The sequence below is a fragment of the Arthrobacter sp. FW306-06-A genome, assembly GCF_021870055.1.
Lineage (GTDB): Bacteria > Actinomycetota > Actinomycetes > Actinomycetales > Micrococcaceae > Arthrobacter.
The window spans coordinates 1,363,685-1,478,795 of record NZ_CP084552.1 but is presented as its reverse complement, the minus strand read 5'-3'; the positions used below and the strand labels follow the sequence as shown (position 1 = coordinate 1,478,795).

104 protein-coding genes, 1 tRNA gene and 1 riboswitch (2 of these 106 cut by a window edge) are annotated in these 115,111 nt (G+C 66.0%); of the genes, 41 read left to right on the top strand and 64 right to left on the bottom strand.

Annotated elements, in window-relative coordinates; genetic code table 11:
- The 3 genes in view from LFT49_RS06880 to LFT49_RS06870 are tightly spaced (at most 29 nt apart) and all read right to left on the bottom strand, a layout consistent with a single transcriptional unit that may run on beyond the window.
- On the bottom strand, positions 1-557 hold the start of the coding sequence (locus LFT49_RS06880; protein WP_237430135.1) for a DUF5719 family protein. Its footprint begins 1,144 nt before the window's first position; only the first 557 of its 1,701 coding nucleotides appear in the window; the start codon lies at positions 555-557; its stop codon lies off the left edge, out of view.
- On the bottom strand, positions 550-3,924 hold the full coding sequence (locus LFT49_RS06875; RefSeq protein ID WP_237430483.1) for a glycosyltransferase family 2 protein: 3,375 nt from the start codon (positions 3,922-3,924) through the stop codon (positions 550-552). The genes LFT49_RS06880 and LFT49_RS06875 overlap by 8 nt, the downstream gene beginning before the upstream one ends.
- A 29-nt stretch (positions 3,925-3,953) precedes the next feature.
- Positions 3,954-4,487 (bottom strand): WhiB family transcriptional regulator, encoded by a 534-nt coding sequence (locus LFT49_RS06870; RefSeq protein ID WP_237430134.1) that lies wholly within the window; start codon positions 4,485-4,487, stop codon positions 3,954-3,956.
- A gap of 408 nt (positions 4,488-4,895) precedes the next feature.
- On the opposite strand from LFT49_RS06870, the gene LFT49_RS06865 reads away from it, so the two are divergent.
- The gene (locus LFT49_RS06865) at positions 4,896-5,597 is read left to right on the top strand and encodes a TIGR03089 family protein (protein WP_237430133.1); all 702 of its coding nucleotides are present in this window, start codon (positions 4,896-4,898) and stop codon (positions 5,595-5,597) included.
- 10 nt (positions 5,598-5,607) lie between these two features.
- Here the strand turns inward: LFT49_RS06865 and LFT49_RS06860 are convergent, their stop codons facing one another.
- Entirely contained in the window at positions 5,608-6,168 is a 561-nt protein-coding gene (locus LFT49_RS06860) for a GtrA family protein (RefSeq protein ID WP_236801628.1), read from the bottom strand.
- Between the two features lie 222 nt (positions 6,169-6,390).
- Here LFT49_RS06860 and LFT49_RS06855 point away from each other — a divergent pair, with 222 nt between their 5' ends.
- The 4 genes from LFT49_RS06855 to manA are packed head-to-tail and all read left to right on the top strand — an operon-like array spanning position 6,391 to position 11,077.
- Positions 6,391-7,539 carry a 5-(carboxyamino)imidazole ribonucleotide synthase gene (locus LFT49_RS06855; protein ID WP_237430482.1) on the top strand — a complete coding sequence of 383 codons (1,149 nt, stop codon included), beginning with the start codon at positions 6,391-6,393 and terminating at the stop codon, positions 7,537-7,539.
- Positions 7,536-8,117, top strand: a complete 582-nt coding sequence (gene purE / locus LFT49_RS06850) for a 5-(carboxyamino)imidazole ribonucleotide mutase (protein WP_236801626.1) — start codon at positions 7,536-7,538, stop codon at positions 8,115-8,117. Before LFT49_RS06855 ends, purE begins: the two co-directional genes overlap by 4 nt.
- Positions 8,118-8,127: 10 nt before the next feature.
- Positions 8,128-9,777: an LCP family protein gene (locus tag LFT49_RS06845; protein ID WP_237430132.1), complete on the top strand. Its 1,650-nt coding sequence runs from the start codon at positions 8,128-8,130 to the stop codon at positions 9,775-9,777.
- A 55-nt stretch (positions 9,778-9,832) separates the two neighbouring features.
- A complete protein-coding gene (gene manA / locus LFT49_RS06840) occupies positions 9,833-11,077 on the top strand; it encodes a mannose-6-phosphate isomerase, class I (RefSeq protein WP_237430131.1) in 1,245 nt (414 codons plus the stop codon).
- Between the two features lie 67 nt (positions 11,078-11,144).
- Here manA and LFT49_RS06835 read toward each other — a convergent pair whose 3' ends face one another.
- Both LFT49_RS06835 and glpX read right to left on the bottom strand, forming a co-directional pair.
- Complete coding sequence (locus LFT49_RS06835; RefSeq protein WP_237430130.1) at positions 11,145-12,200, bottom strand: lipid II:glycine glycyltransferase FemX; 1,056 nt, start codon at positions 12,198-12,200, stop codon at positions 11,145-11,147.
- 88 nt (positions 12,201-12,288) lie between these two features.
- Positions 12,289-13,311, bottom strand: coding sequence for a class II fructose-bisphosphatase (gene glpX, locus LFT49_RS06830; RefSeq protein WP_236802806.1), 1,023 nt, complete (start codon positions 13,309-13,311; stop codon positions 12,289-12,291).
- A 225-nt stretch (positions 13,312-13,536) separates the two neighbouring features.
- Here glpX and LFT49_RS06825 point away from each other — a divergent pair, with 225 nt between their 5' ends.
- The 3 genes from LFT49_RS06825 to LFT49_RS06815 all read left to right on the top strand — a co-directional run bounded on the left by LFT49_RS06825 (position 13,537) and on the right by LFT49_RS06815 (position 16,357).
- On the top strand, positions 13,537-14,217 hold the full coding sequence (locus LFT49_RS06825; protein ID WP_237430481.1) for a DUF4245 domain-containing protein: 681 nt from the start codon (positions 13,537-13,539) through the stop codon (positions 14,215-14,217).
- Between the two features lie 10 nt (positions 14,218-14,227).
- The gene (locus LFT49_RS06820) at positions 14,228-14,842 is read left to right on the top strand and encodes a carbonic anhydrase (RefSeq protein WP_236801597.1); all 615 of its coding nucleotides are present in this window, start codon (positions 14,228-14,230) and stop codon (positions 14,840-14,842) included.
- An 87-nt stretch (positions 14,843-14,929) separates the two neighbouring features.
- Positions 14,930-16,357: a class II fumarate hydratase gene (locus LFT49_RS06815; protein ID WP_237430129.1), complete on the top strand. Its 1,428-nt coding sequence runs from the start codon at positions 14,930-14,932 to the stop codon at positions 16,355-16,357.
- Positions 16,358-16,645: 288 nt separating this feature from the next.
- On the opposite strand, the gene LFT49_RS06810 is transcribed toward LFT49_RS06815, so the two are convergent.
- Both LFT49_RS06810 and LFT49_RS06805 read right to left on the bottom strand, forming a co-directional pair.
- Positions 16,646-17,116 carry an NUDIX hydrolase gene (locus LFT49_RS06810; protein ID WP_237430128.1) on the bottom strand — a complete coding sequence of 157 codons (471 nt, stop codon included), beginning with the start codon at positions 17,114-17,116 and terminating at the stop codon, positions 16,646-16,648.
- Positions 17,117-17,159: 43 nt separating this feature from the next.
- Positions 17,160-17,699 carry a prepilin peptidase gene (locus LFT49_RS06805; protein WP_237430127.1) on the bottom strand — a complete coding sequence of 180 codons (540 nt, stop codon included), beginning with the start codon at positions 17,697-17,699 and terminating at the stop codon, positions 17,160-17,162.
- A gap of 60 nt (positions 17,700-17,759) precedes the next feature.
- Here LFT49_RS06805 and LFT49_RS06800 point away from each other — a divergent pair, with 60 nt between their 5' ends.
- Together LFT49_RS06800 and LFT49_RS06795 are read left to right on the top strand one after the other, a co-directional pair.
- A complete protein-coding gene (locus LFT49_RS06800) occupies positions 17,760-18,569 on the top strand; it encodes a hypothetical protein (protein ID WP_237430126.1) in 810 nt (269 codons plus the stop codon).
- 41 nt (positions 18,570-18,610) lie between these two features.
- Positions 18,611-19,258: a GNAT family N-acetyltransferase gene (locus LFT49_RS06795; protein WP_237430125.1), complete on the top strand. Its 648-nt coding sequence runs from the start codon at positions 18,611-18,613 to the stop codon at positions 19,256-19,258.
- Between the two features lie 50 nt (positions 19,259-19,308).
- Here LFT49_RS06795 and LFT49_RS06790 read toward each other — a convergent pair whose 3' ends face one another.
- Both LFT49_RS06790 and LFT49_RS06785 read right to left on the bottom strand, forming a co-directional pair.
- The gene (locus LFT49_RS06790; protein WP_237430124.1) at positions 19,309-20,727 is read right to left on the bottom strand and encodes a PhoH family protein; all 1,419 of its coding nucleotides are present in this window, start codon (positions 20,725-20,727) and stop codon (positions 19,309-19,311) included.
- Between the two features lie 239 nt (positions 20,728-20,966).
- Positions 20,967-21,728 (bottom strand): isoprenyl transferase, encoded by a 762-nt coding sequence (locus tag LFT49_RS06785; protein ID WP_272910836.1) that lies wholly within the window; start codon positions 21,726-21,728, stop codon positions 20,967-20,969.
- 147 nt (positions 21,729-21,875) lie between these two features.
- Between LFT49_RS06785 and trhA the strand changes: the two genes are divergently transcribed.
- Entirely contained in the window at positions 21,876-22,619 is a 744-nt protein-coding gene (gene trhA / locus LFT49_RS06780; RefSeq protein ID WP_237430123.1) for a PAQR family membrane homeostasis protein TrhA, read from the top strand.
- A 45-nt stretch (positions 22,620-22,664) separates the two neighbouring features.
- Here the strand turns inward: trhA and LFT49_RS06775 are convergent, their stop codons facing one another.
- Both LFT49_RS06775 and mca read right to left on the bottom strand, forming a co-directional pair.
- A complete protein-coding gene (locus tag LFT49_RS06775; RefSeq protein ID WP_236802803.1) occupies positions 22,665-23,018 on the bottom strand; it encodes a hypothetical protein in 354 nt (117 codons plus the stop codon).
- Positions 23,019-23,115: 97 nt separating this feature from the next.
- Positions 23,116-24,021: a mycothiol conjugate amidase Mca gene (mca, locus tag LFT49_RS06770; RefSeq protein WP_237430122.1), complete on the bottom strand. Its 906-nt coding sequence runs from the start codon at positions 24,019-24,021 to the stop codon at positions 23,116-23,118.
- A 129-nt stretch (positions 24,022-24,150) separates the two neighbouring features.
- Between mca and LFT49_RS06765 the strand changes: the two genes are divergently transcribed.
- Both LFT49_RS06765 and greA read left to right on the top strand, forming a co-directional pair.
- Positions 24,151-24,609, top strand: coding sequence for a DUF4307 domain-containing protein (locus tag LFT49_RS06765; protein ID WP_236801576.1), 459 nt, complete (start codon positions 24,151-24,153; stop codon positions 24,607-24,609).
- A gap of 151 nt (positions 24,610-24,760) precedes the next feature.
- Positions 24,761-25,255 carry a transcription elongation factor GreA gene (gene greA, locus LFT49_RS06760; protein ID WP_236801575.1) on the top strand — a complete coding sequence of 165 codons (495 nt, stop codon included), beginning with the start codon at positions 24,761-24,763 and terminating at the stop codon, positions 25,253-25,255.
- A 136-nt stretch (positions 25,256-25,391) separates the two neighbouring features.
- Here greA and LFT49_RS06755 read toward each other — a convergent pair whose 3' ends face one another.
- From LFT49_RS06755 to LFT49_RS06740, 4 genes are read right to left on the bottom strand one after another with little or no spacing between them, the layout of a single operon-like run.
- Entirely contained in the window at positions 25,392-26,021 is a 630-nt protein-coding gene (locus tag LFT49_RS06755; RefSeq protein WP_237430121.1) for a rhomboid family intramembrane serine protease, read from the bottom strand.
- An 8-nt stretch (positions 26,022-26,029) separates the two neighbouring features.
- Positions 26,030-27,268 (bottom strand): threonine ammonia-lyase, encoded by a 1,239-nt coding sequence (gene ilvA / locus LFT49_RS06750; protein WP_237430120.1) that lies wholly within the window; start codon positions 27,266-27,268, stop codon positions 26,030-26,032.
- A 3-nt stretch (positions 27,269-27,271) separates the two neighbouring features.
- Complete coding sequence (locus LFT49_RS06745) at positions 27,272-28,618, bottom strand: AI-2E family transporter (RefSeq protein WP_236801569.1); 1,347 nt, start codon at positions 28,616-28,618, stop codon at positions 27,272-27,274.
- Between the two features lie 51 nt (positions 28,619-28,669).
- Positions 28,670-29,632 carry an aldose 1-epimerase family protein gene (locus tag LFT49_RS06740; RefSeq protein ID WP_237430119.1) on the bottom strand — a complete coding sequence of 321 codons (963 nt, stop codon included), beginning with the start codon at positions 29,630-29,632 and terminating at the stop codon, positions 28,670-28,672.
- A 102-nt stretch (positions 29,633-29,734) separates the two neighbouring features.
- Here LFT49_RS06740 and galT point away from each other — a divergent pair, with 102 nt between their 5' ends.
- Positions 29,735-30,892, top strand: coding sequence for a galactose-1-phosphate uridylyltransferase (gene galT, locus LFT49_RS06735; RefSeq protein WP_237430118.1), 1,158 nt, complete (start codon positions 29,735-29,737; stop codon positions 30,890-30,892).
- Positions 30,889-32,076: a galactokinase gene (gene galK, locus LFT49_RS06730; RefSeq protein WP_236801564.1), complete on the top strand. Its 1,188-nt coding sequence runs from the start codon at positions 30,889-30,891 to the stop codon at positions 32,074-32,076. Before galT ends, galK begins: the two co-directional genes overlap by 4 nt.
- Positions 32,077-32,125: 49 nt before the next feature.
- On the opposite strand, the gene LFT49_RS06725 is transcribed toward galK, so the two are convergent.
- The 28 genes from LFT49_RS06725 to LFT49_RS06590 form a co-directional block, all read right to left on the bottom strand.
- Positions 32,126-33,040: a Bax inhibitor-1/YccA family protein gene (locus LFT49_RS06725; protein ID WP_237430117.1), complete on the bottom strand. Its 915-nt coding sequence runs from the start codon at positions 33,038-33,040 to the stop codon at positions 32,126-32,128.
- Positions 33,041-33,188: 148 nt separating this feature from the next.
- Complete coding sequence (locus tag LFT49_RS06720; protein ID WP_236801561.1) at positions 33,189-33,902, bottom strand: ABC transporter ATP-binding protein; 714 nt, start codon at positions 33,900-33,902, stop codon at positions 33,189-33,191.
- On the bottom strand, positions 33,889-34,854 hold the full coding sequence (locus LFT49_RS06715) for an ABC transporter ATP-binding protein (RefSeq protein WP_237430116.1): 966 nt from the start codon (positions 34,852-34,854) through the stop codon (positions 33,889-33,891). The genes LFT49_RS06720 and LFT49_RS06715 overlap by 14 nt, the downstream gene beginning before the upstream one ends.
- Entirely contained in the window at positions 34,851-36,095 is a 1,245-nt protein-coding gene (locus tag LFT49_RS06710; protein ID WP_236821606.1) for a branched-chain amino acid ABC transporter permease, read from the bottom strand. Before LFT49_RS06710 ends, LFT49_RS06715 begins: the two co-directional genes overlap by 4 nt.
- Positions 36,092-37,099, bottom strand: a complete 1,008-nt coding sequence (locus LFT49_RS06705) for a branched-chain amino acid ABC transporter permease (RefSeq protein WP_236801556.1) — start codon at positions 37,097-37,099, stop codon at positions 36,092-36,094. The genes LFT49_RS06710 and LFT49_RS06705 overlap by 4 nt, the downstream gene beginning before the upstream one ends.
- Positions 37,100-37,251: 152 nt before the next feature.
- Entirely contained in the window at positions 37,252-38,484 is a 1,233-nt protein-coding gene (locus LFT49_RS06700; RefSeq protein WP_236801555.1) for a branched-chain amino acid ABC transporter substrate-binding protein, read from the bottom strand.
- A 246-nt stretch (positions 38,485-38,730) separates the two neighbouring features.
- Positions 38,731-38,804 (bottom strand) — tRNA-Leu (locus tag LFT49_RS06695).
- A 113-nt stretch (positions 38,805-38,917) separates the two neighbouring features.
- Positions 38,918-40,384, bottom strand: coding sequence for an NAD(P)/FAD-dependent oxidoreductase (locus LFT49_RS06690; protein ID WP_236821605.1), 1,467 nt, complete (start codon positions 40,382-40,384; stop codon positions 38,918-38,920).
- Between the two features lie 35 nt (positions 40,385-40,419).
- Complete coding sequence (locus LFT49_RS06685; RefSeq protein ID WP_236821604.1) at positions 40,420-41,829, bottom strand: S8 family serine peptidase; 1,410 nt, start codon at positions 41,827-41,829, stop codon at positions 40,420-40,422.
- Between the two features lie 4 nt (positions 41,830-41,833).
- Positions 41,834-42,781, bottom strand: coding sequence for a Ppx/GppA phosphatase family protein (locus tag LFT49_RS06680; protein ID WP_236801550.1), 948 nt, complete (start codon positions 42,779-42,781; stop codon positions 41,834-41,836).
- Positions 42,778-43,449 carry a DUF501 domain-containing protein gene (locus tag LFT49_RS06675; RefSeq protein ID WP_236821603.1) on the bottom strand — a complete coding sequence of 224 codons (672 nt, stop codon included), beginning with the start codon at positions 43,447-43,449 and terminating at the stop codon, positions 42,778-42,780. Before LFT49_RS06675 ends, LFT49_RS06680 begins: the two co-directional genes overlap by 4 nt.
- 28 nt (positions 43,450-43,477) lie before the next feature.
- Positions 43,478-44,164, bottom strand: coding sequence for an FtsB family cell division protein (locus tag LFT49_RS06670; RefSeq protein ID WP_236821602.1), 687 nt, complete (start codon positions 44,162-44,164; stop codon positions 43,478-43,480).
- A 153-nt stretch (positions 44,165-44,317) separates the two neighbouring features.
- Entirely contained in the window at positions 44,318-45,598 is a 1,281-nt protein-coding gene (gene eno / locus LFT49_RS06665) for a phosphopyruvate hydratase (RefSeq protein ID WP_236801544.1), read from the bottom strand.
- Between the two features lie 118 nt (positions 45,599-45,716).
- A complete protein-coding gene (locus LFT49_RS06660) occupies positions 45,717-46,325 on the bottom strand; it encodes a MazG nucleotide pyrophosphohydrolase domain-containing protein (protein ID WP_236821997.1) in 609 nt (202 codons plus the stop codon).
- A 58-nt stretch (positions 46,326-46,383) separates the two neighbouring features.
- A complete protein-coding gene (locus tag LFT49_RS06655; RefSeq protein ID WP_236801543.1) occupies positions 46,384-47,520 on the bottom strand; it encodes an adenosine deaminase in 1,137 nt (378 codons plus the stop codon).
- A 77-nt stretch (positions 47,521-47,597) separates the two neighbouring features.
- Entirely contained in the window at positions 47,598-48,323 is a 726-nt protein-coding gene (locus LFT49_RS06650) for a DedA family protein (protein ID WP_236821601.1), read from the bottom strand.
- A 134-nt stretch (positions 48,324-48,457) separates the two neighbouring features.
- Entirely contained in the window at positions 48,458-49,087 is a 630-nt protein-coding gene (locus LFT49_RS06645; RefSeq protein WP_236801541.1) for a DedA family protein, read from the bottom strand.
- Positions 49,088-49,093: 6 nt separating this feature from the next.
- Entirely contained in the window at positions 49,094-50,425 is a 1,332-nt protein-coding gene (locus LFT49_RS06640) for a thymidine phosphorylase (protein WP_237430115.1), read from the bottom strand.
- Entirely contained in the window at positions 50,422-50,844 is a 423-nt protein-coding gene (locus LFT49_RS06635; protein WP_373462167.1) for a cytidine deaminase, read from the bottom strand. The genes LFT49_RS06640 and LFT49_RS06635 overlap by 4 nt, the downstream gene beginning before the upstream one ends.
- Before the next feature lie 5 nt (positions 50,845-50,849).
- Positions 50,850-52,175 (bottom strand): ABC transporter permease, encoded by a 1,326-nt coding sequence (locus LFT49_RS06630; RefSeq protein ID WP_237430114.1) that lies wholly within the window; start codon positions 52,173-52,175, stop codon positions 50,850-50,852.
- Positions 52,172-53,569 carry an ABC transporter permease gene (locus LFT49_RS06625; protein WP_237430113.1) on the bottom strand — a complete coding sequence of 466 codons (1,398 nt, stop codon included), beginning with the start codon at positions 53,567-53,569 and terminating at the stop codon, positions 52,172-52,174. Before LFT49_RS06625 ends, LFT49_RS06630 begins: the two co-directional genes overlap by 4 nt.
- Complete coding sequence (locus LFT49_RS06620) at positions 53,562-55,145, bottom strand: ABC transporter ATP-binding protein (protein ID WP_237430112.1); 1,584 nt, start codon at positions 55,143-55,145, stop codon at positions 53,562-53,564. Before LFT49_RS06620 ends, LFT49_RS06625 begins: the two co-directional genes overlap by 8 nt.
- A gap of 180 nt (positions 55,146-55,325) precedes the next feature.
- Positions 55,326-56,435: a BMP family lipoprotein gene (locus LFT49_RS06615; RefSeq protein ID WP_442863728.1), complete on the bottom strand. Its 1,110-nt coding sequence runs from the start codon at positions 56,433-56,435 to the stop codon at positions 55,326-55,328.
- Between the two features lie 257 nt (positions 56,436-56,692).
- Positions 56,693-57,709, bottom strand: a complete 1,017-nt coding sequence (locus LFT49_RS06610; protein WP_237430111.1) for an NADP-dependent oxidoreductase — start codon at positions 57,707-57,709, stop codon at positions 56,693-56,695.
- Positions 57,706-58,137 carry an organic hydroperoxide resistance protein gene (locus LFT49_RS06605; RefSeq protein WP_142130706.1) on the bottom strand — a complete coding sequence of 144 codons (432 nt, stop codon included), beginning with the start codon at positions 58,135-58,137 and terminating at the stop codon, positions 57,706-57,708. The genes LFT49_RS06610 and LFT49_RS06605 overlap by 4 nt, the downstream gene beginning before the upstream one ends.
- Before the next feature lie 44 nt (positions 58,138-58,181).
- The gene (locus tag LFT49_RS06600) at positions 58,182-58,616 is read right to left on the bottom strand and encodes a MarR family winged helix-turn-helix transcriptional regulator (protein WP_236821593.1); all 435 of its coding nucleotides are present in this window, start codon (positions 58,614-58,616) and stop codon (positions 58,182-58,184) included.
- A gap of 132 nt (positions 58,617-58,748) precedes the next feature.
- Complete coding sequence (locus LFT49_RS06595) at positions 58,749-59,966, bottom strand: amidohydrolase (RefSeq protein WP_236821592.1); 1,218 nt, start codon at positions 59,964-59,966, stop codon at positions 58,749-58,751.
- 100 nt (positions 59,967-60,066) lie between these two features.
- Positions 60,067-61,200, bottom strand: a complete 1,134-nt coding sequence (locus LFT49_RS06590; protein ID WP_237430110.1) for a mannose-1-phosphate guanylyltransferase — start codon at positions 61,198-61,200, stop codon at positions 60,067-60,069.
- Positions 61,201-61,532: 332 nt separating this feature from the next.
- Here LFT49_RS06590 and sdhC point away from each other — a divergent pair, with 332 nt between their 5' ends.
- From sdhC to LFT49_RS06565, 5 genes are all read left to right on the top strand, one after another.
- A complete protein-coding gene (gene sdhC / locus LFT49_RS06585; protein WP_237430479.1) occupies positions 61,533-61,868 on the top strand; it encodes a succinate dehydrogenase, cytochrome b556 subunit in 336 nt (111 codons plus the stop codon).
- A gap of 3 nt (positions 61,869-61,871) precedes the next feature.
- Positions 61,872-62,333 (top strand): succinate dehydrogenase hydrophobic membrane anchor subunit, encoded by a 462-nt coding sequence (locus tag LFT49_RS06580; RefSeq protein WP_142130710.1) that lies wholly within the window; start codon positions 61,872-61,874, stop codon positions 62,331-62,333.
- A 109-nt stretch (positions 62,334-62,442) separates the two neighbouring features.
- The gene (gene sdhA, locus LFT49_RS06575; protein WP_236801530.1) at positions 62,443-64,242 is read left to right on the top strand and encodes a succinate dehydrogenase flavoprotein subunit; all 1,800 of its coding nucleotides are present in this window, start codon (positions 62,443-62,445) and stop codon (positions 64,240-64,242) included.
- 1 nt (position 64,243) lies between these two features.
- The gene (locus LFT49_RS06570) at positions 64,244-65,026 is read left to right on the top strand and encodes a succinate dehydrogenase iron-sulfur subunit (RefSeq protein ID WP_142130712.1); all 783 of its coding nucleotides are present in this window, start codon (positions 64,244-64,246) and stop codon (positions 65,024-65,026) included.
- Between the two features lie 176 nt (positions 65,027-65,202).
- A complete protein-coding gene (locus LFT49_RS06565) occupies positions 65,203-65,976 on the top strand; it encodes an alpha/beta hydrolase (RefSeq protein WP_236801529.1) in 774 nt (257 codons plus the stop codon).
- Positions 65,977-66,002: 26 nt separating this feature from the next.
- On the opposite strand, the gene LFT49_RS06560 is transcribed toward LFT49_RS06565, so the two are convergent.
- Positions 66,003-67,304 (bottom strand): ABC transporter substrate-binding protein, encoded by a 1,302-nt coding sequence (locus LFT49_RS06560; protein ID WP_237430109.1) that lies wholly within the window; start codon positions 67,302-67,304, stop codon positions 66,003-66,005.
- Between the two features lie 300 nt (positions 67,305-67,604).
- Here LFT49_RS06560 and LFT49_RS06555 point away from each other — a divergent pair, with 300 nt between their 5' ends.
- On the top strand, positions 67,605-69,893 hold the full coding sequence (locus tag LFT49_RS06555; RefSeq protein ID WP_237430108.1) for a hypothetical protein: 2,289 nt from the start codon (positions 67,605-67,607) through the stop codon (positions 69,891-69,893).
- A 39-nt stretch (positions 69,894-69,932) separates the two neighbouring features.
- Here the strand turns inward: LFT49_RS06555 and LFT49_RS06550 are convergent, their stop codons facing one another.
- The 10 genes from LFT49_RS06550 to glyA all read right to left on the bottom strand — a co-directional run bounded on the left by LFT49_RS06550 (position 69,933) and on the right by glyA (position 79,296).
- Entirely contained in the window at positions 69,933-70,904 is a 972-nt protein-coding gene (locus LFT49_RS06550) for a YihY/virulence factor BrkB family protein (protein WP_237430478.1), read from the bottom strand.
- A 58-nt stretch (positions 70,905-70,962) separates the two neighbouring features.
- A complete protein-coding gene (locus LFT49_RS06545) occupies positions 70,963-71,664 on the bottom strand; it encodes a 2'-5' RNA ligase family protein (RefSeq protein ID WP_237430107.1) in 702 nt (233 codons plus the stop codon).
- Between the two features lie 4 nt (positions 71,665-71,668).
- Positions 71,669-72,712 carry a tryptophan--tRNA ligase gene (gene trpS, locus LFT49_RS06540; protein WP_236821587.1) on the bottom strand — a complete coding sequence of 348 codons (1,044 nt, stop codon included), beginning with the start codon at positions 72,710-72,712 and terminating at the stop codon, positions 71,669-71,671.
- Positions 72,713-72,728: 16 nt separating this feature from the next.
- Positions 72,729-73,562, bottom strand: a complete 834-nt coding sequence (locus LFT49_RS06535) for an exodeoxyribonuclease III (RefSeq protein WP_236801523.1) — start codon at positions 73,560-73,562, stop codon at positions 72,729-72,731.
- Between the two features lie 10 nt (positions 73,563-73,572).
- On the bottom strand, positions 73,573-74,136 hold the full coding sequence (locus tag LFT49_RS06530; RefSeq protein ID WP_236801521.1) for a hypothetical protein: 564 nt from the start codon (positions 74,134-74,136) through the stop codon (positions 73,573-73,575).
- 144 nt (positions 74,137-74,280) lie between these two features.
- The gene (locus LFT49_RS06525) at positions 74,281-75,135 is read right to left on the bottom strand and encodes an ABC transporter permease (protein WP_373462166.1); all 855 of its coding nucleotides are present in this window, start codon (positions 75,133-75,135) and stop codon (positions 74,281-74,283) included.
- A complete protein-coding gene (locus LFT49_RS06520) occupies positions 75,090-75,962 on the bottom strand; it encodes an ABC transporter permease (protein WP_237430106.1) in 873 nt (290 codons plus the stop codon). The genes LFT49_RS06525 and LFT49_RS06520 overlap by 46 nt, the downstream gene beginning before the upstream one ends.
- 10 nt (positions 75,963-75,972) lie before the next feature.
- A complete protein-coding gene (locus LFT49_RS06515) occupies positions 75,973-76,947 on the bottom strand; it encodes an ABC transporter ATP-binding protein (RefSeq protein ID WP_236801518.1) in 975 nt (324 codons plus the stop codon).
- 144 nt (positions 76,948-77,091) lie between these two features.
- Positions 77,092-77,994 carry a bifunctional methylenetetrahydrofolate dehydrogenase/methenyltetrahydrofolate cyclohydrolase gene (locus LFT49_RS06510; protein WP_237430105.1) on the bottom strand — a complete coding sequence of 301 codons (903 nt, stop codon included), beginning with the start codon at positions 77,992-77,994 and terminating at the stop codon, positions 77,092-77,094.
- A gap of 3 nt (positions 77,995-77,997) precedes the next feature.
- Positions 77,998-79,296, bottom strand: coding sequence for a serine hydroxymethyltransferase (gene glyA / locus LFT49_RS06505; protein ID WP_236801516.1), 1,299 nt, complete (start codon positions 79,294-79,296; stop codon positions 77,998-78,000).
- A 147-nt stretch (positions 79,297-79,443) separates the two neighbouring features.
- Positions 79,444-79,529, bottom strand: a riboswitch (ZMP/ZTP riboswitch).
- 43 nt (positions 79,530-79,572) lie between these two features.
- On the opposite strand from glyA, the gene purU reads away from it, so the two are divergent.
- Together purU and LFT49_RS06495 are read left to right on the top strand one after the other, a co-directional pair.
- Positions 79,573-80,433 (top strand): formyltetrahydrofolate deformylase, encoded by an 861-nt coding sequence (gene purU / locus LFT49_RS06500; RefSeq protein ID WP_236801514.1) that lies wholly within the window; start codon positions 79,573-79,575, stop codon positions 80,431-80,433.
- 110 nt (positions 80,434-80,543) lie between these two features.
- Complete coding sequence (locus tag LFT49_RS06495) at positions 80,544-81,071, top strand: gamma carbonic anhydrase family protein (RefSeq protein ID WP_237430104.1); 528 nt, start codon at positions 80,544-80,546, stop codon at positions 81,069-81,071.
- 61 nt (positions 81,072-81,132) lie between these two features.
- Here LFT49_RS06495 and LFT49_RS06490 read toward each other — a convergent pair whose 3' ends face one another.
- Positions 81,133-82,869: a flavin monoamine oxidase family protein gene (locus LFT49_RS06490; RefSeq protein WP_237430103.1), complete on the bottom strand. Its 1,737-nt coding sequence runs from the start codon at positions 82,867-82,869 to the stop codon at positions 81,133-81,135.
- Complete coding sequence (locus LFT49_RS06485) at positions 82,866-84,296, bottom strand: amino acid permease (RefSeq protein ID WP_237430102.1); 1,431 nt, start codon at positions 84,294-84,296, stop codon at positions 82,866-82,868. The genes LFT49_RS06490 and LFT49_RS06485 overlap by 4 nt, the downstream gene beginning before the upstream one ends.
- 194 nt (positions 84,297-84,490) lie before the next feature.
- On the opposite strand from LFT49_RS06485, the gene alr reads away from it, so the two are divergent.
- Entirely contained in the window at positions 84,491-85,726 is a 1,236-nt protein-coding gene (alr, locus tag LFT49_RS06480) for an alanine racemase (RefSeq protein ID WP_237430101.1), read from the top strand.
- Positions 85,716-87,323 (top strand): PucR family transcriptional regulator, encoded by a 1,608-nt coding sequence (locus tag LFT49_RS06475; RefSeq protein WP_236821582.1) that lies wholly within the window; start codon positions 85,716-85,718, stop codon positions 87,321-87,323. The genes alr and LFT49_RS06475 overlap by 11 nt, the downstream gene beginning before the upstream one ends.
- Positions 87,324-87,327: 4 nt before the next feature.
- Here LFT49_RS06475 and LFT49_RS06470 read toward each other — a convergent pair whose 3' ends face one another.
- Positions 87,328-88,182: a nitrilase-related carbon-nitrogen hydrolase gene (locus LFT49_RS06470; RefSeq protein WP_236821581.1), complete on the bottom strand. Its 855-nt coding sequence runs from the start codon at positions 88,180-88,182 to the stop codon at positions 87,328-87,330.
- A gap of 237 nt (positions 88,183-88,419) precedes the next feature.
- On the opposite strand from LFT49_RS06470, the gene LFT49_RS06465 reads away from it, so the two are divergent.
- The 11 genes from LFT49_RS06465 to LFT49_RS06415 all read left to right on the top strand — a co-directional run bounded on the left by LFT49_RS06465 (position 88,420) and on the right by LFT49_RS06415 (position 102,380).
- Positions 88,420-89,610, top strand: coding sequence for an ROK family transcriptional regulator (locus LFT49_RS06465; protein WP_142130729.1), 1,191 nt, complete (start codon positions 88,420-88,422; stop codon positions 89,608-89,610).
- A gap of 131 nt (positions 89,611-89,741) precedes the next feature.
- Positions 89,742-91,301 (top strand): multiple monosaccharide ABC transporter ATP-binding protein, encoded by a 1,560-nt coding sequence (gene mmsA, locus LFT49_RS06460; protein WP_237430100.1) that lies wholly within the window; start codon positions 89,742-89,744, stop codon positions 91,299-91,301.
- Between the two features lie 44 nt (positions 91,302-91,345).
- Complete coding sequence (gene mmsB, locus LFT49_RS06455; RefSeq protein WP_236821580.1) at positions 91,346-92,629, top strand: multiple monosaccharide ABC transporter permease; 1,284 nt, start codon at positions 91,346-91,348, stop codon at positions 92,627-92,629.
- A gap of 49 nt (positions 92,630-92,678) precedes the next feature.
- Entirely contained in the window at positions 92,679-93,773 is a 1,095-nt protein-coding gene (locus LFT49_RS06450; RefSeq protein WP_236801504.1) for a substrate-binding domain-containing protein, read from the top strand.
- 200 nt (positions 93,774-93,973) lie between these two features.
- A complete protein-coding gene (locus LFT49_RS06445) occupies positions 93,974-95,428 on the top strand; it encodes an ABC transporter permease (RefSeq protein WP_237430099.1) in 1,455 nt (484 codons plus the stop codon).
- Between the two features lie 2 nt (positions 95,429-95,430).
- Positions 95,431-96,135 carry an ABC transporter ATP-binding protein gene (locus tag LFT49_RS06440; protein ID WP_237430098.1) on the top strand — a complete coding sequence of 235 codons (705 nt, stop codon included), beginning with the start codon at positions 95,431-95,433 and terminating at the stop codon, positions 96,133-96,135.
- Positions 96,136-96,255: 120 nt separating this feature from the next.
- Positions 96,256-97,326, top strand: coding sequence for a Gfo/Idh/MocA family protein (locus LFT49_RS06435; protein ID WP_236801500.1), 1,071 nt, complete (start codon positions 96,256-96,258; stop codon positions 97,324-97,326).
- Between the two features lie 206 nt (positions 97,327-97,532).
- Positions 97,533-98,510, top strand: a complete 978-nt coding sequence (locus LFT49_RS06430) for a hypothetical protein (RefSeq protein WP_237430097.1) — start codon at positions 97,533-97,535, stop codon at positions 98,508-98,510.
- 89 nt (positions 98,511-98,599) lie between these two features.
- Positions 98,600-100,312, top strand: a complete 1,713-nt coding sequence (locus LFT49_RS06425; RefSeq protein WP_237430096.1) for a hypothetical protein — start codon at positions 98,600-98,602, stop codon at positions 100,310-100,312.
- A gap of 287 nt (positions 100,313-100,599) precedes the next feature.
- Complete coding sequence (locus LFT49_RS06420; protein ID WP_237430095.1) at positions 100,600-101,880, top strand: serine/threonine-protein kinase; 1,281 nt, start codon at positions 100,600-100,602, stop codon at positions 101,878-101,880.
- A complete protein-coding gene (locus tag LFT49_RS06415; protein WP_237430094.1) occupies positions 101,877-102,380 on the top strand; it encodes a hypothetical protein in 504 nt (167 codons plus the stop codon). The genes LFT49_RS06420 and LFT49_RS06415 overlap by 4 nt, the downstream gene beginning before the upstream one ends.
- Positions 102,381-102,478: 98 nt before the next feature.
- Here the strand turns inward: LFT49_RS06415 and LFT49_RS06410 are convergent, their stop codons facing one another.
- Positions 102,479-104,698: an NADP-dependent isocitrate dehydrogenase gene (locus tag LFT49_RS06410; RefSeq protein ID WP_236801494.1), complete on the bottom strand. Its 2,220-nt coding sequence runs from the start codon at positions 104,696-104,698 to the stop codon at positions 102,479-102,481.
- Positions 104,699-105,027: 329 nt separating this feature from the next.
- On the opposite strand from LFT49_RS06410, the gene LFT49_RS06405 reads away from it, so the two are divergent.
- Together LFT49_RS06405 and LFT49_RS06400 are read left to right on the top strand one after the other, a co-directional pair.
- Positions 105,028-105,996 (top strand): trypsin-like serine peptidase, encoded by a 969-nt coding sequence (locus tag LFT49_RS06405; protein ID WP_236821570.1) that lies wholly within the window; start codon positions 105,028-105,030, stop codon positions 105,994-105,996.
- The gene (locus tag LFT49_RS06400) at positions 105,980-106,153 is read left to right on the top strand and encodes a hypothetical protein (RefSeq protein ID WP_236801491.1); all 174 of its coding nucleotides are present in this window, start codon (positions 105,980-105,982) and stop codon (positions 106,151-106,153) included. Before LFT49_RS06405 ends, LFT49_RS06400 begins: the two co-directional genes overlap by 17 nt.
- Before the next feature lie 203 nt (positions 106,154-106,356).
- On the opposite strand, the gene purH is transcribed toward LFT49_RS06400, so the two are convergent.
- On the bottom strand, positions 106,357-108,042 hold the full coding sequence (gene purH, locus LFT49_RS06395) for a bifunctional phosphoribosylaminoimidazolecarboxamide formyltransferase/IMP cyclohydrolase (RefSeq protein WP_237430093.1): 1,686 nt from the start codon (positions 108,040-108,042) through the stop codon (positions 106,357-106,359).
- A gap of 143 nt (positions 108,043-108,185) precedes the next feature.
- Here purH and LFT49_RS06390 point away from each other — a divergent pair, with 143 nt between their 5' ends.
- Positions 108,186-109,538, top strand: coding sequence for an MFS transporter (locus tag LFT49_RS06390; RefSeq protein ID WP_237430092.1), 1,353 nt, complete (start codon positions 108,186-108,188; stop codon positions 109,536-109,538).
- Between the two features lie 91 nt (positions 109,539-109,629).
- Here the strand turns inward: LFT49_RS06390 and LFT49_RS06385 are convergent, their stop codons facing one another.
- Both LFT49_RS06385 and purN read right to left on the bottom strand, forming a co-directional pair.
- On the bottom strand, positions 109,630-109,923 hold the full coding sequence (locus tag LFT49_RS06385; protein WP_237430091.1) for a hypothetical protein: 294 nt from the start codon (positions 109,921-109,923) through the stop codon (positions 109,630-109,632).
- A 569-nt stretch (positions 109,924-110,492) separates the two neighbouring features.
- Positions 110,493-111,083: a phosphoribosylglycinamide formyltransferase gene (purN, locus tag LFT49_RS06380; protein ID WP_236801486.1), complete on the bottom strand. Its 591-nt coding sequence runs from the start codon at positions 111,081-111,083 to the stop codon at positions 110,493-110,495.
- A gap of 39 nt (positions 111,084-111,122) precedes the next feature.
- Here purN and LFT49_RS06375 point away from each other — a divergent pair, with 39 nt between their 5' ends.
- The gene (locus LFT49_RS06375) at positions 111,123-111,551 is read left to right on the top strand and encodes a hypothetical protein (protein WP_236801485.1); all 429 of its coding nucleotides are present in this window, start codon (positions 111,123-111,125) and stop codon (positions 111,549-111,551) included.
- Positions 111,552-111,564: 13 nt separating this feature from the next.
- Here the strand turns inward: LFT49_RS06375 and LFT49_RS06370 are convergent, their stop codons facing one another.
- On the bottom strand, positions 111,565-112,881 hold the full coding sequence (locus LFT49_RS06370) for a cell division protein PerM (RefSeq protein WP_237430090.1): 1,317 nt from the start codon (positions 112,879-112,881) through the stop codon (positions 111,565-111,567).
- Between the two features lie 439 nt (positions 112,882-113,320).
- The gene (locus LFT49_RS06365; protein ID WP_236801483.1) at positions 113,321-114,196 is read right to left on the bottom strand and encodes a YsnF/AvaK domain-containing protein; all 876 of its coding nucleotides are present in this window, start codon (positions 114,194-114,196) and stop codon (positions 113,321-113,323) included.
- A 261-nt stretch (positions 114,197-114,457) separates the two neighbouring features.
- Between LFT49_RS06365 and LFT49_RS06360 the strand changes: the two genes are divergently transcribed.
- Positions 114,458-115,111: the 5' portion of a glycosyltransferase family 4 protein gene (locus LFT49_RS06360; protein ID WP_236801482.1), read on the top strand. Its footprint extends 504 nt past the window's final position; 654 of the gene's 1,158 nt are visible here — the first part of the coding sequence; its start codon is at positions 114,458-114,460; the stop codon falls past the right edge of the window.

Here is a 115,111-nt window from a genome sequence, read left to right as displayed (position 1 = left end):
CTTACCTGGTCCATGGACCGGTCGGCTGCAACTCCCGCCAGGAGCTGTTGGGGGGCTGCGGCCGTCGGTGCCGGACCAGGATCCTTGGAAATCTCGACGGCGGCTGTTCCGTCCAGGTGCGCGAGCCGGCTGCCGGGGAGCACACCTCCGGCGCTCAGCACGGCGGCACTGACCCTGGTCGCCGCAGTAGCGGACTCGGGCCGGAACTGGGCGTCGGTACCGGTGCCGGTTCCCTCCAGCAGCCGGGCGGGGCCGGGGCAGACGCCAAGGCTGGCTCCCGCCGGGACGGCTGCTTCCGCGGGCGGCACGGTCCGGCTGGATGCGGGCGCGGCCATCAGCGACCCTCCGGCCACCAGGGCCCCTGCGCCGGCAAGGATGAGGACGCCCGCCGCAATTCCAGCCACGGACGCTGCCCGCCCCTTGCCGCCTGTCACACGGCTGGCGCCGCGGCTGGATGTTTTGCTGTCTTCGCCGCCCGTTGGCGCCGTTTCCCCGGCCTGGGGCTGCTTCCCCGCCTCGGCGGAAGGAATGCCGGCGGGTGGGGTCTGCTCATGCATGTTGGTGTTCCTTACGCAGGGAGCCCTCGTCGCGCGAGAGACCGGTCCGCGGGCGCCGGGCCGGCATGGGGATTGCCAGGATGACAGTCAGTCCGATCACCGTGATCTGGGCAGCGGCAGCCCAGAACGACCACGGGTTCTCGTAGCGGACGGTGAGCTGGCCGGCCGCCGCTGGAAGCGTAAAGGCCTGGGACCAGCCGTCGGTGGTGGAGGTCAGCTTCCGGCCGTCGAGCCAGGCACTCCACCCCGGGTCGGCCCGCTCCGCCAGTACCACCAGCCGGCCTTCCGGCCCCGCAGGGACGGCGGTGTTGACGTCATCGGTTCCGGAGGCGACCAAAGCGGTGGCCGCGCCACGCGGATCCACGATGCGGACGCGATGGGCCACTTCAGCAGCCTGGAGGACCGGCTGGTTCAGTGGGCTGATGCGCCAGAGCCAGCCAACGTCGGTCTGTCCTACGGCCACAAGGCCGGGAACTGCGTCCATCCGGCTGGCGGTGAGCTGGGCTGCCGTGTCCGCTGCCCGGAGCACCACGAATCCAACCCCGAGCTGTTCCAGGTCGGTGCGCGGATCCACACCCTGCCCAGCGACAAGGGTGGCCACCACGCGGCGGACAGCCGCGGTGACGTCGTCGTCGCCACGGACCTCTTCGGCACCCGGCGCGCCGATGATGTTCCGTGCAGAGGCGATGGCGGAGAGACTGTCCAGGGTGGTGCCTGCCCCACGCATCAGCGACGCACTGAAGGTTCCGTCTTCTCCGGTGCTGAGCAGCAGGGTCCGTGTTTGTTCCGGCCCGGTCCCCCGGTCGACGGCGGTGGCGGGCAGGGAGCGCCCCGTGGAGGCTTCCACAAGGCGCGGCGTGCCCAGCTCTCCCCCGGTTCCGGAACCTGCTGCCGCGGCGGCAGGAGCGCTCCCCAGGGGTGTAGTGGCCTGGGTGGCGGCAGTCCCCGCCGGACGCAACATGTTCTGCGCTGACCAGGCAGCCATCCCGGCCAGCGGTCCGGCCAGCACCACCACAAGGCCCAGCGCCAGCCCTGCGCGCGCTGCCCTTCCAGTCCTCGTCCCGGTGCCCGACGCCCGGTCCGCCGTGGACAGGAGTTGCTCGGATCCGAGGATTGCCGCCGCAAGGAGGGCAAAGGACACGGCAGACACCACAGGTCCGGTGAACGGCGTGACCAGCACGCCGGCGTTGAAGCCGGTGGCGAGGTGGCTGGCGAACCAGCCGGCGGCCAGGGCAATAACAGCCACGATCCAGAAGCACCTGGCAATCCGGGCCCGACGCCGTGCACTGAAGAGTCCCACGATGGCAAGGACCAGCACCGGCCCCGCGATCAGCAATGCGAGCAGGAGCGCCCAGGGCACGCCACCGCCGGCAAAGGCGGCCAGTCCCTGAAGCCCGGCTGCGGGGTCGAATGAGAGTGGCTGGCCCAGGACCTGCTGCCACAGCGGGGCAGCGTCGAATCCCAGCGGCAATCCGGGATCAGCCAGGATGGCACGCGGCCGGTCGAGTGTGGAGAGGGAAAATGGGATAAACAAGGCGGCGGCGGGCAACAGCGCCCACCACACGGTGCGCCCGCGCCGCCCCAGCAGCAGGCCGCAGAGCACGATGACCACCGTGGCCGGGATCAGCAGCGAGGGGGCGGCCGCGGTCGTGACAGCCAGGGCCAGGCCCGCAGCTGCCGCGGCCGTCCACGAGGGAAGGCCGTTGATCCCCGCCTTGGCCGGGGGCTGTTCGGTGGAGTTGCGTTCAGTTGATGCGCCGGCGTTGAACCGGCCGTGGCCCACCGCGGAGCCCGTAGCCCGCAGCAGGCCCAGGACCACCAGCGGAAGCATGATGTGCGCGATCAGCGCGCCTGCCCGCCCCTGGTTGAGTGCGGCCTGGAGTGCGGGAGCGGCTGCCCAATAGAGCGCAGCCACGAGGCGGAGCCGGCGGCGCACAGTCAGCCCGCCGGCAGCGAACCAGGCGGTGAGGCCGGACAACGGGGCACCGAGCAGGAGCAGCCAGGCCATGGCCGGATTCGCGTCCCCTCCGCCCAGGACTCCGATGATCCACAGCACGTAGTCAAAGGGGTCGCCGCGGCCGGGAAGGCCCGCGCCCAAACTGATCCACCAACTGGAGGCGTTATGCCAGATGTCCCCCAAGCTCGCGGAGACAGGAAGCAGGGCACCTCCGGTTACCGCTCCGGCCCGGAACAAACCTGTGAGCGCCAATAGGGAGGCCACGGATGCGATGATGACGGCGGCCAAGGCGCCGTTGCCCACCCAACCGCGTTTGGTGGTGGCCAGGGCTGCGAAGTCGTCCGCGGCGTCACCGGTGGGCTGGTTCGCCAGCGGATCCTGCACGAGGTGGTCAGCGCCGGAGCCGTCGGATCCCAGCGCCTCCATCAGCGACCGGCGGTGGCTCCACACCTCCCGCCGGGGGGTCTGGAGTTTGCGGATGACGGACCGGCGGATGCGCCGTGACCGCTTGGCTGTCCGGCGTGCCTTGGCCACGGCGCCCGGCCTGCCCAACGCGGCGCACGTGGCGAGAAGCTGGGAAATGCCGTGGCCAGGGTCCTTGACGACGATGCTCAGGACCAGCTTGAAGAGGCTGCCCAGCAAGGCACCGATGCCGTGGACCGGCACCATCCAGAGCGGGCTGTGCTTCAGGCGCAAGTGGACCTGGGCCTTGCGCGCCGCCGAGGGGTTTCCAAGGGCATGCGGACGGTGCGCCACATGGAACATCCGGGCTGCGGGAACCACCACCACGCGGTGGCCTGCAAGGCGGTTCCGCCAGCAGAAGTCGACGTCGTCTCCGCTGCCGGGCAGGGCCGGATCGAAGCCGCCCAGCTGGTCCCAGACATCCCGGCGCACCAGCATGCCGGCGGAATTGACGGCAAAGGTATCGGTACGGCCGTCGTACTGGCCCTGGTCCATTTCATCGGCATCGATCAGGGTCAGACGCTCGGCCCACCGGCTGGTGGAAAGACCTACATCGATAAGTCTTCGCGGCGAATGCCAGTCCAGCTGCTTGCAGCCGGCAACGGTGACCGAGGGCGCACGCTCCACGGCGCCCAGGAGTTCGGCAAGGGCTTCGGGCGCGGGCGCGGCATCATCGTGCAGCAGCCAAATCCACTCGGCCCTGCCACCGTCGCCGTCCCCGTGGACGGGGACCAGCTCCGCGAGCGCAGCGGAGACGGCGGCGCCCATGCCGCCTTTGCTCCGCGGGTAGCTGAGAACCTCGGTTTCCCCCAAAGCCTCCCGCAGGAGGCGGTAGGAGTCGTCGCCGGACCCCGTGTCCACACCCACGGCACGGTCAACGGGCCGGGTTTGGGACGCCAAAGCTGCAAGGGTTCTGGGCAGATAGGCACTGCCGTTGTGGGCAACCACAACGGCAGTGACGTGCACATCCTGAAGAATTAGATTGCTCGCTTCCTAAGCCGCCGGCGCTCACGCTCGGAAAGGCCTCCCCAGATGCCGAACCGTTCGTCATTGGCCAGCGCGTACTCCAGGCACTGCGACCGTACGTTGCAGGCACCGCAGACCTTCTTGGCATCGCGGGTGGAGCCGCCCTTCTCAGGGAAAAAGGCTTCCGGATCCGTCTGCGCGCACAAAGCATCCGTCTGCCAGCCCAGCTCGCCCTCGTCGTCGAACTCCTGCTGCAGCGGCAGCCCGATCCACACCGGCTGGGTGGTACCGGCCGCAGCCAGCTCCATAGGCGGATCCAGGTCGTCTTCCGGCTCAGCACCGCCGTCGAGGAGGGCTTCGTGTGCCGCGAGGAACGCGGTTGCCTGGTCCTCAAGAACAGTGGTGGAGTTCTTGTTGTACCGCTCCGCAGCATCAGGATCAGCGGGGTCCACGTACCAATCGCTCGGCACCCCCCGCGCACGGTACTTTGCCGTTGCCTGACCGGCCACGACGGCATCTTCCTGGATACGCTCTGCTTGCCCCACGGCGACCCTCCTGATGGTTCAGCGACTGCCTGGATACGTGGACACTCGGTTGTGTGCCGGTATTTACGCAATTGCTTTAGTTACCTAATTACACGTGTGTAACTAGGGCGAGTCAAGCCGTTGCCGGGATAATAGACAGTCGAAGCCGGGAAATTTGCGCACGCCACGCCCGGGTTTTCCTTCCGCTCCGGCGTGGCGGAAGGGTCTGGCCCGTAATTCCCGGCAGGAAAGCCGCCAATCCCCCGTGTTAGCGGGGAAAATACCCGCTCTTCGCAGAAATAGCAAGCACACTTAGCAATGCGGGTGATTAACATCACGATCAGTTCCCCTGGCTTGGCGGCCGCGGCTGGCGCGGGCATCCAGGTAAGCCGGGCATCCGGGTAATTCGGACAGTGGCAGGATGAACGCATGACATCAATTCCCGCGCTCGAACTCACGGCCGCCCTCCGCTCCGGAAACTCCACGGCACCACGCCTGACCTGGTACGGGCCCGACTCGGAGCGGGTGGAACTGTCGGGCCGGGTCCTGGACAACTGGGTGGCCAAGACGAGCAACCTGCTGCAGGACGAACTGGATGCAGAACCGGGCATGCGGCTCCGGCTCGTACTTCCGGCCCACTGGAAAGCGCTGGTATGGGCACTGGCCGGCTGGCAGCTGGGACTGGAAACAATGCTCGACGGCGGCCAGGCGGACTTCCTTGCCACCGACAATCCCGCCGGTTCCGACGGACAGTACGACGCCGGCGTTGCCGTTGCCCTGCCGGCCCTCGCCATGCGCTGGGGCGGCGACCTTCCTGCCGGTTGGCTGGATTATGCCGCTGAGGTGCGGTCACACGGGGACGTGTTCATGCCCCACGCCGATCCTGACCCGTCGGCCCGCGCCGTGCTGACCAGCCAGGGGCGAAGTGTCCTGCATCAGGACCTGATCACCGGTTTTGCCGTGCCGCATACAGAAGGCGCCAGGCTGCATGTTCCTGCCGATGCCGGACTTGAAGCTGTACTCGCGAATGCGCTGGGCGCATGGCAGCAGGGCGGCTCCATAGTGCTGACCCATCCCGATGTGGCGATCACCGACAAACTGATGGCCGACGAACGCATCCACGGAAGCTAGCGGCCGCTGGCTAGGCCTGGGGGCCGCCGTCGGCGGGAGTCGGTGCCGGGCGTTCCGCGGCACCCGCACGCTCCTTGTGGGGGTGGGCTTCGATGATCTCGTGGTCGTGGGAGAACTCCGGTTCCTGGTCCAGTTCCTGGTTGAACACCAGGAACCGGTAGGCGAAGAAGCGCATAACCGTGGCGACCAGGATGCCAACCACGCCGGCGAGGAACAACAGGTTCTTGTTGTCGATGCCCATGCCGTACTTGGCCAGGGCGGTGAAGCCTGTAGAGATGCCAATGCCGATTCCGTTGATGATCACGAACATGATGAACTCACGGAGTACGTTGGCCTGGCGGCGGTGGCGGAAGGTCCAGAACCGGTTCGCCACCCACGAAAAGACTGTGGCCACGGTGGCTCCCACAAAGCGGGCCTTCGCCTCGCTGTCGGACATGGGGCCGTGCATCAGGTAATAGGTCAGCCCGTTATCGATGACGAACGCGACACCGCCGACCGCACCAAACTTGGCCACCTCGCGCCAGAAGAGTGAGGCGAGCCCCCGGATACGATCTGCAAGTGTGCTAAACATGACCCTCCATGGCCGTGACGAACTGTGGGCCACTCGGCCAAAGGACCATTTTAGCCCCAAAGCCTTACAGCGCCCCCCGGATGCAGGAGCCGGGTACCCCTCCCCGCGAAAATGTCCGTCCCCCACCGGGCCGCAAAAGCGTCGATCCGGCGCGTCTTCGGTAGGCTGGCATATGTGACTTTTCCAGTGATAGGCGTGGTTGGCGGCGGCCAGCTCGCGCGAATGATGGCCCCTGCCGCTACAGCACTCGGCTTTGAACTCCGCGTCCTCGCCGAAGGTGACGACGTGTCGGCGGTATCGGCAGTACCCACTACTCCAGTGGGCGACTACAAGGATCTGCAGACGCTCCTGGACTTTGCCAAGGGCCTGGACGTGATGACGTTCGACCACGAGCACGTGCCCACGGACCACCTCCGCGCCCTGCAGGAGGCCGGAGTCAACGTCCAGCCCGGACCGGACGCCCTGGTCCACGCCCAGGACAAACTGGTCATGCGTGCGGCCATCGACCGGCTGGAACTGCCGAACCCCACCTGGGCATCCGTGGCCGACGTTGACGCGCTGGTGCGCTTCGGCGATGAAACCGGTTGGCCCGTTGTCCTGAAAACCCCGCGCGGTGGATATGACGGCAAGGGCGTCAGGATCGTCGGCTCGCCGGAGGAGGCCGCCGAGGCGGCTGACTGGTTTGCCGCCATGAGTCCCCTGCTGGCCGAGGCCAAAGTGGAATTCACCCGCGAACTCTCCGCCCTCGTGGCGCGCAGCCCCGATGGCGAAGCCCGGGCCTGGCCCGTGGTCCACACCATCCAGGTGGACGGTGTCTGCGACGAGGTGATTGCTCCGGCGCTGGACATCCCGCTGGAGGTGGCGGCAGCCGCTGAGGACGCCGCACTGCGCATCGCCGCCGAACTGGACGTGACCGGCGTCCTTGCCGTGGAACTCTTCGAAACGCCGGGCACCGGAGCCGGATTCCTGATCAACGAACTGGCCATGCGGCCGCACAACACCGGCCACTGGACCCAGGACGGCTCCATCACCAGCCAGTTTGAACAGCACCTCCGTGCCGTCCTGAACCTGCCCCTGGGCGCCACCGATGCGCTGGCGCCGGTGACGGTGATGAAGAACTTCCTGGGCGGGGAAAACCAGGACCTGTACTCCGCCTACCCCATGGCACTCGCCGCCGAACCCGCCGCGAAAGTCCACTGCTACGGCAAATCTGTACGGCCGGGACGTAAGATCGGCCACGTCAACCTGGTGGGAAGTTCCACCGCGGAGGTGGGCTCGGTCCGCCGACGGGCCACGGCCGTGGCCGGCATCATCCGTGACGGGCGGGTATCCGCCGAAGAACCTGCAGCGATTTTCGAGGAGAAGGCATGAGCGCCGACAGCACCCCCGCCGCATCCGGCACCAGCCCGCTGGTGGGCCTGGTCATGGGCTCCGACTCGGACTGGCCGGTCATGGAGGCCGCGGCGGACGCCCTGGCCGAGTTCGGCATCCCGTTCGAAGCGGACGTGGTCTCAGCCCACCGGATGCCCACGGAAATGATCCGGTACGGGCAGACGGCGCACGAACGCGGCCTGCGGGTCATCATCGCCGGCGCCGGCGGTGCCGCCCACCTGCCCGGCATGCTCGCCAGCGTCACGCCGCTTCCCGTCATCGGCGTGCCGGTCCCCCTTAAGACCCTGGACGGGATGGACTCCCTCTTGTCCATCGTCCAGATGCCCGCCGGGGTGCCGGTGGCGACGGTCTCCATCGCCGGCGCGCGGAACGCCGGGCTCCTGGCCGTTCGGATGCTCGCGTCGGGTACCGACGAGCTCGCTGCCTCCCTCCGCGCTGACCTCCTCGACTTCGCCGCGGACCTCAACGCCGTTGCCGCCCGCAAGGGCGCAAACCTGCGACAGAAAGTAAGCGAAGTCTTCCCGGACGGCTCCGGCGCCCTTCGGGGCAGCCGTTAGGGCGGCGGGCATGGCCAGCAGCAGCAGCGTGCTCAACACCGGGCCCGGGGCGTCCCTGACAGACCCCGTCCGCTACCCGGTCAGCGCTTCCTCTCCGGTCCGTACCAAGCGCGCCTTCGTGCTGGTCCTGTTGACGCTCCTGGTACCGGGCAGCGCGCAGCTAGTTGCGGGCGACCGGAAGCTGGGGCGGACGGCGCTGCGCATCACGCTCTGTGTGTGGGCCATCCTGCTGCTGGCGGCGGTCCTGCTGTTGCTGGACCGGAGCATGGTCATCAGCATTGTCACAAATCCGGTCACGTCGCTGGTGCTGGTGGTCCTGTTGGCCGCGCTGGCCCTCGGCTGGGCATTGCTGTTCCTCAACACCCTGAGGCTGATCCGCCCCGTCCTGCTGGCACCGAAAGCGCGCCCCGCCGTCGGCATCGCCCTGGTGGTTGCCCTGGTCCTGGGCAGCGGCTCCATGGGTTACGCCGCCTACCTGCTGAACGTGGGACGCAACGCCATCGGCAATATCTTCTCGTCCGGCCCGGCCATCAAGCCGGTGGACGGCCGCTACAACTTCCTCATGATGGGTGGCGACGCAGGTGATGACCGCACCGGCCGCCGGCCGGACAGCCTCTCGGTGCTGAGCGTGGACGCTGAGACCGGCCAGACCGCCATCATTTCCGTCCCCAGGAACTTCCAGAACGCGCAGTTCAGCGAGGGCTCCCCCATGCGCGCCCTCTACCCCGACGGCTACAACTGCGGCGACGAATGCCTCATCAACGCCATCAACACAGAGGTCACCAACGAGCACGCCAACCTTTACCCCGGCGTGGCGGACCCAGGCGCACAAGCAACCATGGAGGCCGTCTCCGGCACGCTCGGCATGCAAATCCAGTCGTACGTCCTGGTTGACATGCAGGGCTTCTCCACGCTGATCAATGCCATGGGCGGCATCCGGATCAAGGCGGGCGGGTGGGTTCCCATGAGCGGGTACTTCGACGAAACCACCAAGACCCACGGGATGCCCCTCGGCTGGATCCCGGCCGGCGACCAGACCCTCAACGGGGACCAGGCGCTCTGGTACGGACGCTCGCGCGAATACGTTGACGACTACTCCCGCATCCAGCGCCAGCAGTGCGTGCAGCAGGCCATGCTGAAGCAGCTCGATCCCACTACCCTGCTGTCCAAGTTCGAGGACATTGCCAGCGCGGGAACCAAGGTGGTGGAATCCAACGTCTCCTCCGCCCAGCTGGGCAGCTTCCTGGACCTCGCCATCAAGGCACGGGGCAAGGACGTCAAACGGCTCACCATCGGGCCGCCGGACTTTGACCCGTCCTTCTCCACCAACCCGGACTTCGACCAGATCCACGAGCGGGTGGACCAATTGCTGGCGCAGGCATCCGCCCAGGGCGCACAGTCGGCAGGAATTCCCGACGACGGCACGGCAGTTCCAGGGGCAGGCGACGGACATGTCCAGGCGGCCGGGCCCGTGCCCGCCACCCTGCCCACGGGCGGCAACGCCGTGCAGCAGCCCTCGCCGTCGGACTTCACCCCGGTGACCACCACGCCCGACGGCGAGCCGATCACCGAAGAGATGCTCACCCAGCTCAAGCTCGAAGGAAACGAAGAGGCCATCCGCCAGCTCGTGGCCACCAACGGACAGTGCCGCCCGCTTTAGCGGCAATGGCGGCCGGCCAATCATCAATGCCCATCCACCAAGGAACGGAACGGTTTTGTACGAGATTGAGAACGTCCTCCGGGACTACGCCTGGGGTTCGACGACGGCCATCGCCTCGCTGCTGGGCCGTCCCGAGTCGGGTGGCCCGGAGGCCGAACTGTGGATCGGCGCGCACCCTGACTCGCCGTCGGTGGCCCACGTGCCGGAAGACGGCACCCGGAGCCCCCTCGATGCCCTGATCTCATCGGACCCGGAACACTACCTGGGCGCGGAATCCGTCAACGCCTTCGGCCCCCGGCTGCCGTTCCTGGCCAAGATCCTCGCCGCCGCGCAGCCTCTCTCCCTCCAGGTCCACCCGAGCCTGGACCAGGCGCGGGCAGGGTTCGCGCGGGAGAACGCCGCCGGGCTGGATGCCCATGCCGCGAACCGTAACTACAAGGACGACAACCACAAGCCGGAGATGATTCTCGCGCTTACTCCGTTCGAGGCGCTGTGCGGGTTCCGGCCCGCCGCCGAAACCCGGGAGATCTTCGAGTACATCACCCACGCCTTCCCCGAGGAAACCTCCTCCCCCGCGCTGGTCCAGGCCCTGATTGACGATCTCGCCGCCGCGGACGAAGGCGCAGGACTGCGCCGGGCCTTCGAGCGGCTGATCACTGGCGGCCAGGGCGTGGCTGAAGATACTGCCCTGGTGGTCGAAGCCCTGCTGTCGCGCGCTTCCCTGGAGCCGTACCAGGCCGAGCTGGGCACGGTCATCAGCCTTAACGAAAAGTACCCGGGCGACCCCGGCGTGCTGATCTCGCTGCTGTTGAACCGGATCTCGCTGACGCCCGGGGAGGCTGTCTACCTCCCCGCCGGGAACGTGCACGCCTACCTGCACGGGCTGGGTGTGGAGGTCATGGCCTCCTCGGACAACGTCCTGCGCGGGGGCCTGACGCCCAAGTACGTGGACGTCCCGGAACTCCTGAACACCATCGATTTCCACCCAGTGGCAGTGCCCATGCTGGACGCCCAGAAGACGGTGATGGACCAGGAACTGTTCCGCGCCCCGTTCAAGGAGTTCCAGCTGCAGCGCATCGAGCTGGGGCCGGACTCGGGACCCGTACCCCTGGCGCAGTCCGGCGCCGCGGTGGTCATTGTGGTGGCCGGCGAGGTGTACCTTGACTCACCCAGGGGCGACCTGCAGCTGTCCAGGGGCCGGAGCGCGTTCATCGCGGCCGCGGAAGCCCCCGTCAACGTCCACTGGGTGGCCGGAAGCGCCGAGCCGGCGCTGGCCTTCGCGGTGACCACCGGACTCTAGCCCCGGGAAAGAAGGGCGACGACGGCACCCAAGCGGGTGCCGGCGTCGCCCTTCTTTCCTGGCTCAGTCAGTTGCCCGGGCGCAATTTCCGGACCAGCGGGCCGACCCGTCCGGCCGCGCCTTTCAGTAGTTGGCGACCCTTCTGGAGGCCCTTGCGCGCCAGCGGCATGGCCTTGGCGTATGCGGGGTAGAAGGGCGAGAGCGGCTTTTCCCAGGTCCCCAGCAGCATGTTTTCGTGCCTGGCGAACTGCTTCTTGAAGTCGGAGATGCCGTCGTTGAGCAGGCCGTTGAAGTCGTACCGGCTGCAGCCGTCCTCGCGCATGGACTGCAGGGCAGCCCACTTTACGCCGTAATTCACGCGCTGCTTCTGCCCCTCGGCGGAGACGCCGCCGTAAAGTTCGAAGGCGGTGGTGCCGCTGCGCGACAGCCACGTGAACGCCAGCAGCTGTTCGCCGTCGAACGCTCCGATGATGGGCGAGGCGTCACCGAGGTTGTGGAAGATGTCGCGGTAGTACTGGTCCTCATGGATGCCGAAGCCCGCCCGCTCGGCGGTCTGGTGGTAGATGGCCAGGACCTGTTCCAGCTCGGAATCGTTCTTGACCTTGCGGAATTCCACGTCGCTGCGCATCGACTTGCGGATGTTGGCCCGCGTGGACTTGGACATCTCCGCCATCAGTTCGTCATCGGTCCGGGTGAGGTCCAGGATGAGCGTTCGCGGGATCAGCACCGTGTTGGTGGACTCCCGGAATCCGGCAGCGGCCACGGCGCCGGCGAAAGCGGAGTCCCGGTCCCAGTCCGGTTCGATGCTGAGGGCCACGCCCCGGTGCCGGAGGGCAGCGTGTTCGGCCAGCCGGTTGAGGACCCCCTGGGCATCTTCGACGGAGCACATGGGGCCGCGCGGAATGTAGACCAGTGCCCGGAATGGGACGGGAAGGCTGCGGACCAGCAGCTGGGCGGCACCGATGGTTTCATCCCCGGCCTTGACCAGGACCCGGTCCACGGACCAGCCGTGCGCCGCCTTGGTCTCGCCCCAGCCCCACAGCTGCTGCGGATGCCCCTGGAACCGGTCAACGTGCTCGTCCCAAAGGGCGCGGTCAGTACAGGGCACAACAGCAGGAATCATGGCTTAAACCCTATACCAAGGCATTAACGGCAAAACCCCGGATGCGCGCGCGGCGCCCCGGGGCTTTGCGAACCTGCACCGGCGGGAATCAGCTCTTGCGGGCGTAGTTCTCCCACTTGCTGGCCTGGTGCTCGCCGTCAACGAAGCGGATGGTGCCGGACTTGGAGCGCATCACGATGGACTGGGTCAGGACCTTGTCCTTGGAGTAGCGGACGCCCTTGAGCAGGTCGCCGTCGGTGATGCCGGTGGCTGCGAAGTAGCAGTTGTCGCTGGAGACGAGGTCGTTGGTGGACAGCACGCGTTCCAGGTCGTGGCCGGCGTCGATGGCCTTCTGCTTCTCTTCGTCGCTGGTGGGCCACAGGCGGCCCTGGATGACGCCGCCCAGGGACTTGATGGCGCAGGCGGCCACGATGCCCTCGGGGGTTCCGCCGATGCCCATCAGCGCGTCCACGCCGGTTCCGGAGCGGGCTGCGGCGATGGCGCCGGCAACGTCGCCGTCCATGATGAACTTGGTGCGTGCACCGGCTTCGCGGATTTCCTCCACCAGCGGGCGGTGGCGGTCGCGGTCGAGGATCATGACGTTCAGCTGGTTGACCTTGACGCCCTTGGCCTTGGCAATCAGGTGCAGGTTCTGCTTGACCGGCAGGCGCAGGTCCACCATGTCCGCGGCTTCGGGGCCGGTGACCAGCTTCTCCATGTAGAACACGGCCGAGGGATCGAACATGGAGCCGCGTTCGGCAACGGCCAGGACGGCCAGCGCGTTGTTGATGCCCAGGGCGGTCAGGCGTGTTCCGTCGATCGGGTCAACAGCCACATCCACTTCGGGGCCGGTGCCGTCGCCCACGCGCTCTCCGTTGAACAGCATGGGGGCTTCGTCCTTTTCGCCCTCGCCAATCACCACGACGCCGTTGAAGTGGACGGTTTGCAGGAAGGAACGCATGGCATCGACGGCTGCGCCGTCAGCGGTGTTCTTGTCGCCGAAGCCAACCCAGTGGCCGCCGGCGATGGCGGCCGCCTCGGTGACGCGGACGAGTTCAAGGGCAAGGTTGCGGTCCGGCTCGTCGTGGCCCACCGCAAGGGACGGTGAAATCGTGGAGTACTTCTGGGTCATGGACGCTGGTGACACGTGAACCTCTTCTTCGAGTGGCGATCATTGAACCCGCCCGCCGGTGCAGCAGAACGGTGATTCCTCTGCTATCGATCATAGTCGCGGCGCCTCGCCATGGGCGGCCCATGACGCGGTCCCGCAATGTACCCCTGGAGGTGGTGCCGGGCCGCGGCCGGGCCCGAATGGAAGTCCGGCTCAGGGATGGGCGACTATAGAGGGGTGAACGACATGCAGGAAGCCACCAGTCCCAGCTCCGGCGAGGCACAGCCCGAAGGCCGCCCCGCCGCTTCCGGCAGCAGCGCGGAAACCCCCGTCAAGCCCGTCATTCCGGCGGCGGCCGCCAAGCGGGCCAACGCCTCGGTGATCGGCATGATCATCGCCCTGGTGCTCAGCATTGCGGCGTTCCTGCCCGTGGTCCTGATGAATCCCCAGCCCAAGGGCGAGGGCTTCCGGCCGGACGTCGATGTTGCATCGGTGGCGCGGAATGCGGCAGATGTGGCTGGATTCACACCCGTTGCGCCGGACACCGGCAACGCGTTCCGTGCTAACTACGCCCGGTGGGAGGGCGGAACGGCCAGTGGCGTGCCCACGTGGGAGGTTGGCTACCTGACCCCCAAGGCGTCCTTTATCGGATTGGTGCAGACCACCAAGGCCAACCCCACCTGGCTCCTACAGCAGACCAAGAACGCACCCGTCACCGGCTCGCGGAACGCCGGCGGCAAGGAGTGGGAACTGCGGGATACCGGCAAGCGCGAAAAGTCGATGATCCTGAACTACAAGGGCAGCACCGTCGTCCTCTCCGGGGCCGCCCAACTGGACGAGTTCGCAACACTGGCGGCCGCCGTCGTGACCTCCCTTGACGCCAACCCGGCCGTCACAGTTTCACCGTCCGCCACTGCCGCGCCTTAATGTAGTAAGCATGGCTACTAACCTCACCCCTGCACTGGCATGGCGCCGCCTGCGCGAAGGCAACGAACGTTTCGTAAACGGCGAGTCCTCCCATCCGAACCAGAACGCCTCACGGCGCTCCTCACTGGTGGAGACCCAGAACCCCTTCGCGGTGATCTTCGGCTGCTCCGACTCCCGCCTTGCGGCTGAGATCATTTTCGACGTCGGCTTGGGCGACGTCTTCGTGGTCCGCACGGCCGGGCAAGTAATTGACGACGCCGTCCTGGGCTCCCTGGAATACAGCGTCGCCGTGCTGGGGGTGCCGCTGATCGTGGTGCTTGGGCACGACAACTGCGGTGCCGTCACGGCCACCAAGGACGCCGTTGAGACCGGCGAGATGCCGGCGGGATTCATCCGCGACCTCGTGGAACGCATCACCCCCTCCGTCCTCACCTCCCTGCGGAACAACCAGCCCGAGGTCAACGACATGGTGGTGGAGAACGTCAAGCAGATGTCGCAGCGCCTCGCGGACAGCTCGCGTGTGATTTCCACCGCAATCGAGGAGGGCCGGACCGCAGTCATCGGTCTCTCCTACCGCCTGGCAGAGGGCCGCGCCGACCTTGTTTCCGGAATCGGCGAGCTCTAAAAGCAACTTGCCGGCGGTCCAACGGGCCGCCGGCAATGCACCCTTAACGGTTTTCGATGGGGCACCCGATCGCCATAAGCTAGCCCCATGACTTCCACTGAAGAGTTCCGCATTGAACATGACACGATGGGCGAAGTCCGCGTCCCCGTGAACGCACTGTACCGCGCGCAGACGCAGCGGGCAGTGGAGAACTTCCCTATTTCCGGCAAGACCCTGGAGCGCACCCACATCGAGGCGCTGGCCCGGGTCAAGAAGGCAGCTGCCCAGGCCAACGCAGAACTGGGCGTGCTCGACGGCGAGCTGGCCAAGGCGATTGCAGACGCTGCCGATGAGGTGGCCGCCGGCAAGTACGACGGCGACTTCCCCATCGACGTCTTCCAGACCGGCTCCGGCACCTCCTCGAACATGAACACCAACGAGGTCATCGCCGAGCTGGCCACGGGTGCACTGAAGGCGGCCGGCAGCGACAAGGTTGTCCACCCGAACGACCACGTCAACGCCTCGCAGTCCTCCAACGACGTGTTCCCCACCTCGGTCCACGTTGCGGCCACCTCCGCGCTGATCAACGACCTCATCCCCGCCCTCGGCTACCTGGCCGAGTCGCTGGAGCGCAAGGCCGCCGAGTTCAAGGACGTCGTCAAGTCCGGCCGCACCCACCTCATGGACGCCACCCCGGTGACCCTGGGCCAGGAGTTCGGCGGCTACGCGGCCCAGGTCCGCTACGGCATCGAGCGCATTAACGCCTCACTCCCCCGCGTTGCCGAGGTTCCGCTGGGCGGCACCGCCGTAGGCACCGGCATCAACACCCCCGCCGGCTTCCCGGAGCGCGTCATCGAACTGCTCGCCACGGACACCGGCCTGCCGCTGACCGAGGCCCGCGACCACTTCGAGGCCCAGGCCAACCGCGACGGCCTGATCGAGGCATCCAGCCAGCTGCGCAACATCGCCATCTCCTTCATGAAGATCAACAACGACCTTCGCTGGATGGGTTCGGGCCCCAACACGGGCCTTGGCGAAATCGCCCTCCCGGACCTGCAGCCCGGTTCGTCCATCATGCCCGGAAAGGTCAACCCGGTCATCTGCGAGGCCTCCATCATGGTGGCCGCCCAGGTCATCGGCAACGACACCACCATCGCCTGGTCCGGCACCAACGGCGCCTTCGAACTCAACGTCGGCATCCCGGTGATGGCCGCCAACCTGCTGGAGTCCATCCGCCTGCTGGCCAACACCAGCCGGGTCATGGCGGACAAGATGATCGATGGCATCACGGCCAACGTGGAGCGCGCCCGCTTCCTGGCCGAGGCATCGCCGTCCATCGTCACGCCGCTGAACAAGTACATCGGCTACGAGAACGCCGCCAAGATCGCCAAGACCGCCGTCAAGGAAGGCCTGACCATCCGCCAGGCCACCGAGAAGCTGGGCTTCGTCGGCGACGGCGAAGGCAAGGTCTCCGAAGCCGACCTGGACAAGGCGCTGGACGTCGCCACCATGACGTCCCCGGCCCACAAGGCCTGACGTCCCCCGGCACAACCGGCTAACTCTCGACGGCGGCCGGTCACCTTCCGAACGGAAGGTGACCGGCCGCCGTCGCACTTTAACTCAGAAGCAGCAAAGTTGCACTGGCCCAGACGTCGAGCTGGTTTCCCAGGGCCGCTGACCGCCGTCGAACACTTGTCCTGGCCGCTGCCGGGCTGGCTGCCGGCACTTGCTACTCACCGGCGGCAGCCAAGAAGACCAACAGGGTGGCCGCAATTTTTTTTGGGGGGGGTGCGGCGCCCCTGTTTCATTTGCGCCCGGGAGTCCCTACGGTTCGAAGTGGACGGCCCCGGAAGGTGCCAGGGCCTGGCGGATGCTGGTGAGGTGTCCGGGCATGAGTTCGGGAAGCTCGTCCGGGCCGAACCAGCCGACGGCCAGGGATTCGTCGTCGTTGACCCTGGCCTCGCCGGTGACGTAGCGGCACAGGAACACCACGTCCAGGAACTCGCAGACATCGCCGTTGGGATAGGTGAACGGACCCACCGCGCCGACGGACACCACGCGTTCGGCTTCGGCCACGACGGCCGTTTCCTCAAAGATCTCCCGGACCAGGCCCCGGGCAGGCTGCTCTCCCGGGTCCAGCATGCCGCTGATGAGTGCCCACTGCCGGTTGTCCGCCCGCTGGGCCAGCAGGATCCTGCCCGCATCATCCATCACTACCCCGCGGACCCCGGGAACCCAAAGGGGGTCGTTGCCGATCTTCTTGCGCAGCTTCAGGACAAATTCGGGTGCAGGCATAACCACAGCCTATCCAACAGGTCCTTGCCGCATCGCAAAGCGCTCAGGCGGGCAGCAGCATGGCGGCGGCGGCCCCGGCGAGCATGAACGGGCCGAACGGGATGGCGGACTTCAGGGTTCCCCGCCGGGCCGCCAGCAGGGCCACGGACCACAGCCCGCCGAGCAGGAAAGCCAGGAAAGTTCCCGCGAACAGGTGCCCCCAGCTGAGGTAGCCAAGGTACATGCCCAGTACTCCTGCGAGCTTGACGTCGCCAAAGCCCATGCCCGGCGGATAGATAAACCGGAGCACGAAATAGAACAGCCACAGGATGCCTGCTCCGGCCACCACGCGAAGGGCGGGAGTGGCCAGGATCGCTCCTGTGTCTCCTGCGTCCGGGCCGGCCCACGCTACTGCGGCCGCCGCGAGCAGGAGCGCGCCCGCCACCGCGTAGGACGGGAAAACGATCCTGTTGGGCAGGAGGTGGTGCCGGACATCGATGATGGTAAGCCGGACGGCCATCACCGCAAAGTACAGGCAGGCCGCCAGGACCAGCCAGAAGGCCAGCGGGGTGTGCTGCCAGAGGTCGCCGAGTCGTCCGATCACTCCTCGGATGCTACTGGATGCACCCATTCCGGCCGTAGCGCCCCCGCGTAAAATGTGGATATGTCCACCTGGGACTCCCGCCGCCGCCCCGCTTCGGACCCTGCTGCGCCCGGCCCTCCTGCCGCCCCAGCCGACCTGGCCGGCACGTTCCGGAACCTCTGCCGGTCATCCCCTTGGAAGTGGCAGTCGCTGAGGTTTGAGTACTGGGACCAGCCTTTTGAATCCGCGCCGGCTCCCGGCGCACCTTTTGTGCGTGCCTGGTTGCGCCGGCCCGGGGCGCTTCGGCTGGAAAGCCCGGAAGGGCTGGTTTTGCACAGCACCACGGGCATCAACGATTCCAAAGCCGATTTCTATGTGAACGCCACCCGAAAGTCCTGGCTCCTGCCTCCCCACCTGGTCACGCCCGTGTACGACGACGGCGGGCTGGTGCGGCGCCGGCCTGAAGCGGCCTACGGCGAGCCAGGGTTCGGCAACGGTCGCTTTGCGGCCGCGCTGGACCCCGTGGAACTCGCCGGCAATGCCCCTGTACCCATCGAGTTTCCGGGCAGCAACGCCCTGGATATCCGGGAGGTCCGGCAGAATGACCACGAGGGCCGGCCCGTCCTTGAGGCGGTTGTGGCGCCCAGCGCCGCCTACCGGCCCGCTGATCCGGCCGCTCCGCTGTGCCTTCCGGGCACTTCCCGGCTTCGCGTGGACGCCGGCACCGGCGTGTGCGTTTCCAGCAGATCGCTGGAGGCCGGCACGGAAGGATATGGCCATTGGATCCGGATCCTTGCCGTCGATGAGTACATGCTCGACGACCTGTTCCTGGCTCAGTCCATGAACCTCACCGACGTCCGCAGGCACATCAGCTGGGACGTTCCTGCCTGACGTGACAGGTCCTTCCGGCGCGGATGGACTACGCTTCGCGGATGACGATAATGAGCTCCATCTGGCCCCTGTTCGACCTCACCCTGGCCACGCCGCGACTGGAACTCCGTCCCATCACCGACCAGGACATCCCCCCAGCCGTGGAAGCGGCCCGGAGCGGCATCCACGAGCCCGGCAGCAACCCCTTCAGCAATCCCTGGACAGAGCTGCCCGACGACGAACTCGGCCCCAACATGGCCCGCTGGTACTGGCGCTGCAGGGCCGAGTGCACGCCGGAAAACTGGACGCTGCTCCTGGGCATCTGGCACGAGGGCCAGTTCATCGGCTGCCAGGACGTGGGGGCCAAGGACTTCCCGGCCCTCAAGACAGTGTCCACCGGCTCGTGGCTCAAGCAGTCCGCCCAGGGCCGGGGCCTTGGCAAAGAGATGCGCGCCGCCGTCGTCCTCTGGGCCTTCGACTGGCTCGGCGCGGAAGTCGCCGAATCTGAGGCCGCCGCCTGGAACGAAGCCTCCCTGGGCGTATCCCGCTCCCTCGGCTACGAACCCAACGGCACCACCCGCAAAGCCTGGGGGAGCCAAGTCCAAACAGTCCAACTGGTCCGGGTCACCCCGGAAACGTTCAAGCGACCCGACTGGGAGCTGCGGGTCGAGGGCCACGAAGCAGCAGCGCGGTTCCTCGGCATCGCCTAAAGAGAGGGCCGTGGCCCGGCGAACCAGGCCACGGTCCCTGCGTTGGTGACTTAGCCCTCGAGGAGTTCCGTCACGAGCGCTGCGATGGGCGAGCGCTCGGAGCGGGTGAGGGTGACGTGGCCGAAGAGCGGGTGTCCTTTGAGGGTTTCGACGACGGCGGCGATTCCGTCGTGGCGGCCCACGCGGAGGTTGTCCCGCTGGGCGACGTCGTGGGTGAGGACGATCTTCGAGTTTTGGCCGATGCGGCTCATGACCGTGAGGAGGACGTTCTTTTCGAGGGACTGGGCCTCATCGACGATCACGAAGGCGTCGTGGAGGGAGCGTCCGCGGATGTGGGTGAGGGGCATGACTTCGAGCATGCCCCGGTCCATGACCTCCTCCACCACTTCCTGGCTGACCAATGCGCCCAGGGTGTCGAAGACTGCCTGCGCCCAGGGGTTCATCTTCTCCGACTCGGAGCCCGGCAGGTAGCCGAGTTCCTGGCCGCCCACGGCGTAGAGGGGCCTGAAGACGATCACTTTGCGGTGTTCGCGGCGTTCCAGCACCGCCTCGAGGCCTGCACAGAGGGCCAGCGCTGACTTGCCGGTACCGGCGCGGCCGCCGATGGAGACGATGCCGACGGCGGGATCCATCAGCATGTCGATGGCCAGCCGCTGCTCGGCGGACCGGCCGTGGAGTCCGAACACGTCCCGGTCGCCCTTGACCAGGCGGACCTGCTTGTCGGCACCCACCCGGCCGAGCGCCGAGCCGCGGTTGGAGAGCAGCACCAGCCCGGTGTTGACGGGCAGTTCGGCTGCGGCGGGGATGAAGACGGGCTCGTGGCCGTACAGGGTAGCGATCTCCTGCTCGTCGGCTTCCACTTCGGCGACGCCGGTCCAGCCGGAGTCCTTGACCAGTTCGTTGCGGTATTCGTCAGCGGTGAGGCCCAAGGCGGAGGCTTTGACCCTCATGGGCAGGTCCTTGGAGACTACGGTGACGTTGCGTCCCTCGTTGGCCAGGTTCTTGGCCACGGCGAGGATCCGGCTGTCGTTGTCGCCGCTGCGGAAGCCCAGGGGCAGGACTTCGGAGGAGATGTGGTTGAGCTCCACCATCAGGGTGCCGCCCTCGTCGCCAATGGGGAGGGGCTGGTTCAGGCCGCCATGCTTGACCCGGAGGTCATCCAGGAGCCGCAGGGCCTTCCGGGCGAAGTAGCCCAGCTCCGGGTCGTGCCGCTTGGCTTCGAGTTCGGTGATGACGACGACGGGGACAACCACCTCGTGTTCGGCGAACCGCAGGAGTGCGCGGGGATCGGAGAGCAGGACGGAGGTGTCGATGACGAAAGTGTGGATGTCGGCTTCCCTTCCGGAGACAGCAAAACCGGCCGCAGCATCAGTTGCCGCGCCGGTTTCAGAGGTGTTTCGCTCAATGCGAGAGGTAGCTTTCCTGCCCTGTCCAACCAGGACCTCGGGCAGTTGTTCAGAAGTAGCCACATCGACTCCAGCCCCGGGCGCAAGCCCGGAATTGTTAGTGGTGAGGCGGCTCGGCCACGAGGCCGGGTCCGGCCTCCCATACAACCGGTGCGATGTTTCGCTCCATGTACTGGCCTCCCCGATCAGCCGGCGGTTTTGCCTGCTGATGGATATAACGTAAATCCACAGCAGGTCATTTCCGCAACCATTTGGCGGCGATTTCTCCGGCGGATGTATGAACTCGTGGTGAACCGGGGGTTTCAGGCCCCAAAGCGCCGTTGCCGGCCCGCGTAGTCGCGCAGGGCGCGGAGGAAATCCACCTTGCGGAAGGCCGGCCACAGTGCCTCGCAAAAGTAGAACTCGCTGTAGGCGCTCTGCCACATGAGGAAGCCTGAAAGCCGCTGCTCCCCTGACGTCCTGATCACAAGGTCCGGGTCCGGCTGGCCGCGGGTGTAGAGGAAGCGTGAGATGTCATCGACGCACAGGTCATCGGCAAGCTTTGAGATGTCCATGCCCTTGGCGACGGCGTCATGGAGCAGTTCCCGGACGGCGTCCACGATCTCCCGGCGGCCGCCGTATCCCACGGCCACGTTGACGTGGATCTTCTCCCGGACGGGGGTCCTGGCGGTGAGCTTGTTGAGCCGCTCGGCCAGGTAGTCGGGAAGCAGTTCAGGAGCACCCATGGCATGGACAGAGATGTTGGCGTCCTCGTCCAGCCGGTCCAGCGTGTTGGCGATGATGCCCATCAGGAGGTCAAGTTCCTCGCTGGAGCGGTTCATGTTGTCCGTGGACAGCATGTAGAGCGTCACCACTTTGACGCCGAGTTCCTGGCACCAGCCGAGGAACTCGTGGATCTTGTCAGCGCCGGCCTGGTGGCCCTGGCTGGTGGGTGCATTGAACTGTTTGGCCCAGCGGCGGTTGCCGTCCACCATGACACCAATGTGCCGGGGAATCCGGTCCCTCGGGAGGTCCTTGAGCAGCCGGCGCTCGTAATAGCCATAGAGGAACCCGGGCAACTCCACGCGTCCACTCACCTGACTTTCCTGCCGTACGTACATCCACATCCTAGGCTACCGCCGGCGGGACCCCGGGATCGGCAGCATGGAACAACAACAGCGCAGCAATGTTACCGACGGGTAACTTACCGCCCCGTAAGTTATTCTGGGGGCATGGACAGCAACTCCCCCACGGACTCCCCGTCACCCCGGCCAGAGGACCGGAACGCCGACTCGAAACCGGAATCCAACGCCGTGGATGACGCCGCCGTCCGCCTGGCGGAACTGCTGATGATCAAGCCGAGGTGGCGGGGCTGGATCCACACGGTCACCGCGCCGCTGGCCCTGGCCGCGGGCATCATCCTGGTGGCCCTTGCGCCCACCCCGGACGGCAGGATCACCTCTGCCGTCTACGCTGCCACCGGCGTCCTGCTGTTCGGAGTCAGTGCGGTTTACCACCGCGGCAACTGGTCCCCGCGCGTGAAACTCGTCCTGAAGCGGCTGGACCACACCAACATCATGTTGGTGATCGCCGGCACCTACACACCGCTGGCATGGACACTCCTGGAACGCCAGCAGGCAGTGGTGCTCCTATGGGTGATCTGGTCAGGGGCCATCCTTGGCGTGCTCTTCCGGCTGCTGTGGACTGATGCGCCCCGCTGGCTCTATGTGCCCATCTACATCGCGCTGGGCTGCGGCGCCCTCTTCTACCTGCCACAGTTCTTCCAGGCGAGTGTCCCCTCGGCCGTGCTGATCTGCGTGGGCGGGGTCCTCTACATCACTGGCGCTGTTTTCTACGCCCTGAAGAAACCCAACTTCAGCTACCACCACTTCGGCTTCCACGAACTGTTCCACGCCCTCACGGTGCTCGCCTTCGCCGCCCACTTCGTGGCGATCGCACTGGCCGTCCTCGCCTAAAGCCGGCAGTCCTCTTCGAGGGACCGGACGCCCCCGCGAACATGCCTACTCGCGCGGCTGCGAAAGCCCGTTCGCCGGGCCGTTGCCCTTGAAGTCCGGCGCAGAAGGGTCCGCAGACGGGTGCGTGCCGTCGTCGAGCCCGTCCTGGACGTCCGCCGCGTCCACGTCTGCCGCAGCTGCCGCGGCCATGCGCTCTTCCTCCACCTGGGCGCGGTAGCGCACCCTGCGGATCCGCCGCACCATGTCAACGATGAGCAGGGCGGTTGCCACCACAAAGAAGGCCGTCATGATGAACCCCAGCAGGCCCGGCGTCACCTGGTCCTCGGAGATGCCGTCCCGCAGCGTGGGGGTGGGCATCGGGGTCGGCGTGGTGGCGAGGGTGAGGAGCAGAGAATGCACGGTGGATACCTTCTGGTGGAACGGATGCAGCAGGCAGCGGACGGATGGGGCCGTCACGGGCCCATCTTCTACGCGGGATAGAAATGGCCTGCCTTGTCTATCTTAGCCCCGCGAACAGGTCCTTCTCGGGGAGTTCCGATTGCACCCGGGAGTGGATCAGCGAATAGTCCTCCCACGGCCAGACGCGGCGCTGCATGTCCGGCGAAACGGCGAAGAAGAACCCGAGGGGGTCCACCTGGGTGCGGTGGGAGCGCAGCGCATCGTCGCGCATCTCGAAGAAGTCGCCGCAGTCAATCTGCGTGGTGGTGGGGTGCGCGGCCGGCGGCGGGGTGTGCCCCTCGGCGTCGGACTCCAGCCAGGCAGCCAGCCGCTCGGCGTAGGGCGACTGCAGCCCGGCCTCTTCCAGCGCAAAGTGCAGCGCGCGGAACCGCTCGGGGCTGAAGGCGCGGTCGTAATAGAGCTTGCTGGGTTCCCAGGCCTGCCCCGCGTCCGGATAGCGGCTGGGATCGCCGGCGGCTTCAAAGGCTTCCACCGCTACCCGGTGGGCCATGATGTGGTCCGGGTGCGGGTATCCGCCGTTCTCGTCATAGCTGAGGATGACGTGCGGTTTGAAGGAACGGACCAGCCGCACCAGGGGCGCTGCCGCTTGATGCAGCGGCAGCGTGGCGAAGGAACCGGCGGGCAGCGGCGGGAGCGGGTCGCCTTCGGGAAGGCCTGAATCGACAAAGCCGAGCCACCGCTGGCGGATGCCCAGAATGGCGGCGGCCCGCTGCATCTCGAGCCGGCGGGCGCCCGCCATGTCCCGCTTGGGGTGCGGTTCACCTTCGACGGCAGGGTTTTGGATGTCGCCCCGGGACCCGTCCGTGCAGGTTGCCACCAGGACGTCCACTCCGGCTGCCGCGTACATTGCCATCGTCGCAGCGCCCTTGCTGGACTCGTCATCCGGGTGGGCGTGGACCGCGAGCAGCCGGAGCGGCACCTGGGAGTTGCTGGACGCTGTCATGGAAGGGACGGCTCCTTATTTTTCTTTTGCGGCTAGTGGCAGCTTACGGATGATGGTCGCGGGAACATTGCCTCACCGGCAGTTGCAGCCACCGCAAGGCGGCGGCGGAAAGGGAACTAAACTGGTCTGGTGACTTCCCCGGACCAGCCGGCCCAACCCGCGCCCGCAGACACTAGCCTAGCCAATCGCTATGGTGCTAAAAAGCGCCGGCTCTCCCCCAAGGCCGCCCGGGCTGCGATCGCCGTCGCGATGGCCGCCGGCATCGGGTTCCTGGCCTGGGTCACTACCTCCAATTCCCTTTCCGGCGTGACGTACAAGGACGTGGGGTACAGCACCACCGATGCCACGCTCGCCGAGGTGGACTTCCAGGTCACCCGCGAACCGGGCAATCCGGTCAAATGCGCCGTGAAGGCGCTGGATTCCAAATTCGCGGTGGTGGGCTGGAAGGTGGTGGACATTCCGCCATCGGCGGCTGATGGAACGGCCGACGGCGGCAGGACAGTGGCCCAGCGCGTCACCTTGCGCACGGAGTCGGCGTCCGTGTCCGGCGTGGTGGACAGCTGCTGGATCCCCCGCGGAGAGTCATAGGGCATGTGATCTGCAACGCTTCCCTGTTGGGTTATCTCCAGAGGATTGACTACAATAGAGAGATACCTTTACCCCGCTGAGCTGGTTACTGTTCCACAAGTGGCCACCGTGGCGGGGTCTTTTGCATGTAGGACCACTAGAGGAGAAGTCCGTGTCTACCACCAACAGCGCATCTGCAGCCTGGCTGACCCAGGAAGCTTTTGACCGCCTGAAGGCAGAGCTGGACCACCTTTCCGGCGCAGGCCGGGCGGAGATCGTCCAGAAGATTGAAGCAGCGCGGCAAGAGGGGGACCTCAAGGAAAACGGGGGCTACCACGCGGCCAAGGAGGAGCAGGGCAAGATCGAAGCCCGCATCCGCCAACTGACGGCCCTGCTCCGCGATGCCCATGTGGGTGAAGCACCTGCCGATGACGGCATCGTGGAACCCGGCATGATCGTAGTGGCCAGGATCGCCGGTGACGAGGAGACCTTCCTGCTCGGATCACGCGAAATCGCGGGCGACTCGGACCTGGACGTCTTCAGCGAGAAGTCGCCCCTCGGTTCTGCCATCCTGGGCCACAAAGAGGGCGAGAGCCTCAGCTACGTCGCGCCCAACGGCAAGGAGATCAAGGTGGAGATCCTTTCCGCCAAGCCGTACACCGGCTAGCCCTGGCCCTGCACGGCACAAGCTGTGTGATGAGGCAGGAAGCCATGCCGGCTGAAGAGCGGCGGCCGTCCCCACAGGGACGGCCGCCGCTCTTCTTTTAGTTCATGGTGGGGCAGGCCGCGTTGAGGGCCTGCCCTTAGAGTCCCCGCCCAATGGCTGGGGTGCGCGGACGCAGCAGCAGGGCGGCCACCACCCCGCCGGCCGCACCGCCAAGGTGCGCCTGCCAGCTGACGTAGCCGGCTACGAAGGGCAATGCGCCGAGCAGGATGCTCCCGTAGCCCAGGAAGAGAACCACGGCGAGCAGGATCTGCCGCCAGCTGCGGTTGAAGAACCCTCGGACCAGGAGGAACGCGAAAAGCCCGAACACCAGGCCGGAAGCACCCACCGTGACACCGTTCCCGATGAGCCAGACCGTCAGGCCGCTGCCCAGCCAGCTGAAAGCCAGGGCGGTGAGGAAGACGCGCAGCCCGGAGAGGAACACCAGGAAGCCGAAGATCACCAAGGGCAGGCTGTTGGACAGGAGATGGTTCAGGTTTGCGTGCAGGAGCGGGAAGGTGAAGATGTCCAGCAGTCCGTCGGGGCTCCTGGGCCGCAGGCCGAAGGTCCGGGTGAGGGCGCGCATCATCAGCGTGTTGACCACTTCAATGGCGAACAGCAGGGCCAGGAAACCGCCCAGCACCACCAGTCCGCCCTTTGCGCGGGCCGCGATGGTCTGCCGCTCGGGGCTTCGCCCGTTACCGGTGAAGCCGTTACCCAATCCGGCCATGGCCGCTCCTAATGCACCACGATCGGCTGGAAACCCTCGGCACGCAGTGCGCTGAGGACCTGCTCCCCGTGCTGGTGGCCCTTGGTCTCCAGGTTCACGGTGATGGAGACGTCGCCCATGCTGATGGAGCCCCCCACCCTGGTGTGGTCAAGGCCGGTGACGTTGGCATCGTTTTCGGCGATGATGCGGGCGATGGTTGCCAGCGAACCGGGCCGGTCATCAAGCATCATGCGGACCGTCATGTACCGGCCTGCCGCGGAAAGGCCGCGCTGGATGACCTTGAGCATCAGCATGGGGTCGATATTGCCGCCGGACAGCACGGCCACCGTGGTGCCCGGGTTCTCGATCTTGCCGTCCATGAGGGCGGCCACGCCCACTGCGCCCGCGGGTTCCACCACCATCTTGGCCCGTTCCAGCAGGAAGATCAGGGCACGGGCCAGGGAGTCCTCGCTGACCGTGACAACGTCGTCCACCAGTTCCCGGATGATGCTGAAGGGCAGCTGCCCTGGCCGCCCCACAGCGATGCCGTCCGCCATGGTGGAGACCTTCTTGAGCGGCACCAGCGCATCTGCGGCGAGCGACGGCGGGTAGGCAGCCGCGTTCTCCGCCTGGACGCCGATGATGCGGATTTCCCGGCCAAGTTCGCGGGCGCGGGCCTTGATGGCCACGGCAACTCCCGCCAGGAGGCCACCGCCGCCCACACCCATGAGGACGGTGTCCACGTGGGGCACCTGTTCCAGGATCTCCAGGCCCACAGTCCCCTGCCCCGCCACTACGTCCACATTGTCGAACGGGTGCACGAAGACCATGCCGGTTTCATTGCTGTAGCGCTGGGCTTCGGCGAGCGCCTCGTCCACGTTGTGCCCGTGCAGGATGACTTCGGCGCCATGGCTCCGCGTGGCGGCAAGCTTGGGCAGTGCTACGCCCAGGGGCATGTAGATCCGGGCCTTGATGCCAAGACTTTTGGCAGCGACTGCAACGCCTTGGGCATGGTTGCCGGCGGAGGCCGCCACCACGCCGCGCTTCTTCTCGTCAGGAGAGAGCCGCGCCATCCGGACGTAGGCTCCGCGGACCTTGAACGAGCCCGCACGCTGCAGGTTCTCGCATTTGAAGTAGACGTCCCCGTCCACCATGCCGCCCAGCGCCCGGGACGACTCCACGGGTGTGCGCGCGATAATCCCATCAAGCAGCTTCTGCGCCTCAAGGACATCGTCCAGCGTGACGGGAAAGGTTTCAAGGATCTTCACGGACTACTCTCCTCTGGGTTCTGCCCCTGGGCCCTCCACGGAGGAGGAGGTGCGGGCATCACGGTGTTCGGCTGCAGTGCCGGCCGCCGTGTCCCTTCCTGCGTCGGATGCAGAGGGTGGTTCAACGTCCTGGATGGTGTTGTCCCCGCCCGCTCCGGCTGTAATGGGCTTCCCGGCGACAACCGGCACCTGTTCATGTTCCCACGTTCTGGCCGCGATGTAGCGAATGGCCGAGTTTGCTACGGCCAGGATGGGCACTGAGAACAGCGCGCCGGGGATGCCGGCAAGGTAGGAGCCGGCGGCGACGCTGAGGATCACGGCCACCGGGTGGAGCGATACTGCCTTGCCCATGACCAGCGGCTGCAGGATGTGGCCCTCAAGCTGCTGGACCGCGAGGACGATTGCCAACATGATCAGGGCGTTGACGGGTCCATTGGCCACCAGCGCCAGCAGGACGGCGACGGCGCCGGTCACCAGGGCGCCCACCACGGGGATGAACGAGCCAAGGAACACCAGCACTGCGAGGGGAAGCGCCAACGGGACGCCCAGGATAGCGGCGCCTACGCCGATGCCAAGGGCGTCGACGGCGGCGACGAACATCTGGATGCGCGCATAGCTGACCATGGAGGCCCACCCCTTGCGGCCTGCGCCGAACGTGGCGGCCCTGGCCTTGCGCGGAAGCATCCGGACCAGGAACGCCCAGATCCGGTCACCTTCCAGGAGGAAGAAGATGAGGATGAAGAGGGAGAGGAGCATTCCGGCTGCGAAGTGGCCGGCGGTGCTGCCGACGGACAGGGCCCCGCTGACGATGCTGCTGCTGTTGTTCTGCACCGCATCGGTGGCTTCCTTGATGTACTGGTCGATCTGGTCTGCGGTGAGATGCAGCGGACCTGCGGACAGCCAGTCCTGGACCTGCCGAACGCCTTCCAGCGCCTGCGAGTAGAGTTCGCTGAAGCCGACGGCCAGCTGCCTGCCCACCAGGGCGAGCGCACCGACAATGACTCCGATGAAGCCCAGGATGGTGACCGCGACGGCGAGCCCAGCCGGAAGTCCGCGCCGCTTCAGCCAGGCTGTCACCGGGCTGAGCAGCCCGGCGAGGAGGGCGGCCACCATGATGGGGATGATCAGGAGGGTGATGTGGCTGAGCAGCCACACCAGCGTCCCTGCCATCAGGAGGATCAGGCCCAGGCGCCATGACCAGGACGCCGCGATGCGGATTCCGTAGGGTATGTCCCTGTCCAGCTCACGGTCAGTCAGGACGCGCAGGGGCGCAGCCGCGGCCGCCGGTGCTGGAGCGGTACGGGCGGGCGCTGTATGGGCAAGGGTAACGTCGTCCTCTTTAGGCGTCATATCCCCATACTTCCCCAGCAGCGCCCCAATGCAAACTAGAGGCAGGGCAAACTACCGGCCCGCCCCGCCCGGCGTGTAGTCGATGCCCCATTCCATGCTGAAGGACTCTCCCGGGGGCAGCCATCGAAGGCCGTCACCGGAGTTGAACGCGTTGGCTGGTCCCGTCATGGGCTCCACCGCCACAGCGCGGGTCCGGCCCGGGTACAGCGTGCTCACATAGACGTGGACGTAGCGGCAGGCTTCATCCTGCCAGAGCGACACCGCGCTGCCGTCGGCCGCGGCCAGGGTGTGCCGGGCCTTTCCGTCCTCGTACTGCAGGTCGGTCAAGGCCACGTCCACGGCTATGTCCGCAACGTGCCGGCCGGAGCGGAAGTCGGTGTCCCCGTCCACGGGGGCAGAACTACGCGGGATCAGGCGCTCATCGGTCACCAGCCGGGTATCGGCGGCAACGGTCAGCTGCAGTTCCTCCACGGGGGCGTCGCCAACGCGCAGGTAAGGGTGCGCGCCGAGGACGAAAGGTGCAGCTGAAGCGGAATCATTGGTGAGGGTTTGCCGGACGTGCAGCCCCAGGTCTCCCGAGAGCTGGTACTCCACGCGGTGCCGCACCAGGAACGGGTAGCCGTGCTGCGGGAAGACTGCCGCCTCCAGTGCGACGGCGTGCCGGGACTCCCCCACCAGCGCGTAGCCGGTGTTGCGGAGCAGGCCGTGGCTGGCGTTGTTGCGGGACACCTCGGTGATGTCCAGTTGCTGCTTCCTGCCGTCCAGGATCCACTGCCCGTCCTCCACCCTGTTGGCCCAGGGCGCCAGCGTGATGCCGGCACCGCCGGGGGCGATCTCATCATCGCCATAGGTCTCGGTCAGCAGGACCTCTCCCCGCGTGAAGGAGCGGAGTCCGGCGGCAAGTTCGGTGACCACGGCAACGGCATCGCCGCGCCGCAGCTCGTATTGCCGGCCGGTAGGGCATGGCCGGGCTGCGGAGGGTGCGGTAGTTCCCTGTTCGGAAGAGGCTGTCATGGCCAATACCGTACAACGCGCGGCCCGGGTCTTCGCATACGCCGCACTGTTACTTTTTGTTGTTAACTATTCATTCTTGAGCGTTTATGCGAGACTTTTTGCATGACAGGGATTACCAGCACCACACTCTCCGACGGCCGGGAGCTGATCTACTTCGACGACGCCGGCACCACGACCTCGCGCGCGGAACACCTCACCACAGACCACCGCGGGCTGCCGCCGCGGGGTGAACCGGGCGAGGTCCGCTTCGATGCGCTGACGGACGAATGGGTGGCCATCGCCGCACATCGCCAGGCCCGTACCCACCTCCCCCCGGCAGACCAGTGCCCCATTTGTCCCACCACGCCGGGCAACGCTTCCGAAATTCCTGCCGCCGATTACGACGTTGTGGTCTTCGAAAACCGGTTCCCCTCCCTGGGGCCGGCCCTGGGACCGGTACCGGACGGCGCCGCATGGGGAACGAAAGGACCTGCCTACGGCCGTTGCGAAGTAGTGTCCTTCACCCCCGAACACACGGGGTCCTTCAGCGGCCTGACCCCGGAGCGCTCCCGCACGGTGATCGAGGCGTGGTCGCAGCGCACCGCTGCCCTCAGCGCCATGGAAGGCATCAAGCAGGTCTTCCCGTTCGAGAACCGCGGGGCCGATATCGGTGTGACGCTGCACCACCCCCATGGCCAGATCTACGCCTACCCATATGTCACACCGCGCGCAGGAGTCCTGGGTGCCGCCGCCAGGAAGTACTACGACGCAAAAAACGGCAGGGACACCCTGACCGGCTCGCTGCTGCGTGCCGAACGGGAAGACGGCAGCAGGATGATCCTTGAAGGCAATCACTTCAGCGCCTACGTGCCTTTCGCAGCCCGCTGGCCGCTGGAAATCCACCTCGTTCCGCACCGCCATGTCCCCGACCTGGCCGCGCTGGGCGCGGAGGAGAAGGATGAGCTGGCCCAGGTCTACCTGGACCTGCTCAAACGTGTGGATGCGCTGTACCCCACGCCAACCCCCTACATTTCCGCTTGGCACCAGGCGCCGCTGGACGACGTCCTCCGGCCGGCCGGCTACCTCCACCTCCAGCTGACTTCCCCCCGCCGGGCCGCCGATAAACTGAAGTACCTGGCCGGGTCGGAGGCAGCCATGGGCGCCTTCATCAACGACACGACGCCGGAAATTGTGGCGGAGCGGCTGCGCGCAGTGGTGGTCCCGCCGTCGTCCACGCCTGCTGCCGCCATGGCGGCCACCCCGGAAGGAGCCTCAGCATGAGCATTCAGGAACAGGACCAGGCCGGCACGGCACCTGCCGCCCGTGTAGACCTTGACGCCCGCTTCGAGCAGGAGTTCGGCAGCGCGCCCGACGGCGTATGGCAGGCTCCGGGGCGGGTGAACCTCATCGGCGAACACACCGACTACAACGAGGGCTTCGTCCTTCCCTTCGCCATCGACCGCACCGCCCGCGTGGCCGTTGCCGTCCGCCGGGACGACACCGTACGGCTGCTGTCCACCTACGGGGACCAAGGCGTGGTCAGCACCACCATCGGCTCGCTGCAGCCCGGCACAGCGAAGGGCTGGACCAAGTACCCCCTGGGCGTCGTGTGGGCCCTTCGGGAGAAGGGCATCGAGGTCCCCGGACTGGACCTGCTCCTGGACTCAAACGTGCCGCTCGGAGCCGGCCTCTCGTCGTCGCACGCCATCGAATGCGCGGTCATCACGGCCCTCAACGACCTCACGGGCGCCGGCCTGGCTGCCCAGGACATGGTGCTCGCCACCCAGCGGGCGGAAAACGACTTTGTCGGAGCGCCCACCGGCATCATGGACCAGTCCGCGTCGCTGCGCGGCTCAGAGAGCCACGCAGTCTTCCTGGACTGCCGGGACCAGACGGCAAGCCTGGTGCCCTTCGAGACGGGGCCCGCGGGCCTGGTGCTCCTGGTGATCGACACCAAGGTGTCGCACTCGCACTCTGACGGGGGCTACGCCTCACGGCGCGCATCCTGCGAGCTGGGCGCCGAAGTACTGGGAGTGAAGGCCCTGCGGGACGTCCAGGTGGGCGATCTTGAGGAGGCCAGCGGCCTGCTGGACGAGGTGACATTCCGGCGGGTGCGGCACGTGGTCACCGAGAATGACCGGGTGCTCCAGACCGTTGAGCTGCTGGGCGGCCCCGGCCCCAGCGCCATCGGTCCCCTGCTGGACGCCAGCCACGCCTCCATGCGCGACGATTTCGAGATTTCCTGCCCCGAGTTGGACCTGGCTGTGGACACCTCGCGGGCCAACGGGGCCATCGGCGCCCGCATGACGGGCGGCGGGTTCGGCGGAGCAGCCATCGCGCTGACCCCGGTGGACGCCGAACAAAAGGTGCGTGACGCCGTCGTGAAGGCTTTCGCCGACGCCGGCTTCACCGCACCGGACATCTTTACCGTCACCCCTGCCGCCGGGGCCATGCGGATTGCCTAGCCGGGAGGCGGCAGCATGATGCCTTAAACGGCCGAAGCTGCCTGGGTGCCTAGTCGTCGCCGCGGAGGATGGCCAGCAGGCGGATAATCTCCACGTACAGCCACACCAGGGTGACGGTCAGGCCAAAGGCCGCCGTCCAGGAGAAGCGCTGAGGGGCGCCGCTGCGGACACCCTCCTCAATGCTGGTGAAGTCCATGATGAGCGAGAAGGCAGCAAGCCCGATCGCCAGCAGGCCAATCACGACACCAAGCATTCCGCTGCGCAGGCCGAAGGGTTCGTTCGTCACGCCGGTCAGCATCATGACGAGGTTGACGATAGAGAAGAGGGCGTAGCCGCCAAGTGCGATCATGAAGAACCGCATGGCCTTGGGTGTTGCGCGCACCTTGCCGCTCTTGAAGAGAAGCAGGGTCACGGCGAACACCGAGAGCGTGCCCACAACCGCCTGCAGCCCTACACCGGGGTATTGCGTGTCCAAGATCCGGGTCAGGCCACCGAGGAAGAGTCCTTCCAAGGCCGCGTAGGCGAGGATCAGTGCCGGCGACGGCTGCTTCTTGAAGGTGTTCACGAGGGCCAGGACGAAGCCGCCCAGTGCGCCGACGATCATCAGCAAGGAGGCCAGCGGCAGGCCGACGGTGAGCGTGATGGCTGCGCCCACCAATACTGCACCGAGGCAGGCCGCGGTCTTCATGATGACGTCGTCAAAGGTCATGCGGCCGGTGTCTGCGGGACCGGCGGACGGCTGGGCGTACATCTGCCGCAGCTGTTCGTCGGTCATGTTCTGCGGCTGCGTGCCCCAGCCCTGCTGGCCGTAGGGTGCCTGGCCGTATGACGGCTGGCCGTACGGCGACTGGCCGTATGACTGCTGGCCGTAGGGAGCGCCATAAGGAGCCTGCGGGACAGGCGGTGCCTGGGTGGCTCCACGGAAACTCTTTCCGTTGAAGATCGGGTTGCCGCCAAGTGCCATTGCGGTGTTCCTCCATGTGGGTGTGGGTGATGGTTTTGTTACGCTACCAATTCCCACGTGGCGGCGGCCGGGAAAGTTCCCCAGGGGCCCGGTTGCAACCGAACCGTGACCGTTGCGTTGCTATGCGCACCGGGCCCCGTCAGCCGAACTATCCCACGCCCAGGTAGGCCTCCTTAACCGAGGGATCCTCCAGCAGCTCCTTTCCTGTGCCGCTGCGGGTGATCTCCCCCGTTTCCAGCACGAAGGCGCGGTGGGCGCCCGCCAGTGCCTGGTTGGCGTTCTGCTCCACCATCAGCACGGTGGTGCCCTGGTTGTTGATTTCCTTGATGATCCTGAAGATTTGGCGGATGAACTGCGGTGCCAGGCCCATGGAGGGCTCGTCCAGCAGCAGGAGCTTCGGGTTGGACATCAGGGCCCGCCCGATTGCCAGCATCTGCTGCTCACCGCCGGACATCGTGCCGCCGAACTGCTTCTCCCGCTCCTTCAGCCGGGGAAACAGGTCGAAGACGCGGTCCAGGTCCTTCGCCACGCCGCTCCTGTCCTTACGGCCAAAGGTTCCCATATCCAGGTTTTCCATGACGGTCATGCCGGGGAAAATGCCGCGCCCCTCGGGGGCCTGCGAAATCCCGTGCACCACCCGGATGTGGGCCTTCATCTTGGTGATGTCCTGGCCGGCAAAGGTGATCTTGCCTTCGGAACAGTTCAAGAGGCCGGAGATGGTGCGCATTGTGGTGGTCTTGCCGGCGCCGTTGGCACCGATCAGCGCCACCACTTCACCTTCGTCCACCGTGAAGGAAATGTCGCGCAGGGCCTGGATCCGGCCGTAGTGGACAGATACGCCCTCAAGCTCAAGCAACGTCATCTTCGGGCTCTCCTAGGTAGGCGGCAATAACGCGCGGATCCTCGCGGATCTCCCGCGGCAGTCCGTCCGCAATCTTCTTCCCAAACTCCAGCACGACAATCCGGTCTGTCACGCCCATCACCAGCTTCATGTCGTGCTCAATCAGCAGCACCGTGTAGCCCTCGTCCCTGATGGTGCGGATCAGCGCCATCAACTCCTCTTTTTCGGCCGGGTTGAAGCCGGCTGCAGGCTCGTCAAGGCACAGCACCTTTGGGTCCGTGGCCAACGCCCGTGCGATTTCGAGCCGGCGCTGGTAGCCGTACGGGAGTTGCCGGGACAGGACGTGCGCATGGCTGCCGATGCCCACGAAGTCAAGCAGGGCCATGCCGCGCTCGATGGCCGACTTTTCCTCCCTAATGTGCGTGGGCAGGCGCAGCAGCGCTCCGCCGACGCTGGTCCGGTGCCGTGCGTCCAGGCCCACCACCACGTTCTCCAGGGCAGTCATTTCGCCGAACAGGCGGATGTTCTGGAATGTTCGTGACAGGCCCAGGCGCGTGATCTTGTGCTGCTTGATGCCGTTCAGGACCTGGCCTTCCAGCACCACCTTCCCACTGGATGGTTTGTAGACGCCGGTCATCGCGTTGAAGCAGGTGGTCTTCCCGGCGCCGTTGGGGCCGATCAGCCCCAGGATCTCACCCCGCTTGATGTTGAAGCTGACGTTGTCCAGCGCCACCAGGCCGCCGAACTTAATGGTCAGGTTCTGCACCTCAACAATGTTGTCGCCCACCTTGACCGCAATATCGCGGTCCGGAGCCACCTTTTCTGCCAGTTCCTGGTCCACTCCGGCCTCGGCCAAAGCTTCCATGTCCAGTTCCGGCGCCACCGGAGCCGCGGTGCCCTCCTGGGTTGCGGCCTCGTGTGCCGGCTGCTCTTCCACGCTGCTGGAGCCTGCGTGCCTTTCCTCGGAGCTCATGCCTCCGCTCCTCTCTGCCCGGCGGCGCGGGTATCAGGACCGGGCGCCGGCGTGTCGGTGTCTTTGGGTTCGGTGGCATCGCGGCTGGCGACCTTGTTCAAAGCCGTCCTGCCGTACGCGAGCAGCCGCTGCCGGGCCGGAAGCAGCCCCTGGGAACGGAAGATCATGATCAGCACCAACGCAACGCCGAAGATCAGGTATTTGTACTCGGCGATGGCCGTGAACCTGAGCGGGATGTAGCTGACCAGGGCTCCGCCAAGAATGGCCCCTACCTTGTTGCCGGCGCCGCCCAGGACGACGGCGGCGAGGAACAGGATGGATGTGGTGACGTCGAACTTCTGGTTGTTCACGAACCCCACCTGGCCGGCGAACAAGGCACCGGACAGGCCGCCGACGGCAGCACCGATGGCGAAGGCCCACACCTTGTATTTGAAGGTGGGAACACCCATGATTTCCGCGGCGTCCTCATCTTCGCGGATGGCGATCCAGGCCCGGCCGACACGGCTGCGTTCCAGGTTGCCCACCAGGAGGGTGACGATGATGATGATGGTCAGCGTCAGCCAGTACCAGGGCACACCGTTTGAGTTGGAGAAAATGGGCGTGCCGTCAGCCGCGGTACCCGGCGGGTGTCCGACGTTCTGGAAGCCCACCTGGCCCTTCATGGCCGGGATGATCGTGGCCAGGATGCGGATGATCTCCCCGAAGCCGAGCGTCACGATGGCAAGGTAGTCACCCCTGAGACGGAGCGTGGGCACGCCCAGCATGACGCCGAAGAACATGGTGACCGCCATGGCCACCGGAAGCGTCCATAGATAGGGGATGTGCAAGTACGGCGAATCCGGGCTGGTCAGCATCGCCGCAACGTAGGAACCCACCGCGAAGAAGGCGACGTATCCCAGGTCCAGCAATCCGGCGTAGCCCACCACGATGTTGAGCCCAACTGCGATCAGTGCAAACCGGGCCATGTCGAAGCAGGCCAGGGCGAAGTTGTTGCCCGGTTCAGTAGTGAAGATCGGCGGGTTGATCAGCGGCAGCAGGTAGGCCAGCACCACCACAACCACCAGGAATGCCCATTGCTGTTGGCGGGACAGGGCCTGCCACCGGTCGGAGAAGTAGCCGGGCTTGCGTCTCCCCCGCTGAAGGTCGCTCCGCCCTGCGGCTTTGGCGGAGGCTTCGCGGTCCTCTGCCGCCTGCTCGGCCGCTGCTGTCTGCAGAGGCGTGGGGCCGTCCGTCATACTCATGCTTTGCTCCTTCCAAGGGAGGTGCCCAGGATGCCTTCGGGCCGCAGCAGCAGCACCAGCACCAGCACCACGAACGCCACGACGTCGGTCCACTGCGAGTTGCCCAGCAGGATCTGGCCGTAGTTGCCGATCAGGCCGAGCAGCAGGCCGCCCAGCAGGGCACCGCGGACGTTGCCGATGCCGCCCAGTACCGCGGCCGCGAACGCCTTGATGCCAAGGACGAACCCACCGCTGTACTGGACACCGGACGGGATCTTCATGACATAGAACAAGGCGGCGGCTCCTGCAAGCAGGCCTCCGATGACGAAGGTGGTAATAATGATGCGCTCTTTGTTGACGCCCATCAACGTGGCGGTGTCGGGGTCCTGGGCGACTGCGCGGATGCCGCGGCCGGTGCGCGACTTGCTGATGAACCTGTCGATGCCCACCATCATGATTACCGCGGCAATGATGATCACCAGCTGTTGGGAGTCGATGATGGTGCCGAAGACATCGAAGATGGGTGTGGGCCGGAACATCGTGAGGGCAAGCTCAGGGCTGGGACCACGCCACAGGTAGATCAGGTACTGGATGGTGAAGGAAGCGCCGATGGCGGTGATCAGGAAGACCAGGCGCGGGGCGTTCCGCCGGCGGAGGGGCTTGTAGGCGATGCGTTCCAGCAGGAAGGCCGTCACCGCGGAGGCAAGCATGGCCAGAACCAGCGCCAGCAGCAGGTTGAGGATGATGGCCCAGATATCGAGCCGGGGTGCGGAAGGGCCAAAGCCAAGGCTGCTGAGGGTGAAAAAGACTGCGTAGCAACCGACGATGAACACTTCCGAGTGGGCGAAGTTGATCAGGTTGAGCACGCCGTAAACCAGGGTGTAACCCAACGCTACGAGCGCGTAGATGGCTCCGAAGGTGAGGCCGTCAAAGGTGGCGCTCCAGAAGTTTTCGGCCAGGGACGGTATGTCGAAGGTAATCCAGTCGTTTTCCGTCGGGAGTAGTGGGACAAGAGTGGAAAGCATGGGAACGTCCTGATCCAGTTGCACGCGGCTTTGTGGGCCCGGCCGTGGGACTTGTGTCTAGTGACCTGGGTTGGTCGTGAAATGCTGCCAAGCGAAGAAAAGGCTGTGGGGGCCGCATCTGCTGGCCCCCACAGCCGATTCCTGCTTGACTGCTACTCCCCGATGGGGCCGACGGGGACGATCTTGCCGTTCTCCACCTTGTAGCCGTAGACGGTCGGGGCCTGGAGCTCACCCTTGGCGTCCCACTTGTAGTGCTTGCTCAGGCCGTCCTTGTCGTAGGCCTTGACCCAGGCCAGCAGGTCCGCGCGGCTTTGCTTGCCCGCATCGATGCCGGACAGGAGGACAGTAGCGGCGTCGTAGCCTTCGATCGAGTACGTTCCGGGTTCTGCGCCCTTGGAGACATCCTTGTATGCGGAAGCGAAGTCGGTGATCAGTTCACCGGGGATGCAGGGGCAGGTGAAGTAGGCGTTGTTTGAGGCGTCGCCTGCCTGCTTGATGAACTGGTCATCCTTGACGCCATCCGGCGCCACGAAGGTTCCGGTGAAGCCCTTGCCAACCAACTGCTGGTCGAACGGTGCACCCTCGGCGTAGTAGCCGGCGTAGAACACGGCGTCGGCCTTTGCGTTCATGATCTTGGAGATGACTGCCGAGAAGTCCTTCTGCCCGGTGGTCACCTTTTCCGTTCCGGCCAGTGCGCTGCCAAGTCCGGCGGAGGTGGAGGTGCCAAGGCCAATGCCGTAGTCGGAGTCGTCCTGGACCAGGTAGACCTTCTTGGCGCCAAGCTTGCCGGTGAGGAACTTCGCTGCTGCCGGGCCCTGGACGGCGTCATTGCCGAGGCCCCGGAAGAAGGTGGTCCAGCCGTTTTCGGTCAGCGTGGGGTTGGTGGCCGACGGCGTGATGTGGACCAGGCCCTTCTGCTCGAAGATGTTGCCCGTGGCCTTGGATTCGCCCGAGAACGGCAGGCCGACTACACCAACGATGTCCGGCTCGCTCACCATCTGGGTGACGGGGCCGGTGGCCTTGTTGGGGTCACCTTCGGTATCGAACTTCTTGAACTGGACCTGGCAGCCGGGGTTGGCCTTGTTGTGCTGGTCGATGGCCAGCTGGATGCCGTTGAAGATGTTGACGCCCAGCTGCGCGTTGGGACCGGTCTGCGCGCCTGCGTAGGCCAGCGTGGTGGTCGCGGGGCAGGTGGCCTTGCCGTCACCGGCCGGCTTGACGGCACCGGCGGGGACATCCACTTTCGAAATGGCGGGGATGTTCACCTTGCCGGACGAACCCGAGCTTTCGGTGGTGCCGGGGCCCGCCTGGTTGGCACAGGCCGACAGCAGCATGCTGAATGTGGCTGCTGCTGCCAACGAGGTGAGGACTTTCTTTCGGTACATTTGTCTGCCTTCCGAAACAGGGCCATGCGATGCGCGAACGGATCAATGGGGTGCCGAGGCACTCCGAATTGGACCAGGTATTCCTGATTTAGGTTCAAGCTAATGCATAGACAGCAGCGAAACTAAGTGACTGAGGTCACAGCCTTATAACAGTCGTTGCCTATGCGGAATTAAACGCAGGAAGCCGCCTGCAATCGCAGGCGGCTTCCTGATGGCCGGCACTGGTCGTGGCGGCATGGACAGTTGTACCCCAGGTGGGACTCGAACCCACAACACGCGGATTTTAAGTCCGCTGCCTCTGCCAATTGGGCTACTGGGGCGCCGGGTCAATGGTACCTGCCAAGGCGGCCCTGGCTGGAAACGCCGACGGCGGCCGGCCCCGCGAAGGGGACGGCCGCCGTCGTACGCTGTGGAGCGTGGTGGAACAGACGCTCTACTTGGCGTTGGCCGCCACGGTCTCCTTGGGAGCTGCGGCAGCGGTGGAACCGGAGCCGCCGGCCGGCACGGCTGCGGGAGCAGCTGCAGGCTTCGGGGCCGGGGTTGCTGCCGAGACAAAGGCGCCCCGGGGGTTGTCCAGGTCCAGCAGCTGGGTGGTGTCGCGGCCGGCGAAGAAGCCGATGATCCAGTTCAGGATGACGCGGAACTTGCGCTCAAACGTGGGCATGGCCATGCCATGGTAGCCGCGGTGGGCCAGCCAGGCCGGTGCTCCCTTGAGGCCGATGCGGCCCAGGAGGTTGATGTTGGCAACGCCCTTCCACTCGCCGAAGCCGGCCACGGCACCAAGGTTCTTGTGCTTGTAGTCAGTCAGCGGCTTGTCCCAGCGGGAGGCCCAAAGGTTCCTGGCGAGGCGCTTGGCCTGGCGCAGGGCGTGCTGGGCGTTGGGCACGCAGGTGCCGTCCGGCAGGCCCTTGCCGGTGAGGTCCGGTACAGCGGCGATATCGCCGGCTGCCCAGGCGTTCTCCACGATGCCTTCGTCGCCGGAGATGCGCAGGTCCGGCAGGACGCGGACGCGGCCGCGGGGCTCCAGCGGGAAGTCCGTGGAGCGGACCATGGGGTTGGCCTGCACGCCGGCGGTCCACACCAGGGTGTCTGCCTCGAATTCCTGGGCGGGGGTCTTGTCCGGAAGGTTGATGAGCTTGAGGGTGCCTTCGGCGCTGTCCAGCGAGGTGTTCAGGAGAACCTCGATGCCGCGGCTGCGCAGGTGCTCCACCACCCAGTCAGCCTGCTGCGCGGTGACCTCGGGCATGATGCGGCCCATGGCCTCGACCAGGACGAAGCGCACTTCCTCCTGCTTGACGCGGGGGTTGTTGCGCACCGCGGCGCGGGCGAGGTCTTCCATCTCGGTGATGCATTCGATGCCGGCGAAGCCGCCGCCGACCACCACGAAAGTCAGGGCCCGGGCGCGTGCGGCGGGGTCTGTCATGGTGGAGGCAACCTCGATGCGCTCGAGCAGCTTGTTGCGCAGCGCAACGGCTTCCTCGATGGTCTTCAGGCCAATGCCCTTGTCCGCCAGGCCCTTGATGGGGAACGTGCGGGTGATGGCGCCGGCTGCGAGCACGACGTCGAAGTAGGGAACCTCAAAGTTTTCGCCGCCGTCGGCGGGAGCCACCACAGCCTTGCGGTTGACGTGGTCGATCGAGGTGACGCGGCCCTGGATCAGTTCCGTCTGCTTGAGGTGCTGGCGGTGGGAAACCACCGCGTGGCGGGCTTCGATGTTGCCGCCGGCCACCTCGGGAAGGAAGGGCTGGTAGGTCATGTAGGGCAGGGGATCAACGACGGTGACGATGCCACCGGCATTCGCGATCTTCTTCTGCAGTTTCAGTGCTACGTACAGGCCGACGTACCCGCCGCCGACGACGAGTACCCTGGGACGGTCCTGGAGCTGTGGGGTGGTTGCCATACTTTAAAGGATAGCGCAGTTTGTGAAAATCTTCACTAACTTGGACGACGGTCCGTAACGTGGGAATTCCGGGGCGTATGCACCTTTTCCAGCACCCCTGTGTCGGATTCTTCGGTGGCAAGCGCAGGGTTGCGGGCGGCCCTGCGAAGCTGGATGCCGGCTGCCGCGATGATCGCGATGAAGAGGACACCAAACCCGATCACGACGGCGGCGCCGATGGCACTGTCCCGCTGGGACGGAGCCTTGGCAGCGGGAACGGTTGCTTCGGGCAGGGTGGGTTCGGCACTGGGCACCGGTGCGGCGGTTGGCGCCGGGGTTGCGGGAGCAGCGTTTCCCCGCCTGTGGACGCGGATCCATTCGGCGATGGTGCCCAGCGGGTTGACCGACACCTGCGGGACATCGGCCTTGAGGGCAGCCTCGGCGTTGAGGATACCGTAGCCGTACAGCGGGTCCTTGCCCGGGGCTCCCGCGTCCTTGGCCGTGGTGATGATCCGGTTGATGACCTGTTCAGCGGTCATGTCCGGCCACTTGGAGCGGATCAGTGCTGCCACGCCGGCAACGATGGGGGTAGAGCCCGAGGTTCCAGCCCACTCCGCGTAGCCTCCACCGGGGAGGCCGCCAAGGAGGTTCTCGGCAGGTGCCGCCACGCCGATGCTGATCCCTTGTGAGGAGGCGTCCACGCTGGCTTGGTTCTTGCGGTCCAGGCCGGCGACGGTGAGGACGCCGGGGATGGTGGCAGGGGCGCCAACCTGGGTGTTGCCGCCCACCCGGTTGCCCGCCGCAGCAACAATGACCACGTCCTTCTGTTCCGCGTAAAGGAAGGCCGCGTCCCAGCTTTGCGGCCACTGCGGGCTTGTGCTGCCCAACGAAATATTGATCACCTTGGCGCCGTTGTCCACGGCCCAGCGGACTGCCTCGGGAATCTGGTCCTGGTCGCTCTTGCCCGAAGGGTTGGGTGAGCCAAGCCAGGTGGAAACCGAAAGGAGCTGTGCTTCCGGCGCCACTCCCATGATGCCGTCGGGCGGTGTACCCGCCGGTCCCGGGCTGGGGCTTGGGCTTGGGCTTGCCGGCTGGTGGCCGCGGCCGGCAAGCATCGTGGCTACCAGGGTCCCGTGTTCGGGCTTCGAGCCCACGCTCTTCTGGCCGTCGGGCCGGCCGGAGCCGGAGGCGTCGTACCCACCGACGACGGCGCCTTTGAGGTCCGGGTGCTGCGCGTCAATGCCGCTGTCGATGACGGCTACTTTGACGCCTGCGCCCTTTGACACTTCCCAGGCCTTGGTGATGCCGGAATCTGCCAGCCAGTATTCTTTGTCGCGCCACTCATCGGCCCGTGCGGAGGGTGCCGTGAAGAGGCCCGCGCAGAAGCAGCACGCAGCCAGGAGGACGGCCATCAGGGCCGCCGCCGCCCGCGGCAAGAAGCGGGTGGAAGCTGTTGTGGAATGCATGGGCCTACCCGATGCTCAGGGCGATGCCGTCGAGGATGTCGTGCTCGCTGGCCGTGGCTGCGGTAATCCTCCCGCCGGTCAGCTCCCCCATCCGTTCCAGGATCCGGCGCCACACCAGTCCCCCGGCCCCGATGACGTCCACGCGTCCGGGGTGCATGTACGGCAGGGCCGCGCGCTTGTCCCGGGTCATGGTGAGCAGGTCGGTGGCGGCGGCGCGAACCTCCGCAATCGGCAGTTCCGTGCCGTGGATGGCGTCAGGCGAGTATTCCGGCAGGCGCAGGGCATGGGCGGTGATGGTGGTGACGGACCCCGCAACACCGACGACGGCGGTGGCGCGTTCCAGCGGTACATCGCGTCCGGCGCGGGCTATGGCGGCGTCCACGTCGGCTTCCGCTGCCGCGATCTCTTCAGCGGTGGGCGGGTCGTCCCGAAGGTGCCGTTCAGTGAGGCGGACGCAGCCAATGTCCACCGACTTCGCTGCCGTCACGCCGTCGGCGGTGCCGAGGACGAACTCGGTGCTTCCCCCGCCGAGGTCCACTACCAGCACCTGGTGGCCGTCCAGGATGGGCAGGACGCTGCTGGCACCGGCAAAGGACAGTGCCGCTTCCTCGTCCCCGGAGATGACTTCCGGCTCCACGCCCAGGAGCTCCCGGATACCGTCCACGAAGATGTCCCGGTTGCGTGCATCGCGGCTGGCGGAAGTGGCGACGAACCGGATCCGCTCAGCACCGTGTTCCTTGATCAGCCGCGCATAGTCAGCGGCTGCGGCGAAGGTCCGTTCAAGTGCCTCGGGCGCCAGTTCGCCAGTGGCGTCCACGCCCTGGCCCAGCCGGACCACGCGCATCTCGCGGACAACGTCGGTCAGGTCCGTGCTGCCGTTGGCGCGGTGGATGTCCGCGATCAGGAGCCGGATGGAGTTGGTGCCGCAGTCGATGGCGGCCACGCGCGTCATTCGGCGGCTCCTGCAGTGCCGGCGGCTTTCCGCACGGGCGCTGGCCGCCCCACGATATCGGGCAGGCCCTGGGGCCCGTGGCGGCTGAGGTCCCGGGATGGTGCCTCGCCGGTGGTGTCCCAGGCGCCGTCGCAATAGCACTTGTCCGCCGTCCACCACTCGCTGATCATTCCGATCGCCTGATCGCCGAGGGGGTTGACGCCGCTGCCCGCTGCCAGGGAGTGGCCCACCAGGACATGCAGGCACTTGACGCGGGTGGGCATCCCGCCGGCGGAGACGCCGGCGATTTCGGGCACCGGGCCGATGCCCGAACGTTCCCCAATGGCTTCGCGGGCCGCCAGGTACTCCTCGTGGGCTGCCCGGTAGGCAGCGGCGAGTCCTTCGTCTGAGGCCAGCTGCTCGTTCATGCTGTTCATGACCCCTGCCGCCTCAAGCCTGGAAACGGCGGACGTGATCACCGGGTGCGTCAGGTAGAAAGTGGTGGGGAACGGAGTGCCGTTGCTGAGGCGCGGTGCGGTGGCCGCCACCAGTGGGTTGCCGCAGATGCAGCGGGCGGGAATCTCCACGACGTCGCGGACGGGCCGTCCCAGCTGCCTGCTCAGTACTTCAAGGTCGTGTGCTGTCGGTTGGCGGGATTCGTCCCGGGCGGCTGCCGTGTTGTGTTCCACTGTCGCGGGCCGTCCTTCCTTGTGGGGTTCAGTCTGTGGCCGCGCGCCTGATGGACTCCCACAGGGAATCCACCCACGGCAGATCGGCGGGGTCTTGTGCTGCTGCTGCGCCGGCGGGGCTACTGCTTTCTCCGGCCGGCTCATCGCTGCCAAAAACCCAGTAGCCGGTTTCGCCCGGCATAACCATGTTAATGCGGTCGCGGGCCTGCTGTTTGACGTAGTTGGGGTCCTGCCAGCGCGAAACCTGCTGGCGGAGGGCATCGCCTTCGGCCTGGCGTGCCGCAATGTCGGCGTGCAACGCGTCGATTTCGGCCTTCTTGTCGAAGAAGATCTTCACTGTGGGCGCCAGCATGATGGTGATGGCAATCATCACCACCGCCAGCGCGAGCATCCGTCCGGAGAAGGCCTTCGCGGGCACGGGGTGCTGGTCATCTTCCTCGCCCCGCACATCCTTGCCGTCAATCGAGCTGCTGCCTTTGCGGCCGGCGGACAGCTTGGGCTTCGCGGTCTCCCCCATCTTTCCTGCGGCCGGCTTTCCTGCAGCGCCGCGCCCGCTGTTGCCCTTCGAAGCCGCACTTTCCGCCTGGGCCGTTCCCTTGGCCGGGCGGAAATCCGCCCGGATGACCTCGGCACCGCTGGAGGTACCGTCGTCGGCCGTTTCCTTGCCTGGACGGTTGGGGGCGACCTTGGGAACTTTGGGACGGCGGGTAGCCATGACACTCCTGAAACGCAGCCTGCCGGGGCCGCCACTATCTGTGCTGGACAGTCCTGCAGAACGAACACTGCTGGGACAGATGCTGCTGGAAACAACAACAGCGGTGGCTATGGTCTTTCAACCATAGCCACCGCGGAAGGGTTTAGGCGGTTACTAGCCCTTGAAACGCGGGAATGCGCTGCGTCCGGCGTAGCGTGCGGCGTCGTCCAGTTCCTCTTCAATGCGGAGCAGCTGGTTGTACTTGGCCACGCGCTCGGAGCGGGCAGGTGCGCCGGTCTTGATCTGGCCGGCATTGGTGGCCACCGCGATATCGGCGATGGTGGTGTCCTCGGTTTCGCCGGAGCGGTGCGAGGTGATGGTGGTGTAGCCGGCGCGCTGGGCCAGGCTGACGGCGTCCAGGGTCTCGGTCAGGGAACCGATCTGGTTGACCTTGACCAGCAGGGAATTGGCGGTCCTTGTGTCGATGCCGCGCTGCAGGATGGCCGGGTTGGTGACGAAGAGGTCGTCACCAACCAGCTGGACCTTGTCACCGATGGTGTCGGTGAGGGTCTTCCAGCCTTCCCAGTCGTTCTCGTCCAGCGGGTCCTCGATGGAGACCAGCGGGTACGCGTCCACGAGCTCGGCGTAGTAGGCGCTCATCTCGGTGGCGGACAGGGCCTTGCCTTCGAACTGGTAGGCACCGTCCTTGTAGAACTCGGAGGAGGCCACGTCCAGGGCCAGGGCAATGTCCTTGCCCGGGGTGTAGCCGGCGTTCTTGATGGCTTCCTGGATCAGGTCCAGCGCCGCGCGGTTGGACGGCAGGTTGGGGGCGAAGCCGCCTTCGTCGCCGAGGCCGGTGGACAGGCCCTTTTCCTTCAGGACGGACTTGAGGTTGTGGTAGACCTCGACGCCCCAGCGCAGGCCTTCGGAGAAGGTCTCGGCACCGATGGGGGCGATCATGAATTCCTGGATGTCGACGTCGGAGTCGGCGTGCGACCCACCGTTGAGGATGTTCATGAGCGGCACGGGCAGGACGTGCGCGTTGGGACCGCCCAGGTACTTGTAGAGCGGCAGGTCAGCGGAGGCTGCGGCTGCGTTGGCGACGGCCAGGGAGACGCCCAGGATGGCGTTGGCGCCCAGCTTGCCCTTGTTGGGGGTGCCGTCCAGGTCCAGCATGGCCTGGTCGATGCTGCGCTGGTCCGTGGCGTCGAAGCCGGTCAGGGCGGGGGCAATCTGGTCGATGACGGCGTCGACGGCCTTCTGCACGCCTTTGCCCAGGTAGCGGCCCTTGTCGCCGTCGCGCAGTTCGACGGCCTCGTGCTCACCGGTGGAGGCGCCGGAGGGCACCGCCGCGCGGCCGATCTGGCCGTCGGACAGCAGGACTTCAACTTCTACGGTGGGGTTGCCGCGGGAATCGAGGATCTCGCGGGCGTGGATGGCATCGATAAGCGCCATGAATTTGCTCCTTATGGGCGATTAACGGGGGGAATCAGGCAGAAAACTCGACGTACTCGTCACCGACTAGCGTAGTCGAGAGTGCTCCGGGTTACTCAAACCGGTCAAGGGCCGGACGTCATGATGGCGCCGGGTCGCTCCGGTCGCCGTGCCCGCCCTCATCACCCTGGCCGTCCTGGTAGCGGCGGAGGGCGCCACGCAGCGCGCGCTCGGCGTCCATGCCGTTCTCCCGCGCGGAACGGACGACGGCGAGCAGCAGGGTTCCGAGCCCGTCCTCGCTTTCGGGGACGGGCACTCCTGCGGGGAGCTCCAGGCCGGCACGGGCAGCGCGGTCCAGCGACTTTTGCGCCTTGGCCAGTGCAGGGAGGGCCTCCGGGATTCCTTCGAAGGCGCCACGCCGCTCCGGGCGTTCGGCCCGCTTGACCGCATCCCACTTCTGCTCGATCTCCGCCACTGTGGCGGGGAAGCTGTCCTGCAGGGAACCGTCCGGCCTGAAGACATGGGGGTTGCGCCGGACCATCTTGGCAGCCAAACCGCGCGCCACGTCGTCGAACGTGAACGCACCCCGCTCCTCTGCCAGGCGGGCATGGAGCACCACCTGGAGCAGGACGTCGCCAAGCTCGCCCTGGAGTTCGGCGTCCGGGTGGCCCTCCTCGATGGTTTCGGCCACCTCGTAGGCCTCCTCGAGGAGGTACTCCACCAGCGATGCGTGGGTCAGGGCGCCCATCCACGGGCAGTGCTCCCGCAGCTGCCCGATCACCTGGACGAGGCGTTCAACGGGTGTTTCAGCCAAGGTTGGCGTAGGCGTCGTTGATGTACTCCACCAGCGCTTCCTTTTCCTCCAGGGGCAGGAAGGACGCCTCGGCGGCGTTCAGGGTCAGTTCCAGCAGGTCGTCGAGGTCGTAGTCGAAGGTTTCCACCAGCAGGTTGAACTCGTCCGTGAGCGTGACGCCGCTCATCAGGCGGTTGTCCGTGTTGATGGTGACGTTGAAGCCCAGCTGGTAGAGCATGTCCAGCGGGTGGCTTTCGATCCCCTCACCAAATTGGGCGATCGCGCCGGTCTGGAGGTTGGAGGACGGGCAGATTTCGAGGGCGATGCCGCGGTCGCGGACCCAGCTGGAGAGGTCGCCGAGGGTGACCAGGCCAACGGTGTCGCCGGCTTCCTCGTCGTCGTCGAACTCCACCATGATGTCCTCGGCGATGCGGACGCCGTGTCCCAGCCGCAGGGCGCGGCCGTCCACCAGCGCGGACTGGATGCTTTCCAGCCCGGCTGCTTCACCGGCGTGCACCGTGGCGGGGAAATTGTGCTGGGCAAGGTAGGTGAAGGCGTCCTTGAAGCGGCTGGGCAGGAACCCGTCCTCGGCGCCGGCGATGTCAAAGCCCACGGCACCCTTGTTGCGGTGGCGGACGGCAAGTTCGGCGATCTCCTGGCCGCGGTCGGCGTGGCGCATGGCAGTGATCAGCTGTCCCACCTGGATCTCGCGCCCCGTCTCGGACACAGCCTCGACGCCGGCCTCAAGGCCTTCCTGCACTGCTTCCACCACTTCATCCAGGCTGAGCCCCTTCTGGAGGTGCTGCTCGGGCGCCCACCGGACTTCGCCGTACACCACGCCGTCGTCAGCGAGGTCCTCGACGAACTCCTTGGCCACGCGGAACAGGCCGTCGTAGGTCTGCATGACGGCTACCGTGTGGTCAAAGGTCTCCAGGTAGCGGACCAGTGATCCGGAGTCCGCTGATTCGCGGAACCACTGCCCCAGGGCCACCGGATCCGTTGAGGGGAGCGTGTGGCCAACGGCCTCCGCCAGCTCGATGATGGTGGCCGGACGGAGTCCTCCGTCCAGGTGGTCGTGAAGGGAGACCTTGGGCAGGCTCTTCAGGTCAAAATCGATGGCAGGGGCGGCGTCAACAATGGGCTCAGTCACGTTCCCACCTTAGGGTGGGGCGGAGTTCAAAGCCAGCGGGTCAAAGCCAGCCGTCCGAGGCCGGCCGGGGACGCCTGCTACTTCGCGACGGGACCGGCCTCTGCCGACGGCACCACGAAGGCCTGGGTGCCGGGGCGCCCCTCGTGGCCGGAGTCGGAGGATCCTTCGGTCCAGCCGTCCGGATCCGGCGTATCATCGCGGCCCAGCCGTTTGTGCCACCAGCGCAGCAGGTGGTCGATGACAACGCCCAGGACGATGGCGAACACCACCGCGATGCCCGCGCTGAGCAACGGGTTGTGGTGCAGCCACGGGAAGGAGCTGGCCAGCAGGCCGATGCCAAGGGAGTAACCCACCCAGGTCACGCAGGCGAAGGCGTCGAATACGAAGAACCTGCGGTGCGAGAAACCCGTGCTGCCGGCAACGTAGTTGACGGCCACCCGGCCCCAGGGGATGTAGCGGGCGGTGAAGATCAGCACGGCCCCGCGCTTCTCCAGTTCATAGCGTGCCCAGGCAAAGACTTTCCGGACCTTGGGCCGGCGCATCCATCCCCACCGCTCCAGGCCGATCTTGCGGCCGAGCATGTAGGCCATGTTGTCACCGGCAATAGCGCCTACCAGCGCCGTGACGCCGAGGATCCAGAGATTGGGTTCGCCGCTGTGCCGCGAGAAAGCGGCAAGCGCCACAATGAGGGTCTCGCTGGGGACCACCATGGCGAACCCGTCCACAAAGAAGAACACCAGCAGGACGGGGTAGATCCACCACTGGCCCGCTGCATGGAGCACGGCCTCATTAATAAACTCCACGCGGTGTTGCTCCTGTATGAAAAATGACACGGCCAGTGTGCCGCAGCCAAATGCGGAAATCGTTCCTAAGTGTCCCACGCGCCGGGCGTTTCCGCTACGCCCTGATGCCCGGAATTACCCACTAAACGCGCCGGTCAGGCCCCGGGTTCCCGGATCCGTTCCACCACGTTGGGCTTGCCCCGGAATTTGTTGATCACCAGGTCCACCACGATGCCCAGCGCCACGGCGCAGACGATGGCGATTGCAGCACCCAGGAGGTGGTTGTCCTCAAACCACTGGCCAAAGAAAAGCCCGATCGCCACCGAGTAGCCGGCCCACAGGCTGGCGGACAGGACGGTCAGGCCCACGAACCGCAGGTGGGGATATCGGGTGACCCCGGCGGTCAGGTTGACGGCCACCCTGCCGATCGGCACAAAGCGTGCCACGAGGATCAGTGACGCCGGCCGCTTCCGCAGCTCACGGCCTGCCCAGCGGAACGCGCTTTGCATCCGCGGCCCGCGCATCCACCCCCATCGCGTGGTACCCACGCGGCGGCCCAGGAGGTAGGCGATATTGTCGCCGGAGAAGGCCCCGGCTGCAGCCACCAGGGCCAGGAGCAACGGATTGGGAACGTCGGCGGTGGCCGCCACAGCCGCGAGGCCCACCACCACTGACTCGCTGGGGACCGGCGGAAAGAAGCCGTCGATGATGCAGCAGGCCAGCACCAGGACCAGCACCCACGGCTGTCCGGCTGCGGCGAGGATGAAGTCATTGATGGCCTGCATTGGTCACTATGCTATGCGGTCGATGATGAGCTGCTGGGCAGGCCGTGAACCTTCCGGAGCAATAACCACGGCGTGCTCCAGCGCTTCGCGGGCACGGGCGAACCGCTCCGGGGTATCGGTGAGCAGTGTCATCAGCGGTTCCCCGGCCCGGACTGTGGCACCGGGCTTGGCGTGCATGCGCACCCCCGCCCCGGCCTGGACGGGGTCCTCCTTCCGTGCACGGCCGGCACCCAGGCGCCACGCCGCCACGCCAACGGCGAGCGCGTCCAGTTCAACCAGCACCCCGTCGGCGGGGGCGTATACGACGTCGGATTCCCTGGCCTTTGGCAGCGCTGCCTGTGGGTCGCCGCCCTGGGCGGAGATCATCCGGTTCCAGACGTCCATGGCCCGGCCGTCCTTCAGCGCGGCAGCGGGATCGGCGTCGCGCACTCCTGCCAAGGCGAGCATTTCTTCGGCGAGCCTCACAGTCAGCTCCACCACGTCATCAGGACCGCCGCCCGCCAGGACCTCCAGCGATTCCTCGACCTCGATGGCATTGCCGGCGGTAAGGCCCAGCGGGGTGTCCATGTTGGTCAGCAGCGCAACAGTGTTGACTCCTGCGTCCTTGCCCAGCGCCACCATGGTTTCGGCGAGTTCGCGGGCTGTCGCTTGGTCTTTCATGAACGCCCCGCTGCCCACCTTGACGTCCAGGACCAGCGAGCCGGTGCCCTCTGCGATCTTCTTGCTCATGATCGATGACGCGATCAGCGGGATGGCCTCCACCGTGCCGGTGACGTCCCGGAGCGCGTACAGCTTCTTGTCGGCGGGGGCAAGCCCGGCGCCGGCGGCGCAGATCACTGCGCCAACGTCCTGGAGTTGGGCCAGGATCTCGTCGTTGCTGAGGTTGGCCCGCCAGCCGGGGATTGACTCCAGCTTGTCCAGGGTGCCTCCGGTGTGCCCCAGGCCCCGGCCGGACAGCTGGGGAACGGCGACGCCGAATACCGCCACCAGCGGGGCCAGCGGCAGGGTGATCTTGTCCCCCACCCCGCCCGTGGAATGCTTGTCCGTGGTGTACTTCAAGCCGCCGTCGGGACGCCGGAGGCTGGAGAAATCCATTCGCTCACCGGAGGCGATCATGGCCGCCGTCCAGCGGGCAATTTCGGTCCGGTCCATGCCGTTGAGCAGAATGGCCATGTTCAGGGCCGCCATCTGCTCGTCGGCGATGGCCCCGCGGGTGTACGCGTCGATGGTCCAGTCGATCTGTTCGGGGCTCAGCGTCCCTTTGTCCCTCTTGGTGCGGATGATGTCGACGGCGTCGAACGCTTCGGCGGTACTGTTCGGTGTTTGGTTCTCGGTCACCGGGTCTCCTCCAGATGTTCAGGACCAAAGGCGTCGGGCAGCACCTGGTCCATGGTCTTGATGCCCTGGGTAGTCATGAGCTGCATGTCCGGGGCACGGAATTCGTACAGCAACTGGCGGCAGCGGCCACAGGGCATAAGGATGTTTCCCGCCCCGTCGACACAGTAGAACGCCCGCAGCAGCCCGCCACCGGTCATCTGCAGGTTTCCCACCAGGGCACATTCGGCGCAAAGCGTCAGCCCATAGCTGGCATTCTCCACGTTGCAGCCGCTGACGATCCTGCCGTCCCCGGTGAGCGCCGCAGCGCCTACGGGAAACTTTGAGTATGGGGCGTACGCGTTCTTCATGGCTGCGACGGCGGCGGTTTCGAGGGCTGCCCAGTCCACGGCCTGTGCGTTGTCCAACTGTGCATTTTCCATGGCGGTCATCCCTTGACGTAGGGGATGCCGTCGGCCGCGGGCGGCCTGGAACGACCCACCAAGCCGGCGACGGCGAGCACGGTTACCAGGTAGGGCAGCATGGCCATGAACTGGCTGGGCACGGGCGTACCGATGATGGTGACAATGCTCTGGAGGTTATCGGCGAATCCGAACAGGAGTGCCGCGAAGAAGGCACCCACAGGGTTCCAGCGTCCGAAGATCAGGGCGGCCAGGGCAATGAATCCGCGGCCTCCGGAGATTTCCTTGGTGAAGCTGTCGATGGCAACAAGGGTGAAGAACGAGCCGCCGATGCCGGCTACAGCACCGCCCAGTGTGACGTTCCAGAACCGGGTGGCGTTGACGTTGATGCCCAAGGTGTCCGCCGCCTGGGGGTGCTCACCCACTGCGCGGACACGCAGGCCCCACCTGGTCTTGAACAGGCCCACCCAGACCACCGCGACAGCGACGTACATGAGGTATCCCACCAGCGACTGCCGGAACAGGATGGGCCCGATGATCGGGATGCTGGAGAGCACGGGGATGTCGATGACGTCCAGGCCGGGCGGCGAGTTGAACTGGGCCTTGTTGGCCTGCATCACGGTGCTGAAGAGGAAGCCGGTCACGCCGGAGACCAGCACATTCAGGACGACTCCGACAATGATCTGGTTAACCAGGTACTTGATGCTGAACAGGGCCAGGACCATGGACACCACCGCGCCCGCTATAGCGGCCGCCAGCAGCCCGACCAAAGCGCTCCTGGTCATGCTGGCAACAATGGCCGCGGTGAAGGCCCCGCCAAGGAGCTGCCCTTCGATGGCGATGTTCACCACTCCAGCGCGCTCGCACAGGACACCGGAAAGTGAACCGAACACGAGCGGGACGGCAAGCGTGACCGACCCGGCGATGAGACCCGCCAATGAGATGGCGGGAGTGCGGGCGCCGCCCACTACCCAGATAAGGAACGCGGCCACGAAGACCACGATGAACGTGACGGGGAGCCAGCCGGGAACCGCCTGGTTCCTTGTCTTCAAATAGACGGCGTAACCGGCCAGTGCAATAAGGAGTACCGACAGTGTGATGCCGCCGGCAAAGGCGTTGATTTCCAGTACCGGGAGCTGGAAGAAATCACCCTCGGTGGAGATGCCGAAGCTTGCCGTCTGGTGGGGGGCCAGGAGGCCGAAAAACACCAGGGAGATCAACGCGAACACGGCGAGCAGGACCGGGGTTTTCCAGGTGGCCGGTTTGCCCGAAGGCGCCGCGGAGCGGGTGTCGGTTTCGGAGCCGCCGGGCTGGGGGTTGCCGGACCTGGACGATGAAAGTGTTGTGCTCATGCGGCACCTCCGGTTGTGGCTGCCTGCCCGGACTTGGCTGTGCGCGCGGGCTTCCTGCGCCTGGGGTTCAGGCCGAAGACGGCCCGGACCAGCGGCGGTGCGGCGATGAAAAGGACAATCAGGGACTGGACCACCAGGACGATGTCGATGGGGGTGCCGGTCTGGATCTGCATCTGGACCGCTCCGGCGCGGAAAGCGCCGAACAGCAGGCCGGCTGCGAAGGTGCCCCACGGCGTCGAACGTCCCAGCAGGGCGACCGTGATGGCGTCAAACCCGTACGTAGCGGCCACGCCGTCGGTGAGCACCTTTTCGGTGCCGGCAACCTGCGCCACGCCGGACATGCCGGCGAGGCCGCCTGCGATGGCCATGACCAGGATGGTGGAGCGGGAGACGTTGATGCCGGCGGTCTGCGCAGCCTTGGGGTTGGCGCCCACGGCCCGGAACTCGAAGCCCACCGTGGACCGGTTCAGGAGCCACCACACCACAAAGGTGGCGGCGATCGCCAGGAGGAAGCCCAGGTGCAGCCGGTACTGGCTGCCCAGGATCTGCGGGTATACAGCACTGGGGTCCAGGATGGGTGAAATGGGGTTGGACTCCCCCGGACGCTGGAACGCCGGGGTGTTCAGCAGGTAGCGCAGGAAGTAGAGCGCAATGTAGTTGAACATGATGGTCAGGATGACTTCATGGGCTCCGGTCCGGGCCTTGAGCAGGCCCACCAGTCCGGCCCAGAGGGCACCGCCGACGATGCCGGCCACGAGCACCAGCAGCAGATGCAGGCCAACCGGCAGGTGCAGTGCGAAGCCCACCCAGGCCGCCAGGATGCCGGCCACGATGATCTGGCCCTGCGCACCGATGTTGAACAGGCCAGCCCGGAATGCCAGCGCCACGCCGAGGCCGGCAGTGATCAGCGGCGTGGCGATGGTGAGGGTTTCCATGAAGGGGGCGAACTGCGCGGCCAGGCCGTTGCCCCGGGGGTTGAACACCGATCCTTGGAACAGTGCGATGTAGGACCGGGTGGCGGCATTCCATACCGCCGTCAGCATGTCCGTGGGCCTGGCAAAGAAGTAGCTGGAGGTGGCGGCCACCTGCTTGTCCGTGCTTGCGATGAGCAGGCCGCCGATGATCAGCGCCAGCAGCACCGCCAGGACCGAGACCACGCCGCTCCCGGTAAAGATCCGGCGCAGCACGGTATCGGGGCCACCCGGCAACTGTCCGCCTTGGGCCGTGGCCGGAACCGCGGAAGGCTGCATGGCTCCGCCGGCAGTGTCGACGGCTACCACCGCTGCGGTTTCCTCGGCAGCCGGGCTGTCCACGCCCGCATGGGCGGTCGTTTTGTGTGGATCAGCGGCGTGCTGTTCGCCCGCTGCATGTTTGGGGGAAGGCTGGTCAGGCATGGTCGGCTCCCTCGGCGTTGGAGGTGGGGGCCGGGGTACCGGCCTGCGGGGTGTGTGCATGCTGCGGTGCGTGCTCTTCCGGCGGTATGCCCGCCATCATGAGACCCAGGACGTCCCGGCTGGTCCCGCCCGGAACGGTGCCCACCAGCCTGCCCTTGTAGAGCACTGCGATCCGGTCGGCCAGCTCCATGACTTCGTCCAGTTCGGTGGAAATAATCATCACCGGGGTTCCCTGGTCGCGCTCTGCCACAATCCGCCGGTGCAGGAACTCGATGGAACCCACGTCCACGCCGCGGGTGGGCTGGGAGGCGATGAACAGGCGCAAGGGACGGGAGAGTTCGCGGGCCATCACGAGCTTTTGCTGGTTGCCGCCGGAAAGTGTTCCGGCGGCAGCTGCAGCCGAGGGCGTCCGCACATCGAATTCACCGATGCGTGCCTTGGCGTTTTCCATGATCTTCGCCGGGCTCATGCTGATCCCCTTGGCGAACGGCGGCTTGTCATAAAGGTCCAGGATCAGGTTCTCGGCCACGGAGAAGGTGCCCACCAGCCCGTCCACTTTGCGGTCTTCCGGAACAAAGCCGACGCCCGCGTCGAGGACTTCCTTGACGGACCGGCCCACCAGTTCCTTGCCGTCCAGGACGATGGAGCCGATAACCCGGTCCTGCAGGCCCAGGATCGCTTCGGTGAGTTCGGTCTGCCCGTTGCCCTGCACCCCGGCGATAGCCAGGATCTCCCCGCGCTTGATGTGGAAGCTGAGGTGGTCCACCACGTGCTGGCCGTTGGGCGCGACGACGGTGAGGTCGGTGACTTCGAACGTGGTTTCCTTGGGCTGGGCGGGGGCCTTGTCCAAATTCAGGCTGACCGCCCGGCCCACCATCATCGAGGCAAGCTCGGTGGTGGAAGCGGCAGGATCGGCGGTGCCCACCACCTTGCCGCGCCGGATAACAGTGATGGTGTCCGAAACTTCCTTGACCTCGCGCAGCTTGTGCGAAATGAACACGATGGAAGTGCCGCGCGACTTGAGCTGGCGCATGATGTCCAGGAGTTCGTCGGTCTCCTGCGGCGTCAGGACGGCCGTGGGTTCGTCGAGGATGAGGACCTTGGCGTTGCGGACCAGGGCTTTGATGATTTCGACCCTTTGCTGCACGCCCACCGGCAGGTCCTCCACCAGGGCGTCCGGGTCAACGTCAAAGCCGTACTGGTCCGAGATTTCCCTGATGCGCTGCCTGGTCTGGTCCAGGTTGAGGAAGCCGGCGGCCTTGGTGGGCTCGGCGCCCAGCGCCACGTTTTCCGCCACGGTGAACACCGGCACCAGCATGAAGTGCTGGTGCACCATGCCGATTCCCGCCGCCATGGCATCGCCCGGGCCGCGGAAGGCAACCGGCTTGTCATCGATGAGGATGTCGCCCTCGGTGGGCTCGTACAGCCCGTAAAGCACGTTCATCAGGGTGGACTTGCCGGCCCCGTTTTCGCCGAGGAGGCAGTGGATCTGTCCCGGCTCAACCACCACATCGATGTGATCGTTGGCCAGCAGCGCGCCAAAGCGTTTAGTGATCCCTCGAAGCTCAAGTTTCAAAACTCTGACCAATCTCGAAGCGTCCGGTGATCAGACCGGACGGGATATCTGGCTGCAGCACCAGCCTAGTGGCTGCAGTCCCGGGAGGAGCCGGCCGTGCGGGGTAAACGTTCGGCCAGCAAAAAGCGCCACCGCCCGGCCAGTGGGTGAGGGGCCGGCGGCGGCGCTTCCTGTGGTGGATCAGGCCTTGGGGCTTGCTGCGGACTGAACCTTCAGCTTGCCGGCCACGATGTCCTTCTTGATCGTCTCGAGGTCGGACTTCAGTTCCGCGGGGACCTGGGAATCGAGGTCGTGGAAGGGTGCCAGCTGCACGCCGTCGTTGGCAAGGGTGCCGACGTACGGGGTGTTGTTGAACCTGCCGTCCTTGTCCTCGGTGACCACGGTTTCCACGGCCTCGCCCATCTGCTTCATGACGGAGGAGAGCATGATGCCCTTGTAGTCCGGGGCGGTGAGGTAGCCGTCGGAGTCAACCCAGATGAGCTTGACGTCCTTGCCGGCGGCCTTGGCCTCGTTCAGCGCGGCGCCCGCGCCCTTGCCCACCGGGCCCGCCACGGGCATGACGATGTCCGCGCCCTGGTCCAGGAAGTTCTTGGTCAGCTGCTTGCCGACGTCCTGCTTTTCGAAGTCGCCGGTGAAGCTGCCGTCCTGGGCGTCCTTGTTCCAGCCGAGCAGCTTGACGTTCTTGCCCTTCTGCTGGTTGTAGTACTTCACGCCGTCGGCGTAACCGTCCATGAAGATGGTCACGGTGGGGATCTTGATTCCGCCGAAGGTGGCCACGGTGCCGGTCTTGGTGGTTCCTGCTGCCAGGTAGCCGGCCAGGAATGCGGCCTGTGCGGTGTCATAGATGATCGGCTTGACGTTGCTGATGGGCTGGTCGTAGCCGAAGTCGATGATGGCGAAGTGCTTGTCCGGGTTGGCGGTTGCCTGGGCCTTGGTGGCGTCACCGAGCAGGAAGCCCACGGTGATGGTGAGGTTGCAGCCGGCCGTGACCATGGCGCGCAGGTTGGGTTCGAAGTCGTTGTTGGTCTTGGACTCGATCTGGTTGACCTTGATGCCGAGGTCCTTCTCCGCTTTCTTCAGGCCCTCGTAGGAGGACTGGTTGAAGGACTGGTCGTCGAATCCGCCGGAGTCCGACACGATGCAGCCGACGTAGTCGCTGGCCCCTGCTGACGGGGTGCTTCCGGCTTCGGGGGCGGCACCGCAGGCAGTGAGCACAAGCGCGGACGCACCAAGGGTGGCCACGCCTGCCATTGAACCGCGCTTGAAGACGGCACGCAGTGATTTGTTCAATTTTCCTCCAGGGATGATGCGAGTGGCGCTACGGGCTGTAGTTCAATGAGTGTCCGTTTCGGCGCTGAAATTCTGTTTTCACTGAAGGCACGCAGCACTGCGCCGGAGCGCACTGATGGCACCCACTTTAGTGGCCTGCGCCACGTCCCCATAGCATGCCGGGAGCCCATCCGGAGGATTGTTTACAAGTTGTTACCAAGCAGTAGGGGCACCGCTGGATGCGGTGCCCCTACTGCTGATGGATAGCCCGGTGGCGCCTAGAGCCGGACGAGCATTTTTCCGGTGTTTGCGCCGTCCAGGAGGTCCATGAAGGCCTGCGGCGCGTTCTCGAGGCCATCGACGATCGTCTCGTCGTAGCGCACGGTGCCGTCGGCCAGCCAGCCGGCCATTTTCTCCGCGAACTCGGCGGCGTGCTGGCGCTGCCCGCCTACCAGGAATCCGCGCAAGGTGAGCTGCTTGCCGATTGCCTGCATCAGGTTGTGCGGTGCCGGGGTGGGCTCGGTGGAGTTGTACTGTGCGATGGCGCCGCACATGGCCACCCGGCCGCCCACGTTGAGGACCGCCAGGGCGGCCTCAAGGTGTTCGCCGCCCACGTTGTCGAAGTAGACGTCGATGCCGGCCGGGCCGGCAGCCTTCTCCAGCTGCTCCAGCACAGGACCGTCGTGGTAATCGAAGGCGGCGTCGAAGCCGAGTTCGAGGAGGCGCGCCACCTTGGCCGGGGACCCGGCAGAGCCGATGACCCGGGAGGCGCCCATGGCTTTGGCGATCTGGCCCACCAGGGAGCCGACCGCGCCGGCCGCCCCCGAGACGAAGACAACGTCCCCGGGCTTGAACTCCGCAACCTTCAACAGTCCGGTGTAGGCCGTGAGCCCGGTCATGCCCAGGGCGCCGAGAAAGGCGGAAGCAGGTGCCAGGTCGGTGCGGGCCGGGGTGGCAGCGCTGCCGTCCACCACGGCGTACTCGCGCCAGCCCAGGGAATGGACGACGACGTCGCCCTCCTTGTGTGCCGACGAACGGGATGCGACCACCTCACCCACCGCGCCGCCGTCGAGCGCCTTGCCGACGGCGAAGGGTGCGGAGTAAGACTTGACGTCGTTCATCCGGCCGCGCATGTACGGGTCTACCGACATGAAGAGGTTGCGTACCAGGACCTGGCCGTCTTCAAGTGCGGGCAGCGGTGCCTCTGCCAGTTCGAAATTGTCGCCGGTGGGACGCCCGACAGGGCGCGAGGCGAGCCGGATTTCACGGGTGGTGGTTGCCAGGGCTGTGCTCATGCTGCGTACTCCAGGATCTTGAGGTCGACGTTGATGTTGCCGCGGGTGGCGTTCGAATAGGGGCAGACCTGGTGGGCCTTGGCCACCAGGTCCTCCGCGGTGGCGAGGTCGAGGGCGGGGAGGGCGATTTCCAGTTCGGCGGCCAGCCCGAAGCCGGCTCCACCGTCCAGTTGTCCCAGGTGGATCTTCGCTGCCACTGCCGAGTCCGTCAGGTCGGCACCCGCCTTGCGGCCCACCAGGCGCAGGGCTGAGTGGAAGCAGGCGGCGTATCCGGCGGCGAAGAGCTGTTCGGGATTGGTGCCCTGGCCGTTGCCGCCCAGTTCGACGGGGCTGGCCAGGTCCACTGCCAACCGGCCGTCGTTGCTGCGCGCGGTGCCGTCGCGCCCTTCGCCGGAGGCAAGTGCCTCGGCGGTGTAGAGAGTCTTCACGAAAGATGTCCGTCCTGTTGGTGGGATGGTGCAGGATTGAGCGCTCAGAGCGACTGATGCAGCGCGGCCGTGAGCTTGCCCAGGGTGGCCCGCAGTTGTTCAAGTTCGTCCAGGGACAGCCCTGCGGCGTCGGCCAGCCGCTGCGGGATGGCGCTGGCCGGCCCGCTGAGGCTTCGCCCGGCGGGCGTCAGGTGGATGGCGACGCGGCGCTCATCCTCGCCGGACCGCCGGCGCTCCACGAGCCCGAGCGCTTCCAGGCGCTTGAGCAGCGGGGACAGCGTGCCTGAGTCCAGGCCGAGTTCCCCGCCGAGTTCCTTCACGCCCCGTGGTTCGCTTTCCCACAGCACCAGCATCACCAGGTACTGCGGGTAGGTAAGTCCCAGTTGGTCGAGGACCGGCCGGTAGACCGCGGTGGCGGCCCGGGATGCTGAGTACAACGCAAAACATACTTGCCGGTCCAGGCGGGGCGCTTCGGTCATACCACCACGGTAGCGCACAACTTAGTTGTGCACAACTTACCCGGGTGCGGGCGGCTGGGCGTGGACCGCCGTCGTGCTTTCCCGACGGCGGTCCGCACCTTCTTGTGGCAGGCCGGCGCAGGGCGGGTGGTGCTAGGGGATGGCGGGCTGCTCGAGGTCCCGGATGGTCCGCAGGGCCGCCGCGGTCAGCACCCGGATGCCCAGGCCCAGGGAACGTTCGTCCAGGATGTAGTCGCCACGGTGCAGGTCGTAGTCCTCGCCGCCGGGCGTCTTGGTGCCAAGGCGCATCATCGCCCCGGGAAGCTCGGCCAGGAACCAGGCAAAGTCCTCGCCGCCCATGGACTGCGGGGTGAGCACCACGGCGCTTTCGCCGATCTCGGCGCGGGCAGCGGCCTCGATCAAGGCCGTCTCGTGTTCGGAGTTCACCACCGGCGGCACTCCCCTGGTGTGCTCCAGGTGCACGTCCACCCCGTAGGGTGCCGCCACCTGGTGGACTACCTCGTCAAGGAGCTCGCCGGCGGCGTGCCAGGCTTCCCGGTCCAGGCAGCGCATGGTGCCGGCCATGTAGCCCGCACCCGGGATGGCGTTCGGCGCCGAGCCCGCGGTGATCTGCCCCCACACCACGGACACGCCGCTGCGCACGTCCACGCGGCGGGACAGCACGGCCGGGACATTGACCGCGATCTGGGCCAGTGCGAACACCAGGTCCTCGGTGAGGTGGGGGCGCGACGTGTGGCCCCCGCGTCCGGAAAGTTCAATACGGATCGTGTCGGAGGCAGACGTGATGGCACCGATCCGGGTTCCCACCTTGCCCACTTCGATCCGGGGGTCGCAGTGCAGCGCCAGAATCCGGGGCACGCCTTCCAGGACGCCCTGCTCAATGCAGGAGTGCGCGCCGCCGGGCATGGTCTCTTCCGCGGGCTGGAAGATGATCCGGACGGTGGCGCCGAGGGGTGTTTCCTGGTGCATCCGGTTCAGGACCAGGGCTATGCCCAGCATGGTGGTGGTGTGGACGTCGTGGCCGCAGGCGTGGGTGACGCCGTGGTTCTTCGACGCGAACGGCAGGCCCGTTTCCTCGATGATGGGCAGGGCATCGATATCGCCGCGCAGGGCGGTGGCGATGGGGCCTTCGCCCACGTCCACCGTCAGTCCGGTGCCTTCAAGGCGGCGAGGGCTCAGCCCGGCGGCTTCGAGCCGCTCGGCAAGCTTGTCGGTGGTACGGAACTCCTTGAAGGACAGTTCCGGGTGCGCATGGAGGTCCCGGCGGAATTCGATCAGTTCCGGCAGGAGCGGTTCGAGCCACGGAGCCACCAGGGCGGTGGGCTCGGCTTCAGTCGTGTAATTGCGCACTGCTTCACTCTAGCGACGGTAGAGGCTTAAGCACCCATTCACTGACGCCGCATTACATCCGGAACCTGCCGGCACCCAGAGGTGCCGGCAGGTTCCCAGGTCAGAGAACGTCCGTGTCCCCGCTTGCCTTGAGGGCATCCACGGCTGCTTTTACGCGCTGCGAGTTGGCCATGGTGGTCACCAGCAGGGCGTCGGGGGTATCGACGACGACGACGTCCTGGATCCCGATCAGGGCGATGACGCGCTTGGTGTCGGTGACCACGACGCCGCTTGAGTTCTCGGTGAACACGCGGGCACCTTCGCCCAGGACGGTGACGTCGTCCACTTCCTTGGCACTGTTAAGCCGGCCCACGGAGGCGAAGTCGCCAACGTCGTCCCAGCGGAAGGTACCAGGCACGACGGCGACGTCCCCGGCTTCGGCGGCGGGCTCGGCCACTGCGTAGTCAATGGCGATTTTCGGCAGGGTTGGCCAGACGCGCGCGGTGACCTCGTCGCGCTGCGGGGTGTCCCACGCCCGGGCGATTTCCTGCAGGCCCTGGAACAGCTCCGGCTGGTTGGCCTCGAGGTGCTTGAGCATCAGGGACACGGGCGCCACGAACATTCCGGCGTTCCATACGTAGTCACCGCTGTCCACGTACTGCTGGGCCACCATTTCGTCCGGCTTCTCGACGAACTCCACCACGTCATGGGCGCTGGGAGCGCCTTCGATGTTCAGCGCCTTGCCGGAACGGATGTAGCCGAAGCCGGTGGACGGGTGGGTGGGCTTGATGCCGATGGTCACGATCTTGCCCGCGGCGGCCGTGTGGATTGCCTCGCGGACGGCCTGCTGGAACAGGTGGTCCGGGCTGATCACCTGGTCGGCGGCGAAGGAACCCATGATGGTGTCGGGATCGCGTTCATGCAGGATTGCCGCCGCGAGGCCGATGGCCGCACCCGAGTCCTTGGGCTCCGACTCAAGGACGAGGTCGCCGTCGTTGACTTCCGGGAGCTGCCGGCACACGGCTTCACGGTGGGCCTTGCCAGTGACCACCAGCATCCGGTTGCCTGCCAGTGGCTGCAGCCGGTCATAGGTGGCGCGCAGCAAGGTGCTGCCCGATCCGGTGAGATCGTGAAGGAACTTGGGAGCTGCTGCTCGTGACAGTGGCCAGAGGCGGGTCCCCACTCCGCCTGCCGGAATCACCGCAATGAAGCGGTCAAGGGGTGAAACCGGGCTTGTCACTTTGTCTGTACTCATCACGGCTACTTTAGCCGAAGGGCCGCAGACGGCTCCTGCGGCAACGCAATGGTCCCGCATTTTGCCGCACTCCCCCGCCAACCACTTCCCAAAAAGCCCGCAAGCATGTGGCGTTAGTCTCATTTCGCCCGAAAATCCGCACCAGCACTGGGCACCAATAAACGCCTAAATTGAATAAGCTGTTAGCGGAGCCTAGATTTAGGCCTGAGCTACGAGTGCTCTCGCAGCAGGCGTTCCCCCCGCATGGATCTCATGCCAGCGCCGCTGTGTTGCAGGGAGGTTTATCAGTGCCGACAAAACCAGCTGGCACCTTGTACCGCGGCCGTGAAGGCATGTGGTCCTGGGTAGGACACCGCATTACCGGTGTAGTGATCTTTTTCTTCTTGTTGGTCCACGTCCTGGACACCTCCTTGGTGCGTGTGTCACCGGAGGCCTACACCGCCGTGATCGGCGCCTACAAGAACCCCCTGATGGCGCTGGGCGAGACCGGCCTCGTTGCCGCCATCGTTTTCCACGCCTTCAACGGCCTGCGGATCATTGCCGTCGACTTCTGGAAGAAGGGCGCCAAGTACCAGCGGCAGATGCTGTGGGCAGTCCTGGCCCTGTGGGTCGTGACCATGGTTGCCTTCTCCATCCGCCACCTGTCCCTCGCCCTCGGAGGTCTCTAAGCCATGACTGCAACCATCGAGAGCCCCCGCAGCGGGCGGATCGCCCCCCAGTACCGCCGCAGCGGCGGCTCCAAGGGCAACTTCGAGATGATCGCCTGGCTGTTCATGCGCCTTTCCGGCGTGGTGCTGGTGGTCCTCATCTTCGGCCACCTGTTCGTGAACCTCATGGTCGGCGAAGGCATCCACGCCATCGACTTCGGCTTCGTGGCCGGCAAGTGGGCGGACCCGTTCTGGCAGTTCTGGGACCTGGCCATGCTGTGGCTGGCCATGCTGCACGGCACCAACGGCGTGCGGACCATCATCAACGACTACGCCGAGAAGACCTCCACCCGCCGCTGGCTGAAGACCGTGCTCTACGCAGCGGCCGTGGTCATCATCCTCCTGGGCACCCTGGTGATCTTCACGTTCAACCCGTGCCCTGTGGTGAACGGCGTTGCCCTTCCGGGCGGTTTCTGCCCTGCCTAGCACTGGCACAACCCCGGGGCCCGCGGGCTTTTCCGCGGGCCCCGTTTTGCGGAGCAGGCAAAGCCGCCCCGTTGTTTCATAGCGAATTTTGAGAGAAAGAGCATCTGGTATGCAGGTCCATAAGTACGACGTCGTCATCGTCGGTGCCGGTGGCGCTGGCATGCGCGCCGCGATCGAATCCGGTCAGCGCGCGCGCACAGCAGTACTGACCAAGCTCTACCCCACCCGCTCGCACACGGGTGCGGCACAGGGTGGCATGTGTGCCGCCCTTGCCAACGTCGAGGAAGACAACTGGGAATGGCACACCTTCGACACCGTCAAGGGCGGCGACTACCTGGTTGACCAGGACGCAGCCGAGGTCATGGCCAAGGAAGCCATTGACGCCGTGCTGGACCTGGAAAAGATGGGCTTGCCCTTCAACCGCACGCCTGAAGGCCGGATCGACCAGCGCCGCTTTGGCGGCCACACCCGGGACCACGGCAAGGCACCGGTCCGCCGCGCATGCTACGCCGCGGACCGCACCGGCCACATGATCCTGCAGACCCTGTACCAAAACTGCGTCAAGCACAACGTTGAGTTCTACAACGAGTACTACGTCCTGGACCTGCTGACGGTTGAAGAGGACGCCGTGCGCGCAGACGGCACCCCCTACAAGCAGAAGCGCGTTGCCGGCGTCGTCTCCTACGACCTGGCATCCGGTGAACTGCACGTCTTCCAGGCCAAGTCCGTGGTGTTCGCCTCCGGCGGCGCCGGCAAGGTCTTCAAGACCACCTCGAATGCACACACCCTCACCGGTGACGGCATGGGCATCGCGTTCCGCCGCGGCATCCCGCTGGAGGACATGGAGTTCTTCCAGTTCCACCCGACAGGCCTCGCGGGCCTGGGCATCCTCCTCTCCGAGGCCGCCCGCGGTGAAGGTGCCATCCTCCGCAACTCCGAGGGTGAGCGCTTCATGGAGCGCTACGCCCCCACCATCAAGGACCTCGCGCCGCGTGACATCGTGGCCCGTTCCATGGCCAACGAGGTGCGCGAAGGCCGCGGCTGCGGCCCGAACAAGGACTACGTCCTCCTGGACCTGACCCACCTGGAGCCTGCGCACATCGATGCCAAGCTTCCGGACATCACTGAGTTCGCCCGCACCTACCTGGGCGTGGAACCGTACACGGAGCCGGTACCGGTGTTCCCCACCGCGCACTACGCCATGGGCGGCATCCCCACGAACATCCAGACCGAGGTCCTGCAGGACAACGACACCGTGGTCCCCGGCCTCTACGCCGCCGGTGAAGTGGCCTGCGTGTCCGTCCACGGTTCCAACCGCCTGGGCACCAACTCGCTGCTGGACATCAACGTGTTCGGCAAGCGGGCCGGCATCGCCGCTGCCGAGTACGCCAAGACCGCGCAGTTCGTGGAACTGCCGGAGAACCCGCTGGCCTACACCACCGACCTGCTGGACATCGCCCGCAACGGCACCGGCGACGAGAAGGTGGCGCAGATCCGCAAGGAACTGCAGGACACGATGGACGCCAACATGCAGGTGTTCCGCACCGCGGACACCCTGAACCAGGTGCTGCGCGACATTGCTTCCTTCGAGGAGCGCTACAAGCGCATCAACGTCCAGGACAAGGGCAAGCGTTTCAACCTGGACCTGCTCGAGGCCGTTGAGCTCGGCTTCCTGCTGGAACTGGCCAAGGTGATGACCGTGGCCGCCCTGCACCGCGAGGAATCCCGCGGCGGACACTTCCGCGAGGACTTCCCCGAGCGTGACGACGAGAAATTCATGAAGCACTCCATGGCGTACAAGGATGACCACGCGCCGGCTGACGGATCGGCGGAATCAATCGCCGGTATCCGCCTCGCCACCAAGCCGGTTGTCTTTACCCGCTACGAGCCGATGGTGAGGAAGTACTAAGATGACCGCTGAAATCGCTGAGCCAGCCTCAAAGGTTGAACTTCCTGCCGGCGTTGGCGGAGGCGGGGAAATCCCCACGTTCGACGTCCACATGCGCGTCCGCCGGTACAACCCGGAGGTTTCCGAGGAAGCCACCTGGGATGACTTCCACCTGACCATGTACGGCACCGACCGTGTCCTGGACGCCCTGCACAAGGTGAAGTGGGAAATGGACGGCACGTTGTCCTTCCGCCGCTCCTGCGCCCACGGCGTGTGCGGCTCCGACGCCATGCGCATCAACGGCCGCAACCGCCTTGCCTGCAAGACGCTGCTCAAGGACCTGGACACGTCCAAGCCCATCACGGTGGAACCCATCAAGGGCCTGCCGGTGGAGAAGGACCTCATCGTGGACATGGAACCCTTCTTCCAGTCGTACCGCGAAGTCATGCCCTTCCTGATCAACAAGGGCCACGAGCCCACCCGGGAACGCCTGCAGTCCGCTGAGGACCGTGAGCGCTTTGACGACACCACCAAGTGCATCCTGTGTGCCGCGTGCACGTCCTCCTGCCCGGTGTTCTGGACCGATGGCCAGTACTTCGGCCCGGCAGCGATCGTCAACGCGCACCGCTTCATCTTCGACTCCCGTGATGATGCCGGCGACATGCGCCTTGAGATCCTCAATGACAAGGAAGGCGTGTGGCGCTGCCGCACCACCTTCAACTGCTCGGAGGCCTGCCCCCGAGGCATCCAGGTCACCCAGGCCATCGCGGAAGTGAAGCAGGCCATCCTGGCCCGCAGGATCTAACCGCGTTCAACAACCTGGATAACGGCCGACGGCGTCGCTCACCACGTGTGGTGGCGGCGCCGTCGTCGTTCCAGCACCTAAGCACCCGGATGCTCTATCAGCTTTGGTCGCTAAACCTGGGGTTTGGGGACCAAACCTGATAGAGCAAGCTGTCCGCCCACAGAAAGGGTCCCCTTTTGTCCCGCTCCGAAAAAGTCACCTTCGCCGGTTCCACAGGCGAGCTGCTGTCCGGCATCATCGACGTCCCGGAAGGTCCCGTCAAGGGCTGGGGCGTCTTCTCGCACGGGTTCACCCTGGGCAAGGACAGCCCCTCCGCAGCCCGCATGTGCAAGGCGCTGGCGGACAGCGGCATCGGGATGCTGCGCTTCGACAACCTGGGCCTGGGCGGCTCCGCCGGTGAATGGTCCGCAGGTTCCTTCAGCCACAAGGTAGCCGACACGGTGAAGGCGGCAGAGTTCATGCGCAGCGAGGGGAAGGAGATTTCCCTGCTGGTGGGACACTCGTTTGGCGGTGCAGCAGTGCTTGCTGCGGCGCGGGACATTCCGGAACTCGACGCCGTTGCCACAGTGGGTGCGCCCTTCTCCCCCAAGCACGTGGCGCACGTCTTCGATGCTGCATTGGACAGGATCCTCAGCGAGGGCAGCGCCGAGGTGGACCTCGGCGGCAAGCGGGTGGAGATCCGACGGCACTTCGTGGAGGATCTGGAAAATGCGGACCTGACGGACTGCATCAAGCAGCTGCACAAGCCACTGATGGTGCTGCACTCCCCCACCGACAACACTGTGGGGATCGAGAACGCCAGCACCATCTTCCAGACCGCCAGGCACCCGCGGAATTTTGTGTCCCTTGAGGGCAGCGACCACCTGCTGACGGGGAAGGGCCAGGCTGCCCGTGCTGCGCGCATCATCGCAGCGTGGGCCGACCAGTACCTCGACGCCGCGTCAGCCTGACGCCCTGCCCGCCCCCCCGCGGGTAACTACTTGCCGATCGCTGCCTCGCTCTCGCTGAGCCACTGCTCGGCGGCCTTCTCCGGAGCCAGCCGTTTGAACAGGACTTCGGTGTTGATCCGGGCGGTGATTTCGGAAACGGCGGTGGAACCGGTGGGGCCGATGTAAGTGGGGGCGAAGTCCATCTTGCCGATTTGGTTGATGTACTCCGCTTCCACCTTGCCTTGCGGTGTGAGCAGGTCCTGGATGGCGGCGCGCATCTCGGAGTTGCCGGGGATGCCCCTGTCGCTCTGGATGATCTTGGCCGCGGCCTGGTTATTGACCAGGAAGTTCACAAGCTTTGCGGCGGCGTCCGTGTGCTTGCTGCGGGCCGAGATGGTGTAGAACTGCGAGGACTGGAGCCAGATTCCCGGGGTGGGTTTTTCGCCGGGGAGCTTGAGCAGTTTCAGGTCCGCGCCGGAGGCCTTGCTGAGGGCGGTCAGTGAATTGCTCCACGTGAGCATCATCCCCGCCTTGCCCATGCCCATCAGGGTCTGCTCCGTGCTGACGTTGAGCTTCTCCACCGTTTCCGACGCACTTGGAGCGGCTCCGGATTCGCTGAGCTTCAGCGAATAATCGAAGTAGTCCTGCACCGTCTGCTTGTCCAGCCCCAACTGGCCGTCCTGGGTGTAGAGGGATTTGCCGCGCTGGCGGGCGAAGGCATCCAACGAGTCATGGGTGAGGACCGTGGCCGTCCCGTACGTCCCCTTGGGGCTCTTGGCCGTGATGTCGCCGGCGATCCTGGCGAAGTCATCCCAGCTCCAGCTGCTGTCATCCGGCAAAGGCACACCTGCCGCCGAGAAGACAGCGGGATTGACCACGATGGCCAGGGCGTTGGCACCTGTGGAGACACCGTACTGCTTGCCTTTGACCTGTCCGTTTTCCAGCGCACCCTGGTCGATCCTGGACAGGTCCAGGGAGCCCTGCACCTTGGTCAGGTCCAGCAGCGCCCCGCGGTTGGCGTACTCGGCGGGGTAGGCGCCGCCCATGGTGATGACGTCCGGAGCGTCATTGGCGGCCACCTGGGTTGCCAGCTTGTCGAAGTAGCCGCTGATGTCGCCGTATTCCGGCTTGACCTTGATGTTGGGGTTGGCGGCTTCAAACTCCGCAATCGCCTTGTTGGTCAGCTCGGCGCGGCCGGCATTGCCCCACCAGGAGAACCGGATTTCGACGGGCCCCTCCTCAGCCTTGTTGGAGGATGGACTGGAACAGCCGGTAGTCACGGCCAGAAGGGCTGCGGCCGACAGGACGGCAAGGGATTGGCGGATTCTCCGGGCAGCGTGACGCGTCATTGGGCAGGCTTCTTCCGTAAGTGCGGGTGACGAGAAAGCGGTTTCGTGAAACGTATCAATTGGTATGGCGGTCGTCAATAGGCCAACGATTACCCACTCAGGCCTTCCCGCGCGCCGATAGTTTCGAACGCAGTGCCTTGCGCCACGCGCCTTGACAGCATCCTCGAACCAGCAAAAGATAGAACCGCCAGAAACCGCTTTCTTCATCCTCCGCCGCTCTTCAGTCGCAGAGGCCAGCTATCCGTGCGTCCGGAAAATTCGCGGCGCCGGCAACAGATTCCCGTCAGGAGGGCGTCCACCATGCACAGCCGCAGCAGCACCGCAGGGCAGCAGGCCATGACCCAGGCACAACGGCCATCCGGCGCTATCGACCGGAAGGCGCTGGTGCAGCGCCATAACGTCCGGCAGTGCAGGCTTGATACCCGAAGCCCCGTATCCGTAGGCAACGGCGAGTTCGCTTTCACCATTGACCTCACCGGGCTGCAGACCCTGCCGGCAGAGTATCCGGTGGGGCCGCGCCAGGAAAAACTCCCGCCCGGAACCCTGCTGGGGACGCAGTCGAATTGGGGCTGGCACTCCACGCCCGGCGGCGACCGGTACACCCTGGCAGGGTCGACCGTCCTCTATGAATCACCACGGGGACCTGTCCCTTACGTGGACATGGTGGGAGACATTGTCAATGACCGCGAGACGGGCACCTCCGCTGCGGAAACCTGGCTGCGGGCAAATCCGCACCGCCTTGACCTGGGACGCGTCGGTTTTCAGCTGCTGCAGGACGGGGCCAGCCGACTCATCAATTCCGCGGAACTCTCCGACAGCGGCCAGACACTGGATCTGTGGACTGGTGTTGTCGCCAGCTCCTTCACCATTGCCGGCCACCCAGTGCAGGTCACCACGGCCTGCCACCCCCACCGCGATGAGCTCGGGATCCGTGTGGAGTCCCGGGCGCTCCGGGAGGGCCTGGTGATTGCCATCGACTTCCCGTACGGGTCAGAGGCCTGGCACGATGCTGCCGACTGGGGCCAGTCAGCCGCCCATGCCACCAGTCTTCACGGACCCCACCCCGCCGAGCTCCACCCGGGGGCACCCAGCTGGACTGTGGACCGCGCACTGGACAACTCGCGGTACCAGGTGGTGGTCAGCGGGCACGGCCTTGTTGTGGAGCAGGCTGGAGCGCACTCGGTACGCATCTGCCTGGACACGCATTCCGGGCCGGACGTCCTGGACCTGTCCGTTGCCTTCGTGTCCGGAGGCGATGGTGACTGCATCCCCAGGGGCGGCGCCGGCCTTTCCCAGGTGGCAGGCAAGGCGTGCGCAGGCAGCGAGCCTCGTTCCGCCGTCGGGCCTTCCCCTGACGCCCCTCAGCCTCCTGGCGGAAGCCAGCCCGGCAGCAACGTTGCGGCTGCCTCAATGGAGCACTGGCCCAGGTTCTGGCGCTCCGGAGGTGCCATCGAACTGGCCGCCACTCCGGACGCGAGGGCGAAGGAGCTGGAACGACGCATCGTCCTCTCCCAGTACCTGACCGCCGTCAACTGCTCCGGATCGCTGCCGCCGCAGGAAACGGGCCTGGTGTGCAACTCGTGGCGGGGACGTTTCCACCTGGAGATGCATTGGTGGCACGCCGCCCATTTTGCGCACTGGAACCGCGCGGAACTGCTCCTCCCCTCCCTGCGCTGGTATACAACGGTGCTGGAGTCGTCCCGGCAGACGGCACGGGCGCAGGGGTTCGACGGCGCCCGCTGGCCAAAGCAGGTAGGTCCGGATGGAAGGGAGAGCCCCAGCCCGATCGGGACGTTCCTGATTTGGCAGCAACCACATCCCATCCACCTGGCGGAACTGGCGTATCGGGCCAACCCCGGCCGCGAGGTGCTGGAGGAGTTCGCGGACATCGTGTTCGAGTCCGCGGAGTTCATGGCCAGCTTCGCCCACCCCACGCCGCGCGGTTTCGAACTTGGTCCGCCGCTCATCCCCGCGCAGGAGAGCTATGGGTCCATGCGGGCCAAGGTCATGAATCCCACCTTCGAACTTGCCTACTGGCAGTGGGGCCTCCGGACCGCCGCCGCGTGGCGGGAACGGCTGGGCCTGGAACCTGTTCATGCCTGGCAGGCGGTGGCCGACGGGTTGGTGCGCCCGCGAGTGGTCAACGGTGTCTACGCAGCCATGGACGTGGAACCATTCACCATCAGGACGGACCATCCCTCCATGCTCTGCGCCCTCGGCGTCCTGCCGCTGACGGGACTGATTGATGAAGCAACCATGCGGGCAACGCTGGATGACGTCCTGGCCGACTGGGACTGGGGCAGCACGTGGGGCTGGGACTACCCGGTGATGGCCATGACGGCCGCGCGGCTGGGTGACCCGGAGGCCGCCGTGGACGCGCTCCTGCAGGACGCCGGCAAGAACACGGTCCTGCCGAACGGGCACAACCGCCAAACGGACTCCCTGCCCTTGTACCTTCCGGGCAACGGCGGTCTGCTTGCCGCGGCCGCGCTGATGGCCGCTGGCTGGGACCACGGCCCGGAGGGGCATGCACCCGGTTTTCCACCGGGCTGGACAGTGGCCTGGGAGGGGCTGGTGCCGGCTCCCTGACCGTGAAAGGTGGCGTGGCGTGCAGCCTGCCGGGCAGTGTCAGGTCTGGGGTGTGGCGCGCTTTGCACCGAGGATGGTCTTGCGGGGAGTGCCGCCGGACTCCAGGTCCGCCTCGCGGACGGCGGCCCACCCCGCCGAGACGAGGTAGACCTGACTGACCAGGTTGAACCAGATCAAAAGCCCGATGATGACGGCAAACGAGGCCAGGAGGGGGTTGCGGCCGGCACCGCCCAACAGCTCAGTGCTGAAGATCTGCAGGATGGTGGTGCCCAGGGCCGCGAGGATGGTGCTTTCAAGCAAAGCGCGCCGGGACAGCTTCAGGCCTGCGGCCAGCCGGAACATGATCAGCGCCGTGACCCAGTTGAGGACCAGCGGCACAATGATCTTCACGGACGTGGTGAGGGGCCCGGCCAAGGCGTCAGCGAGGTGCAGGAAGTTGGAAACCCATCCGGCTGCCGTGCCGAAGACCAGCGAAGCGGCCGCGCTGATCACCAGGGACAGGCCCAGCAGCAGCAGGATTCCGGCGTCGCGCAGCTTCAGCAGTATGGGATTGACCATCAGCGGCGGCAGCTGCAGTACGCCCCGGAGGCCGTCGCGCATACCGTTGATCCAGCCGAGTGAGGTGACCACGGTGACCACGGCACCGATTACTGCAGTCCAGCCAAGGCCGCTGGGATCCAGCAGGTCCTTGGGGTCCACAAGGCCCTGGCCGCCGTTGATTTTGAGGAGGCCGGGGGCGCTGGCGGCCACGCTGCTGACGATGGTGTCGAGCAGGGCCGGTTGGCCGCTCAGCACCAGGCCGGCAATGGAAAAGCCGGTGGCCAGTAGGCCGGTGATGGAGAAAAACATGTTGAAGCCGATGCCGGCGCTCATCAACGGCCCGTAATGGAGGGTGTAATGCCGGAAGGCCCTCATGGGACGCAGGACGTTCAGGCGGGCGGTGAACCACTGCCCGAGAGCCATCAGCGCTGCGAACTTCCCTCCGGACTTGCGCGCCCGGTTCCACTCCATCCGTTTTTCGATGACCGCCAGCTTCAACCGGTCAAGCTCGGTAGGCAGCGGCTGCTGGCTATTCTGCTTCGGTGGGGGCGTCCGCGGCAGCATCCGGAAGGCCGGTGCTGCCGCGGTTGTCAGTTTCGGTCCCAAAGTCCAGCTCTTCCCGTAGCTGCCAGATGCCGTCGGCATCATGCTCATAGAGTCCCATGCTAACCACGGGGAAGGTGGCCCTGTAGTTCTTTAGCACCGTTTCGGCCTCATCCAGGCTTTCCGGGGCGACGTCGTGGGCGATGGTGACGTGGGGATGGTAGGCAAAAGGCAGTTCGCGATGGAGCGGGCCCTGCTGAAGCTTGCGGTGCAGGTCCACGCAGTCATCGAACCCGTCCTCAACGTTGATGAAGACGACGGGCGAAACGGGCCGGAAGGTCCCCGTCCCGGCGATGGTGACCTTGAACGGACTCTGGCGCCGGGCAACCTCACGTACATGCCGGCGCGTGGCTTCCCAGTCCCGCGTGGGGGTGGTGGTGACCAGGGTGATGTGCGCCGGCACCACATCGGCCATGGGGTCACCGAAGGACGCGCGCCAGCGCTGCAGTTCCCCTGCTATCTCAGCCGGGAACCCCAGGATGACGCCCACGCTGATTTCTTCACTCCGTGCTTCATGCTCCGCAGCCGCATTCCTGCTGGATTGGTCTCCGAACCGGTCGGCCAGGGACTGCTCCACCTGTCCGGCGGCGCAGGCACCTCCCCTGGCGGTGACGTTTCTCGAAGACATGGTGCTAGCGGACTCCTGCGAGGCTGAGGGACGGCAGGAAGCCCATGCGCTGATACACCTGGCCCAGCGTGACCGAGGCGATCTCCCTGGCCCGTTCCGCACCAAGGGCCAGCAGCCGGTCGAGTTCCGCGGGGTCGGCCATCAGCTCGTTGGTCCGGTTGCGGAGCGGGGTGATGAAGTCCACCACCACCTCCGCGAGGTCCACTTTGAGGTGGCCGTACATCTTCCCCTGGTACTCGGCTTCGAGGTCCGCCACGGACTTGCCCGTCAGGGAGGAGTAGATGGTCAGCAGGTTGGACACCCCGGGCTTCTCCTCAGGATCGAAGCGGATGTCCGTTCCGGCGTCGGTCACGGCCGACTTGATGCGCTTGGCCGCGATCTTGGGATCCTCCAACAGCTGGATGGCACCGTTGGGGGACTCCCCCGTCTTGGACATCTTGGCGCTGGGATTCTGGAGGTCGTAGATCTTGGCGCTTTCCTTGACGATCGTGGCCTCGGGGACGGTGAACGTGTGCCCGAACCGGGTGTTGAACCGCTGCGCCAGGTTCCGGGTCAGTTCAAGGTGCTGGCGCTGGTCCTCGCCCACGGGCACCAGGTCGCTCTGGTACAGCAGGATGTCCGCGGCCATCAGTGTGGGGTAGGCGAACAGGCCCAGGGTTGCCGAATCTGCACCGGACTTCTGGGTTTTGTCCTTGAACTGCGTCATCCGGGAGGCCTCGCCGAAACCGGTGATGCAGTTCAGTGCCCAGGCAAGCTGTGCGTGCTCGGGAACGTGGGACTGGACGAAGAAAATGCTCTTGTCCGGGTCAATTCCGGCGGCGATGTACTGGGCTGCGACGATGCGGGTGCGCTTTGCCAGTTCGGCCGGGTCGAAGTCCACCGTGATGGCATGCAGGTCAGGGATGAAGAAGACGGCGTCGTACTCCGCCTGCATGTCCACCCAGTTGCGCACAGCGCCGATGTAGTTGCCCAGGTGAAGGGAATCAGCCGTGGGCTTGGCGCCGGAAAGAATGCGCTTTTTGTCAGTGGAGGAAGTCTGGGTGGTCATGGAAAAACTTTCGGGCTTAGAGCTGGTAGTCCACTACCAGCGGGGCGTGGTCGGAGAAGCGGGTGTCCCAGGTGGCTGCACGGTCCACAACAGCCGAAATGGCGGACGCGGCAAGTTCGGGGGTGGCAATGTGGTAGTCGATGCGCCAGCCGGTGTCATTGTCGAACGCCTTGCCGCGCCAGGACCACCAGGTGTACGGCCCGTCGACGTCGCCGGCCAGGTTCCGGTGGACGTCATGCCAGCCGACCTCCTCGCCGAAGAAGCGGTCGAAGTACGCGCGTTCCTCCGGCAGGTGCCCGGCCTTCTTGAGGTTGCCCTTGGAGTTCCGGATGTCCCGGGGCGTGTGGGCGACGTTCAGGTCTCCCACCACCAGCGCATGGTCGCTGTGCTTGGTCAGCTCCGGAAGCCGGGTGTGCATGGCGTCAAGGAAGCGGTACTTGTCATCCTGCTTGGGAGTTCCCACTTCACCTGAATGCACGTAGGCGCTGGCGACGGTGAGCTGGACGGGGTTTCCTGCAGCGTCAGGGACGCGGAAATCCGCTTCCACCCAGCGTCCGGCGGTGGCGAAGTAGTCGTCGCCGATGCCGTTCCTGGTTTCCAGCGGTTCCAGCCGGGATGCGATGGCGACGCCGGCACGGCCTTTCGCCTCAGCCTCGGCGTGCAGGATATGCCAGCCATCCCCCAGCAGCTCCCGGACGATGGCGTCAGGGGCGCGCACTTCCTGCAGGCAAAGGATGTCCACTTCGCGCGGCTCCAGCCATGCCGCCATACCGTTTTTGTAGGCAGCCCGGAGGCCGTTGACGTTCACGGATGCGATGCGAAGGTGGTCCTTGTTCAATGCCGAGCTCACCCGCTCCACTCTAGTCGATGATGGTTCCGGTCACCGGCTCCCCGTTGCCCCCGGAGGACTTGATCATGTCCCGGGCATTGGCGGCTGTGATCTGGATGGTCTCGAGGGCGCGGTTGATGGTGTCGTGGTTCGCGGCGTCGCCCTTGGCACGCTCCTCCTCCACCACGCGGATTTGTACCTGGACGATCTTGAACGAATGGTCCAGCTTCAGGTCGCGCACCTCGTCAGCCTCGGTGCGTTCGTAGATCACCTGCGTCCCCCCGTGGTCGGCCGATACGCGGGCCGGACCACGTCCGGCTGCCGTCTGGAACGCGCTCTGGGCCTCTGACAGCTTCGCCCCGGCCTTCTTGGCGGCCCGCTGGATGCTGAAGACCACGAACGCAGCCAGCGCAAGCCAGAAGCCGGCGATGATGGCCACAACCCAGCCCACGACGTCGTTCTGGTTCGCTGCGAAAATAACCGCCACAACGAAAGCCGTCACCAGGACCATCAGCCCCGGTCCGCTGATCCGGAACATCGAAAAACCACCCCGGGCGGGTTTGGAGGATGACGAGGAGCTGCCCAAAGTTCGCATGCAGCCATTGTCTCAAACGGAAGACTGTGCTTCCGCCGCCTTCCACCCCCGGCGAACAAACCCCCGCTCCCCCAACTGACTCGCAGTAGTTGTCGTTCTGACGGCTCAAAACGACAAGTAATGCGACCTAGTTGGACGCGGGCATCACTTCAGGAACAGGCTCCGCAGGCGCAGGGTGGTCAGCAGCATGCCGACTGCGGTCATCACCAGGTAGTAGCCCACGTGCAGGAGTGTGGCGGACGTGAAGCTTCCCACGCTGATCTGCCGCAGCAGCTCCACCCCGTGCCACAGCGGCATGGCCTGGATGAACCACTGGATGGGCTGCGGATACACGCTCAAGGGGTAGAAGGTGGCACTGAACAGGAACATGGGCAGCAGGATGAAGTTGATCCAGTCCATCTGCTGGAAGGTCTTGAGGAAACTGGTGATGCCCATGCCGAGGCTGGCGAACCCGAAGGCAATCAGGACGGACGCTGGAATCATGAGCAGCGCCCAAGGCGAAGTGATCAGCCCCATGACCCCCATGACCGCCGTGAATCCGGTGGCGTAGAGCATGCCCCGCAGCAAGGCCAGGAAGATCTCTCCCAGCGCGACATCCAGCGGGCCCAGCGACGTGTAGAGCATGCCCTGGTAGAGCTTGGCGAAGTTCATCTTGAAGAAGACGTTCCACGTGGAGTCATACACCGCACCGTTCATGGCCGAGACAGCCAGCAGGGCAGGGGCAATGTAGGCGGCGTAGCTGATGTGTGTACCGTCAGGCCCCTGGACCTCGCCCACGATGGCCCCGAGGCCCACGCCCATGGAGATGAGGAACAGGACCGGCTCGAAGAATCCGGACACCATCACCAGCCAGTTGGTGCTCCGCGTGGCCATAAGCCCGCGGGCAATTACTGCCCTGGCGTTGCGGGAGTACAGCGGCCCGAACGTCCGGCTGCGCGCCTGCGCGGGCGCGCTCACTGGCCCAGCCTCAGGGCGAAGCGGCGCCGCGTCAGCACCCATCCCAGGACAGCCAGCCCCGCCAGCACGGCGGCGTGGACAACCGTGAGGAGCAGCGGTTCACGGTAACCGAAACTGAACACCCGGCCCAGTTCCGTGCCGTGCCAGATGGGTGAGATCCACCCGATCCAGCGGACGGCCAGTGGCAGGTTCTCCAGCGGGAAGAACGTGCCGGAGAACAGGAACAGCGGCATCACAATGAACCTCATCACCAGCGCGAACTGGCCCTTGTCCTCAGTGATGGAGGCCGAGTAGGCCATCAGCGGCAACCCAAAGGCGAGCCCCGTCAGGGTGGCCACCAGGATGCCTACCCAGCCCCAACCCGACGGCGAAGCGCCGAACAGTGCCACGGCGGCAAAGTAGATGGCTGACTGCAGCAGCAGGCGCAGCGTCACGGCAATGATCTGGCCGGCGGCAATCTGCTGCGGTGTCAGCGGCGAGGCATGGGGGCCAAAGTAGATCCGCCGCCACTTGAACCCGTCCATGATGGGAAACGTGAACTCGTTGGCAGCAGTCATCACGGCGGCGGACACCAGCAGCGCCGGGGCGATGAAGGCCAGGTAGGAGACGCCGCCGAAGGCCTCGTTGCCGGTATCCACCAGGGTGGCCAAGCCCACACCCATGGCGAACAGGTACGCCACTGGCTGGCCGACGCTGTACATCACGATGGACCAGGTGTACCCCTTCATGACGCGGAGCACCTGCTCCGCATAGTAGAAGGCACCCCAACGCCGCGCCTTGGCCGCCGAGACCTCCGGCGCGTGCGCCCGCAGCGCGGGGCGCGGACCAACCCCCGACACTGATTCAGCCAACCCGTCTGATTCAGTCAATCCCCCGGATTCAGTCAACGAGGCTCCGCCCGGTGAGCCGAAGGAACACGTCCTCCAGCGAGGACCTGCGGACCAGCGACGTCAGCGGCCTCAGGCCGCGGGCCGATACCTGCTCAAGGGCGGACTCGCCGTCGTGCGCGTACATCAGCACCCTGTCAGGCAGCACCTCAAGCCGTTCCCCGATGCCCTCCAGCTGCGACCCGATGGTGGCGTTGCGTTCCGAACCGAACCGCAGCTCCACCACTTCCCGGGTGGAGTGCTCACGGATCAGCTCCGCGGGCGAGCCCTCGGCCATGATCCGGCCCTTGTCCACCACGATCAGTCGGTCGCAGAGCTGCTCAGCCTCGTCCATGTAGTGCGTGGTGAGGATCAGGGTGACGCCCTGCTCCTTCAGCCGGAACAGCCGGTCCCAGAGGATGTGGCGGGCCTGCGGGTCGAGTCCCGTGGTGGGCTCGTCCAGCAGCAGGATCCGCGGTTCGTTGATCAGGGACCGCGCGATGGTGAGGCGGCGCTTCATGCCGCCGGAGAGGGCGTCCACCCGGGATTTGGCCTTGTCCGTCAGCTGGGCGAATTCCAACAGTTCATCGGCCTTGGGCTTGAGGTAGCTCATGGGCAGGCCGAAATACCGACCGTAGACCAGGAGGTTGTCGCGTACGCGCAGTTCCTCGTCCAGGTTGTCCTGCTGCGGCACCACGCCCAGGTGCGCGCGCACCTCAGGGCCGTGGGTGTCCGGGTCCAGCCCCATAATGCTGAGCTGCCCCGCGGAGCGGCGGGTGACACCGCCGATCATCTTCATGGTGGTGGACTTGCCCGCGCCGTTGGGCCCGAGCAGCCCGAAGGACTCCCCCGCGGGCACGGCAAAGGAGATGCCGTCGACGGCGGCAACATCACCGTAGGTCTTGGTCAGGTTTTCGGCGGAGATGACGGTGCCGGACGGCGGGCCCGTGGTCAGGGTGCCGGCAGGCGTCAGGGCGTGGTTGTGCACCTGTGCAGACTAATGGAGGCGGGGCGGATGTGGAAGGACGCTTGCAGTTTCGTTATTAAACGTACGACGGCGGCACGGCGCCTTTCCTGGGAAAGGTGCCGTGCCGCCGTCGTACTTCTTCCTGCCGGAACTAGTCTGCAGTGCCTACTGGCCGATGCCTGCCGCGCGTTCCGCGGCCTCCACCACGTTGGTCATCAACAGAGCCACTGTCATGGGGCCCACGCCGCCAGGATTCGGCGAAATCCAGCCGGCCACCTCGGCGGCGGCGGGATCGATGTCGCCGTAGACGCGGCTCTTGCCCGTCTCCGGATCGGTCTCGCGGGTGACGCCGACGTCCAGCAAAGCGGCACCCGGCTTCACGTCCGCTGCCTTGACGATGTGCTTCACGCCGGCCGCACCCACGATCACGTCCGCCTGCTTCAGCAGTTCGGAGAGGTTGGTGGTGCCGGTGTGGGTCAGGGTCACGGTGGCGTTGACGTCCCGCCGCGTGAGCAGCAGGCCGATGGAGCGGCCGATGGTGACGCCGCGGCCCACCACCACAACGTGCTTGCCGGCCAGGCTGTAGCCGTTGCGCTCCAGGAGCTCGATGACACCGCGGGGGGTGCACGGCAGCGGCGTGGTGATCTTGTTGTTGACGTTCAGCACCAGCCGGCCGAGGTTGGTGGGGTGCAGCCCGTCGGCGTCCTTGGCGGGGTCGATCCGTTCCAGGATGGCATCCGTGTCCAGGTGCTTGGGCAGCGGCAGCTGCACAATGTACCCGTGGCAGGCGGGGTCCGCATTGAGTTCGTCAATGAGGGCCTCCACCTGTTCCTGGGTGGCGTCGGCCGGAAGCTCGCGCTGGATGGAGTTCATCCCAATCTGCACGGACTGCTTGTGCTTCATGGAGACGTACAGCTGCGAGGCCGGGTCCGCGCCCACCAGCACAGTTGCGATGCCGGGAGTGACGCCCTTGGCCTTGAGTGCGGCCACGCGTTCGGTCAGCTCGGCCTTGATGGCAGCGGCGGTGGCCTTGCCGTCGAGGATCTGCGCGGTTGTGGTTTCAGTCATTGGTTACCACTGCTCGTGCTGCGGGTAGAGCGGGAAGTCGGCTGCCAGCTTGTCAACGCGTGCCTGCAGGGCCTCGACGTCGGCGCTGTTGCCTGCCTTGAGGGCGGTGGCGATGATCTCGGCGACCTCGGTGAACTCGGTGGCGCCGAAGCCGCGGGTGGCCAGGGCGGGGGTGCCGATGCGCAGGCCAGAGGTGACCATCGGCGGGCGGGGGTCGAACGGGACGGCGTTGCGGTTGACGGTGATGCCCACCGAGTGCAGGAGGTCCTCGGCCTGCTGGCCGTCCAGCTGGGAGTTGCGCAGGTCAACGAGCACCAGGTGGACGTCGGTGCCGCCGGTGAGAACGGAGACTCCGGCCTGGGCCACGTCGGCCTGGTTCAGGCGGTCGGCGATGATCTTGGCACCTTCCAGGACGCGCTCCTGGCGCTCCTTGAATTCCTGGGTGCCGGCGATCTTGAAGGCCACGGCCTTGGCGGCGATGACGTGCATCAGCGGGCCGCCCTGCTGGCCGGGGAAGACGTTGGAGTTCAGCTTCTTGCCCCACTGTTCCTTGGCCAGGATCACACCGGAGCGGGGACCGGCCAGGGTCTTGTGCACGGTGGAGGTGACGACGTCGGAGTGCGGCACCGGGCTGGGGTGCAGGCCTGCAGCCACGAGGCCGGCGAAGTGTGCCATGTCGGTCCAGAGCAGTGCGCCCACTTCATCGGCGATGGAGCGGAAGGCGGCGAAGTCCAGGTGGCGCGGGTAGGCGGACCAGCCGGCGATGATCACCTGGGGCTTTTCCTTGATGGCCTGCTCGCGGAGCTTGTCCATGTCCACCCGGAAGGTGTCTTCCTCCACCTGGTAGGCGGCAACTTCGTAAAGCTTGCCGGAGAAGTTCAGCTTCATGCCGTGGGTCAGGTGGCCGCCGTGGGCCAGGGACAGGCCCAGGATCTTGTCGCCGGGGGTGATCATGGCGGAGAGGGCCGCGGCGTTGGCCTGTGCACCGGAGTGCGGCTGGACGTTGGCGAACTCGGCGCCAAACAGTGCCTTGACCCGGTCGATGGCCAACTGCTCTGCAACGTCAACATATTCGCAGCCGCCGTAGTAGCGGCGGCCCGGGTAGCCCTCGGCGTACTTGTTGGTGAGGACGGAGCCCTGGGCCTCCATCACGGCGCGGGGCGCGAAGTTCTCGGAGGCAATCATTTCCAGGGTGCCGCGCTGGCGGCCCAGCTCCTGCTCAAGGACTTTGGCGATTTCGGGGTCGAGCTCAGCCAGCGGCTGGTTGCTGACGGCTGTGGTTGAGGTGGCTGTAGTAGTCACGAAGAACTCCTGGCTAGGGATACGGGCACTGCTTAGGTCAGGCTACCGGCTGGCGCGCTTCCGCACCGTGTTGATGACAGGGCGTGAAAGCTCGGCATGGCGCTGCTGCGCTGACGCGGGCGCAACCCCACTTTCCGGCAAAACATGACCCTCGGCCCAGGCGTACGATCCGTGGTCTTCGTGATTGCCGCTCCCTGGTGGTTAGCCACCCAACGCCAGTTGCGACCGTCCCAGCCTACCAAAACCGGCGCCCGCGGCGCGGGTAGGCTATTACGCGTGAATGAACAGCTGCTGAACCAAGCGTATGTAGTAACCCTGTCCTGCCCGGACCGTCCCGGAATCGTCCACGCGGTGGCCGGAGCACTCCTGGTGGCGGGGTGCAACATTATGGATTCACAGCAGTACGGCAGCCCCACCACCGGCAACTTTTTCATGCGGGTGGAGGTGACCACGGCCGCCCCCAAGTCGGAGCTGCGCGCCGCGCTGGAGCCGGTGGCAGAGGCCTTCTCGATGCAGTGGAGCCTGGATACTGTGGGCGACAAAGTGCGCACCCTGGTGATGTGCAGCACCTCGGCCCACTGCCTCAACGACTTGCTCTTCCAGCAGCGTTCCGGCACGCTTCCCATCGAAATCCCGGCCATCGTGTCGAACCACCAGGACCTGGCCGGGCTGGCCGAGTTCTACGGCATCCCGTTCCACTACATCCCCGTGACCAAGGACACCAAGGTGCAGGCGGAGGACAAGCTGCGCGCGCTCATCGCCGAGCACGACATCGAGCTGACCGTCCTGGCCCGCTACATGCAGATCCTGTCCGATGAACTCTGCGCCGACCTCACGGGCAAGGCCATCAACATCCACCACTCGTTCCTACCGTCCTTCAAGGGCGCCAAGCCCTACCACCAGGCGCACGCGCGCGGCGTGAAACTGATCGGCGCCACGGCCCACTACGTCACCGCAGCCCTGGACGAGGGGCCCATCATCGAGCAGGAAGTCATCCGGGTGGACCACGCCCGCACCGCCGAGCAGTTCGTCCAAATGGGCCGCGACGTGGAGGGCCGCACGCTGGTCCAGGCCGTGCAGTGGCACGCCGAGCACCGGGTGCTGCTGGACGGCAACCGCACCGTGGTCTTCAACTAGGCCACTCCCCCTCAGCTACCCAACTGGCTGGCATTAGTTGTCGTTTTCGACCCGCAAAACGACAACTAATGCGAGTCAGTTGGGTGGCGGGGGTGGCTTAGGGTGAAGCCATGGCTCCTCTTTACCCTTTCGCCGGCAACGCCCCGGCCATCCATGAAACAGCGTTCGTGGCCCCGTCGGCCTCCATCATCGGCAACGCCACCCTGGGCCGGGACTCCAGCGCCTTCTACGGCGTCTCCGTCCGTGCCGACACCGCCCCCATTTCGGTAGGCGCCGGGAGCAACCTGCAGGACAACGTGGTGCTGCACGCCGACCCTGGCTTCCCCTGCACGGTGGGCGAACGCGTCAGCGTGGGGCACGCCGCCGTCGTCCATGGCTGCACCGTGGAGGACGACTGCCTGATCGGGATGGGCGCAACGGTCCTCAACGGCGCAGTGATCGGCGCCGGCTCGCTGGTGGCGGCCGGCGCCGTGGTGCTCGAAGGAACGGTGGTTCCACCCCGCTCACTGGTGGCGGGCGTGCCCGCCAAGGTGCGCCGCGAACTCACCGATGAGGAGTTCGACGGCGTCCGCGCCAATGCGACGCGTTACGTGGAGCTCGCGGCGCAACACCGCGAGCTCTCCCCACCCACTCCCTAACCTCGCAAGCTCGGCCAGGGAACCCGGCGGGCGTGGGCCCACGCTAGTCCAGGCTGATCGGTTAATCCAGGCTGATCGGACCGAACTCGTCCAGCAGGTCGCCCGGACCCGGGTTGCCCTGCGCGGATGACCCGCCCAGGTGCTTCACCACGCCCCACACGGCGTTCAATCCGGTGGTCACGGCACCTTCAGCCCAGCCGGCGGTGAAGGAGACGTCGTCGCCGGCAAGGAAGATGCCGCGCTGGGATTCGGGCAGCTTGTCCTGCTTGAAGTGCGTGAACAGCCGCTGCTGGTAGCGGTAGTGCCCGGGCAGGTTGGCCTTGAAGGCGCCCATGAAGTTGGGGTCCGCCTCCCAGGACACGGTGATCGGCTGGCCCACGATGTGCCCGGCGATGTCCACGCCCGGATAGATCTGCTCGAGGGAGTGCAGCATCAGCTCCACGCGTTCGTCCGCGTCCAGGGCCAGCCACTTCAGGGCGTCGTCGTTCCACGTGTAGGACAGCAGGATCACGGCCGGCTGGTCCGGACCGTTGTCCAGCAGGTACGTGGCGCGGTTCAGCCGGTCGGTCAGGGTCATGGAAAGGACCTCATTGCCGGTTTCGGGGTCGGTGTCCTTCCAGAACGGCCGGTCCACCATCACAAACGTCTTCGAGGACTGCATGTAGTGCGATTTCTCCATGGCGGTCCACAGTTCGGCCGGGAACAGCGCTTCCTCGGTGTGGATGCGGGTGGACAGCAGCCATGACTGGCAGGTGGTGACCACAGCCGGGTAGCTGGCCTCGCGGCCCCACCGTTCGCGGACGCGCAGATTGCCGTCCGGGTCCCGGCTGATCTTCCCCACGGCGCCGCGGGGCGAACCGGAGTGCAGCGAGGCCAGGGAGGTGCCGGCGGGCCAGTGCACCAGGTCCGACGGCGCGTGCTGCCACAGTGCCTCGGGGAGCCGTTGCGCTCCCCCGCGGATGAGCCGGTGCTGGTCGTCCGCGTCGGTGTAGACCACGCGGAGGATTTCCAGGATGGAGTTGGGGAAGTCGGTGTCCCAGCCGCCGGTGCCGAAACCCACCTGGCCGAAGGCTTCCCGGTGTGCGAACCCTGCCTTCTTAAAGGATTCACTGGCGGCGATGAAGCCGTAGAAGGTTTGCTCGTCCATGAGCGGGAGCAGTTCGTTCCACAGTTCCTTGATGCGGGCCATGTCGCGCGCCTTGATGGCCTCCTGCGTCTCCACGAACTTGGCGCCGTCGTTGACCGCGGCCTTCCAGGCGTCGGCCACCTCGCGGAAGAAAGGTGGCAGGTCGCCGGACTTTTCCGCGTAGTACTTTTTGCCGGCCAGCTCGATCACGGTGCTGGAGGTGGCCTCGGCAAGGGGGTTGGGGAAGTCCTGGGTCTCCAGGCCCAGCAGGTCCACGTAGTGGTAGAAGGCCTTGCCAGAGACCGGGAAACGCATGCCGCCCAGGTCCGCCACCACTCCGGGTGCTGCCGGGAAAGCCGCTGTGCGGAGCCTTCCGCCGATCTGGTCCGCTTCATAGACCACGGGCCGCAGGCCGAGTTTCATGAGTTCATAGGCGGTCACCAGCCCGGAGAGGCCGGCGCCGATGACGGCCACCTCCGTGCCGTACAGCTCCCGCGGAACCGAGCCCAGCCCGTCCGGGTGGGCCAGGTAGTGGTCGTAGCTGAACGGGAAGTCGGGGTTCAGCATGGTGATGGGCGCTGCCTGTCCCGCAGCGCCGCGTCCGGCTGCATCCGCCGGCGGCGTGGATGTGCTGGAGGGGTCGAAGGCGGGCAGTTCGGTGGCGATGGTCATGAGTGTGCTGCTTTCACAGGTTCCTGGCTGGGGGCCTTGGCGGTCAGTTCACGGTAGTCGAGCTCGCTGAGAGCCGCTACCTTCGAGTTCCGGCGTCCATAGCCGAAGTAGATGGCAATGCCCACGAGCATCCAGGCACCGAAGACCAGCCAGGTCTCGGCACCGAGGTTGGCCATGAGGTAGGCGCACATCAACGTGCCCAGCACGGGGGTCATGGGGTACAGCGGCACCCGGAAGCTGCGCTTCAGGTCAGGGCGGTGGCGGCGCAGGTAGATGACGGCCACGTTGACCAGCGCGAATGCGAACAGGGTGCCGATGCTGGTGGCGTCCGCCAGGGCGCCGAGCGGCACCAGCCCTGCGGTGAGCGCGACGGCGGTGCCCACGATGAGGGTGCCGGCGGCCGGGGTGCCGGTGCGGGGAGAGACGCGTCCGAAGATCTTGGGCACCAGCCCGTCCCGCGACATGGACAACAGGATGCGGGTCTGCCCGTAGAGGACGGTGAGCACGATGCTGGCGATGGCCAAGACGGCACCGACGGAAAAGAGCAGGGCGATCCAGGGCTGGTTGGTGGTCTCCTCCAGGATCTGGACCAGGGCGGCCTCGGTGCCGTCGAACCAGCCCCAGGGCCTGGCACCTATGGCGGCGACGGCCACCAGGACGTAGATGCTGGTGACGATCACCATGGACAGCAGGATGGCGCGGGGAAGGTCGCGTTTGGGGTTCCTGGCTTCTTCACCGGCGGTGGAGGCCGCATCAAAGCCAATGTAGGAAAAGAACACCCGCGAAGCTGCGGCTGAGACGCCGGCGGCACCCATGGGCATCAGCGGCTCGAAGTTTCCGGCGTTGAACGCGGTGAAGGCAACGGCGCAGAAGAACAGCAGGATGCCCACCTTGATGATGACGATGGCGGTGTTGATCCAGGCGCTTTCCCGTGCACCGCGCACCAGCAGGACCATGGCCAGCACTACGATGGCCACCGCGGGAATGTTCACCACCCCGCCGTCACCCGGGGGCTGGGACATGGCATCGGGAAGGACCTGCCCGAAGGCGGCCAGCGCCTCGTTAACATACTGCCCGGCGCCCACAGCTACTGCTGCCACGGAGACGGCGTATTCAAGGACGAGGCACCAGCCACAGATCCACGCCATGCCCTCGCCCATGGTGGCGTAGGAGTAGGAGTAGCTTGAGCCGGCCACCGGAACCAGCCCGGCCATTTCAGCGTAGGAGACGGCGGAGAGCAGGGCGGCCAGGCCCGCGATGACGAAGGAGATCCAGATGGCCGGGCCGGCCAGCGGCACGGATTCCCCGAGGATCACCAGGATGCCGGTCCCCAGGGTGGCACCTACGCTGATCATGGTGAGCTGGAGGACGCCGAAGCTGCGCACCAGCCCGCCGCCGCCCCCGCCGCTTCCGGCTTCGCTGATCATCTGGCCGATCGGTTTACGGCGCAGCAGTTGGGCCCGGAGCCCGGGCCGTCCTACGCGCGGCGCAATGGTTTTTTGGTGGTTACAGGCACAGTCACCGTTGACGTCCCTTCAGAGTAGTTTTCGGTTTCCCCTCCCCAAGGTTGGCATGTGAGGCAACTCTCAACCCGGTGCAAAATGACTTATAGTGATCCACCATGAGACTTAATGCACACACCGAACAGTCCGCGCCGGCGGTGTTGTCCGGGCAGGTCAACGTCGACCTGTCCGCCATTTCAGACAATGTCCGGGTCTTGAGAGAACGCAGCGCGGCACCCTTTTTCATGGCTGTGGTCAAGGGGAACGGCTACGGCCACGGCCTGGTTGAAGTGGCCAAGGCCGCGGTCGCGGCCGGCGCAGACTGGCTGGGCACGGCACAGCTCGCTGAAGCCATCACACTCCGCAGGGCGGGCATCACCGCGCCGATCCTTTCCTGGCTCTATCTGGCATCCCAGACGAGTGAAGCCATCACCGAGGCCCTCGAAAACGACGTCGATCTGTCCCTTGGCAGCGTCTCCCAACTGGAGGTGCTGGCAGCCGCCGCACAGCGGCTGGGACGCCCCGGCGTCGTACATCTTGAACTCGACAGCGGACTTAGCCGGGGTGGCGCCCGCATGGAGGACTGGGCCGGGCTGGTTGCCCGGGCCCGCCGGGCCGAACTCGACGGTGCCCTGCGGGTGCGCGGCATCTGGACCCACCTGGCGTGGGCGGATGTCCCAGCCCATCCCGGGAACAGTGCCGCAGTAGCGGAATTCGAGGAAGCAGTCCGGCTTGCGAAAGTCGCCGGACTTGACCCTGAACTCCGGCACGTGTCCAGTTCGGCCAACATCCTTGACCGCCCCGGATTCCATTTCGACATGGTGCGCGCCGGGCTGGCCATCTACGGCCTGGCCCCTGCTGACTACCTGGCTCCCGCGGACTTCGGGTTGCGTCCCGCGCTCAGCGTGACCGCTCCGCTGGTGATGATCAAGAAGGTTCCTGCCGGCACCGGGATCAGTTACGAACACCAGGCCATCACGCATGAGGCGCGCTACCTGGGCCTGATTCCCCTGGGTTACGCGGACGGTATTCCAAAAGGCATCAGCGGCCGCCCGGTGGTGAGCGTCGGGGGCCGCCGGGTGCCCGTGATCGGCAAGGTGTGCATGGACCAATTCATGGTGGACCTGGGGCCGGACCGCACCGGCTTTGAGGTGGGTGATACCGCTGTATTGTTTGGCGACCCCGCGTCCGGTGCCGCCAGCGCCGACGACTGGGGTGCCGCCATTGGCAGCCACGGGGACGAAATCATCAACCGGATCGCACCGCGCCTGCCGCGCTCCTATGCGGGGGCGGCCGCCCACGAGTGCCCCGACTACCAGGAGCCGGCTCCCGCCGGCGTCGGCCATGCCGGCTGAGCCCGCCGCAACCGGGCGGCTGAGCTTCGTCACCCTCCAGCAGTTCCTTGACCAGCTGCCGCCGGTACTGAAGACGCTTCACGACGGCGGCAGTGGCGGGCAGCTGCTGCGGTGGGTGGAGCCCAGCGAGCTGGAGGACCCCACGCCCTACCTTCCCGAGGGCGAGTTCCTGCTCACCGCCGGCCTGCCCTTCCTCGGCGAGGGTGGCTCCCCCGCGAAGGTGGATGCCTACGTCCGGCGGCTGGTGGAGGCAAAGGTGGCCGCCCTCGGCTTCGGCATCAGGCCCTACTTCGACGCCGCCCCCGACGTGGTGGTGGACGCCTGCCGCAGGCACAACCTCACCTTGTTCGAGGTGCCGGAGTCGCTGCCGTTCGCTGCCATCGGCCTCGAATTCTCGCAGCTCCTGGAAACTGACAATGCCAGGGTTTTCCGGCAGCTGGCAGAGACCAACCGGCAGCTCATGCGGGCCGTCCTCTCCCCCAAGCCCGAACACGAACTGCTGGCCGCCTTGGTCCAGCGGGTGCCCGTGTGGGCGGTCATGGTGGGGGCGGACGGCAGGGTCCGGGCCCGCGGCACCGGCGCCGGCGGCAGCACCGCCGTCGACCTTTCCCTGTTGGAACCGATGCTGGAACGGCTGCTGTCCGGCCGCGGCCCGCGGGTGGAAATGGACGGATTCGACCAGCCGGGCTCTGCCCTGGTGGTGGGCCACCCCCTCCGCAGCACCAAGGACGCCAACCTGGGCGCACTGATCCTCGGCTCCGACGTTCCGCTGACGCCCGCGCAGAACAACGTGGTCCAGTCCGCCGTCGGACTGCTCGAGCTGCTGGTACGGCAGCGCACCAGCGGGTCGCTGGCTCCCAGCCAGCTGGCCACCGCCGTCCTGCTGCATCCCGAAAGCCTCACCACGGGCGGCACCAAGCACCTGAACGGACTCAAGGACCTGCTGGCCCAAAGCCTGTCCTCCACGCGCTCCGCACCGATGCGCGTGGTGCAGGGCATCAAGGTGGAAGCGCCCGAATGGCCGGCCGGCGACAGTCCCGTGCGGGAACTCCTGCAGTGGCGGCGGATGTTCGACACCAAGCTGGTGGAGATCACGGACTACGGATTTGCGGCCGTGACCCGGCTCAAGGTTGATGATGCATTGCTTGCGGATGTGGAGAAGCTCGGATGGCGCCTGGTGATCGGCGAACCCACTGAGCTCACCGCCCTACCGGCGGCGTACCAGCGCGCCACCTCGCTGCGCAGCCAGGTCCAGAGAAGCGGGACCAGTGTACGCGCCGATGAAGTGTCCTGGTCCGTTACCGGGCTGCTGGGCCGTGACGCAGGGACCCTGCTGGCCGAAAGGCTGCTGCGGCCGGTCCTGGCGCTGGAACCGGACCGGCGGGACCCGCTGCTGGCCGTCTTGCAGGGGTGGCTCAGCGAAAACGGCAGCTGGGACGGGTCGGCCAAGCGGCTGGGGCTGCACCGGAACAGCGTGCGGCGCCAGATCGGCCTCCTTGGTGAGCTGCTGCAGATGGACCTGAACCAGGCACAGGTGCGGGCCGAGCTGTGGATTGCGCTGCAGTACGCGGACGCCTTGACCGCTGACGCTGTCTAACGGCTTAGGCACCGTCCGCGGTATCGGCACCCTCGGCCAGGCGCCCCTCCCACTCCCGGTACAGCTCAGGCCGGCGCTCCCTCATGTATGGCACCTCTTCCCGTGCTGCGTGTACGGTCTCGGTGCCCACCTGGGCAAACAGCAGTTCCGGGCCGCCGCCACCGGAGGCGAGGACCGCGCCGTCGGGGCCGGCCACGACGCTTCCGCCCCCGAACGAGTAGGCGTCCTCGATTCCGCAGTGGTTGGCATAGGCCACGTTCAGCTGGCTTTCCAAGGCGCGGGCACGGATCAGCACCTGCGGCACGGCGTCGAAGCCTATGGACAGGGCGGTGGGCACCAGGAGCAGTTCGGCGCCCCGGGCAGCTGCCGCCCTGGCGGCCTCCGGGAATTCAATGTCGTAGCAGATCAGCAGGGAGGTGCGCACGCCCTTGAAGGTGACGACGGCGGGGGGTTCAGCGGCTGCCACGAAGGCCTTGCGCTCCTCGCCGCCGAAGAGGTGCACCTTGGCGTAGGACAGGAGCTCGGTGCCGGTAGCGTCGACCAAGGTTGCGGAAATGTGCCAGTCGCGGCCTTGGGCGGAGGCGCCGGCTTCGCCGCCGGCGACGGAGGGCAGGCTGTAGACGAGCGCAATTCCGTTCCGGCGGGCGATGTCGGCCAGCTGCGCACGGATGGCGGGAAGGCTTGCCGGGTCCAGTTCGGATCGCAGCCTGAGCGGGGCGTAGCCCACCGGAAACAACTCCGGCGTGAGCAGCAGGTCCGCCCCAGCTGTGGCAGCCCGGCGTGCGGCATCATCCACCGTCCGGAGATTGGCCTCGACGTCCAGGACCGCGGCATTCGCCTGCAGGACGGACAGCAGCATCGTTACCACCTTCTGTATGCCTCTCCGCGGGGAATGGCTGTTCGTAAGTGTTCTGCCTTCCAGCCTAGACAGCCCTTCCGGGAGTCCGCCGGGTCGTTTGGACCCGCCAGCCTGGCGTCCGGGACAGAATGCACGGGGGCCCCGCTTGCCTTGGGCCGGGTGCTTGTCCACTACTGCACAGGCGGCCATGCGTTAACTTCTTGACTACAAGCGCAGCAATAGGGCAATGTTCTTAGCATGTCCGCACCCCCGCGCTCAACGAAGAGCAAGCCCAAGAATCCCGGGTCCCAGTCCGCGCTGCGGCAGCTGAACCAGCAGCGGATTATCGAGACTCTGATGGGCGGCCCCTCCACGCAGGCGGAGCTCGCCCGGCAAACGGGGCTGTCCACCGCCACCGTCTCGAACATTGTCAAAATCATGCTCGACTCCGGCCTGGCATCCACTGAACCCATCACCAGTTCGGGCCGGCGTGCTCTGAACGTGCGGCTGAACAGCAACGGCGCCGTCGCCGTCGGAATCGACTTCGGCCGGCGCCACCTAAGGGTGGTCCTGGCCTCGCTCAGCTACCACGTCATCGCCGAGGAATCGGTGATGCTCCCGCTGGGCCACCAAGCGGATGACGGCATCCAGGCGGCCGTGGCCCTGCTGGAGAAACTGCTGCGCGAAAGCGGCGTGGACCGGTCCTCTGTGGTGGGTGCCGGCGTCGGTATTCCCGGCCCTATCGACCGCCGGACCGGGACGGTGGCGCAGGGGGCCATCCTTCCCGAATGGGTGGGCATCAACATCCTTCAGCATCTTGAGGAAACCTTGAGAATCCCCGTCTTTGTTGACAATGACGCCAATCTGGGCGCGTGGTCCGAGGTGACCTGGGGGCAGCATTCCGGGGTCAGTAACCTGCTGTTCCTGAAGATCGGATCCGGCATCGGCGCGGGCCTGATCCTCAATGGGGCCCCCTATTACGGCAACGTGGGGATCACCGGCGAAATCGGCCATGCCACCATTCATGAGCAGGGCCTGGTGTGCCGCTGCGGCAACCGCGGCTGCCTGGAAACTATTGCATCCACCACCACCATGATCGAGCTCCTCAGCCGCGGCGACGACCCTCCCCTGACGCCCGCTGACATCGTCCGCAAGGCCCTGAACCGGGACTCCGCCACCCTCCGCGTGGTCGACGATGCGGGCCTGGCCGTGGGCCGCGCGCTGGGCAATGTGGCCAACCTGATCAACCCCGAGGTCATCGTGGTGGGCGGTCCCCTGGCCGGCCTCGGGGACCTCCTGTTGGACCCTATCCGGAGGGGCCTGATCCGGCATGCAGTGCCCGTGATCGGCGAAACCACCACCCTGACCATGTCCTCGCTCGGCGACCGCGCGGAGGCCCTCGGGGCAGCAGCGCTGGTCTTCCAGCATGCGGGGATCCGGAAGTCCTAGACCATTTCGTTATCCGGCAATTGCGTTAAAGACTTGACGACAATGGCTGTGATCCAGTTTACTTTTGGTTCAGACGGCCCTGCGCTTTGCCGGCCGGACAAAGAAGTCATTGCATTGGAGGGTTAGGGCTCATGACGTCCCAGACCACGCACACGGACCCGGTCATCCTCGAGATGCGGTCCATCACCAAGGAATTCCCCGGCGTTAAAGCCTTGTCGGACGTAAGCCTTCGGGTAAAGGCCGGCGAGGTCCACGCTATTTGCGGCGAAAACGGGGCCGGCAAGTCCACCCTCATGAAGGTCCTGTCCGGTGTGTACCCGTACGGAAGCTACGACGGCGACATCGTCTATCAGGGGCAGGTCCAGCAGTTCCGGGACATCCGGGCCAGCGAGCACGCCGGCATCGTGATCATCCACCAGGAACTGGCGCTGATCCCCGAGCTGTCCATCATGGAAAACATCTTCCTGGGCAATGAACCCACCAAGCGGGGCGTCATCAACTGGGCCGAGGCCCGCCTGCGGTCGCTGGACCTCCTGGCACGCGTCGGCCTGCGGGAAGACCCCGACACCCCCATCAAGGAAATCGGCGTCGGCAAGCAGCAGCTGGTGGAAATTGCCAAGGCGCTGAACAAGTCCGTGAAGATCCTCATCCTGGACGAGCCCACGGCCGCGCTGAACGAATCTGATTCGCAGCACCTGCTGGACCTCATCCTTGGGCTCAAGGCAAAGGGCATCACCTCGATCATCATTTCGCACAAGCTCAACGAGATCGAGCAAATTGCCGATTCCATCACGATCATCCGTGACGGCAAGTCGATCGAGACGCTGGATGTGAAGAAGGATGGCGTAGACGAGGACCGCATCATCAAGGGCATGGTGGGCCGCACCCTGGAATCCCGCTTCCCGGAACACACCCCCAAGATCGGGGAAGTGTTCTTCGAGGTCAAGAACTGGTCCGTTGGCCACCCCGCAGTCCAGGACAGGTTGGTCTGCAAGAACTCCAGCTTCTACGTCCGCCGCGGGGAAATCGTGGGCTTCGCAGGGCTCATGGGCGCCGGCCGCACCGAGCTGGCCCGTTCTGTCTTCGGCCGCTCCTACGGACGCTTCATCGACGGCCACATCTACAAGGACGGCAAGGAGATCGTCCTTAAGAACGTCCGCCAGGCCATCGACGCCGGACTGGGATACGTCACCGAGGACCGCAAGTCGCTGGGTTTGAACCTCCTTGACGACATCAAGACCACCACCGTGTCAGCCGCCCTGAAGAAGATCAGCCACAACTCGGTAGTGGACCCCAACCAGGAGTTCACCGTGGCCGAGCAGTACCGCAAGTCGCTGCATACCAAGACGCCGTCCGTGGAGGAAGGCGTGGCCAAGCTGTCCGGCGGCAACCAGCAGAAGGTTGTGCTGGCCAAGTGGATGTTCACCGACCCGGACCTGCTGATCCTCGACGAACCCACCCGCGGCATTGACGTCGGGGCCAAGTACGAGATCTACGGGATCATCCAGCAACTGGCAAACCAGGGCAAGGGAGTCATCGTCATCTCCTCCGAGCTGCCCGAACTCCTGGGCCTGTCCGACCGCATCTACACCATCTTCGAAGGCGCCATCACCGGTGTCCTGACCAAAGAAGAGGCCAGCCAGGAAAGCCTGATGAAGCTGATGACCTCCGCCACCCGAAAAGCCGCCTGACCCTCTGGCCCATCCAGAACCTTCCGGACACAAGGACTGACACCATGAACGCCCTCAAAAAGCTGTTTGGCGGAAACACCCGCCAATTCGGCATGATCTTCGCCCTCGTGGCCCTGATCATCTTCTTCCAGTTCGCCACCGAAGGCCGGACCCTGACTCCCGGCAACGTCATCAACCTCTTCAACGGCAACTCCTACATCCTGATCCTGGCCATCGGCATGGTGCTGGTGATCATCGCCGGCCATATCGACCTCTCCGTCGGTTCGGTCGCCGCATTCGTCGGCGTCACCGTCGCCCTGGCCCTCCGCGACTGGGGAATCCCCTGGTGGGCCGGGATCCTCCTGGGCCTGGTCCTCGGCGCGGTCATCGGCGCCTGGCAAGGCTGGTGGACAGCTTATGTTGGCATCCCGGCCTTCATCGTGACCCTGGCCGGCATGCTCCTCTTCCGCGGCTTCAACCAGTTCGTGGGCAAGTCCAACACCATCCCGGTACCCACCGACTTCCAGTACATCGGTTCCGGCTACCTTCCAGAGGTGGGACCCGACACCGGGTTCAACAACCTGACACTCCTGCTGGGCATCGCCGCCGTAGTCTTCGTGGTGTGGGGCGAACTGCGCTCCCGTGCCCGGGCCAAGGCGCTGGGCGCCGAAGTACCCGAGATGTGGGTGACCGTGCTGAAGCTGGTGCTCATCTGCGCCGCCATCCTCTACGCCACGTACCTGTTCGCCACCGGCCGTCCGGGCACATCCTTCCCCATCCCCGGCTTGATCCTGGCCGTCCTGGTGCTGATTTACGGCTTCATCTCGTCCCGCACCATCCTGGGCCGCCACGTTTACGCCGTCGGTGGCAACCGCCACGCAGCCGAACTCTCCGGTGTCCAGTCCAAGAAGGTCAACTTCCTGGTCATGATGAACATGTCCATCCTGGCCGGCCTGGCCGGCATGATCTTCGTGGGCCGCTCCACCGCCTCGGGCCCGTTCGACGGCGTCGGCTGGGAACTGGACGCCATCGCGGCAGTCTTCATCGGCGGCGCGGCCGTGACCGGCGGCGTGGGCACCGTGGTCGGCTCCATCATCGGTGGCCTGGTCATGGCAGTGCTCAACAACGGCCTGCAGCTCCTGGGCGTCGGTGCCGACCTCACCCAGATCATCAAGGGCCTGGTGCTCCTGATCGCCGTAGCCTTCGACGTCTACAACAAGACCCAGGGCAAGCGGTCCATCATCGGCATGCTGACCCGGAACATGAACCGCCCCACTTCCGGGCCCAGCAACCCCATCCAGCCCGACGAAACCACCTCCACCAAGGAAGCGATCGCCAGGGAAGCCTGAAGTTTGCAGCCTGAATACCGTTCCATCACACAAAGAAAGAGAACCAACAATGCAAATGTTTGGTAAAGCAGGAAAGGCCGCAGCGGTTGCTGCCATCGCAGCACTGGCGCTGACGGGCTGCGGCCGCTCGGAGCCCAGCGGCGGCTCCAGCGGCAGCGCCGCAGGATTCGACCAGAATTCCTCCATCGGTGTTGCCCTTCCGCAGAAGACCAGTGAAAACTGGGTCCTGGCCGAGAAGCTGTTCAACGACGGCCTCAGTGGCGCCGGGTTCAAGGCTGACGTCCAGTTCGCCAACGGCGGCGTTTCGGAGCAGCAGAACCAGATCAGCGCCATGGTCACCAAGGGTGCCAAGGTCATCATCGTGGGCGCCATCGACGGCTCCCAGCTGGGCACCCAGCTCAAGCAGGCCAAGGACTCCGGCGCCACCGTGATCGCCTACGACCGCCTCCTGCTGAACACCGACAACGTGGACTACTACGTGGCCTACGACAACTACAAGGTCGGTGTGCTCCAGGGCCAGGCACTGCTGGATGGAATGAAGGCAAAGAAGCCCACCGGTCCGTACAACATCGAACTGTTCGCCGGTTCGCCTGACGATGCCAACGCCAAGGTGTTCTTCAACGGCGCCATGAGCGTGCTGAAGCCCAAGATCGACGACGGCACCCTCAAGGTTGTCTCCGGACAGACCAGCTTCGAGCAGGCCGTTACCCAGGGCTGGAAGGCAGAGAACGCCCAGCGCCGCATGGACACCCTGCTCAGCGGCAGCTACACCACCGCTAACGTTGACGGCGTCCTGTCCCCCAACGACACCCTGGCCCGTGCGATCCTGACCTCCGTCAAGGCCGCCGGCAAGCCGATCCCGGTAGTCACCGGCCAGGACTCCGAGGTTGAGTCGGTCAAGTCCATCCTGGCAGGCGAGCAGTACTCCACCATCAACAAGGACACCCGCAAGCTCGTTGAGCACGCGATCACCATGGTCAAGGACCTGCAGGCAGGCAAGAAGCCTGAGGTCAACGACGACAAGTCCTACAACAACGGCAACAAGGTGGTTCCCGCCTATCTGCTGGAGCCGGTTATCGTGACCTCCGCCAACGTCAAGACGGCCTACAAGGACGATCCCGTACTCGGCCCGATCACCAAGTAACACAGCGTTGAAAACCGCCGGGTAAAGCCGGCAAACAGGAAGGCCCGGTCCCATTGGGACCGGGCTTTCCTGCGTCCTGCCCAGGCAGTAACGACCCTCACAGCCCAAACACAGCTTCGGCCGGATACCTGCACAGGATGCCCGGCGAGGGTTGATGCGAAGCCGGCCTTCCGCGCCGGCACCTGAGTCATAGGAGTAACGTGAGCGTCCTTGCCCGAAGCGTAGGCAATGCCTTCAGAAACAAGGTCCGCACCGCAGCCGTTGTTGCAGTGCTGGCCGTCGCCATTGGCCTGGCCCTGGCCATGCTGGTGGCAAACCAGGCGGTCGGAGCGAAAGTCCAGGAGCTCAATGCCTCTGTCGGCACCGTCCTGACCGTCAACCCTGCCGGCGGGCAGGGCTTCGAAGGCGGTGGCGAGCCGCTCACCGCCGCCCAGGCAACCACCGCGGCCGGCGTTACCAACGTCAGTGCCGTCGTCGGAACCTCCTCACTGCGTTTGCGGAACGCGGCCGCTGCTGCTGCGCAGTCAGCCAGTCAGGCGGGACAAACTGGCCAGGCCGGTCAAGGAGGACAGGCCGGCCAGGGCGGCCCCGGCGGTCAGGCAGCCGCCACCCTCACCACCAGCCTCACAGCAGCAGTCGATGCAGGCACCCTGGGCAACCGCAACCAGCAGGCCAACGGAACCACGGGATCCACCGGGACCACCCAGCAGCCCAGGTCGCTGCCGATCACCGCCACCGGCATCGGGGCCGAGGTGGACACCACGGGCAAGGCACTGAACATCACCCAGGGCTCCGGTCTTGGTGACTATGCGGCAGCATCCACGGGCGCGCTGCTCGGCACCACGCTGGCCGAGAAGAACAATCTCACCGTAGGGTCCACCTTCACCATCAACGACCAGACCTACACGGTTTCCGGTTTGTTCGACGCCGGCACCGCCTTTGGCAATAACGCTGTGTACGTGACCCTACCCACCGCCCAGACCCTTGCGGGCACGCCCGGTGAACTCTCCAGCATGATCGTCACGGTCAACTCCATGGACAACGTCGCCTCCACCAAGACGGCGCTGCAGGCCGCCCTGGGCACCGACAAGGCTGACGTCACCCAGGGCCAGAACCTGCAGACCGCCGTCAGCTCCCTGGACAGCGTCAAGAACATCTCCTTCATCGCCTTCATCGCCGCCCTGGGCACCGCCGGCCTGATCATCCTGCTCATCATGGTGATGCTGGTCCGCGAACGCCGCCGCGAAATCGGTGTGCTGAAGGCCATCGGGGCGCCGAACCGGACCATCGGGCTGCAGTTCGTCCTCGAAGCCCTGGTCCTGGCGGCCCTGGGCAGTGCAGTGGGCGCAGCGATGGCATCCTTCGCCAGTGGCGGCATCGCCTCCGCCCTGATCAGCAGCAACAGCACCACGGCTTCTGCCACCGCCGGCCGCGGCTTCCCGGGCGAGGCCGCCGGTGCAGGGGGCTTTCGCGGCGGACAGGGTGGGCCCTTCGGCGGCGCTTCCCAGCTGCTGAACTCCGTGACCGCCAGCGCGTCGCCCGGTGTCATCGCCGGCGGCATCGCGGCCGTGTTTGCCGTCGCCATCATCGGCGCCCTGGTGCCCGCGCTGCTCACGGCGCGAATCCGTCCCATCGAAGTCCTGCGAGGAGAATAGCCATGATTGAAGTAAAGAACCTGGTCCGCACTTTCAACTCAGGGGACCGCACCATCAAGCCGGTGAATGATGTCAGCTTCGTCCTGGAGCAAGGAACGCTCGCCTCGATCGTGGGCAAGAGCGGCAGCGGCAAAAGCACCCTGTTGTCCCTCCTGGGCGCGCTGGACAAGCCCACCAGCGGAGACGTCGTCGTCAACGGCGTCAGCCTGGCCAGCCTGCCGGACAGCAAGCTGACCGAGTACCGCCGCCGGGACATCGGATTCGTGTTCCAGCAGTTCAACCTGATCCCCAACCTGTCCGCCGTGGACAACGTAACGCTCCCCATGGAGTTTGCCGGGGTCCGGAAGGGTGCCAGGCTCCAGCGGGCGCAGGAACTGCTGGAGCAGGTGCAGCTGGATCCGTCCAAGCACGAACGGCGCATCAACCGGCTCTCAGGCGGCGAGCAGCAGCGCGTGGCCATCGCCCGTGCCCTGGCCAACGAGCCTAAGCTGATCCTCGCCGACGAGCCCACGGGCAACCTGGACGAGCAGACCGGCGATCACATCATCGAGCTCCTCAGTTCCTTAAGCCGCGACCACAACACCACCATTCTGGTAGTCACCCACGACAGGGTCCTGGCCAACAAGACCGACCGCCGCTTCCGCCTGCAGCAGGGCAAGCTGACGGAAGAGCCGGTACGGGGCCGGGCGGTGGCCGCCACCGCCTGACGCGATCGAAAGGGGCCAGAGGGGTGCACGCGCTTCCATCTTTGGCCCCTTTTTCGTTTCCTTCTCCGGGCGGCCGGAACTTCCCCATTCCTTCCACGCCCCTGTGACAGGATGGCAGCTATGACTGCTCCCATCGCCACGCCGTGGCTGTCCAGCCAGCCCAACCAGGATCCACGCTCCGCAACCGGGGCTCCGCTGCGCTGGGGAATCATTGCAACCGGCAGCATCGCCCGCGCGGTCTCACAGGATCTGGCACTGCTGGAAGATGCCGAGCTGTACGCGGTCAGTTCCAGGACCCAGGACACGGCCGACGCTTTCGCCGTGGCCTACGACTTCGCCAAGGCGTACGGGGACGACGGCGGTGTGCCCGGCTACCAGCGGCTGCTGGCTGATGACGCCGTGGATGTGGTGTACGTTGCCACGCCGCACGCACAGCACCATGAGATAGTCCTCGCCGCCCTCAACGCCGGCAAGCATGTGCTCTGCGAGAAGGCTTTCACCATCAATGCGCGCGAAGCAGCCGAGCTCATCGACGTTGCGCGCAGCAGGAAGCTGTTCCTGATGGAGGCGGTCTGGAGCCGGTTCCTGCCGTCGATGCAACGGGCTTTCCAGATCGCCGCCTCTGGAGAACTCGGCGAGATCCACTGGGTCACCGCAGACCTCGGCTTTCCGGCTCCGTACTCCCCCACTGCCAGGCTGTGGGCCCGCAAGGACGGCGGCGGGGCCCTGCTGGATCTGTCCGTGTACCCGCTCTTGTGGGCGCTCGGCACGCTCGGCTTCCCGCAAACCGTCAGCGCCACGGGTGTGGTCAATGACGACGGCGTGGACGCGCAGAACGTCATGACGCTCGGCTACGACCACGCCGCCCAGGTCCAGCTCACCTCCTCGCTCCTGGCCCACGGCCCGCGCACGGCTACCGTGGCGGGAAGCCTTGGCTTCCTGCAGAGCGTGGGCTCCATCAACAATCCGGGCGAGCTCCTCATCGCCAAGGGCTGGGAGGACCGCCGGACGGAAACCTTCGACGTTGTGGGCAAGGGGTACGCCTACGAGCTGCGCGAGGTGATGAGGTGCGTCCAGCAGGGATTGACCGAGAGCCCGGTAATGCCGCTTGAGGACACGCTGAACACCATGCGCCTTTTCGACGGTGTGCGCGCCCAGCTTGGAGTCACCTACCCCAATGACAGGCATTAGAGAGCTTCAGAAAGGGAGGTACGACGTCGGTGTTGCAGCTTGCGGAGTCCGTGTCAGCTACGTGACCGGTTGTCTTGGCTCTTGACGCCTTTCGAGCGTGTGCCCTCCATTTGTAAAATCCCTTTAGGCTTTCTCTGGACTTCCGCCAATAAGCAGTCTTAGTATTTAGGGGCATCGATTGCACCGGTCACTGGGGGGTGGTACGCATGGCTCATATGAGTTCGCCATGGCGTGCCCTGCGCCCGGCGCTTCTTGCCGGAGCCGCCGCAGTGACCTGGCTGACGCTTTCTTCCACGGCTGCTTCCGCTGACATCGGCCCCGACTCTTCGTCGCTTATTGGCGGGGTCACCAGCTCGGTTTCATCCTTGACCCATGATCTGGCGGACGCCGATTCACCGGCTCCTTTGAATTCCCCGGCCGGCCCGGCGGCAACCCCCGGGCCGTTGCAGCCCATGGTGACCCAGGTTTCCGGACTTGCGGACAACCTCATCGCCTCCGTTCCGGCGGTGGACCAAGTGCTTCCTGCGGGAACCGTCTCCACTGTTTCGGCTCCCCTTGTTGACGTCGCCGACGGCGTGACGTCCGGCGTCGTGCAGGTTGTCGTAGAGCCTGCAGCCGAGGCTGTTCCTGCGCTCGAACCGGTACTCCAGCCCGTCTCCGATCTTCTGACCGGCGCCGCTCCGCTGCCCGTTCCGCTTCCCCAACAGGGGGTTGAGCTCCAGCAGCCACTTGAAGCGGTCCAGGCAGGGCCTCCGGCTACGGAAACTCCTGCCCCTGCTGCGGCGGAAGCATCAGCTGGCGCCCTGCAGGCAGCAACCGACGTTGATCAGGACGCTCTGGCTTTGGCCGATATATCGTCAGCAGCCAGCGGCGCAATCCCGGAAGCCCGCGGGGCTGCTGGACTCGCTGGAACTTCCGTTCTGCAAGCTGATTTAGCGGGCCTTGGTGACTCCGTCGCGGATGAGTATCTTCCCGCTGGGCCGGCGCCGCTGACTACAAACGTTCCTGCCGCCCCGGGATCCGGCACGGGCAGCGGTACGTCGTCAAGCGGCCCGTCCAGTGCCGCCGCATGGCTGAGCACCTTCGACGTCGATTTCATACTTCCCTGCGCGGTCCTTGCCGGGGATACCTCTGAGCACTTTCCTGCGCCGGTGTCCTTCGACCCCGGTTCTTCTCCTGACTAGTTGATGCCTCCTGCCCGTTCATGGGCAGCACGTGGCTATGCCGGCAGCTGACCAGCGCCGGACAACATCAACTTTCAGGAGTAAGCATCATGAACTGCACCCTTCGCAGGGGGCTGCTTAGCACCCTCTTTGCCGGCGGTCTTCTGGCCCTCGGCTGCGCTGCGGCAGAGGCCGCGGACACCACCACCAGCGGGACGGACTTGTCCGCTTCCGCCCTCATCTCGGCGGCGGCACCCGCTGACTCGTCGTCGTTGGGCCTGCTGGGTGACCCAACGCCGGCCGGTCCAACCGGTGTCGCCGCCGCAGTGGACGTCAGCCTCGGCCTCGGCGGCATCACTAACGGTACGGCTCCAGCAACAGGCACGACCGACGGCACCACGGCGAACCTCGCCGTCGACGCCAACGTGGACCTCGGCCTGGGTGGCATCACCACCGCCCCTGCAACTGCGGGAACCACCGACGTGGCAGCCGCAGCCAACGTCAACCTCGGCCTCGGCGGCATCACCACCGGAACGGCCCCTGCAACAGGCACGACTGACGGCACCACGGCGAACCTCGCCGTCGACGCCAACGTGGACCTCGGCCTGGGTGGCATCACCACCGCCCCTGCAACCGCAGAAACCACCGACGTGGCAGCCGCAGCCAACGTCAACCTCGGCCTCGGCGGCATCACCGATCCCGGCACCAGTACAGGGGCGACGGACGGCACCACGGCGAATCTCGCCGTCGACGCCAACGTGGACCTCGGCCTGGGTGGCATCACCACCGCCCCTGCAACCGCGGGAACCACCGACGTGGCAGCCGCAGCCAACGTCAACCTCGGCCTCGGCGGCAACACCACCGGAACGGCCCCTGCAACAGGCACGACTGACGGCACCACGGCGAACCTCGCCGTCGACGCCAACGTGGACCTCGGCCTGGGTGGCATCACCACCGCCCCTGCAACCGCAGAAACCACCGACGTGGCAGCCGCAGCCAACGTCAACCTCGGCCTCGGCGGCATCACCAACGACGGCACCACCGCGGGCACCGCCGATGTGGCAGCCGCAGCCGACGTCAACCTTGGCCTCGGCGGCCTCACCGATCCCGCATCCACCGGCACCACTGACGTGGCAGCCGCAGCCGACATCAACCTCGGCCTCGGCGGCCTCACCGATCCGGGCACCGGAACCACCGACGGCACCACCGCCGACCTCGCCGTCGACGCAGCCGTGAACCTTGGCGTCGGCGGCCTCACTACCGGTGACACGGCAGCCGGAGTTGACGCGGTTGTAGACCTTGGCGCTGATTCGGGCACCGGAACCGTTGGCAACGGCGGGTTGGACGCTGTAATCGACCTCGGCATTGGCCTGGGACTCGGGGGCGCCACCAGCACAGGCACTCCCGGCACCACCGACCCTGGTACCACCACCCCGGGTGACGGCACCACCGGTGACACCGGGACGCTTGATCCCGGAACCGCAGATCCCGGTGCCAGCACCCCGGGTTCGGACAACACCGCAGGCAACGGTGGCGCCGGCAACGGCGGAACGGCCACGGGTGATGATTCCACCGGCATGAATGGCGGCACCGGTAACGGCGGCTTCTCGGCGGCACCGGCAGGCTCCACGGCAGTCAGCGGCACCATCGCCACTGTTACGGCTCCCCGCAGCACCCCGGCGAACGGCAATTCCGCCCTTGCCACCACGGCCACGGGCCATACCGGCCTCGCCAACACGGGCTGGGACGGAACGCTGGTTCCCCTGGCGCTGCTGCTCCTGGCCGGCGGATTCCTGATGCTCCGCAGGCGGAAGGTGTCGTAAAGCGCTTCAAAGACAGCACAGAAAACGCCCGCACCCGTGCGCTTGAAGTGGCAGCACTCCGCGGGCTGACGGAAGGAGGACAACGACCCGGAAACGAAGGAACAGTACAAAACACGTCTTCAGCACACGTGTCCTTGTAGCCAATGGTCCGGTGGCGGAAGTGATTCAAACCGCCGCCGGACCGTCGGCGTGTCGCAACGTGAAAGCCTAGGTCAATCGCTGGTTCGGCGGTCCCGCCCGTATAATTTGAGGTACATCAGTGCCGCAGCGCACCGGGAGGAACGGTCATGGTGGCGGAATCGCCTAGCTCCATCAAGAATGAAGTTGTCGGCGGTCGCTATCGTTTGGGTGACGTAATAGGCCGTGGGGGGATGTCCTCGGTTTACTCTGCCCGGGATGAAAACCTGGGCCGCGACGTCGCGCTGAAGCTATTCGCGCCGCAGGCTCCGGATGCGGACGAACTGAAGCGGCAGGAAGCGGAGATCCAGCTCCTGGCCACCCTGAACCACCCCGGCCTGGTGACGCTCTTCGACGCCAGCATCGATGACCGCCTTCCGGATGAACCCCGTCCCTTCCTCACCATGGAACTCGTGGAGGGCCAGGACCTGCGCAGCCGTATTCGCCACAGCCGCGTGCCCTATGAAGAGCTGTCAGTGATCGGTGCAGGGATCGCCGACGCCCTGGCTTACGTCCACGGCCTCGGCATCATCCACCGCGACATCAAGCCGGGCAACATCCTCCTGGTGCAGATCCGGCCGGGCGAGCCGCTGCGGCCCAAACTCACGGACTTCGGCATCGCCAGGATCGTCGATTCCACCCGACTCACGGCCACGGGCACCATGGTGGGCACGGCTGCCTACCTCAGCCCCGAGCAGGCCCTCGGCAAACCCCTCTCATCGGCCACGGACATCTATTCCCTTGGCCTGGTGCTGCTGGAGTGCATCAAGGGCACGGTGGAGTACCCGGGCAGTGCCGTGGAATCAGCTGTTGTCCGGCTTCACCGCGCTCCGGAGATCCCCGACGACGTCCCCGCCGAATGGGCAGACCTCATCCGTTCCATGACGGCCATCGAGCCGCTGGAGCGGCCGACGGCTGCGGACATTGAGACGGCGCTGCGCCAGGCCCTGGTTTCCCCGGCGTCAACGCCCGGAGAACTGGCCCCCGAAACCACCCGGGTGCTTCCCGCGATGCCCTTCCACCCGCCCACCATCACTGCCGAAGAATCAGTGGACGAAGTCCGGGAGGCGGCAGGGGCCACCGGGGCTATTTCTCCCCGCTCATCCTCGCAGCCGTCTGAGCGGACCCCCGCCCCGCAAGCCACGACACCGTCTGCTTCCGGTGCGGCGGCAACCAGCCCAGCCGCCGCCAAGGCCTCCAGGAAGCCGCGCTTGTCCCGGACGCAGCGCATCTGGCTGGCCGTCGTACTCGGTATCCTGGTGATCGCCGCGGCCGCCGCAACGGTGATGATGAGCATTTCCGCCCGACCGGCCGACGTCGTGCCCTACCCCACGGTGACCGGCGTCCTGGGTGACCATCTCCAGGAACTTCAAAAGAGCGTGGAACCGTGACCCTGCTGCAGGCACCTCCGAACCGGCTGTTGCTGGCGTGCTCAGCGGCACTGGTCGCGGCGGGCTTCCTTAGCGCGTGCGCGGCTCCCGGGAACGGTCTGCAGCGCGAAGCCGCCACCCAACTCCAGGCTCGGGTCCTGGAAGTGACCCAGGCGTCGTCCCAGAACAATCCCGAGTCCGCACTGCAGGCACTCGCGGGTCTTGAGGCGGACCTCTCGGCGGCCCAGGCAAAGGGCCAGGTTTCCGAGGAGCGGCGCCGCAGCATCACCACGGTGGCTACCGCTGTCCGCGCAGACCTCAACGACATCCTCGCGGCCCAGAAAGCGGCGGCTGCGAAGGCATCCGAAGATGCTCGCATCGCTGCTGAACAGGCAGCGCAAAGCGCCGCGCCCGCCCCAGTCCAGCCGGCTCCTGCGCCGGCACCAGCCCAAGGCAGTTCGGGCAGCAACGGCCCGGCCTCCGGCAAAAACAACAACGACAAAGGCAAAGGCAAGAACTGAGCCTGCGCTCAACGTACCGATATACAAAAAAGCGGGGCTCCGGAAGATTATCCGGAGCCCCGCTTCTTTCTCACCACAGCTGCTGCAGCAGCCCGCCGCTAGCTCAGGCTGGCGATGACCTTGTTAAGGGTGGCGGAAGGACGCATAACTGCGGAAGCCTTGGCGTCCTCCGGGTGGTAGTAGCCTCCGATGTCCACGGGTGAGCCCTGGACCTCGGCCAGCTCGCCCACGATGGTTTCCTCCTTGGAGGAAAGCTCACTGGCGACCGTGCTGAACGCGGCGGCCAGCTCGGCGTCGTCCGTCTGCTTGGCCAGCTCTTCAGCCCAGTAGCGGGCCAGGAAGTAGTGGCTGCCTCGGTTGTCCAGCTCGCCCGCGCGGCGGCTCGGGGACTTGTTCTCCAGCAGGAACGTGCCGGTGGCGCGGTCCAGGGTGTCGGCCAGGACCTGGGCGCGGGCGTTGCCCGTGGTGGTGGCCAGGTGCTCGAAGCTGACGGCCAGGGCCAAGAACTCGCCCAGGCTGTCCCAGCGGAGGTGGTTTTCCTTCAGCAGCTGCTGGACGTGCTTGGGGGCGGAGCCGCCTGCACCGGTCTCGAACAGCCCGCCGCCGTTCATCAGCGGAACAACGGAGAGCATCTTGGCGCTGGTGCCCAGTTCCAGGATGGGGAACAGGTCCGTGAGGTAGTCGCGGAGCACGTTGCCCGTGACGGAGATGGTGTCCTCGCCCTTCCGGATACGCTCCAGGGTGAAGGCGATGGCCTTGACGGGGGCCATGATCTGGATGTCCAGGCCCTCGGTGTCGTGCTCCTTTAGGTACTCGTTGACCTTGGTGATGAGGTTGGCGTCGTGGGCGCGGTCCTCGTCCAGCCAGAACACGGCGGGGGTCTGGGAGGCGCGTGCCCGGGTGACGGCCAGCTTCACCCAGTCGCGGATGGGGAGGTCCTTGGTCTGGCAGGCGCGCCAGATGTCGCCCTCGGAAACTTCGTGTTCGATCAGGACGTTGCCGGAGCCGTCCACCACCTGCACCTTGCCGGCTTCCTGGATTTCGAAGGTCTTGTCGTGGCTGCCGTATTCCTCGGCTGCCTGCGCCATGAGGCCAACGTTGGGCACCGTGCCCATCGTGGTGGGATCGTAGGCGCCGTTGGCGCGGCAGTCGTCGATAACCACCTGGTAGATGCCGGCGTAGGAGCTGTCCGGCAGGACAGCCAGGGTGTCGGCTTCCTTGCCGTCCGGGCCCCACATGTGGCCGGAGCTGCGGATCATGGCAGGCATGGAGGCGTCCACGATGACGTCGCTGGGGACGTTCAGGGTGGTGATGCCCTTGTCCGAGTCCACCATGGCCAGGGCGGGGCCGTCTTCGAGGCCCTTCTTGATCAGGTTCTGGACGCCTTCGCGGACATCCGCGGGCAGGTCCTCGAGGCTGCTCAGGATGGCGGCAAGGCCGTTGTTGGGGCTGATGCCGGCGGCGGAGAGCTGCTTGCCGTAGGTCGCGAACAGTTCGGAGAAGTAGGCCTTCACCACGTGGCCGAAGATGATGGGGTCGGAGACCTTCATCATGGTGGCCTTCAGGTGGGCTGAGAACAGCACGCCTTCTTCCTTGGCGCGGGCCACCTGGGCCTTCAGGAACTCGTCCAGGGCGGCAGCGCGCATGACCGTGCCGTCGATGACCTCGCCGGCCAGGACCGGGAAGGCCTTCTTCAGGACCTTGACGGAGCCGTCCTCGCGGACCAGCTGGATGGAGATGGTGCCCTCATTCTCGATGACTACGGACTTCTCGTTGGAGCGGAAGTCGTCCTGGCCCATCGTGGCCACGTTGGTCTTGGAGTCCGGGGTCCAGGCACCCATGGAGTGCGGGTTCTGGCGGGCGTAGTTCTTGACGGACAGCGGTGCACGGCGGTCCGAGTTGCCTTCACGCAGGACCGGGTTCACGGCGGAGCCCTTGATCTTGTCGTAGCGCGAGCGGATGGCAGTTTCCTCATCCGAAGACGGGTTGTCCGGGTAGTCCGGCAGTGCGTAGCCCTGGCCCTGCAGCTCTGCAATGGCGGCCTTCAGCTGCGGGATGGAGGCGCTGATGTTGGGCAGCTTGATGATGTTGGCTTCCGGCGTCTTCGCCAGCTCACCGAGTTCAGCAAGGGCGTCACCGATCTGCTGCTCGGGGGTCAGGTAGTCACCGAAGACGGCGATGATGCGGCCGGCGAGCGAAATGTCGCGGGTCTCCACCTCCACACCTGCAGTCGAAGCGAATGCCTCGATGATGGGCAGGAACGAATAGGTAGCCAGCATCGGCGCTTCGTCGGTGTGGGTGTAGATAATCTTGGACATGCGCGGGCGTCTCCCTGTGGGTCGGCTTGGTTGTGAAAAATTCGGTCTATTTCACCATGTACAACTTACCCGAGGACGCCACTTCAAACCTTAACAGGGCCCCGCATTACCCCGGTGAGAGCAGGATTACAGCGATGGAGAACGCACGACGGCGGGCTGGGCACCCGGGTGCCCAGCCCGCCGTCGGCCCTTCCCACCATCAGGAGCCGCTGGAAGGGCCCTAAGTCGCTTTTCTGATATCTCACTACTGTGTACAAAATTGTCTGGTAACGATAAGTTCGCTGAGTCACTCCCGATCCCGGGCCCAACCCCGTTCAGACAGGACACCAATGACACGCACCCGGTCTCTGGCCTCCGGCCTCCTCACTCTCTCGGCGGCCGCCGTACTGGCTCTCGCTTCCGCCGGCGGGGCCACGGCCGCACCGGCCCCCTCCGACGGGAAGGCAAACCCGTCCGTCGCCAGCGTCACTGTCGACGCTGGGGGCTCTGCAGACTACTGGACTCCCGAGCGCATGCGGAGTGCCGTCACCGGCGACACGCTGGCCGGCAAGGCACTTGAACGAGGCAACCGCTCCAGCGCGCTCCTCGTGGAAAAGGGCAAGCCCGCCACCACCAAGGGAACCAAGGGCAAGCCCACGATCGCCAAGAGCGAGGACCCCGTCTCGCACATCGGCAAGGTGTTCTTCACCCTGGGGGGCGCCAACTACGTGTGCTCCGGCAACGCCGTTACGTCAGCGAACAGAAGTACAGTGGCCACCGCCGGGCACTGCGTCAACGAAGGCCCTGGGGCTTACGCCACCAACTTCATCTTCGTCCCCGAATACGAGAACGGCAACGCGCCGTATGGCAAGTGGGCCGCCAAGGCCCTGTACGCCCCCACCCAGTGGGTCAACAACGGCGACATGACCTATGACACGGGCTTCGCCGTCGTAGCCCCGGACAGCAACGGCGACCTGCTGACCGACGTCGTCGGCGGCTCGGGCACCGCCTTCAACCAGGCCCGCGGCCTCACCTACACGTCCTACGGCTACCCCGCCGCCGCACCCTTCAACGGCGAAACGCTGTGGAGCTGCACCGGCAAGGCCACGGCTGACCCCAACAACCCGCAGTTCGCCACCCAGGGGATCCCCTGCGACATGACCGGCGGTTCTTCGGGCGGCCCGTGGTTCATCGGCGTCGACTCCGATGGCGTCCAGAACTCCATCAACAGCTACGGCTACAACGGCTCCCCCGTGATGTACGGCCCCTACTGGGGCTCGGTTATCCAGGACACCTTCAAACGTGCAGCAAAATCCTAGGACGCCGGACGCGGACAAGGATCCCGTCAGCCACGTCGACCTGACCCAGTCGCCTGAGGAAGTCCTCGAGTACTGGACCAAGGAGCGGATGGCGGAAGCCAAGCCCCGGGAGATCCGCCTTCCCAAGCCCGCCCCACGCCCGGCTGACCAGGACTAAGCAGCAACAACCAAGACGACGGCGCCCGTCCCCTTCTGAAGGGGGCGGGCGCCGTCGTCTGTTTAACCACCATCCACTGCTCCGTAGTTGTCGTTTTCACGACGGAAAACGACAACTACTCAGCAACCGATGGGTGGGTGGGTGGGCCCACGCCGCCCGGGTTCCCTGGCCGAGCGCCAGCGAGGCTAGGGCGGCGGTGGGGATTAGTGGAAGAAGTGGCGCGCCCCGGTGAAGTACATGGTGATGCCGGCCGCGTTCGCTGCCGCGATCACCTCTTCGTCGCGGACTGATCCGCCGGGCTGGACCACGGCCCGGACGCCGGCGTCGATCAGGATCTGCAGGCCGTCAGCGAACGGGAAGAACGCGTCGGAGGCCGCCACGGCACCGCGTGCCCGCTCCGGTGCGCCGCTACCGCTTGCGTTGGAGGCACCGCCCGCACCTTCGACGTCGGACTCCACGGTGACGCCCAGGGTGTTGGCCCGCTCCACGGCCAGGCGGCAGGAGTCCAGGCGGTTGACCTGGCCCATGCCGATGCCCACCGCGGCCCCGTCCTCGGCAAGGAGGATGGCGTTGGACTTCGCGGCCCGGCAGGCGGTCCAGGCGAAGGCGAGGTCCGCGAGCGTCTTCTCGTCCGCGGCTTCACCCGCGGCGAGGGTCCAGTTGGCGGGGTTGTCGCCGTCGGCGTCCACCTTGTCGGTGACCTGGACCAGCATGCCGCCGGAGACCTGGCGGAACTCCGTGGGGTAGCGGCCGTAGCCCTCGGGCAGGGCGAGCAGGCGGATGTTCTTCTTCTTGGAGAGGATCTCCACGGCCTCGGGCTCGAAGCCGGGGGCGATGACCACCTCGGTGAAGATGTCCTTGACGGTGTTGGCCATGCCGGCGGTCACGGTGCGGTTGGCTGCGATGACGCCACCGAATGCGGAGACGGGATCGCAGGCGTGGGCCTTGGCGTGCGCGTCGGCGATGGGGTCCGCAGCGTCGGCGGATCCGACGGCAACGCCGCAAGGGTTGGCGTGCTTGATGATGGCGACGGCGGGCTCGGCAAAGTCGTAGGCGGCGCGCAGGGCGGCGTCGGCGTCAACGAAGTTGTTGTAGCTCATGGCCTTGCCGTGCAGCTGGTCCGCCTGGGCGATGCCCATCGGCGCAGCCTTGTCCACGTACAGTGCGGCCTGCTGGTGCGGGTTCTCGCCGTAGCGCAGCACCTCTGAGCGTTCCAGCGACAGCCCGGCGTAGGCGGGCCAGTCGATGACGCCGTCGCCGTCCTCGTCCAGGAACTGGCTGGCGGTCCAGGTGGCCACCGCGTTGTCGTAGGCGGCGGTATGCGCGAACGCCTTGGCGGCGAGGCGGCGGCGGGTCTTCAGGTCGAAGCCGCCGGCGGCAGCGGCCTCTACGACCTGGCCGTAGAAGGAGGGGTCGACCACAATGGCGACGGCGGCGTGGTTCTTGGCTGCCGAGCGCACCATGGCGGGGCCTCCGATGTCGATCTGCTCCACCACGTCGTCCTGGGCGGCGCCGGACTTGACCGTCTCAACGAACGGGTAGAGGTTCACCACCACCAGGTCGAAAGCCTCGATCTCCATGCTGGCGAGGCTTTCCATGTGGGCCGGGACGCGGCGGTCCGCCAGGATACCGCCGTGGACGCGCGGGTGCAGCGTCTTGACGCGGCCGTCCAGCATTTCGGGTGAACCGGTGACCTCCTCCACCTCCTGCACGGGAATGCCCGCGGCGGCGATCTTCTTGGCCGTGGAGCCGGTGGAGACGAGCTTTACACCGGCGGCGTGCAGGCCCTTGGCGAGCTCCTCCAGACCGGTTTTGTCGTAGACCGAGATCAGGGCCCGGCGGATGGGTACACGGTCAATGGATACGCGTTCATGCTGCGTGAAGCTCACAAATGTCTCCGTCTTATCTCGCGGAACAAGGCCGCGGTTGGTGGGGATAGGGCCAGTTTATCGCGATGGGCGCGCTTGCCCCGCGTGTCAGCCGGAGTGTGAACGCGCTGGGGCCGGGCTAAAGTTTTCAGCAGGAGGCGGCGATGAATACTTACACCACTGTGCCCAGCGGCGAACAGGTGGTCCAGGAACTGCCCTGGCGATGGAAAGTCCAGGGCAGAATCTTCCTTGTGGGCGGCCTCGGCTTCATGTTCGATGCCTGGGATGTGACCCTGAACGGCATCCTGATTCCGTTGCTTTCGAAGCACTGGTCCCTCTCCGCCGGCGAGGCCGCATGGGTGGGCACGTCGAACCTGATCGGCATGGCCCTGGGCGCGTTCATCTGGGGAACCATCGCGGACACGGTGGGGCGGAAGAAGGCTTTCACGGCCACGCTGCTGCTGTTCTCGGTGTTTACGGTGCTGGGCGCGTTCGCCCCCGACTTCATCTGGTTCTGCGTCTTCCGGTTCATGGCCGGCTTTGGCCTGGGCGGTTGCATTCCAGTGGATTACGCCCTGGTGGGTGAGTTCACCCCGCGGAAGCAGCGCGGGAAGGTGCTGACCGCAATGGATGGCTGGTGGCCGGTAGGTGCTGCCCTGGCCGGCTTCGTCTCGGCAGGGCTGGTGGCCCTCTCCGGCGACTGGCGCCTGACCATGCTGGTGATGGTCCTGCCTGCACTCCTGGTGTTCTGGGTCCGGAGGAGTGTGCCGGAGTCCCCGCTGTTCCTCATCCGGAAAAGCCGCCGGGAGGAAGCGGCCCGGATCATCGACGGGCTGGTGGAAGCCACCGGCGCCGAACCCCGGGCGTACAGCCTCCCCGATGCCAAAGACGTGCCACGGCTCTCCGCCGGCAGCGCCTGGACCCAACTGCGCTCCGTGTGGCAGTTCAACTGGAAGATCACCACGGCCGCCTGGGCCCTGTTCTTCAGCATCCTGCTGGTCTACTACCTGTCCCTGACGTGGATGCCCCGGATTCTGATCGGCGCCGGCTTCGCCGAGTACAAGGCCTTCGTCACCACTGCCTCCATCGCCGCCGTCGGATTCCTGGGCGTGGTGGTGGCCGCCCTCCTGGTGGAGCGGGTGGGCCGCAAATGGATTCTTGCCATCACGGGTCCCCTGTCGGCGCTGACCCTGGTGATCGTGGCGTTCGTGGTGGACATCCCCACCGCCGCGGTGTTCTGGCTGCTGGTGTTCGGGTTCGTGGTGCAGGTGGCCATCCCGGTCCTGTACGCGTACGTCTCTGAGCTCTACCCCACCGAACTGCGGGGCACCGGCTTCGGCTGGGCCTCCACGTTCTCCCGGCTGGGCGCAGGCTTTGGGCCGCTGATTTTCGCCAACTACTTTTGGCCCGAACTCGGGTTGGCCACGTCCTTTGCGCTGGCAGGGGCCCTGGTCCTGGCAGCAGTGCTGTGGATGGCGTTCTTCTCCCCCGAAACCCGCCAGCGCCGCCTGCAGTAGCGGCTTCCCTTCCCAACTGACTCGCAGTTGTTGTCGTTTAGGACCCCGAAAACGACAACAAATGCGAGCTACTTGGTCAACTGTCCTGGAGCTAGTCGGGCGACCAGCCTCTGCTGAGAAGCGCGCGGCGTACTTTGGAGACGGCCGCCCTGCCCGCGTCTTCCATATGCCGTTTGGAGATCCTGACTAGGAGCCAGCCCGCCCGCAGGAAGTCCTCCTCACGGGCGATGTCACGGACGACCTGTTCCGGGGAAGAATGCACTTCGCCGTCATACTCCACAGCAACGCGGTGACGCGGGTAGCCCAGGTCAGGCTGGCGCACGACGCCGCCGCCCAGCTCTGTGAGCACGTTCAGTTGCGGTTCGGGAAGGCCTGCGAATTCCAACGCCAGCCTTAAGCGCGTCTCAGGTGCAGAGTCGGCGCCAACCCGCGCCTGCTCACCCCCGCTACGCACACGATCTCGTCGTCGAAGAACTGTCCCACGTGGCCCACGACCCCCCTTCGCCGGGGAATAGCCATCGTGTCCGGACGGGAAATGTGGACGAGCGGCTCCCTTTGACCGGGTAGAAAACCCGGAAAATCCCAGAAGCTGAAGGCTGTGGCATGGGAGGCAGCCGAGAACGCAGTAATCGTCGTAAACGGCCTCAAAGCCTCAGGCCCGAGTGTTTCCATTGGCCCGGGCGAGGAGCCGCAATGCGGCACCCTGATTCCGCGGCTGGGTGAGTCCAGCGCTGCGTGACGGAGGCGCCTAAGGGTTACTCCGGCGTCGACCGCTTCCTGAAACGTAAAGGGTGCCCGGGCAATCTCGGCGGGAAGGGGACGAGGCGTCTTCACGCGACCATAATCGCAAACCCTTTCGCGTGCCGCCGCGGTTATCCACAGGCAGCAACACCGAAGCCCAAGTGGCTGGCAGTTGTTGTCGTTTTGAGTGCTCAAAACGACAACAACTGCGAGCTAGTTGGGAGAGGACGCGGAGTAGGCGGGGTCCGCTGCGAGCGCGGCCAGGGTGGAGACCAGGAGCCGGCGCTCCACCACCTTGATGCGCTCGTGCAGGGTCTCCTCGGTGTCGGAGTCCTCAACAGCCACCGCTTCCTGGGCGATGATGGGGCCAGTGTCTACGCCGGCGTCGGCCCAATGCACGGTGCAGCCGGTGACTTTCACCCCATACGCCATCGCGTCGCGCACGCCGTGGGCCCCGGGGAATGCCGGGAGCAGTGCGGGGTGGGTGTTGAGGTACCTGCCGTTGAAGGCGTCGATGAAGCTTGGGCTGACGATCCGCATGAACCCGGAGGAGACCACGACGTCCGGCTTGTAAGCGGCCACGGCGTCGGTGAGCGCTGCGTTCCAGTCGGCGCGTTCCGGGTAGGCCTTGAAGTCCACCACAAAGGTGGGGATGCCGGCGGCAGCAGAGCGTTCGACGCCGAGAGTCCCCTCACGGTCGGCGCCCACCGCTGCGATTTCCACGTCGAGCTCCCCCGCCTTGACGGCGTCAATAACGGCCTGGAGGTTGGACCCGGTTCCGGAAACGAGGACGACGATACGCATTGGTCCAGCTTAGGTGCACGCTCGCGTACGCTGGAAAACATGAACAGCGAACCGGGCCGGGGCGGGCAGCAGGTCAAACCCCCGCTCAGCGAGGCAGCCAAGGCCTCCCTCGCCAAGACCCGCACCCTGTTCCGGATGTTTGTCGTCTCGGTCCTGGGCGCCTTCTTCGTGTACCAGTTGGATGTCGGCTACCTATGGCTGACAACAGTGCTCACCGCCGTTGGCCTGGTCCTGGGCGTTGTCCTGCTGGTGCGGGCCATCCGGTTGAGGGAATCCAAGTTGGTCCTCTTTGGGACCATTTCCGGCCTGGTGGTTGCAGCTGTCATGGTGCTGCTGATTGTCACCACCTTGGTCCTGTACGACCAGGTGCGCGAATACCAGGCCTGCCTTGGCCGGGCGCTGACGGACCGGGCCACCCATGCCTGCATGGTCCAGTTCCAGGACGTCCTGCCGACAAAGATGCGCTAGCGGGGCCAGGGTCCTAGTGGACCAACTCCGCGTCCCGTTCCGCGGTGCTGCCCTTCTCCCGCTCCAGCCACGGTCCGGCCGCATAGCCAATAACGACGCCGATGCCCACCTCGGCGGCCACCCAAAGTCCCGTCCACAGCGGGTCGGGCCCGATGGCGGTCAGCCGGCCGAGGCCGGCTGAGCCCCTGGCGATCCACGCCAAGCCCGCGGTCAGCACTCCGGCGCCCAGCCCGGCCAGGACTGCGAGCACCAGGGTGGAAGCGCTGGCTGTGAACCAGCGGGCGTGGATCTTGATGGCGAGCCATTCGTCGAAGTGGTTTTCGCCCTCCCGCAGGAACCACCATCCGGCCATGACTCCTGCCAGCACCGGAACCACCAGGGCCACCAAAGCGTAGTCCAGGGGTCCTGAGGGGATGGCGGCCAGGACGGGGATGGAAGGGAGCGGTCCGACGGCGGTGGCCAGCGGACCCACCTGGGAGCCGGCTCCCATGGCGAAACCGGCGCCGGACGTCCAGGCGAGGGCAAAGACGACGAGGTTGGGCAGGAAGCCAAGCTGTGCGACGGTGAGGGCCGCGCCTCCCACCGGGCCGGCGTCGAGCGCTTCGTAGACGGAGACCACGAGGTTCCAGTGGATGAACAGGTCGATTGCCAGGAGCGCGGCCGCCAGGGTGAGGGCGGACATCACAGCCACGAATCCGGCTTTCGCCACAGATGCGAAGTACGAGCCGGCCCAGCGGGAATGCTGGCTGGTGCGCGAAATCCAGTCCACGGCATCGACGCCGATGAGCCGGCTCCATGAACCCGCTTCCCGCCGTGCACCGATCACCATGCCCAGTGCGTATGGAATCAGGGGAATCAGCAGGGCGTACCAAAGATTGATGATGACGTCGGCAGTGCGGCAAACAAACCCGGTGGCCGCGCCGAAGGCCGCATAGACCAACCATGACCCCAACAGCGCCTGCCACAGCTGGTCCGTGTAGGAGGCGCGGGCCAGCCTGCGGCCGGCGCGCCACGCCAGCAGGAACGGGATAAGGGTCAGGCCCAGGGGAACCACGCTCAGCGTGCCGGACCCGCCGTGGGTGGCTGCCTCGGGACCGGCGCCGGCAAGCCCCAACGGCACGCCGTGGACCAGGAGCCAGGACTGGCCGGCAAGCCTGGCCAGGACCTCGAACTGTCCGTTCTGGAAGCCGGCGGTGGCCCACACGGCAACGATGGGCGCCACCACCACCAGCGCGGAGATTATCGCCGCCTGCGCCGTTTCAAGGGCACCTTGCAGCCACAACGGCATGGGAAGGCCACGGTTTCCGGTCTGATCAGCGCGCAGTTTCATCGTGTTCCATGGTGTCACGGAGGGCGTGCCGTGCCGGCGAACGACAGGCTCGCCGGCAGCACTGATCATCCGGCAAATGCGACGCGGGGCGGCGCTTTTTAGGGGGCGCGGCCGTAAAATTGGTAGAAACCAACACCTGCCGCCCTGCCGAGGGGGTACTGCGATTTCTGCTGGCCGCCGCGCTTGGTAGTGCCGGCAATGGACCCGGATTGTCGTAAGCCGGGAAAACAGGAGCCGCGAATGAGAGATGAACCGTAAGTTCTGAAGATATTCGTCCTACTGGCTGGTGCAGTCAACGCTAGCAGCGCGGCTGCACCAGCACCTTAAAACGATACGGCGCCGGGAGCCTCCAAGTAGGCTCCCGGCGCCGTTCACCGTGTCAGGGCTGCTGCTCAATGAGCCTGCCCAGGGGAACAAGGGACCAGGTCCCCCGCTTTTATCAGCGGCGGTTGTCGCCGTCGGTGTCGATGTGTTCCTTGCGGACTTCCTCGTTCACCGTGACGTCGTCGCGGACGGTTTCCTTGTCCAGCCGGACGCGCTCCACGGGGACGGCTTCCTTCTCCACCACCGGGCGCTCCTCGTGGAGGACCACTTCGTGCTCTTCTTCGCTGATGGCAGGGCCGTCGAGGGCGGCACCCCGGTTGGCGTCCGTGATGGGCTCACGCTCGATCCGGACCTCTTCGCGCTCCACCGGGATGGTCTTGGTGACGTTCTCGGTGGTGACGTACTTCCGCAGCCGTGCCCGGCCCGTGGCTTCACGTTCCGTGCCCACGTGCAGCTGTTCCTCGGACCGCGTCATGGCGTCGTCCGTTGTGGGGCCCGAGGTGTCGTGGCCAACGGCTCCGCGGGACTCGGTATCGCGCTCGGAGCGGATGCCTGCCGTGGGGGTGCCTGCGTTCAGGTCGGCATCGCCCTGCAGGTCGGCGTCGGTCCTGGTTCCGGAGCTGGCAACGTCGGAAGCCGAGTAACCGGAGGTTGCCTCGGTGTAGGTCCGTGCACCGTTGCGGTCGTAGTAGGTGTAGAGCCGGTCCTCTTCCTCGGGGCTGAGGTGGCCGTCGGCGTCCACGCGGGGAGCATCCTTGACGTGTTCCTTGCTGTAGGGAACCACCAGGTCCTCACCCTGTTCGTGTGCGCCCTCAACCGGCACGAAGGACTCGGACGTGCCGAAAAGGCCCGTCTTCACAGTGACCCATGTGGGCTCACCCGTGTCGTCATCTGCGTACAGCTGGCCGAGCGATCCGATTTTCGAACCGTCGGAACCGACGACGTTGCCGCCCTTAGTGAGCAGGTTTTCAAGGTTTTCCCTGTTAAGCATGACGTCTCCTTGGATTGTCGTTGCACTGGGTCTGCCAGCAGTGGATATCCCGGACCGGGGCAATCTCCCGACGTCTGGCTTCCGGCCCCGGCTGCTTGAGGCTCTGCGCTGACTGCCCCACTACCGTAAGCATGCTTAGCATCAAATGCCAAGCCTACTTAGTAATTTTTTTAGGACCCGGGTGTATCTGTTCACCCGTCCTTCTCCTCCGGGTCATGCTTTCTCCCCCGTCATTTCAAGGGAGGAGCCCACGGTTGAGGGGTGAGGATCGCAATCGTCGCCGAATCATTTTTGCCGTTGATGAACGGTGTCACGCACTCAATTTTGCGGGTCCTGGACCATCTGCAGGAGCGGGGTGACGATGTCCTGGTCATCGCCCCGTCCGCCCATGACGGTGGGGCAGCCAGCCATGTCAATGGTGCTGAGGTGCACAGGCTTCCGGCGGTTCCGCTGGCCGGCTACACGAATGTCAGGGTGGCGTTGGGTGGTGTGTACCGGGTCAAGCGAATCCTTGCCGAGTACGCGCCTGACGTTGTGCATCTTGCCTCTCCCTTCGTGCTGGGATGGCGTGCGGCACAGGCTGCGAGCCAGTTGGGGATTCCCACTGTGGCCGTGTACCAGACAGAGGTCCCCGGCTACGCCGCGCGCTACGGCGTCCCCTTCCTCGAGAACTGGGCCTGGGCCAGGGTGGAGCACATCCACCTGCTGGCCACGCGCACCCTGGCGCCCTCCACGTTCGCGCTGAACCAGTTGCGCGGGCGGGGCATCCCGCGGGTGCGGATGTGGCGCCGTGGTGTGGATACCGCGCGGTTCTCGCCCGAAAAGCGCGACGACGGCTGGCGGGCTTCGGTGGCCCCCAACGGTGAACGGATCATCGGGTACGTGGGCAGGCTTGCCGCGGAAAAGCAGGTGGAA

Coding starts and splice junctions, on each gene's coding strand:
- LFT49_RS06390 (WP_237430092.1), top strand. CDS start 108,186: ATGAATACTTACACCACTGTGCCCAGCGGCGAACAGGTGGTCCAGGAA.
- LFT49_RS06810 (WP_237430128.1), bottom strand. CDS start 17,116: ATGCCTGCACCCGAATTTGTCCTGAAGCTGCGCAAGAAGATCGGCAAC.
- LFT49_RS06485 (WP_237430102.1), bottom strand. CDS start 84,296: ATGATCAGCGAAGCCGGAAGCGGCGGGGGCGGCGGCGGGCTGGTGCGC.
- galK (WP_236801564.1), top strand. CDS start 30,889: ATGAGCATTCAGGAACAGGACCAGGCCGGCACGGCACCTGCCGCCCGT.
- LFT49_RS06855 (WP_237430482.1), top strand. CDS start 6,391: ATGATGGCCCCTGCCGCTACAGCACTCGGCTTTGAACTCCGCGTCCTC.
- LFT49_RS06685 (WP_236821604.1), bottom strand. CDS start 41,829: ATGCATTCCACAACAGCTTCCACCCGCTTCTTGCCGCGGGCGGCGGCG.
- glpX (WP_236802806.1), bottom strand. CDS start 13,311: ATGACCCAGAAGTACTCCACGATTTCACCGTCCCTTGCGGTGGGCCAC.
- LFT49_RS06440 (WP_237430098.1), top strand. CDS start 95,431: ATGATTGAAGTAAAGAACCTGGTCCGCACTTTCAACTCAGGGGACCGC.
- LFT49_RS06470 (WP_236821581.1), bottom strand. CDS start 88,182: ATGCTGCTGTCCGTCCTGCAGGCGAATGCCGCGGTCCTGGACGTCGAG.
- LFT49_RS06680 (WP_236801550.1), bottom strand. CDS start 42,781: ATGACGCGCGTGGCCGCCATCGACTGCGGCACCAACTCCATCCGGCTC.
- LFT49_RS06860 (WP_236801628.1), bottom strand. CDS start 6,168: ATGTTTAGCACACTTGCAGATCGTATCCGGGGGCTCGCCTCACTCTTC.
- LFT49_RS06580 (WP_142130710.1), top strand. CDS start 61,872: ATGACTGCAACCATCGAGAGCCCCCGCAGCGGGCGGATCGCCCCCCAG.
- LFT49_RS06720 (WP_236801561.1), bottom strand. CDS start 33,902: ATGACGTTGCTTGAGCTTGAGGGCGTATCTGTCCACTACGGCCGGATC.
- LFT49_RS06405 (WP_236821570.1), top strand. CDS start 105,028: ATGACACGCACCCGGTCTCTGGCCTCCGGCCTCCTCACTCTCTCGGCG.
- LFT49_RS06525 (WP_373462166.1), bottom strand. CDS start 75,135: ATGGGTGCTGACGCGGCGCCGCTTCGCCCTGAGGCTGGGCCAGTGAGC.
- LFT49_RS06530 (WP_236801521.1), bottom strand. CDS start 74,136: ATGCGAACTTTGGGCAGCTCCTCGTCATCCTCCAAACCCGCCCGGGGT.
- LFT49_RS06465 (WP_142130729.1), top strand. CDS start 88,420: ATGTCCGCACCCCCGCGCTCAACGAAGAGCAAGCCCAAGAATCCCGGG.
- LFT49_RS06555 (WP_237430108.1), top strand. CDS start 67,605: ATGCACAGCCGCAGCAGCACCGCAGGGCAGCAGGCCATGACCCAGGCA.
- LFT49_RS06795 (WP_237430125.1), top strand. CDS start 18,611: ATGACGATAATGAGCTCCATCTGGCCCCTGTTCGACCTCACCCTGGCC.
- LFT49_RS06865 (WP_237430133.1), top strand. CDS start 4,896: ATGACATCAATTCCCGCGCTCGAACTCACGGCCGCCCTCCGCTCCGGA.
- LFT49_RS06420 (WP_237430095.1), top strand. CDS start 100,600: ATGGTGGCGGAATCGCCTAGCTCCATCAAGAATGAAGTTGTCGGCGGT.
- LFT49_RS06450 (WP_236801504.1), top strand. CDS start 92,679: ATGCAAATGTTTGGTAAAGCAGGAAAGGCCGCAGCGGTTGCTGCCATC.
- LFT49_RS06630 (WP_237430114.1), bottom strand. CDS start 52,175: ATGAGCACAACACTTTCATCGTCCAGGTCCGGCAACCCCCAGCCCGGC.
- LFT49_RS06410 (WP_236801494.1), bottom strand. CDS start 104,698: ATGTCCAAGATTATCTACACCCACACCGACGAAGCGCCGATGCTGGCT.
- LFT49_RS06430 (WP_237430097.1), top strand. CDS start 97,533: ATGGCTCATATGAGTTCGCCATGGCGTGCCCTGCGCCCGGCGCTTCTT.
- purN (WP_236801486.1), bottom strand. CDS start 111,083: ATGCGTATCGTCGTCCTCGTTTCCGGAACCGGGTCCAACCTCCAGGCC.
- LFT49_RS06705 (WP_236801556.1), bottom strand. CDS start 37,099: ATGCTTTCCACTCTTGTCCCACTACTCCCGACGGAAAACGACTGGATT.
- LFT49_RS06365 (WP_236801483.1), bottom strand. CDS start 114,196: ATGCTTAACAGGGAAAACCTTGAAAACCTGCTCACTAAGGGCGGCAAC.
- LFT49_RS06835 (WP_237430130.1), bottom strand. CDS start 12,200: ATGATTCCTGCTGTTGTGCCCTGTACTGACCGCGCCCTTTGGGACGAG.
- alr (WP_237430101.1), top strand. CDS start 84,491: ATGAGACTTAATGCACACACCGAACAGTCCGCGCCGGCGGTGTTGTCC.
- eno (WP_236801544.1), bottom strand. CDS start 45,598: ATGGCGCTTATCGATGCCATCCACGCCCGCGAGATCCTCGATTCCCGC.
- galT (WP_237430118.1), top strand. CDS start 29,735: ATGACAGGGATTACCAGCACCACACTCTCCGACGGCCGGGAGCTGATC.
- LFT49_RS06625 (WP_237430113.1), bottom strand. CDS start 53,569: ATGCCTGACCAGCCTTCCCCCAAACATGCAGCGGGCGAACAGCACGCC.
- LFT49_RS06700 (WP_236801555.1), bottom strand. CDS start 38,484: ATGTACCGAAAGAAAGTCCTCACCTCGTTGGCAGCAGCAGCCACATTC.
- LFT49_RS06820 (WP_236801597.1), top strand. CDS start 14,228: ATGGCTACTAACCTCACCCCTGCACTGGCATGGCGCCGCCTGCGCGAA.
- purE (WP_236801626.1), top strand. CDS start 7,536: ATGAGCGCCGACAGCACCCCCGCCGCATCCGGCACCAGCCCGCTGGTG.
- mmsA (WP_237430100.1), top strand. CDS start 89,742: ATGACGTCCCAGACCACGCACACGGACCCGGTCATCCTCGAGATGCGG.
- LFT49_RS06755 (WP_237430121.1), bottom strand. CDS start 26,021: ATGGCCGGATTGGGTAACGGCTTCACCGGTAACGGGCGAAGCCCCGAG.
- sdhA (WP_236801530.1), top strand. CDS start 62,443: ATGCAGGTCCATAAGTACGACGTCGTCATCGTCGGTGCCGGTGGCGCT.
- LFT49_RS06645 (WP_236801541.1), bottom strand. CDS start 49,087: ATGCAGGCCATCAATGACTTCATCCTCGCCGCAGCCGGACAGCCGTGG.
- LFT49_RS06545 (WP_237430107.1), bottom strand. CDS start 71,664: ATGTCTTCGAGAAACGTCACCGCCAGGGGAGGTGCCTGCGCCGCCGGA.
- LFT49_RS06635 (WP_373462167.1), bottom strand. CDS start 50,844: ATGGAAAATGCACAGTTGGACAACGCACAGGCCGTGGACTGGGCAGCC.
- LFT49_RS06745 (WP_236801569.1), bottom strand. CDS start 28,618: ATGACGCCTAAAGAGGACGACGTTACCCTTGCCCATACAGCGCCCGCC.
- sdhC (WP_237430479.1), top strand. CDS start 61,533: ATGTGGTCCTGGGTAGGACACCGCATTACCGGTGTAGTGATCTTTTTC.
- LFT49_RS06815 (WP_237430129.1), top strand. CDS start 14,930: ATGACTTCCACTGAAGAGTTCCGCATTGAACATGACACGATGGGCGAA.
- LFT49_RS06725 (WP_237430117.1), bottom strand. CDS start 33,040: ATGGCACTTGGCGGCAACCCGATCTTCAACGGAAAGAGTTTCCGTGGA.
- LFT49_RS06590 (WP_237430110.1), bottom strand. CDS start 61,200: ATGAGTACAGACAAAGTGACAAGCCCGGTTTCACCCCTTGACCGCTTC.
- LFT49_RS06690 (WP_236821605.1), bottom strand. CDS start 40,384: ATGGCAACCACCCCACAGCTCCAGGACCGTCCCAGGGTACTCGTCGTC.
- mmsB (WP_236821580.1), top strand. CDS start 91,346: ATGAACGCCCTCAAAAAGCTGTTTGGCGGAAACACCCGCCAATTCGGC.
- LFT49_RS06660 (WP_236821997.1), bottom strand. CDS start 46,325: ATGGGCGCCCTGACCCACGCATCGCTGGTGGAGTACCTCCTCGAGGAG.
- trhA (WP_237430123.1), top strand. CDS start 21,876: ATGGACAGCAACTCCCCCACGGACTCCCCGTCACCCCGGCCAGAGGAC.
- LFT49_RS06800 (WP_237430126.1), top strand. CDS start 17,760: ATGTCCACCTGGGACTCCCGCCGCCGCCCCGCTTCGGACCCTGCTGCG.
- LFT49_RS06495 (WP_237430104.1), top strand. CDS start 80,544: ATGGCTCCTCTTTACCCTTTCGCCGGCAACGCCCCGGCCATCCATGAA.
- LFT49_RS06490 (WP_237430103.1), bottom strand. CDS start 82,869: ATGACCATCGCCACCGAACTGCCCGCCTTCGACCCCTCCAGCACATCC.
- LFT49_RS06550 (WP_237430478.1), bottom strand. CDS start 70,904: ATGGAGTGGAACCGGGCGCGCAAGTCCGGAGGGAAGTTCGCAGCGCTG.
- LFT49_RS06845 (WP_237430132.1), top strand. CDS start 8,128: ATGGCCAGCAGCAGCAGCGTGCTCAACACCGGGCCCGGGGCGTCCCTG.
- LFT49_RS06825 (WP_237430481.1), top strand. CDS start 13,537: ATGCAGGAAGCCACCAGTCCCAGCTCCGGCGAGGCACAGCCCGAAGGC.
- LFT49_RS06715 (WP_237430116.1), bottom strand. CDS start 34,854: ATGAGCTCCGAGGAAAGGCACGCAGGCTCCAGCAGCGTGGAAGAGCAG.
- mca (WP_237430122.1), bottom strand. CDS start 24,021: ATGACAGCGTCCAGCAACTCCCAGGTGCCGCTCCGGCTGCTCGCGGTC.
- LFT49_RS06375 (WP_236801485.1), top strand. CDS start 111,123: ATGAACAGCGAACCGGGCCGGGGCGGGCAGCAGGTCAAACCCCCGCTC.
- LFT49_RS06370 (WP_237430090.1), bottom strand. CDS start 112,881: ATGAAACTGCGCGCTGATCAGACCGGAAACCGTGGCCTTCCCATGCCG.
- LFT49_RS06510 (WP_237430105.1), bottom strand. CDS start 77,994: ATGACTGAAACCACAACCGCGCAGATCCTCGACGGCAAGGCCACCGCC.
- LFT49_RS06740 (WP_237430119.1), bottom strand. CDS start 29,632: ATGACAGCCTCTTCCGAACAGGGAACTACCGCACCCTCCGCAGCCCGG.
- LFT49_RS06570 (WP_142130712.1), top strand. CDS start 64,244: ATGACCGCTGAAATCGCTGAGCCAGCCTCAAAGGTTGAACTTCCTGCC.
- LFT49_RS06560 (WP_237430109.1), bottom strand. CDS start 67,304: ATGACGCGTCACGCTGCCCGGAGAATCCGCCAATCCCTTGCCGTCCTG.
- LFT49_RS06435 (WP_236801500.1), top strand. CDS start 96,256: ATGACTGCTCCCATCGCCACGCCGTGGCTGTCCAGCCAGCCCAACCAG.
- LFT49_RS06670 (WP_236821602.1), bottom strand. CDS start 44,164: ATGGCTACCCGCCGTCCCAAAGTTCCCAAGGTCGCCCCCAACCGTCCA.
- LFT49_RS06600 (WP_236821593.1), bottom strand. CDS start 58,616: ATGACCGAAGCGCCCCGCCTGGACCGGCAAGTATGTTTTGCGTTGTAC.
- trpS (WP_236821587.1), bottom strand. CDS start 72,712: ATGACCACCCAGACTTCCTCCACTGACAAAAAGCGCATTCTTTCCGGC.
- LFT49_RS06710 (WP_236821606.1), bottom strand. CDS start 36,095: ATGAGTATGACGGACGGCCCCACGCCTCTGCAGACAGCAGCGGCCGAG.
- LFT49_RS06475 (WP_236821582.1), top strand. CDS start 85,716: ATGCCGGCTGAGCCCGCCGCAACCGGGCGGCTGAGCTTCGTCACCCTC.
- LFT49_RS06425 (WP_237430096.1), top strand. CDS start 98,600: ATGAACTGCACCCTTCGCAGGGGGCTGCTTAGCACCCTCTTTGCCGGC.
- LFT49_RS06610 (WP_237430111.1), bottom strand. CDS start 57,709: ATGAGCACAGCCCTGGCAACCACCACCCGTGAAATCCGGCTCGCCTCG.